The 115,343-nt window shown below is 45.5% G+C and carries 81 protein-coding genes, 1 pseudogene and 3 riboswitches; of the genes and pseudogenes, 48 read left to right on the plus strand and 34 right to left on the minus strand.

Features of this window, described 5'->3' with window-relative positions; all coding sequences use genetic code 11:
* Together DXD68_RS18180 and DXD68_RS18185 are read left to right on the plus strand one after the other, a co-directional pair.
* A partial coding sequence (locus DXD68_RS18180) for an ATP-binding protein (protein ID WP_233577216.1) occupies positions 1 to 375 on the plus strand: 375 nt, incomplete at its 5' end.
* A 90-nt stretch (positions 376 to 465) separates the two neighbouring features.
* Positions 466 to 912, plus strand: coding sequence for a DUF6078 family protein (locus tag DXD68_RS18185; protein ID WP_122362930.1), 447 nt, complete (start codon positions 466 to 468; stop codon positions 910 to 912).
* 102 nt (positions 913 to 1,014) lie between these two features.
* Here DXD68_RS18185 and DXD68_RS18190 read toward each other — a convergent pair whose 3' ends face one another.
* The 8 genes from DXD68_RS18190 to aspT all read right to left on the minus strand — a co-directional run bounded on the left by DXD68_RS18190 (position 1,015) and on the right by aspT (position 12,919).
* Complete coding sequence (locus DXD68_RS18190) at positions 1,015 to 1,518, minus strand: RNA polymerase sigma factor (RefSeq protein WP_122362931.1); 504 nt, start codon at positions 1,516 to 1,518, stop codon at positions 1,015 to 1,017.
* A gap of 97 nt (positions 1,519 to 1,615) precedes the next feature.
* Positions 1,616 to 2,044, minus strand: coding sequence for an Hsp20/alpha crystallin family protein (locus DXD68_RS18195; RefSeq protein WP_122362932.1), 429 nt, complete (start codon positions 2,042 to 2,044; stop codon positions 1,616 to 1,618).
* A gap of 62 nt (positions 2,045 to 2,106) precedes the next feature.
* Positions 2,107 to 2,571: a ferritin-like domain-containing protein gene (locus tag DXD68_RS18200; RefSeq protein WP_122363092.1), complete on the minus strand. Its 465-nt coding sequence runs from the start codon at positions 2,569 to 2,571 to the stop codon at positions 2,107 to 2,109.
* A gap of 1,581 nt (positions 2,572 to 4,152) precedes the next feature.
* The gene (locus DXD68_RS18205; protein WP_122362933.1) at positions 4,153 to 5,499 is read right to left on the minus strand and encodes a citrate/2-methylcitrate synthase; all 1,347 of its coding nucleotides are present in this window, start codon (positions 5,497 to 5,499) and stop codon (positions 4,153 to 4,155) included.
* A gap of 19 nt (positions 5,500 to 5,518) precedes the next feature.
* Entirely contained in the window at positions 5,519 to 6,778 is a 1,260-nt protein-coding gene (icd, locus tag DXD68_RS18210; protein ID WP_122362934.1) for an NADP-dependent isocitrate dehydrogenase, read from the minus strand.
* Between the two features lie 325 nt (positions 6,779 to 7,103).
* Entirely contained in the window at positions 7,104 to 9,350 is a 2,247-nt protein-coding gene (locus DXD68_RS18215) for an aconitate hydratase (RefSeq protein ID WP_122362935.1), read from the minus strand.
* A 197-nt stretch (positions 9,351 to 9,547) separates the two neighbouring features.
* A complete protein-coding gene (locus DXD68_RS18220; RefSeq protein WP_122362936.1) occupies positions 9,548 to 11,197 on the minus strand; it encodes a bifunctional aspartate transaminase/aspartate 4-decarboxylase in 1,650 nt (549 codons plus the stop codon).
* A 24-nt stretch (positions 11,198 to 11,221) separates the two neighbouring features.
* Complete coding sequence (aspT, locus tag DXD68_RS18225; protein WP_122362937.1) at positions 11,222 to 12,919, minus strand: aspartate-alanine antiporter; 1,698 nt, start codon at positions 12,917 to 12,919, stop codon at positions 11,222 to 11,224.
* A 143-nt stretch (positions 12,920 to 13,062) separates the two neighbouring features.
* Positions 13,063 to 13,259: riboswitch (cobalamin riboswitch) on the plus strand.
* Positions 13,260 to 13,351: 92 nt separating this feature from the next.
* On the opposite strand from aspT, the gene DXD68_RS18230 reads away from it, so the two are divergent.
* The 5 genes from DXD68_RS18230 (at position 13,352) to cbiD (ending at position 20,694) form a co-directional block, all read left to right on the plus strand.
* A complete protein-coding gene (locus tag DXD68_RS18230) occupies positions 13,352 to 14,266 on the plus strand; it encodes a sirohydrochlorin cobaltochelatase (protein ID WP_122363093.1) in 915 nt (304 codons plus the stop codon).
* A gap of 99 nt (positions 14,267 to 14,365) precedes the next feature.
* A complete protein-coding gene (gene cobJ / locus DXD68_RS18235) occupies positions 14,366 to 15,778 on the plus strand; it encodes a precorrin-3B C(17)-methyltransferase (protein WP_122362938.1) in 1,413 nt (470 codons plus the stop codon).
* Positions 15,775 to 16,983 (plus strand): precorrin-6y C5,15-methyltransferase (decarboxylating) subunit CbiE, encoded by a 1,209-nt coding sequence (cbiE, locus tag DXD68_RS18240; protein WP_122362939.1) that lies wholly within the window; start codon positions 15,775 to 15,777, stop codon positions 16,981 to 16,983. The genes cobJ and cbiE overlap by 4 nt, the downstream gene beginning before the upstream one ends.
* A gap of 7 nt (positions 16,984 to 16,990) precedes the next feature.
* Complete coding sequence (cobM, locus tag DXD68_RS18245) at positions 16,991 to 18,835, plus strand: precorrin-4 C(11)-methyltransferase (protein ID WP_122362940.1); 1,845 nt, start codon at positions 16,991 to 16,993, stop codon at positions 18,833 to 18,835.
* A 17-nt stretch (positions 18,836 to 18,852) separates the two neighbouring features.
* Entirely contained in the window at positions 18,853 to 20,694 is a 1,842-nt protein-coding gene (gene cbiD, locus DXD68_RS18250) for a cobalt-precorrin-5B (C(1))-methyltransferase CbiD (protein ID WP_122362941.1), read from the plus strand.
* Here cbiD and DXD68_RS18255 read toward each other — a convergent pair.
* Entirely contained in the window at positions 20,681 to 22,237 is a 1,557-nt protein-coding gene (locus tag DXD68_RS18255; RefSeq protein WP_199715767.1) for an ATP-binding protein, read from the minus strand. The genes cbiD and DXD68_RS18255 overlap by 14 nt on opposite strands.
* Before the next feature lie 92 nt (positions 22,238 to 22,329).
* Between DXD68_RS18255 and DXD68_RS18260 the strand changes: the two genes are divergently transcribed.
* From DXD68_RS18260 to DXD68_RS18295, 8 genes are all read left to right on the plus strand, one after another.
* Positions 22,330 to 23,607: a site-specific integrase gene (locus DXD68_RS18260; RefSeq protein WP_122362943.1), complete on the plus strand. Its 1,278-nt coding sequence runs from the start codon at positions 22,330 to 22,332 to the stop codon at positions 23,605 to 23,607.
* A 510-nt stretch (positions 23,608 to 24,117) separates the two neighbouring features.
* Positions 24,118 to 24,678, plus strand: a complete 561-nt coding sequence (locus DXD68_RS18265; protein ID WP_122362944.1) for a DUF3575 domain-containing protein — start codon at positions 24,118 to 24,120, stop codon at positions 24,676 to 24,678.
* Positions 24,679 to 24,693: 15 nt separating this feature from the next.
* A complete protein-coding gene (locus DXD68_RS18270; RefSeq protein WP_122362945.1) occupies positions 24,694 to 26,217 on the plus strand; it encodes a DUF3868 domain-containing protein in 1,524 nt (507 codons plus the stop codon).
* Positions 26,210 to 27,163, plus strand: a complete 954-nt coding sequence (locus DXD68_RS18275; RefSeq protein WP_122362946.1) for a FimB/Mfa2 family fimbrial subunit — start codon at positions 26,210 to 26,212, stop codon at positions 27,161 to 27,163. The genes DXD68_RS18270 and DXD68_RS18275 overlap by 8 nt, the downstream gene beginning before the upstream one ends.
* A gap of 18 nt (positions 27,164 to 27,181) precedes the next feature.
* Positions 27,182 to 27,961: a DUF4469 domain-containing protein gene (locus tag DXD68_RS18280; RefSeq protein ID WP_122362947.1), complete on the plus strand. Its 780-nt coding sequence runs from the start codon at positions 27,182 to 27,184 to the stop codon at positions 27,959 to 27,961.
* A gap of 136 nt (positions 27,962 to 28,097) precedes the next feature.
* Entirely contained in the window at positions 28,098 to 29,795 is a 1,698-nt protein-coding gene (locus DXD68_RS18285) for a DUF1566 domain-containing protein (RefSeq protein WP_122362948.1), read from the plus strand.
* A 118-nt stretch (positions 29,796 to 29,913) separates the two neighbouring features.
* Positions 29,914 to 32,193 (plus strand): FISUMP domain-containing protein, encoded by a 2,280-nt coding sequence (locus tag DXD68_RS18290; protein ID WP_122362949.1) that lies wholly within the window; start codon positions 29,914 to 29,916, stop codon positions 32,191 to 32,193.
* 34 nt (positions 32,194 to 32,227) lie between these two features.
* A complete protein-coding gene (locus tag DXD68_RS18295) occupies positions 32,228 to 32,506 on the plus strand; it encodes an HU family DNA-binding protein (protein WP_122362950.1) in 279 nt (92 codons plus the stop codon).
* Between the two features lie 49 nt (positions 32,507 to 32,555).
* On the opposite strand, the gene DXD68_RS18300 is transcribed toward DXD68_RS18295, so the two are convergent.
* Entirely contained in the window at positions 32,556 to 33,233 is a 678-nt protein-coding gene (locus tag DXD68_RS18300; RefSeq protein WP_122362951.1) for a hypothetical protein, read from the minus strand.
* Between the two features lie 132 nt (positions 33,234 to 33,365).
* On the opposite strand from DXD68_RS18300, the pseudogene DXD68_RS18305 reads away from it, so the two are divergent.
* Positions 33,366 to 34,274: pseudogene (locus DXD68_RS18305) on the plus strand (Rpn family recombination-promoting nuclease/putative transposase).
* 149 nt (positions 34,275 to 34,423) lie between these two features.
* Here DXD68_RS18305 and DXD68_RS18310 read toward each other — a convergent pair.
* The 3 genes from DXD68_RS18310 to DXD68_RS18320 are packed head-to-tail and all read right to left on the minus strand — an operon-like array spanning position 34,424 to position 37,632.
* Positions 34,424 to 35,422, minus strand: a complete 999-nt coding sequence (locus tag DXD68_RS18310; RefSeq protein ID WP_122363094.1) for an ABC transporter ATP-binding protein — start codon at positions 35,420 to 35,422, stop codon at positions 34,424 to 34,426.
* Positions 35,423 to 35,424: 2 nt separating this feature from the next.
* A complete protein-coding gene (locus tag DXD68_RS18315; protein ID WP_075557692.1) occupies positions 35,425 to 36,462 on the minus strand; it encodes an iron ABC transporter permease in 1,038 nt (345 codons plus the stop codon).
* A gap of 9 nt (positions 36,463 to 36,471) precedes the next feature.
* Positions 36,472 to 37,632 carry an ABC transporter substrate-binding protein gene (locus DXD68_RS18320; protein WP_122362952.1) on the minus strand — a complete coding sequence of 387 codons (1,161 nt, stop codon included), beginning with the start codon at positions 37,630 to 37,632 and terminating at the stop codon, positions 36,472 to 36,474.
* 47 nt (positions 37,633 to 37,679) lie between these two features.
* A riboswitch (cobalamin riboswitch) is annotated at positions 37,680 to 37,883 on the minus strand.
* A 68-nt stretch (positions 37,884 to 37,951) separates the two neighbouring features.
* Between DXD68_RS18320 and cobI the strand changes: the two genes are divergently transcribed.
* Positions 37,952 to 38,650 carry a precorrin-2 C(20)-methyltransferase gene (gene cobI / locus DXD68_RS18325; RefSeq protein WP_122362953.1) on the plus strand — a complete coding sequence of 233 codons (699 nt, stop codon included), beginning with the start codon at positions 37,952 to 37,954 and terminating at the stop codon, positions 38,648 to 38,650.
* Positions 38,651 to 38,738: 88 nt separating this feature from the next.
* Here cobI and DXD68_RS18330 read toward each other — a convergent pair whose 3' ends face one another.
* Positions 38,739 to 39,191 carry a hypothetical protein gene (locus tag DXD68_RS18330; protein ID WP_122362954.1) on the minus strand — a complete coding sequence of 151 codons (453 nt, stop codon included), beginning with the start codon at positions 39,189 to 39,191 and terminating at the stop codon, positions 38,739 to 38,741.
* 392 nt (positions 39,192 to 39,583) lie between these two features.
* On the opposite strand from DXD68_RS18330, the gene DXD68_RS18335 reads away from it, so the two are divergent.
* Positions 39,584 to 41,251, plus strand: a complete 1,668-nt coding sequence (locus tag DXD68_RS18335; RefSeq protein WP_122362955.1) for a formate--tetrahydrofolate ligase — start codon at positions 39,584 to 39,586, stop codon at positions 41,249 to 41,251.
* A gap of 81 nt (positions 41,252 to 41,332) precedes the next feature.
* On the opposite strand, the gene DXD68_RS18340 is transcribed toward DXD68_RS18335, so the two are convergent.
* Entirely contained in the window at positions 41,333 to 42,634 is a 1,302-nt protein-coding gene (locus tag DXD68_RS18340; RefSeq protein WP_122362956.1) for a zinc-dependent metalloproteinase lipoprotein, read from the minus strand.
* 192 nt (positions 42,635 to 42,826) lie between these two features.
* Here DXD68_RS18340 and DXD68_RS18345 point away from each other — a divergent pair, with 192 nt between their 5' ends.
* Positions 42,827 to 45,112: an NADP-dependent malic enzyme gene (locus DXD68_RS18345; RefSeq protein ID WP_122362957.1), complete on the plus strand. Its 2,286-nt coding sequence runs from the start codon at positions 42,827 to 42,829 to the stop codon at positions 45,110 to 45,112.
* Between the two features lie 84 nt (positions 45,113 to 45,196).
* On the opposite strand, the gene DXD68_RS18350 is transcribed toward DXD68_RS18345, so the two are convergent.
* Positions 45,197 to 45,634 (minus strand): FKBP-type peptidyl-prolyl cis-trans isomerase, encoded by a 438-nt coding sequence (locus DXD68_RS18350; RefSeq protein WP_255419290.1) that lies wholly within the window; start codon positions 45,632 to 45,634, stop codon positions 45,197 to 45,199.
* Between the two features lie 231 nt (positions 45,635 to 45,865).
* Here DXD68_RS18350 and DXD68_RS18355 point away from each other — a divergent pair, with 231 nt between their 5' ends.
* From DXD68_RS18355 to DXD68_RS18370, 4 genes are all read left to right on the plus strand, one after another.
* Positions 45,866 to 47,263, plus strand: a complete 1,398-nt coding sequence (locus tag DXD68_RS18355; RefSeq protein WP_122362959.1) for an efflux transporter outer membrane subunit — start codon at positions 45,866 to 45,868, stop codon at positions 47,261 to 47,263.
* A gap of 26 nt (positions 47,264 to 47,289) precedes the next feature.
* Positions 47,290 to 48,408 (plus strand): efflux RND transporter periplasmic adaptor subunit, encoded by a 1,119-nt coding sequence (locus tag DXD68_RS18360; protein WP_199715749.1) that lies wholly within the window; start codon positions 47,290 to 47,292, stop codon positions 48,406 to 48,408.
* A gap of 7 nt (positions 48,409 to 48,415) precedes the next feature.
* Entirely contained in the window at positions 48,416 to 51,550 is a 3,135-nt protein-coding gene (locus tag DXD68_RS18365) for an efflux RND transporter permease subunit (protein WP_122362960.1), read from the plus strand.
* 290 nt (positions 51,551 to 51,840) lie between these two features.
* Positions 51,841 to 53,307: a catalase gene (locus tag DXD68_RS18370; RefSeq protein WP_075557238.1), complete on the plus strand. Its 1,467-nt coding sequence runs from the start codon at positions 51,841 to 51,843 to the stop codon at positions 53,305 to 53,307.
* A 92-nt stretch (positions 53,308 to 53,399) separates the two neighbouring features.
* Here the strand turns inward: DXD68_RS18370 and dnaJ are convergent, their stop codons facing one another.
* Both dnaJ and DXD68_RS18380 read right to left on the minus strand, forming a co-directional pair.
* Entirely contained in the window at positions 53,400 to 54,560 is a 1,161-nt protein-coding gene (gene dnaJ / locus DXD68_RS18375) for a molecular chaperone DnaJ (RefSeq protein WP_122362961.1), read from the minus strand.
* A gap of 37 nt (positions 54,561 to 54,597) precedes the next feature.
* Positions 54,598 to 55,182, minus strand: coding sequence for a nucleotide exchange factor GrpE (locus DXD68_RS18380; RefSeq protein ID WP_122362962.1), 585 nt, complete (start codon positions 55,180 to 55,182; stop codon positions 54,598 to 54,600).
* A gap of 218 nt (positions 55,183 to 55,400) precedes the next feature.
* Here DXD68_RS18380 and DXD68_RS18385 point away from each other — a divergent pair, with 218 nt between their 5' ends.
* Genes DXD68_RS18385 through corA form a run of 3 tightly spaced genes read left to right on the plus strand, consistent with a single transcriptional unit; the run spans position 55,401 to position 60,406 of the window.
* Complete coding sequence (locus tag DXD68_RS18385) at positions 55,401 to 56,828, plus strand: DUF4136 domain-containing protein (protein WP_199715751.1); 1,428 nt, start codon at positions 55,401 to 55,403, stop codon at positions 56,826 to 56,828.
* 14 nt (positions 56,829 to 56,842) lie between these two features.
* The gene (locus DXD68_RS18390; protein WP_122362963.1) at positions 56,843 to 59,311 is read left to right on the plus strand and encodes an endonuclease MutS2; all 2,469 of its coding nucleotides are present in this window, start codon (positions 56,843 to 56,845) and stop codon (positions 59,309 to 59,311) included.
* Positions 59,312 to 59,323: 12 nt separating this feature from the next.
* The gene (gene corA, locus DXD68_RS18395; protein ID WP_122362964.1) at positions 59,324 to 60,406 is read left to right on the plus strand and encodes a magnesium/cobalt transporter CorA; all 1,083 of its coding nucleotides are present in this window, start codon (positions 59,324 to 59,326) and stop codon (positions 60,404 to 60,406) included.
* Here the strand turns inward: corA and DXD68_RS18400 are convergent.
* Positions 60,403 to 61,002, minus strand: a complete 600-nt coding sequence (locus DXD68_RS18400) for a recombinase family protein (protein WP_122362965.1) — start codon at positions 61,000 to 61,002, stop codon at positions 60,403 to 60,405. The genes corA and DXD68_RS18400 overlap by 4 nt on opposite strands.
* A gap of 286 nt (positions 61,003 to 61,288) precedes the next feature.
* Between DXD68_RS18400 and DXD68_RS18405 the strand changes: the two genes are divergently transcribed.
* The 4 genes from DXD68_RS18405 (at position 61,289) to DXD68_RS18420 (ending at position 68,721) form a co-directional block, all read left to right on the plus strand.
* Positions 61,289 to 61,678 carry a hypothetical protein gene (locus tag DXD68_RS18405; protein WP_122362966.1) on the plus strand — a complete coding sequence of 130 codons (390 nt, stop codon included), beginning with the start codon at positions 61,289 to 61,291 and terminating at the stop codon, positions 61,676 to 61,678.
* A 189-nt stretch (positions 61,679 to 61,867) separates the two neighbouring features.
* Positions 61,868 to 65,614, plus strand: coding sequence for an efflux RND transporter permease subunit (locus tag DXD68_RS18410; protein ID WP_122362967.1), 3,747 nt, complete (start codon positions 61,868 to 61,870; stop codon positions 65,612 to 65,614).
* Positions 65,604 to 67,082: a TolC family protein gene (locus DXD68_RS18415; protein ID WP_199715753.1), complete on the plus strand. Its 1,479-nt coding sequence runs from the start codon at positions 65,604 to 65,606 to the stop codon at positions 67,080 to 67,082. Before DXD68_RS18410 ends, DXD68_RS18415 begins: the two co-directional genes overlap by 11 nt.
* 4 nt (positions 67,083 to 67,086) lie before the next feature.
* On the plus strand, positions 67,087 to 68,721 hold the full coding sequence (locus DXD68_RS18420) for an efflux RND transporter periplasmic adaptor subunit (protein WP_122362968.1): 1,635 nt from the start codon (positions 67,087 to 67,089) through the stop codon (positions 68,719 to 68,721).
* 81 nt (positions 68,722 to 68,802) lie between these two features.
* Here the strand turns inward: DXD68_RS18420 and DXD68_RS18425 are convergent, their stop codons facing one another.
* Entirely contained in the window at positions 68,803 to 69,030 is a 228-nt protein-coding gene (locus DXD68_RS18425) for a winged helix-turn-helix domain-containing protein (RefSeq protein WP_122362969.1), read from the minus strand.
* 294 nt (positions 69,031 to 69,324) lie between these two features.
* On the opposite strand from DXD68_RS18425, the gene DXD68_RS18430 reads away from it, so the two are divergent.
* Positions 69,325 to 69,624, plus strand: a complete 300-nt coding sequence (locus DXD68_RS18430; RefSeq protein ID WP_122362970.1) for a GNAT family N-acetyltransferase — start codon at positions 69,325 to 69,327, stop codon at positions 69,622 to 69,624.
* Between the two features lie 14 nt (positions 69,625 to 69,638).
* Positions 69,639 to 69,860: a (4Fe-4S)-binding protein gene (locus DXD68_RS18435; protein WP_122362971.1), complete on the plus strand. Its 222-nt coding sequence runs from the start codon at positions 69,639 to 69,641 to the stop codon at positions 69,858 to 69,860.
* 84 nt (positions 69,861 to 69,944) lie between these two features.
* Here the strand turns inward: DXD68_RS18435 and DXD68_RS18440 are convergent, their stop codons facing one another.
* On the minus strand, positions 69,945 to 70,550 hold the full coding sequence (locus tag DXD68_RS18440) for a hypothetical protein (protein ID WP_233577217.1): 606 nt from the start codon (positions 70,548 to 70,550) through the stop codon (positions 69,945 to 69,947).
* Positions 70,551 to 70,757: 207 nt separating this feature from the next.
* On the opposite strand from DXD68_RS18440, the gene DXD68_RS18445 reads away from it, so the two are divergent.
* Positions 70,758 to 71,966 carry a DUF4861 domain-containing protein gene (locus tag DXD68_RS18445; protein ID WP_122362972.1) on the plus strand — a complete coding sequence of 403 codons (1,209 nt, stop codon included), beginning with the start codon at positions 70,758 to 70,760 and terminating at the stop codon, positions 71,964 to 71,966.
* A gap of 390 nt (positions 71,967 to 72,356) precedes the next feature.
* Here DXD68_RS18445 and DXD68_RS18450 read toward each other — a convergent pair whose 3' ends face one another.
* Genes DXD68_RS18450 through DXD68_RS18460 form a run of 3 tightly spaced genes read right to left on the minus strand, consistent with a single transcriptional unit; the run spans position 72,357 to position 74,764 of the window.
* Positions 72,357 to 72,701, minus strand: coding sequence for an MGMT family protein (locus DXD68_RS18450; protein WP_122362973.1), 345 nt, complete (start codon positions 72,699 to 72,701; stop codon positions 72,357 to 72,359).
* A gap of 5 nt (positions 72,702 to 72,706) precedes the next feature.
* The gene (locus tag DXD68_RS18455; protein ID WP_122362974.1) at positions 72,707 to 73,567 is read right to left on the minus strand and encodes a DUF6599 family protein; all 861 of its coding nucleotides are present in this window, start codon (positions 73,565 to 73,567) and stop codon (positions 72,707 to 72,709) included.
* A 12-nt stretch (positions 73,568 to 73,579) separates the two neighbouring features.
* Positions 73,580 to 74,764, minus strand: coding sequence for an aldo/keto reductase (locus tag DXD68_RS18460; RefSeq protein WP_122362975.1), 1,185 nt, complete (start codon positions 74,762 to 74,764; stop codon positions 73,580 to 73,582).
* Between the two features lie 152 nt (positions 74,765 to 74,916).
* Between DXD68_RS18460 and DXD68_RS18465 the strand changes: the two genes are divergently transcribed.
* From DXD68_RS18465 to DXD68_RS18490, 6 genes are all read left to right on the plus strand, one after another.
* The gene (locus tag DXD68_RS18465; RefSeq protein ID WP_122362976.1) at positions 74,917 to 76,194 is read left to right on the plus strand and encodes a carboxypeptidase-like regulatory domain-containing protein; all 1,278 of its coding nucleotides are present in this window, start codon (positions 74,917 to 74,919) and stop codon (positions 76,192 to 76,194) included.
* Between the two features lie 53 nt (positions 76,195 to 76,247).
* The gene (locus tag DXD68_RS18470; RefSeq protein WP_122362977.1) at positions 76,248 to 76,799 is read left to right on the plus strand and encodes an RNA polymerase sigma-70 factor; all 552 of its coding nucleotides are present in this window, start codon (positions 76,248 to 76,250) and stop codon (positions 76,797 to 76,799) included.
* Positions 76,796 to 77,665, plus strand: a complete 870-nt coding sequence (locus tag DXD68_RS18475; protein WP_122362978.1) for a FecR family protein — start codon at positions 76,796 to 76,798, stop codon at positions 77,663 to 77,665. Before DXD68_RS18470 ends, DXD68_RS18475 begins: the two co-directional genes overlap by 4 nt.
* Positions 77,666 to 77,739: 74 nt before the next feature.
* Positions 77,740 to 79,266, plus strand: a complete 1,527-nt coding sequence (locus tag DXD68_RS18480; protein ID WP_199715769.1) for a carboxypeptidase-like regulatory domain-containing protein — start codon at positions 77,740 to 77,742, stop codon at positions 79,264 to 79,266.
* 497 nt (positions 79,267 to 79,763) lie between these two features.
* Positions 79,764 to 80,096 carry a 6-carboxytetrahydropterin synthase QueD gene (queD, locus tag DXD68_RS18485; protein ID WP_122362980.1) on the plus strand — a complete coding sequence of 111 codons (333 nt, stop codon included), beginning with the start codon at positions 79,764 to 79,766 and terminating at the stop codon, positions 80,094 to 80,096.
* Complete coding sequence (locus tag DXD68_RS18490) at positions 80,083 to 80,628, plus strand: 7-carboxy-7-deazaguanine synthase QueE (protein ID WP_122362981.1); 546 nt, start codon at positions 80,083 to 80,085, stop codon at positions 80,626 to 80,628. Before queD ends, DXD68_RS18490 begins: the two co-directional genes overlap by 14 nt.
* 174 nt (positions 80,629 to 80,802) lie before the next feature.
* On the opposite strand, the gene DXD68_RS18495 is transcribed toward DXD68_RS18490, so the two are convergent.
* From DXD68_RS18495 to DXD68_RS18505, 3 genes are read right to left on the minus strand one after another with little or no spacing between them, the layout of a single operon-like run.
* A complete protein-coding gene (locus DXD68_RS18495) occupies positions 80,803 to 82,143 on the minus strand; it encodes a dihydroorotase (RefSeq protein ID WP_122362982.1) in 1,341 nt (446 codons plus the stop codon).
* A gap of 45 nt (positions 82,144 to 82,188) precedes the next feature.
* The gene (locus DXD68_RS18500) at positions 82,189 to 84,969 is read right to left on the minus strand and encodes a polysaccharide lyase family 8 super-sandwich domain-containing protein (RefSeq protein WP_122362983.1); all 2,781 of its coding nucleotides are present in this window, start codon (positions 84,967 to 84,969) and stop codon (positions 82,189 to 82,191) included.
* 18 nt (positions 84,970 to 84,987) lie between these two features.
* The gene (locus tag DXD68_RS18505) at positions 84,988 to 85,725 is read right to left on the minus strand and encodes a polyprenol monophosphomannose synthase (RefSeq protein WP_122362984.1); all 738 of its coding nucleotides are present in this window, start codon (positions 85,723 to 85,725) and stop codon (positions 84,988 to 84,990) included.
* Between the two features lie 191 nt (positions 85,726 to 85,916).
* Here DXD68_RS18505 and mfd point away from each other — a divergent pair, with 191 nt between their 5' ends.
* The 3 genes from mfd to DXD68_RS18520 are packed head-to-tail and all read left to right on the plus strand — an operon-like array spanning position 85,917 to position 93,824.
* Positions 85,917 to 89,264 (plus strand): transcription-repair coupling factor, encoded by a 3,348-nt coding sequence (gene mfd / locus DXD68_RS18510; RefSeq protein ID WP_122362985.1) that lies wholly within the window; start codon positions 85,917 to 85,919, stop codon positions 89,262 to 89,264.
* Between the two features lie 12 nt (positions 89,265 to 89,276).
* Positions 89,277 to 91,178 carry an AMP-dependent synthetase/ligase gene (locus tag DXD68_RS18515; protein WP_122362986.1) on the plus strand — a complete coding sequence of 634 codons (1,902 nt, stop codon included), beginning with the start codon at positions 89,277 to 89,279 and terminating at the stop codon, positions 91,176 to 91,178.
* 42 nt (positions 91,179 to 91,220) lie between these two features.
* Positions 91,221 to 93,824 (plus strand): beta-mannosidase, encoded by a 2,604-nt coding sequence (locus tag DXD68_RS18520; protein WP_122363099.1) that lies wholly within the window; start codon positions 91,221 to 91,223, stop codon positions 93,822 to 93,824.
* Positions 93,825 to 93,872: 48 nt separating this feature from the next.
* Here the strand turns inward: DXD68_RS18520 and DXD68_RS18525 are convergent, their stop codons facing one another.
* Positions 93,873 to 94,199 carry a helix-turn-helix domain-containing protein gene (locus DXD68_RS18525; RefSeq protein WP_122362987.1) on the minus strand — a complete coding sequence of 109 codons (327 nt, stop codon included), beginning with the start codon at positions 94,197 to 94,199 and terminating at the stop codon, positions 93,873 to 93,875.
* Between the two features lie 3 nt (positions 94,200 to 94,202).
* Positions 94,203 to 94,550, minus strand: coding sequence for a type II toxin-antitoxin system RelE/ParE family toxin (locus DXD68_RS18530; protein WP_122362988.1), 348 nt, complete (start codon positions 94,548 to 94,550; stop codon positions 94,203 to 94,205).
* A 179-nt stretch (positions 94,551 to 94,729) separates the two neighbouring features.
* Here DXD68_RS18530 and DXD68_RS18535 point away from each other — a divergent pair, with 179 nt between their 5' ends.
* The 4 genes from DXD68_RS18535 (at position 94,730) to DXD68_RS18550 (ending at position 102,592) form a co-directional block, all read left to right on the plus strand.
* Positions 94,730 to 97,321 (plus strand): DUF5686 and carboxypeptidase-like regulatory domain-containing protein, encoded by a 2,592-nt coding sequence (locus DXD68_RS18535; protein WP_122362989.1) that lies wholly within the window; start codon positions 94,730 to 94,732, stop codon positions 97,319 to 97,321.
* Positions 97,299 to 98,621, plus strand: coding sequence for a Na+/H+ antiporter NhaC family protein (locus DXD68_RS18540; RefSeq protein WP_122362990.1), 1,323 nt, complete (start codon positions 97,299 to 97,301; stop codon positions 98,619 to 98,621). The genes DXD68_RS18535 and DXD68_RS18540 overlap by 23 nt, the downstream gene beginning before the upstream one ends.
* 87 nt (positions 98,622 to 98,708) lie before the next feature.
* Positions 98,709 to 98,900, plus strand: a riboswitch (cobalamin riboswitch).
* A gap of 72 nt (positions 98,901 to 98,972) precedes the next feature.
* Complete coding sequence (locus tag DXD68_RS18545) at positions 98,973 to 101,288, plus strand: TonB-dependent receptor (protein WP_122362991.1); 2,316 nt, start codon at positions 98,973 to 98,975, stop codon at positions 101,286 to 101,288.
* A gap of 8 nt (positions 101,289 to 101,296) precedes the next feature.
* The gene (locus DXD68_RS18550) at positions 101,297 to 102,592 is read left to right on the plus strand and encodes a PepSY domain-containing protein (RefSeq protein WP_122362992.1); all 1,296 of its coding nucleotides are present in this window, start codon (positions 101,297 to 101,299) and stop codon (positions 102,590 to 102,592) included.
* A gap of 915 nt (positions 102,593 to 103,507) precedes the next feature.
* Here the strand turns inward: DXD68_RS18550 and DXD68_RS18555 are convergent.
* A complete protein-coding gene (locus tag DXD68_RS18555; protein ID WP_122352562.1) occupies positions 103,508 to 104,461 on the minus strand; it encodes an NAD-dependent epimerase/dehydratase family protein in 954 nt (317 codons plus the stop codon).
* A gap of 251 nt (positions 104,462 to 104,712) precedes the next feature.
* Between DXD68_RS18555 and kbl the strand changes: the two genes are divergently transcribed.
* Positions 104,713 to 105,903: a glycine C-acetyltransferase gene (kbl, locus tag DXD68_RS18560; protein ID WP_122362993.1), complete on the plus strand. Its 1,191-nt coding sequence runs from the start codon at positions 104,713 to 104,715 to the stop codon at positions 105,901 to 105,903.
* An 84-nt stretch (positions 105,904 to 105,987) separates the two neighbouring features.
* Here kbl and DXD68_RS24340 read toward each other — a convergent pair whose 3' ends face one another.
* A complete protein-coding gene (locus DXD68_RS24340; protein ID WP_199715755.1) occupies positions 105,988 to 106,158 on the minus strand; it encodes a hypothetical protein in 171 nt (56 codons plus the stop codon).
* Between the two features lie 125 nt (positions 106,159 to 106,283).
* Between DXD68_RS24340 and DXD68_RS18565 the strand changes: the two genes are divergently transcribed.
* Positions 106,284 to 107,138 (plus strand): histidinol-phosphatase, encoded by an 855-nt coding sequence (locus DXD68_RS18565; RefSeq protein ID WP_122362994.1) that lies wholly within the window; start codon positions 106,284 to 106,286, stop codon positions 107,136 to 107,138.
* A 154-nt stretch (positions 107,139 to 107,292) separates the two neighbouring features.
* On the opposite strand, the gene DXD68_RS18570 is transcribed toward DXD68_RS18565, so the two are convergent.
* The 3 genes from DXD68_RS18570 to DXD68_RS18580 are packed head-to-tail and all read right to left on the minus strand — an operon-like array spanning position 107,293 to position 115,248.
* Positions 107,293 to 109,740: a hypothetical protein gene (locus DXD68_RS18570; RefSeq protein ID WP_122362995.1), complete on the minus strand. Its 2,448-nt coding sequence runs from the start codon at positions 109,738 to 109,740 to the stop codon at positions 107,293 to 107,295.
* A gap of 26 nt (positions 109,741 to 109,766) precedes the next feature.
* A complete protein-coding gene (locus tag DXD68_RS18575; protein ID WP_122362996.1) occupies positions 109,767 to 111,782 on the minus strand; it encodes a RagB/SusD family nutrient uptake outer membrane protein in 2,016 nt (671 codons plus the stop codon).
* A gap of 13 nt (positions 111,783 to 111,795) precedes the next feature.
* Positions 111,796 to 115,248: a TonB-dependent receptor gene (locus DXD68_RS18580; RefSeq protein ID WP_199715757.1), complete on the minus strand. Its 3,453-nt coding sequence runs from the start codon at positions 115,246 to 115,248 to the stop codon at positions 111,796 to 111,798.
* Positions 115,249 to 115,343: the final 95 nt, after the last annotated feature.

Here is a 115,343-nt window from a genome sequence, read left to right on the forward strand (position 1 = left end):
GAAAGCCGGATGAAACGCCAGCTTACACAAAACGTGGCACATGAGTTGAAAACACCTGTCAGCAGCATTCAGGACAATGCGATAGCCTACGCCGGAGAAGGAAGCCAAATCATTGTGAATTGCTATAAGGAAGACCCTAAATTCTATTATTTCAGTTTTGCCGATAATGGTGTCGGTATCTCGGAAGAACATATCAACCGTATCTTTGAAAGATTCTATCGGGTAGATAAAGGACGAAGTCGCAAGGTGGGCGGAACCGGACTGGGATTGTCTATCGTTAAAAACGGGGTCAATTTCCATAAAGGACAAATCTCCGCTAAAAGCAGTCCGGGGAAAGGAGTTACTTTCTTTTTTACTCTGAAGAAAAAGCTGTAAACAAAAATTACACGCATATATGTATCTCTTTCACTTCTTTTAATCAATAATAAAACGTATGTTTGCTCAGAGAAACAAAAAATATAAATTATGAGCCCCGATTTTGATTATACTCAATTCCCATACACCTTCGCTCACTGCCTGAACAGCGAATGTCTGCGTGCTGAACAATGCCTGCGTCGGCAAGTGACCTTACGTATGCCCAAAGAAAGAGGATTGGTAACTGTTGTGAACCCGAACCATGTTTCGCCTTCCGGAGAAGATTGCAAATTATTTGTTCTCGACCAGCCGGAACAATATGCACGAGGAATTACTCATCTGCTCGACCGAGTTCCGCACAATGATGCAGTTTTTATCAAACAACAAATGATAGCGCATTTCGGACAAACAAACTACTATCGCTTTTTCCGAAAGGAACGTCTTGTTAAACCGCATGAACAAAAATATATAAGACAACTGTTTCAGAAAAGAGGAGTAACAGAAGAACCCGTCTTCGACGAATATGTAGAATATTACGACCTACAACGGAAGAAATAAAGCCGGAAACTCTCTTTGTATATTCTGTCTTTTTGTAAATAAGACTGACCGTTAAAATCAATCTTATTTACAAAAAGACAATAAAGTAAATGAAGTGGCTAATCAGATGAAATCCAATAATAACTTTTTCAATTTTCTCCGACTATGAAAGATACGACTTTTCACAGTGCCCAACGGTTCTCCTGTCTTGTCTGCAATTTCTTTATATTTAAAACCTGAGACATACAAATGAAAAGTAATATAATTTTTTTCAGATAAAGTTTTCATCGCTTTTTGAATTTCTTCTGAATCAAAACGGTTATCCACAACCGCTAAATGAGAGTTATCTTTTGCATCAAAAGTATTTGTCGGATCAGATAATATATATAAATTGCCACGGCGTTTTTTAGCCAAATAATCATTTATAAATATATTACGCATGATGGCATACAACCATCCTTTGAAATTAGTATCCATAGCATACAAATCTTTATTCTGCAAAGCTCTTAAAATGGTCTCTTGCAACAAGTCGTCAGCATCATAATCATTGACAGCCAGTTTAAGAGCATAACGGAAAAGATCATTTTGTACAGCCAACAATTCATGGGTGAAGTTGAAATTTTCCATGTCATCATGTCATAGTTTATAATAGATATTTATCAGGAAGGCATCTCCTCCTTTTCAGGGGAGAAGAATGCCTTCCGTCAAAGCAGGCTAAAAGAAACTATTTCACTTCGATGGATTTAGACTCCTTCTTGTTTTCTTCGTTCTGTACTTTTGGAATACTAATCGATAACACACCATGTTCTACTTTTGCCGATATTTTATCTTTCTCTACATTATCAGGCAAGAGTATTGTCTGTTGGAATTTTGAGTAAGAAAACTCACGTCGCAAATAATGCTTTTCTTTTTTCTCCTCCTTTTTTTCATCCTTCTTTTCCATACTGATTACCAGGTTATTGTCTTCATCCAAGTTGACTTTAAAATCATCCTTTGTCATACCAGGAGCCGCCAATTCCACATGATAATCTTTCTCATTCTCAACCACATTGATGGCCGGAGCTGTTGCATTTGCTCTTTCCATCCATCCGGTGTCAAAGAAATCGTTAAAAATACTCGGTAACCAATTCTGATTTTTCTTTACAGGCATCATTTTTACCTCCTTTTTTAAATTGTTAATAATTAAAATAACTAATACAAGATTCGTCTTATGCGTTAGTCTCGGAAGGGGTTATATGGCAATTCACGTGAATATCTTTTGGCCAAAATATAGAACAACTCTATAAAAACATCAGTCACATATACTCGGGATTGATACAATTGTTTACAAAAAGAATATATGGACATATCGACCTCTTTGGTAAAAGCAAGGAGTGCAGCAATCTGGTTAGCCATATACCGTTCATGTTCAGCCAGCCTGTCCAGGGCTTCCAACAGATTTTTCCATTTTTCAGGTTTCCAGCTTATTTCTCTCATCCTTACATATCCTCCACATTGATAAACTTGTTTCATCATACAATAAACCCTCTCCATATTATCATGGGGTTGCATATCTAACCAGGAGGCCAGTACAGGTAAATCCTGCTCTTTAAAATAAACCAGTAATGACAAATAGAAGTTAGCAGACCATATTTCCATACTTATCAACTCATTGATGGCAATTTCTATTCGTTTATCCATTATTTCTAAGATTAAAAGGTGAATAAATTCCAATTCGTAATAAAGACAAGCTAAGCTGTGACATTTAGTCATAAATATTATCTATTTTATGACTATTCGTCCAGTTATTTTTCTGTAAAAGTTAATAGAAGCCCTCTCCTTTAAAATATATCCCTCTAAAAATCAAGGAAATAAATTCTAAAGAACCATAATACAGAAAGACATTAACAGTTCGTATCTTTCAATAAGTAAATATTTTATATTCTCTATCAGACATCAGGGAAACGGTTTGGCATACATTTTGTAGACAGAGATATACAAATAAAGAAAAGAGATAGATACAGAATGATCGAGGACATGACAATTGATAATTCTCCGAAGAGAAGAAAAAGCGAAAGTAGGGGAAATGAGAAGAAACAGAACTTCCTTTTTTAAATTCATTGCTTTCATAATGCTCAATATCAGTCAACTCTGTTCCCTAGAGCTGTATTCATATATATAGGTAAAGCGTGGGAACTTTAGCATTACCGTTCAGAAGTATCCCCATACTCACTACAAGTAATACATAAGCCCCACGCCTATATAATATATATTCAATGAATGAGCATATGCAATATAGTCCGCGGAGCGTTTGTTTGTATTATCCATTGTAGTCTTGAAATTGGGGATTTCCTGAACACGGATAAATCTTTAAACGCTTTATACTTCTCTAAAAAGTGATGCAAATATAAAGATTTTAGAATAAAATGAAACAAAACATCTTATTTTTTTAAGTTCAATTTAAAAATCATGAGGTCGGTAGCATTATTGAACTACAGCCCTTTTTATTACTAAGCATAAGCCAAAGTCAACCTCTCTTAGATATCAGGTTCTTAGTAGCCTAACAAAAACAATTAAACGCCAGGCTGTTAAAGCATATTATATAATACAATTTTATTTCCATATATTATGAAAATTCTATTTCATATATTGTGAAAATAGTTTTTCACAATATAAGCAAAAAAACTAGCATAATATAAGCAAATAATTTTATGCCCCGGGTAACCTTTGCCTGAATCCGTATAGTTTTGACTAATCCTAAGTAGACATACAAAAAGTGACCTGTTTCACAACAGGTCACCTCTATTTATTGCAAGTGTGCAGTAGCACTAAATCAAATAAAAGAAATTTGGTGAGAGTAATATATAAAGGTAGCGTATTTCACAACAGGCTACCTTTTTACGCATTCAACAAAGCGCTGCAATCGGAATTGTAATAAAACAAAACAGTACTTATCTTAAAAGCGTAATACGTAATAAATCTAAATTACATGGGAGATATGTTTCACAACAGATCTTCATAAACCGTATAACAATACATACTATAGCTGCTACAACAACAAAGTCTTCAAAAAGTTTAATCATGTAAAAAAAAATGGCTACTTTCACAAGTAACCATTTTTTATGTAGTAAGTGTTGCTGTTAAGTAAAGATGAGATTCTCATAAGCAAACGGGAGATCATGTACCTAAACAATCGATATACCAAGCAACCAGCAACACAATATAACCGATACAACAAATAAGTATTTCAAAAAGTTTAATTTCAGGAAAATTCATACTCTATCAACGTTCGGATATCGGAACATAAGTTGTTTCTTCCAATACGTTTTTATACGCCGGACGGATAATACGTTTACCGTCGAAATGAAGCTCTTCGATACGATGAGCTGTCCAACCGACGATACGAGCCATGGCGAACAGCGGTGTATAGATTTCCTGTGGCAGGCCGATCATTTCATAAACGAAGCCGGAATAGAAGTCCACGTTTGAAGAGACGCGTTTCTTCGTTCCTTTATGTTTGGCGAAACATTCGATAGCACGTTCTTCCAGCAGTTCGAGGAAGGCAAATTCTTCTTCACGTCCCTTTTCCTTTGCCAGATCACGAGCCAGTTCCTTCAAGACAATAGCACGCGGGTCGGATATTGTATAAACGGCATGACCGATACCATAGATCAGCCCCGTTTTATTGTAGGCCTCCTTATTCAGCATACGCATGAAATAAGTATCGATTTCATCCACATTCTTCCAATCACCGATATTTTCTTTCAGATGATTGAACATATCTACAACCTGGATATTGGCACCTCCGTGCAACGGGCCTTTCAACGAACCGATACCGGCTGCAATGGATGAATAGGTATCCGTTCCGGTCGAACTGGTTACACGAACAGTAAAGGTCGAGTTGTTACCGCCACCGTGCTCGGCTTGCAAGACAAGCAATAAATCGAGTGTACGTGCATCGAGTTCGGTAAAGTCTTTTTTCAGCATGTGCAGGAAGTTTTCTGCAAGCGACAGGTTTTCATGCGGATGGCGGATATGCAAAGAACGTCCGTGTGTACTATGACGGAAGATATTATATGCATAAGCGATGATAGTCGGGAAACGAGAGATCAGTTCGATGGACTGGCGCATCAGATTGTCGCGCGAAGTATCGTCCGGATTCGGATCGAAAGTATACATTTCCAAAACACTACGGGCAAGGATATTCATAATATTCTGTCCTTCCAGATCGAGGATATTCATTTTGGTCTTCTGCTCCAACGGCATGTTATCACAGATCAGGCCTTTGAAAGAGGCTAGTTCTTCCTTATCGGGCAACTTACCGGAAAGCAGCAGATAAGCCACTTCCTCAAAACCGAAACGTTTCTCTTTAATCAGGGCATGTGCCAAATCTTCCACATCATAGCCTCTGTAAAACAGTTTACCGGGGATAGCCTTCAAACCACCGTTATCCGGCAGACGTTCGTAGCCTACTACGTTACCGATCTTGGTCAGTCCGACCAAAACACCACTGCCGTCTTCGTTACGCAGACCACGTTTCACATTATACATCGGAAAAAGTTCATTGTCGATCTTACAAGCATCCTTTGATGCATCCGACAGCTTATAGATAAGATATTCTTTCTTCATGACTAATTATTTTATGAGGTTACAATAAAGATATGATACAATCACCAAACTCCCTGGTGCCAAGAGATTTTCCTGCCGGCATGAAACGAGCCAGGTCATTCGTTGCTTCACCTTTCGAAAAAGCATTTTCCATAGCAGCCGTAATCAGGTTGGCTGCTTCATTCCATCCCATATATTCAAGCATCATCACGGATGAAAGCAAGAGGGACGACGGGTTTACAATATCTTTTCCGGCAATGTTAGGAGCCGTGCCGTGTGTTGCTTCGAAAATAGCATAACCGCTGTCGTAATTGATATTGGCGCCGGGAGCAATTCCGATACCGCCCACCATAGCAGCCAGCTGATCGGAGATATAATCGCCGTTCAGATTGAGTGTTGCGATGACGGAATATTCTTCCGGGATCAATAAAGTGTTTTGTAGAAAGGCATCGGCAATAACATCTTTGATGATGACTTTTCCGGCTGCAGAGGCATCGAACATGGCTTTAACGGCCTCGGCTTCGCCTTTCTCCTTTTTGATCTTTTCATATTGTGGCCAGGTAAATGTCTTGTCGGCAAACTCACGTTCTGCCAGGGCATAACCCCAAAGTTTGAAACCACCTTCAGTGAACTTCATAATATTGCCTTTATGTACAAGCGTTACACTCGGTAATTTATTGGTCAGGGCAAATTCGATAGCAGCACGCACCAGGCGTTCGGTTCCTTCTACGGATACGGGTTTTACGCCGAATGAAGAGGTTTCGGGGAAACGAACTTTGGTCACTCCCATTTCTTCCGTCAGGAACTTCAGAAACTTACGGGCTTCGGGCGTTCCTTGTTGCCATTCGATACCGGCATAGATATCTTCGGTATTCTCACGGAAGATATACATATCGACCTTCTGTGGTTCGCGTACCGGAGAAACAACCCCTTTGAACCAACGGACGGGGCGCAGACAGACATAAAGATCCAAAGTCTGGCGCAAAGCGACATTCAGCGAGCGGATACCACCGCCGATCGGAGTGGTCAACGGACCTTTGATACCGACCATATATTCGCGGAAAGCATCCATCGTTTCATCAGGAAGCCAGCTTCCGGTCTTGTTGAAAGCTTTCTCACCCGCCAATACTTCTTTCCATTCGATGGACCGTTTACCGTCATAGGCTTTTTCGATAGCTGCATTTACTATCTTTTGGCAGACCGGCGTGATCTCTGCTCCTACGCCATCTCCTTCGATAAAAGGAATAATGACCTTATCAGGGACGATCAAATGGCCTTTTTGTTTTGTTATTTTATTCATTATGATAGTTTATTTATTAATTCAGATGTTGTCAAATTTGAGCCTATTCGTGTCATTGTCTTCAACAAGGCTTTGCCTTGTGCCGTAGGCTCTATTTTGCCGTCGGTTTTAACCGACGGATATAAAAGACAGGAGGCAAAGCCTCTTCCTTTGTGGGCTTAAGCCCCTTTAAAACAGGGACTACCATTATATGTCTAAAGGGGTTAAAACCCACAGAGGAATCCGGCAAAGCCAGAACATTTAATCTATCCGTCGGTTAAAAACCGACGGCAAAAGAGAGCCTGCGGCATGAGGCTCCGCCTCATAAAAGACTCAGTTTTTTCTATTAATGTGCTACATTCAGTGCCGCCCCAGCCTTGAACCATTTGATCTGCAAATCGTTGTATGTATGATTTACCGGGAATGATTCCTGCGAACCGTCTGCATGTGTAAGAACGGCTGTCAATGGCTTATCGGGTGCAAAGTCTTTCAGACCGACGATGGAGATATGATCGTTTTCACGGATCTTATTATAATCATCTTTATTTGCAAACGTCAGGGCAAGCATTCCCTGTTTCTTTAGGTTCGTCTCGTGGATACGGGCAAAACTTTTGGCAAGGATCACCTTTACATTCAGGAAGCGGGGTTCCATAGCAGCATGTTCGCGGGAAGAACCTTCGCCGTAGTTCTCTTCGGCAACAACGATGGACGAGATTCCTTTTGCCTTATATTGCTTGGCAACGGCAGAAACAGCTTCATATTCATCAGTAAGCTGGTTCAATACGGCATTTGTCTTACCATTGAAAGCGTTGACAGCTCCCATCAACATATTGTCGGATATATTTTCCAGATGTCCACGGAAACGGAGCCAAGGACCTGCCATCGAAATATGGTCTGTCGTACATTTTCCTTCCGCCTTGATAAGTAATGGCATGTCCAACAGGTCGTTGCCATCCCACGGAGCAAAAGGCTGCAAAGCCTGCAAACGGTTTGACTCAGGATTGATCTTTACATCCGTATTCTTTCCGGTCGGAGCCAGATAACCATTATCTTTTACATCAAATCCTTTAGGTGGGAAATCGGTTCCCTGCGGTTCACGGAGCTTTACTTCACGACCGTCTTCCGTCTTCAACGTATCGGTCAACGGATTGAAACAAAGGTCACCGGCAATAGTCAGTGCCAGCGTCAGTTCCGGAGAAGCAACAAAGGCATGTGTGTTCGGATTGCCATCCGCACGTTTGGCGAAATTACGGTTAAAGGAGGTTACAATAGAATTTTTACGGGTATTATCGTCGGTATGACGTTTCCACTGGCCGATGCATGGTCCACAGGCGTTTGCCATGATGGTCGCTCCCACTTTCTCGAAGTCGCCGATAATACCATCGCGTTCGGCAGTATAGCGGATCTGTTCCGATCCCGGATTGATGATCAGCGGAGCGGCAACAGGAATCTTATCTTCAAAAGCCTGACGAGCGATAGAGGCGGCACGACTCAAATCCTGATAAGATGAGTTCGTACACGAACCGATCAGGCCTACCTCCATCTTACGGGGATAACCGTTCGCTTTTACTTTAGCAGCAAATTCAGAGATAGGCGTTGCAGCATCGGGAGTAAACGGACCGTTGATATGCGGTTCCAGTTCAGACAGGTTGATCACGATCACCCGGTCGTAATATTCGTCCGGCTGCGCCCTCACTTCCATATCGGCTTCCAAATAATCCTGGATAGCATCGGCCCAGGCAGCAACCGTATCACGTCCGGTTGCACGCAGATAAGTAGCCATATTCAGGTCGTATGGGAATAACGAAGTTGTTGCTCCTACTTCAGCACCCATATTACAAATAGTAGCTTTCCCGGTTGCGGAGATAGAAGATGCGCCTTCACCGAAATATTCGATAATGGCATTCGTTCCTCCTTTTACGGTCAGGATACCCGCCAACTTCAAAATGACATCTTTGGGAGAAGCCCAGCCGTTCAAACGTCCGGTCAGTTTGACACCGATCAATTTAGGCATCTTCAGTTCCCACTCCATACCGGTCATGACATCGACCGCATCAGCGCCACCGACTCCGATAGCAACCATTCCCAAACCACCGGCATTCGGTGTATGAGAATCCGTACCGACCATCATTCCGCCGGGGAATGCATAGTTTTCCAGCACAACCTGGTGGATAATTCCGGCTCCCGGTTTCCAGAAACCGATACCGAACTTATCGGATACGGATTTGAGGAAGTCATACACTTCGCTATTTCCTTTGGTAGCCGTTTCAATATCCGCTTTCGCTCCGATATTCGCCTGGATCAGGTGATCGCAGTGGACGGTTGCCGGAACAGCGGATTTGTCTTTCCCTGCATTCATAAATTGCAGTAAAGCCATCTGAGCTGTTGCATCCTGCATCGCCACACGGTCGGGACGGAAGTTTACATAATCATCCCCACGCCTGAACAGGCGGAGTGCTTCTTCATCATATAAATGAGCATATAAGATTTTTTCGGCCAATGTCATCGGACGACCGATCTTTTCACGCGCCGCATCTACCCGTTTCGGGAAATTGGAATAAAAGCTTCTCAGCATTTCAATGTCGTACACCATATTATAATCTTATTAGTTGTTTGTTTATCAGAATTAAGACACGCTAATGTATATATAAATAAAACACCTTTTATTCAATAATGTCTATGAGACCATAGAGGTTGTCTATACCAAATAAAAAAGTTCGCCTTACGTTCATTTATAAAACGCGCGGCGAACTTATTTTGTTCAATAGATATTAACGAAATCTATGTTTATTATTTTTTAGATTCTTTCCACTTATCGGCATAACTATGAAGAATGGAGGCAATTCCCTCTCCGATCCGTACATAATCACCTTGGTTCAGATTTGCCAGCGAAGCGCGGATAGACCATTCAGGAGCATCGAAACCACCTCCGTTCAGAAGGACAAGCGCCGTTTCCTGCGCCAGGCGGAATACGACATCAACCGGTTCGTAATTGGCTTTCAGATACTCTACAAACTCATCACCGTAGAACTTCTTTGCCCAAACTTCCATATCGATCTCACTGTAATAACCGGCACGAAGCGGATCATCCAGCAAGGTAAATCCTGTACTTTCCCAAAGTGTATGCAGACGTTCGTGGATAATATCCACCATCCGCGACTGATACAGGTTTTCGGTATCCAGGATAGAGAAGGAAGCGAACAGAGCCATCTGGGTCTGTTGCGGCAGGGAAAGACCGGCTGTATGATTAAGTGCCACCTGACGGCTGTCGGCAACCATACGGTCGATGAACTTCATTTTCGACGGATCGAGCATGATGCTGCTGTAGCGTTTTGTCAGAGCAGCTTTCTTGTCATCCGGCAGCTCGGCAATCATCCGGTCGTAGATATTCTTTTCGTGCAAAGAGACAACAGCCAGACGCCAGCCTGTCGCCCCGAAGTACTTGGAGAAGGAATAGACACATAAAGTATTGTCTGGCAATTCAGCCATCAAGGAACGGAAACCAGGAACATAAGTTGCATATACATCGTCCGTAATGATCATCAGATCGGGATTGTAATTAGTTACGATATCGACCAGGCGTTCCGTCAATCCGTGTGTCAGTGCATAAGAAGGCGGATTGCTCGGGTTGACGATAAAGGCAGCCTTGATCGATTTATCTTTCAACAGATCCAGGTCCTTTTCCTGATACTGCCAGGTATGATAACCGTCACCTGTCATTTTCAGAGCATGTATTTCGGTTACGTCGAACAGATAACGAGCCTGCTCGGGTATTTCGATATACGGTGTAAAAACCGGGGCGAAAAGGACAATCTTATCCCCTTTATTCAACAGAAAGTTCTGCTGCAGGGAATCAAAGATGTAACACATAGCTGCCGTTCCGCCTTCGGTAGCGAAAAGGTCAAATTTACCTTCCGGAGGAAGACCGTTACAAAGAGCCTGGTCCAGATAATCACGGACAAGGACTTCCGTATATTTTAAAATACGATCAGGTATAGGATATTGATCGCCTATTACGCCTTCCGCCCATTCATGGACCAGGTCGTTTTCATCGACACCTTTTTCGCGTACCATATAATTATAGGTATCACGCAAAAGCTTCGAGCCGGGCGTTCCTTCGTGCTTATCCAAAAATTCCCGGAAACGATAAGCGATACTCGGTTTCTGAGGAACACCGGCAAGGCCGACCATACCGTCTTCCAATTTCGTTCCCCGGCGACATTCTTCCAAACCGAACTGACCGAGCAGGAAAAAGGCTTCACGGGGTGTAGTGGCAATCCAGTTCGGATTACCGCGTCCGGCATTCAACATGATGTGTGTGCTTTTACGTGCACTTTCATCTGCGAGGTCGATCAGGATATTCTTCAATTCGAACGGACTGATCTCCGACATCTTCTTTTCGTATTCACGGGTAACTACGATTTTCTTTTTCTCTTCCATATTATATAATGTATAGTTTATGATTTACATCAACAGCACGATAACCACTCCCCAAATAATCAAAAGAGTATTACCTACTGCATAAGTGACTGTATAACCTAATGCAGGTGTCTGGCTCTCTACCGCATCTTCCACAGCACCGAGAGCGGCAGTCGTGGTACGCGCACCGGAAGTACAGCCGAGGGTGATAGCGGGATGAAATTTAAAGAGATAACGCCCCATCAGGACACCGGCTATCAGCGGAATAGTCGTAGCCAGGGCACCGATAACAAACAGGCTCACCCCTACTTCTTTGAATCCGGTCACGAAACTCGGCCCAGCCGTAATCCCGACGACGGCAATGAACATATTCAGCCCGACATTATTCAATACCCAAAGTGAAGGTTCCGGAATACGTCCGAATGTAGGATGTTTGGAACGAAGCCATCCGAACACCAAGCCGGCAATCAATGCCCCTCCACTCGTACTCAGACTGACAGGAATATCCCCGAAGTGGATAGCCAGCGAACCGATTATCCCACCGATAAAGATACCCAATCCGACAAAGATCATATCCGTCTGATTCGTCGGACGGTCGGCATAACCTAATGTGGCAGCCGCCTCGTTCACCTCCAGCTTGGTTCCGACCAATTCGAGCATATCGCCCGGATCGATCCGGGTCGCAGCCAATACCGGAATACTGATTCCGGCACGTTTAATATTCTTAATACTGACACCATGCATCACCTTTTCCTTACGGAGCTGTGCCACCGTCATACCGGCAAATTTCTTACGGGAGATCAATACCGGCAATGTCTCAGCAGGGAAGTCCAGCAAATCGATATCGTTCACTTCGTCACCTATCCAATCTTCCTCACCGATCACGAACTCCCGCCGTCCGCTCAGGACCACCTCGTTTCCTTTCTGAAGCATCAAGTCCGGTTTCACATCATAAATGACATTATTGATACGGACACGCTCCACAAACAAGCGACGGCCCTGCTCTTCCAGGTAATCTTCCAGTTCCTGCACGGTCTTACCTGCACCAAACCAGTCGTTGCTTATCTTATAAGCCCGGAAAGTGATAGGACGTGCTGCAGGCATAAATCCCGGTTGTTCGCTCTCGTCGTCATTCCCCATTTTAGCTTCCAGCTCTTTACATGCTTTCTTCACGGATGCCAGTCCGCCCAGCAGGCGGGGTGCCACATCACTCATGATCCACGCCGAACCTGCCGTACCGAAAATATACGAGACGGCATAAGCGACAGGCATCACGTTAATCATAGCCGTTTTATCGGCAGCACTCAGACTGCCCTGATTGATTGTATCTTCCGCAACTCCCAATACGGCTGAAATTGTCTGCGAGCCGGCCAGCAGCCCGGCAGCTTCACCCGCATTATATCCCATCAGCTTGGCCAGAAGGAAAGGGATGAACAAACAGAACAGACACATCAAGGCAGCAAAAAGCATCTGCGGAAGTCCTTCCTTCTTCAGTCCGCGAAAGAACTGTGGCCCTACGCTGTAGCCTACAGCGAACAGGAATAAAAGAAAGAATACCGATTTAATAGGTGCACCGATATCAATGTGCAATTGCCCGATTAATACTCCGACCAGCAGAACACTGGTTACTGTTCCCAAAGAAAATTTCCCTATTTTAAATTTACCGATCCAGAAGCCCAATGCCAGCGTCAAAAAGATGGCGAGTTCCGGATAATGTTTGAGTAAATCTGCAAACCACTCCATATATTAATTGTTTGGCGTTAATATTACAGGCATAATTATATGCCCGGTTTTCACTGTGGTAGATGGAACAGTATCTGTAAGGAAGTTGTTCCAAAAGATTCAATTAAGAGAACATAAAATCCACCTTATTTTAAATAAATTTCTATCTTTGTCTCCGCTTTGGTGATACGGTAACATTCCGTTATTCGTATAAAAGGGAATCCGGTTAGAATCCGGAACAGTGCCCGCTACTGTGAAGCCCTCAACAAAGGAAAGCATTCTTACACCACTGTCCGACAAAAGGATGGGAAGGTCGCTTTCCGGGCAAGTCAGGAAACCTGCCAAAGTTATTATATCATATTCTCCCGGGGTCAGGAGGCTGATAAGAAAAGGGTTACCGACAGCCGGTATGTGATTTGTCGCATTCGTACGTTATCTCTTAATTTATTATATATGAAACATTTACTATTATTTATTGCTTGTATGCTGGCACCTATGTGCTGGGCACACGACGGCGAGAACTTCGAGGCATCAGACATGCTCGCTTCTATGCAACCGGGCGACAAAGCTGCCCTATTAATGGTGCATTTCGGTACCACGTACGACAACACCCGCGCTCTCACTATCGACGCGATCAACCAAAAAGCAAAAGCCGCCTTCCAGGATATGGAAGTACGCGAAGCCTATACTTCCCGTATCGTTGCACGCCGCCTGAAAGCACGCGGCATCGAAAAGCTGAATCCGGTCGAAGCCTTGGAAAAACTGAAAGCAGACGGATATACACACATCCTTGTCCAGTCCACCAACATTATAGAAGGAGTGGAAATGGAATCACTTCGTAAAGACATTGCTCCGCTGGAAAAAAACTTCAAAGACATACGCATCGGCAACCCGTTGCTTTATACTCCCCACGACTTTGAAAATGTAATAGCAGCCGTTACAAAGAACGGAGCTAAAGAAGGCGCAACAATTCTTGTCGGACATGGTACTTATACACCTGCCACAGCACAGTATGCCATGATGGATTACATGCTGCAGTCCAAAGGATATACTAATTACCATGTAACAACCGTAGAAGGTTATCCCTCTTTCGGCGATATGGTTGCCAAACTGGATGCAAGCAGTGTAAAGAAAGTATTACTGATGCCTTTCATGTTCGTTGCCGGCGACCACGCCAACAACGACATTGCCGGTGATATGAAAGAGGAACTGGAAGGCAAAGGTTATCAGGTATCTGTCTTTATGCAGGGGCTGGGACAAAATCCGGAAATCCAGGATATATTTATCGATCATGCCAGGTTCGCAGCCAAACACAAGATGATCGATATAACCAGTAAGAAGAAAAAGTACGCAGCAGAAAAAGATTAATACTTAGACTTAGAACATCTGACAATCCAATTATTCCAATAAAATACATTATCTTTGTTGGTACTGATGAAATCAGAATCAATAACTCAAAGCTAAAAGATGAGCACAGGAAAAATAATCGTAGCCGGGATCGGTCCCGGCAGCGAATCAGATATTACACCGGCAGTTCTATCCGCCATCCGCCAGTCGGATGTTATCGTTGGGTATAAATATTACTTCCAGTTTATTGAATCAGCGATCCGTCCTGATGCGATCTGCATCGATTCGGGAATGAAACGGGAAAAAGTACGTGCCGAAGAAGCATATAATTATGCAACCGAAGGCAAAGTAGTAACAGTTATCAGTTCCGGTGATGCAGGTATTTACGGAATGGCTCCGCTTATTTATGAAATGCAGCGCGAAAAAGGAAGCAACATCCCTATCGAAGTTCTTCCCGGTATCAGTGCATTCCAGAAAGCAGCCTCCCTGCTGGGCGCTCCGGTAGGTCATGATTTCTGTGTGATCTCCCTCTCCGACCTGATGACTCCCTGGGAGCTGATAGAGAAGCGTATCAAAGCGGCAGCGATGGCCGACTTTATCACAGCGATCTACAATCCCAAAAGCGAAGGCCGCTACTGGCAGCTGTATCGTCTGATCGAACTTTTCCTGCAGGAACGCGATCCGCAGACACCTGTCGGTTTTGTCCGCCAGGCAGGACGTGAAGAGCAGAAAGTGACGATCACCACCCTGGCAGAGTTCGATCCGGAACAAGTAGATATGTTCACTGTTGTTCTGATCGGCAACTCACAAACTTACCGGTTCGACAACAAGATGATTACACCACGCGGCTATTACGGTGAAATCAAGATGGGTAAAGCAGAAACTGGTATTGGACAAGATATTATGATCCGCAGTTTTCGCACCATCGAGAAAGAACTGAAAAACAAAGATATTCCGTTAGATAAAAAATGGGCATTGCTGCATGCGATCCATACGACAGCCGATTTCGATATGGAGAATATATTGCGAATCGATGATAATGCCGTATCCTCTTTATATGAGAAACTGAGCACCAGCACTGTCCGTACCATCATCACCGACGTTACCATGGCAGCATCCGGTATCCGTAAAGGAGCTTTGCAGCGTATGGGCATCGAGGTGAAATGCTATCTGCAGGATGAGCAGACTGTTGCTCTTGCTTCTGAAAAAGGCATCACCCGCACACAAGCCGGCATCCGGATCGCCGTCAGCGAACATCCGGACGCTTTATTTGTCTTCGGCAATGCACCGACGGCACTGATGGAATTATGCGACCTGATCCGCAAGGGGAAAGCAACTCCTGCCGGAATTATCGCAGCCCCCGTCGGTTTCGTGCACGTGCAGGAATCCAAACATATGGTGAAACCGTTTACCTCCATTCCCAAACTGATCGTGGAAGGACGTAAAGGCGGAAGTAATCTGGCCGCAACACTAGTAAATTCTATACTTTGTTATAACGACGCTATTCATTTAAAACCAGGAAGAGACGTATGAGAACTCAATTTATCGTCATCGGCATCCCCGATGACCCCAATTACATCAGCAAGAGTAATAAAATCGTAGATATAATCAATGGCAACACCTATTTTTCAGGCGGAAAAAGACATCATGAGATACTGAAGCCTTTTCTGCCGGAAGATGCTGTATGGATCGATATAAAAGCACCGCTCGACGATGTTTTCAACGAGTACGAATATCATCAGAAGATTGTCGTATTTGCTTCGGGCGACCCTTTGTTCTACGGATTCGCCTCAACGATCCTCAAACGGATGCCGGATGCTGAAATAACGCTCCTGCCCTCGTTCAACTCGTTGCAAATGCTTTCACATGAACTGAAAATATCCTACAACGACATGAGCATGGTTTCCCTTACCGGTCGCCCGTGGCATGAACTGGACCGTGCGTTGATAGAGAACAGGGCCAAAATCGGTATTCTGACCGATCACGTACATACACCGGCAGCCATTGCTATGCGTTTGCTGAAATATGGTTTCACACAATATAAAATGTATATCGGTGAACACCTGGGAAATCCGGAAAAGCAACGCGTCTCACGTTCGCTTGCTCTGTCGGAAGTGGAAGAACATCCGATCGACAGCCCGAACTGCGTAATCCTGCAACGGATGTATAACGACATCACATATCGTCCTTTGGGCATTCCCGACAAGATGTTCGAACTGCTCGACGGACGGGAACGGATGATCACCAAAGCTCCTGTCCGCGTACTCGATATGAGTGCCTTGATGCTCCCTATGTGTGATCATTTCTGGGACATCGGTTTCTGCACCGGCTCTGTATCCATCGAAGCGAAACGCCAGTATCCGCATCTGCATATCCACGCGTTTGAAATACGCAAGGAGTGCTGGACGCTGATGGAGAAAAACAGTTCCAAACTGGGAGCACCCGGTATCGATGTGCATATATGCGACTTCATGGAGGAAGATGTTTCCGACCTGCATGCTCCCGATGCTGTATTTATCGGAGGACATGGCGGAAAACTGAAGGAGATCGTACAGAAAGTAGCCCGATACCTGGCTCCCGACGGTCTGCTGGTATTCAACTCCGTATCGGAAGAAAGTGAAAAGCTGTTTGTCGAAGCCGTCCGCGAAGCCGGATTAAAACTGGACGATCCGCTGGATGTAAGTATCGGCGATTACAATCCGATCACCATACTGAAGGCTTTCAAAGAAGCAAAATAAGTAAACTATGAATAAAAAATCTATAGCAATTGTCGTGGTATCGGTCAGCAGCCTGCCCCTGGCACGACAAATCAAGAAACAATATCCCGACGCGGTTATCTACAGTAAAGAATCGCAAGAGGAAACGGTCGTGATGGAGTCTATCGATTCCATTGTAGGAGACCTGTTCCTCCAGTCGGATGCCATTATTTTTATCGGGGCAATGGGAATATGTGTACGCTGCATTGCACCTTATGTAATGGATAAGCATACCGATCCTGCCGTGGTTTGCATCGACAGTACCGGCAAATATATCATTCCGGTTTTATCCGGACATATCGGAGGCGCAAACGAACTAAGCATAGAACTAGCACAGATACTGGGAGGGAACGCGATCGTCACCACCCAAAGCGACAACACCGGCCTATGGGCACTCGATACACTGGCGGAGAAATTCGGCTGGTCGGTCGTAGCCGACGATCTGACTGACAATGAAAATGCAATGAATGCCTGTATCGCTGCTTTCGTCAATAAAAAGCCGACAGCTCTGTTACTGAATGTCCGCGATAAAGGAACGGAATATCTCGAACAAAGCTGTCCTGAACACGTTCAGATATTCAATAAATTCTCCGACATTCCGCTCGACCAGTTCGAGCTGGTGATTACTGTCGGACCGTTCATTTATGAGGCAGAGATTAAGATGGTATCTTATTTCCCGAAAGTATTGCATCTGGGTATAGGTTGCCGGAAAGGGCTGAAAGGCGATCCGATAGAAATGCACCAGCATATCATCGCCACGCTGATCGATAACAACCTCTGTCCCGAATCCTTGGTGGACCTCTCTTCCATCGATCTGAAAAAGGACGAAGCCATACTCGCTCTGCTGGCATACGGCATCATGGATTGTCCTTTCAAGACATACCCGGCGGATGTCTTGAACAAACTGTCCGTTCCGAATCCTTCCGCTAAAGTAAAAGAGGTGACCCAGTCGTCAAGCGTTGCTGAAGCTGCTGCCATACAAAGTGCAGGAGGAGGTTTGCTGCTGCTGGAGAAACAAAAAGGGCAGTTAGGCGAACAGAATGATTATACATTCGCAGTGGCAATGGATAAATCCGTTCAGCGGCAAGGCCATATCGAGATAGTCGGTGCCGGTCCCGGCAATCCGGAACTGATCTCTATCCGTGGCCGTAGGATGCTGGAAAAGGCGGATCTGATCTTATATGCCGGAAGCCTGGTTCCGAAAGAGCTTACTTTCTGTGCCAAACCGGAAGCTACTGTACGCAGTTCGGCAGACATGAACCTGGAAGAGCAGTTCATGCTGATGAAAGAGTTTTACGACAAAGGCAAATTCATTGTCCGACTACATACCGGTGATCCTTGTATCTATGGAGCGATACAGGAACAGATGGCTTTCTTCGATCAATATAATATGAGTTATCATATCACACCGGGAATTTCCTCTTTTCAGGCTGCTGCTGCCGCTTTACAGTCGCAGTTTACCATTCCGGAAAAGGTACAGACCATTATTCTAACCCGGGGTGAAGGCCGTACACCGATGCCTGAAAAAGAGCAACTGCACAAACTAGCAGCCAGCCAGAGCACGATGTGTATTTATCTCAGTGCCGGGATTGTGGATAAAGTGCAGGAAGAACTTCTTCAACATTATGCGCCTACCACACCCGTTGCCGCCTGCTACAAACTGACCTGGAAAGACGAACGTATCTATCGGGGCGAATTGAAAGACCTGGCAAAGATAGTCAAGGACAATCATCTGACATTAACGACCTTATTGGTAGTCGGAGATGCGATCGACAACCGGGAAGGCTTATCGCGTCTGTACGCCGACGAGTTCAAACATCTGTTCCGCAAATAACATTATCAGAAAGAACGATGATACTGATATTAGGAGGGACAACGGAAGGACGTGCCAGTGTACGCATCGCTGATGAAGGAAGCGGACCTTATTATTATTCAACCAAAGGATCGCTTCAGGAGATAGAATGCGCACACGGTATCCGGCTGACCGGAGGCATGGACACGGCTAGTATGGAAATCTTCTGCCGTGAAAAAGGTATCCGCCTGCTGATCGATGCCGCCCATCCTTTTGCCACAGCCCTGCATCGGACAGTGGCAGAAGTTTCTACCTCCCTCCAACTGCCGGTTATCCGCTACGAACGGCGTTATCCGCCGCGCGACCCGGAATTGGTATGGTGTAACGACTATGCCGATGCAATCCGTAAATTGGACGAACAGGGTACACACAATTTACTTGCACTAACCGGAGTCAACACAATTGCCCCTCTTCGTCCCTGGTGGGAAAAATATCCCACATGGTTCCGTATACTCGAACGGGAAGAATCGCTCGCCATTGCCATGAAGCAAGGATTTCCGTCAGAGCATTTGCTTTTCTATCAGGAAGAAGATGATGCCGGCGAATGGATGGATCGGCTACAGCCGGATGCCATTATCACCAAAGAAAGCGGACAAACCGGTTATTTCACGGAAAAAGTAACTGCCGCCCGTAAGCGTTCGATCCCGGTATTTGTCGTTAAACGTCCGGCACTTCCCGAAACATTCTACTTTGTTTACGGAGAAGACGGATTGCGCAAGCAAATAGAACGGCTATTGCCGGAATTCTTCCCTTTGCATCATGGCTACACGACCGGAGCTTGTGCCACAGCAGCTGCCAAAGCGGCACTAATTGCACTGCTCAATAAGGAGAAACAAACCCAATCCTCCATCACTTTGCCATCAGGCGAATTGATCACTTTACCTGTCGCAGAAACCGAATGGGAAGGCGACAGTGCCATCTGCTCAGTCATCAAAGATGCAGGGGACGACCCGGACGTGACCAACGGCTCTAAAATCATTGCGAAGGTGACTCTCTCAAAGGAATCCGCCTCTGCTCCCATCCGTTTTGTCGCAGGCACGGGAGTCGGTACGGTAACATTACCTGGCTTGGGACTGGAAGTCGGTGGTCCTGCTATCAACACAACACCCCGCAAGATGATAGTGGAAGAGTTGACTGCCGTTTTAGAAGAATACCGGCAATCTATTCCCCATAATGCAAAAACGACAGAAGTCTGCGGACTGACAGTCACTATCTCCGTTCCCGGAGGTGAAGAGTTGGCAGCAAGAACATTCAACCCGAAACTGGGTATCGTCGGCGGCATCTCCATTATCGGGACATCGGGCATCGTACGCCCTTTCTCGACCGATGCTTTTATCGCCTCCATCCGTAAAGAAGCGGAGGTTGCCAAAGCTATCGGTTGCACGACACTCATAATAAACTCCGGTGCTAAAAGCGAACGGTATCTGAAAGCCCGTTACCCCGAACTACCTCCACAGGCATTCGTTCATTACGGAAACTTTATCGGCGAAACCCTAAAGATAGCCTCATCGCTCGACTTCCCCCTGGTAGTTATGGGTATCATGATCGGTAAAGCAGTCAAACTGGCCGAAGGCTTCCTCGATACGCACAGTAAAAAGGTAGTGATGAATAAAGACTTCCTGAAAGATTTGGCGCATCAGGCAGGCTGTGCCGAAGACACAATCCAAAAGATCGACACCATCACGTTAGCCCGCGAACTATGGCAATTGCTTCCTGCAGAAGAACAAGAAGCATTCTTCAATCTCTTATTGAAAAGATGCCATGAACATTGCACCCCACTCCTGCCTAAAGGAGAATTATCTATCTTATTGATAACGGAAGAAGGAGTTATTTGGAAATAACCAACCACTTTTCGATGTTACGAGTCTTTGCACTGAAATTCACTCCGATGCGGAACAACGTACGCGGATCGGATGCGAACGGAAGGGCGTAGCCTTTGTCGTCAATTTGTTGCAATGCCTCTTCTGCTGTGCCGTCGAGTTTGAACTCCATGACATAAATGAAACAGTCGGTCTGCAAGATCAAATCTACACGGCCTTCGGAGGTATGGTATTCCGCTTTTACATAGAAGCCCAACAACTTAAAAACAATAAAGAGCACATTTTGGTAATGTAGCTCCAGATCACGAACCAACTCATAAGGTGTATCGGCAAAGAAACTTTGCAGTCGCCGGAAAAAGGCATCGTAATTGCCTTCGTAAACTTCCTGGGCAAACTTCTTGATTTGGAAAGTAGTATCGACTTTGCTCACCGGAGTATAATAAGGAAGAAGATATTTGACAAACCCTTCTTCTACCTCTTTATTGGGAAAGCCCAGACGATAAAGGCCAAAGGTCTTGTCGTATCCCTTGATCGTCAGGTAACCGCTTTGATAGATTACCGGTATGGGATTTCTCGAAATGGCATCGATGCTGTTCAGTACATCGGCATCGGTCTCGGTATGTGCCATCCGGTAAAGGTCGTAGTTTGATTTTTGCAACAACTTTACCAAATAGGTTGGAGTTCCGGTTTCGAACCAGTAGCTACCGAATTTCTTCTTTGACAATGTATTCAGTAAGCTGAATGGATTGTAAATACCCACAGAATTTTCAACGAAGTGATAGCCGTCATAAGAAGCCTCCAGTTCCGTACAAGTTTCTTCATACGTTATATCGAGCGCGGAAGCCAGTGCCTGGATATCTTCTTCAAAATCACGATGCAACTCCTCTTCGTTTATACCACAGATGGAAACATAAGGCTTCCACATTGATATATCATCCAAATTATTCAGATCGCTGAACACACTTACTTTGCCGAACTTGGTTACACCTGTGAGGAAAGCAAACTGGATATACCTGTCCATACTCTTCATCACACCGTAAAAGGCTTTCAGGGTATTGCGGTATTCGTTTTGCAACTCCTCATTGTCAATGGCCTGCAACATAGGTTTGTCATATTCGTCAACCAGGATGACTACACGGCGTCCTGCCTGCATGCTGGCTCGTTCAATGACACCGGCAAAGCGTAAAGCCAGGCTTTTTTCTGCCGGATCGGAACCATATAATTCTTCCCAGGCAGATAACTTACGGTTCAGCATGTCGTCCAAATCGTTTACCTGATCGTATTTTGCAGCATTCAAGTCGAGATGAAACACCGGATAGGTCAGCCAATCTTTTTCCAACTGTTCAACAGCCAGTCCTTCAAAAAGTTCTTTTTTACCTTTAAAATAAGCTTCTAATGTGGAAATCAAGAGACTTTTGCCAAAACGACGGGGGCGGCTCAGGAAATAGTAGCTACCGGTTTTTACCAATCGATACATCAATTCGGTCTTATCTATATACAGATAACCTTCTTTTCTGATTTTCTCGAAATCCTGTATCCCTATCGGGTATTTTCTGGTATACATTGTTTCCATATATCCGCGCATTTTAAAAGTACAGATACAAAGATAGAAATAATAAAGGCGTTACCTTTATATTTATTATAAAAGAACTTGTTATGAGTAAAATTTCAGTAAAGATCAAACGAAAGAAGTCAGCGAAACCGGGTCGGCCTATGCCCGTTTACCTGCAGATCATCTATTGCCGCAAAGTGGCGCGCATACCTTTGGGGATCAAACTGTCCGACAACGAATGGGACGAACAAGAAGGATGTATCCGCATACCTCCCGGCACTCCGCCGGAGCAAGTGTTGCACCTGTATTCATTAGATAGCCAAATAAAAGAACGGCAGCAGTACCTCTTCAATCTCATTCGTTTTCTGGAGAGGAACAACACCCTGTCGGTTGCCAACCTGCTGTCGGCCTGCAAGGAAAACGAAGATAAGAGGTCCCTGTATTCCTTTATGGAACAACTCAGCGAGCAATTCGCCCGGGAGGGAAAGAAAGCCACTTCGCATCATTACCGCAGTACGCTCAATACGCTTACTCTCTTTTCGGAAGGGAAAGACATACGGCTGGACGATATCGACGAAACGAAAGTGAAACAGCTGGAAACCTGGCTTATCGAAAAAGGACTCGCCCCCAATACCGTCTCCTTCTATCTCCGTATCACACAATCCTGTTGGAACAAGGCGGTCAAAACCGGACTTATCCCCAACGCCTCCTCCCCTTTCGCACAGGTCAATACCCGGGTGGAGAAGACCGCCAAACGTGCCGTAGAAGAAAAGGTGATCATACGGCTGGCCAAACTTACCGACAAGGAATTACAGTCGCCCGCCCTGAAATTCGCCCGCGATATGTTTCTCTTTTCCTACTATGCACGGGGCATGTCGTATATCGACCTCGCCCACCTCAAAAAGGAAAACATAAAAGGGGATACATTGACCTATAAGCGGCAGAAAACCGGACAGGAATTAAAGATACGTCTGCTTCCGGAAATGATCGCAATCATAAAACGTTATGCCTCCAACAGTCGCCGGAGACTATTCCCCATACTCAGCGATGATGCCACTTATATCAATTATGAAAGTGCCCTCCGGCTACAAAACAAACAGCTTAAAAAACTGGGGGAACTGGTAGGCGTGGAAAATCTCACGACCTATGTAGCCCGTCACACCTGGGCCAGCATTGCCAATCAAAAGGGAGTTCCGATAGAACTTATTTCTAAAGGGCTGGGGCATTCTTCCACGAAAGTGACGCTTATCTATATCGGTCTACTCGATAACCCGCGACTGGATCACGCGAATGATGTGGTAATATACGGTAAAATGAAGTATAAACACAAAAGTAATATGAATGCCTTTAGATATTCAGATGGGTATTCTGTCTCTTGGTAAGAGACGGAACGGATAGATATAGTATCTGTTAAAACGTCACAAATGTAATAACCTTTTTTGATATACTCTAGGTTTTTATCCGTTTTTTTGCACAAAGGAGCCTTAATATTCATACGGATTCCAATATGAATACATATTTTAAGGGAAGGAACCATTCAGTAAAATCTTTCCTTACATTCTCCAATATTCTGATTTCAACTAGTCACCCATCGTTTAAACTACTGTAATTTAACTGTTTACAAATTGTTTTATGTTTTTACTCTTTCAAATCTTCACTTTTCTTACGGGAAGAAGGCCAACTCCGGTTGATTTTTAAGCCTTACTAAAAAGCGTCAATCGTAACCAGTACTTATTTATACACTTTTTGTTTACCATTTTGTTTCACCGTAGCTTATAAACCACTTTTCCTTTATAAAAATCTCCCCATATAGTCAAAGCATCACACACCTCCTGCTTTCTTCGTTCCGTCTCTTACCAAGAGACAGAACGGACATAAAGCAAGAAAACAACATGTATAAACAGTTCTCCTTACTGCTACTATTACTACTTCCGTTCACTGTCAGCATATCCGGACAGCAGGTTGCACTGAAAACGAATGTATTGTTTCTGGCAACGGCAAGCCCTAATGCCGGTGTAGAGATCGGCATCGGAAAGAAGTTCTCTGTCGATATATGGGGAGCCTACAATCCCTGGAAGTTCAATAATAAAATGCATCTTAATTTCTACCTGGCTCAACCGGAAATACGCTACTGGTTCTGTCGCAAATTCGAAGGACACTTTATCGGCCTGCACGGTCATTACGGTCATTTCAATATCGGACAAATCCCTTTTATCCCCAACCTGGAACAACACGAACTACGCGGCACCCTCTACGGAGGCGGACTATCCTACGGCTATCACTGGGCTATCGGACGTCATTGGGGATTGGAAGCTACTATCGGAGCCGGCTATGCCCGGATGGAATATACCCGCTACAAATGCGTTGAATGCGCCGAACCGACCGGCTTCTATACGCGCAGTTACATCGGTCCCACACGGGCAGGACTTTCCATTATTTACTTCCTACGCTAATACAACAACGAGCTTATGAAACATCTATTAGTATATATACTAACGTTACTCCTTCTCCTACCAGATAAAGCCGGTGGACAGGAGTTCCGCATTATTCCGCAGGAAATCAGCGTTCACAACGACAGCCTGCATCTTGTCCTCTCGATGGACTTGAACAATATAAAGACCGGCAGTCTGACGGCACTGACTTTCACACCGGTATTGACAGATAAGACCCATCAGTTGCCGTTGCCTCCGGTCGTTGTCAGCGGAGCAAAACGCTACCGCTACGACCAACGCGAACAGGCTTTATCGGGAAAAGCCGCTCCTGCTCCTTACCGCATTCTCCGGGGGAACAAGTCGAAACTGATAGATTATACAGTATCTATTCCTTACACCTCATGGATGGCTCATGCCTCCCTCTTGCTTCAACAAGAAATCAAAGACTGCTGCGACCTCCGGTTGCTGGGGACGGATACACTGACAGACAATCTCGCCCTGAGCAACATCCCCTCCCCGGACATTCCTGCACCTTCCGCGGCTCCGCACCAAACACGAAAACCGGGTCGCACGACGGTTGCCCTTTCCGGTGAAATGCTGGCAAGCTGCATACCGATGGTCTCTTTCCTTACCCCACTGCCGGAAAAAGACGGCAAGCAACGTTCCGGAAAAGCAACCTTATATATAGATTATCCGTTAGGCAAATTCGAGATCCTCCCCGACTTCAAAAACAACCGCAAGGAACTGGGCAAGATGGACAGCCTGCTGACTCCCGTACTGGAAAGCGGCTATACAAAGATCGAACAGATCGATATATGCGGATACGCCTCGCCCGACGGCCCCTATAAACACAACGAAGAACTTTCGTCCAACCGTTCGCAATATTTCACCCACTATATAAGAAGCACCTACCGGCTTCCTCAGAAGCTATTCAACGTCTCGTCGGTAGCCGAAGACTGGGACGGCCTGGTCGTACTGCTCGAACAAGTCGATCCGCCTTATAAGCAGGAAGTACTGCAAACGATCCGGCAGAACGGCATATTCGAAGGGCGGGAAAAACAACTGATGGAATTGCCGGACAACGTATATAAGAAACTCTGCCGCGACCTCTTCCCCCTCCTGCGCCGCCTCGAAGTAGCCGTAGATTACCACGTGGCACGGGTGGAGACAAAAGATGCCGCCACGCTGATCTATTCGCATCCCGAACTGCTCAGCCTCGAAGAAATGTACGAAGTGGCACGCTACTATCGTCCCGGTACCGTGCAATACAGGGAAGTGTACGAAATAGCAGCCTTCCATTTCCCGCAGGATGTGGTAGCCAATGTCAACGCAGCCTCCGCCGTGATGCTAGGCGGCGACTTGAAATCGGCATGGAACTACCTGAGCAAAGTGGAAGACGATCCCCGTGCCTGGAACAATATGGGCGTACTGACCCTGCTGGAAGGCGATCCGGAAGGAGCAGCCGTCTGGTTCCGCAAAGCGATAGGCGTGGAACCGTTGAAAGCAAGAGCGAATTTACAAAAGATTGAAAACGGAGAATCGGATACCGGACATGAATAAGACGAACAGAAAAACATATTCGCTCTGTATAGTATGCCATCTCGTGCTGATGGTACTCAGCTCCTGTGCCTTCGACGACGAATTATGCATTTGTCCCGACCGCACCCATATCGAATATTGGTATGCCGGCAATAGCTCCGACAACCAGCTTCCGCATTATGCCAACAACCTCCGGCAATATCTTTTCGATGCCGAAGGCCGCTTGCTCGACACCAATATGCTGCGCGGCGACAGCCTGACCGCATGGGAAGCCAAACTACCCGCCGGTGACTACACAATAACGGCCTGGGGAAATATGGAAAACAGCGACATCGAGACAACAGGCAATCCGCAGCTAGGCTCTCTCCGGCTCAGTGCCGAGCAAGCTGGCGTACCTCCCGGATTCCGTGGAAACGTAGGTCGTCTGTACTATGGCACTGCCACCTTTACCGTAGAAGACGGGCTCCCCTGCCGGAAACGTGTTTATCTCTCCCATGCGCATGCCCTTCTCTCTGTCACCGTCCGCTGGATGGAAGATGAAGAACGGCCCGAAGCCGGAGGAACCTACCGGATGCAACTGAAAGATATCCCCGCGCGCTACGATTTCATCAAAGGCTGGGAAACGGATATCCCTTCGGGCGACGGGGTCTACGCCATTCCCGGCATCAGCAACAACACGCTGGTCAATCACGAGACTAAGGCAGCAATGACCTACGACCAGGAAGTAGAAGGACAGTTCACCACATTCCGCTACACCGGCAGCACCCACCAGTTATGGAGCCTTTGGCGCAACGGAAAGCAGATCGTCAAAGAACTCGACCTGCATAAGTTTTTCAGTTCGCTACCGATGGATATGAACCGGAACATCAAGCAGGAATTCGATATACTGATCAGCATTTATAAAGACAAAATAACCGTCACTTTCGCATCCGCTTCCGACTGGAGCGAAGGGGGCGTTATCGGATAAACAAATAAATAAAACATTATGGACAATTACGAAAAAGACCATTACTGGGAATTCACACTGCGTGACAACCCATTGACAAAAGACAACACGGAAGACTGTGTTGCCGAAGTGAAATCCGGCCCGAAAACGTTGCGCAATGACGACATTGCCAAGGAAATCAAACGTACCGGCTCGGAGCTCAAGTATGCGACGCTCCTTTCGGTCACCTCGCAAAGCAACGAGATCATCCTCGAAGCGTTATTGAACGGCAATAGTGTGATGACAGACCTCTGCCAGTTTATCCCGCGCATCACAGGCGCGTTCGACAGTCCGGAAGCCCCGTTCGACCCGGCTATTCACAAACTGACATTCGACATCATTCTGACAAAATCCGTACGCGAAGCCCTGACAAAAGTGAAAACGATCAACCTGGGAGCCAAAGGCGAGACAGCCGGTATCGGTCTCGTCACCGATACGTTGACCGGTGCGACCAACGGTGCGATAACCCCGAACGACGATATCCTGATCGCAGGCAACAGCATTAAAATTGCCGGCGACGATGCCGTGGCCGGTGTCTTTTTTGTTGCCGAAGACGGCACAACGACCAAAGTAGCGCGCCGCCTCACCCAAAATGACCCCAGCAAGCTGATAGCCCGCGTTCCGGCTCTGGCCGACGGAAACTACACCCTACGCATCGTGACACAGTTCAGTACCAACAAACAGCTATTGAAGGAGCCCCGTACCATTGAATACAAAAAGCTCCTGACAGTAGGATCCGGTGATGATTCCGGCGAAGACGATCGTCCGGTGATCGAATGATTTTCATCGGAGGCTTCGATACGTCCATATCGACCGGGTCGATAAACGTTTATCGATACCATCGATACGGGAACATCGAAGCCTTCGATAAGCACCATGCACAATAGCGATTATTAACCATGTCAATTAATATAAAATGAAACTAGTATTAAAACAATTCCTCCTCTCGACAGCGATCCTGTTGACAGGAGTCGCTTGTACAAGCGAAAACCATGAAGGATTGCCCGTTAACCCTTCATCCCCGTCTGACGGGGACGACCCGACCCGAAGGGAGGTCGTTGTCACTCTCAGAAACCAGTTATCGTTGGCCAAAGGGACGAAAGCAGGCGAAATCGCCACAGTAGAGGAAAACAAGATCGCCTCACTCGATGTCTACGCATTCGGATCGGACACGGAAGACGGCACCTACACCCTCCAGGAACGCTTCGCCTACCGCGAAGACCCGGCAGACCTGCCCGCAACAGCGACACCTATCGACCTCGAACAGCCAGGCGACGGCAAAGAAGCTTCCGTCAGCCTCAAACTGCAAAAAGGACTCTTCGTCAAACTCTATGCTGTAGCCAACCAACCGGAATTGGTAGACCCGACCGGAACAATCGGTCAAGGCACAACAGTCGGAACTACAGGAAAAGTAATGCAGGACGGCGACTTCAAACCGCTATCCCTCACCACTCCGGGACAGGCGGGAACAGGCGTCCAAACAGTCGGCGTCCCTACCGAAACACAGTTTCTGACATTCCACAGCCTCTTGCTCGACGCTGCCACACCCGCTGATGTGTTAGTATCGCCCCTCCCTATGTCGGGAGCCTACACCATCCCGCTCGACCTGACAGACTTCGAGTCTTTTTCACGCTTGCAGGCTGGTTTCAAACTGACGCGCACCGTCGCCCGTTTCGATGTCATAAACAACGCTACTGACAGCCGATTCACCATCACCGGTATTTCGATGGGAAACGCACGTCGCGGAACGACTTTCTTCCCGGCGAAACCGTTTGCCACAACTCCGGCAGACCCGGCAGACCTTATCACACTGCCGGCACGTACCTTCACCGGCCAGACGAATGCCAATGCAGGTGTTACCGCTTCCGCTTTCTACTCCTATCCCAGCCCACAGGCGGACAACGGATATATCATACTCGAAGGAACATACAGGATGAACAAAACAGACCCCGAAAAAACAGTGTCTTATCAAGTTCCTTTCAAACAGGAAGTAAATGGAACTGGCTCCCATATCGAAGTGAACCCGAACCACCGTTATACGATTACCATATCGAAAGCAGACGATTATCATATCGACTTCGACCTCACCGTGGCCGATTGGTCAGATGCAGGCAACGATCTCGACGGATTCGAACCGACGGTACCTCCGACGGTAACTTTCATTGTTACGATTAATCAGGACTTAGTGGATTCTTATAAGACTAATTTTACTATATATCCTCCATTTAATTACGACGGAGGTGCGTCTTCCGAGACAACCGGTTCGGATAGGAATGGTGTATCTTCAACTGGTACTTTGAGTAAAACGTATTCTATAGAAGTAGAGAAGACTGAGAGTGAACAGACATATAATTATGAAAAGACTATAAGTTATTGTAGCGATAAAGGTCCCGGTTGGCGTGTGCCAACTATGATTGAATTAAAGGCTATATATGATAATAGAACAACATTACAGAATAATGGATGTGCTACGTTCGTCGGCAATTACTACTGGAGTAGTTCGGTCTACAATGGTGACAGCGGTCGCCGGTGCGTACTGGACTTCGTCTCTAACAGTTTCTATTACAGCACCACAGACAAAAGTCAGTATGTTCGCTGTGTCCGGGATCTCTAACAATTTATCAATTTAAAACCCAAAGACCGCCGTGAGGATAGCTTCCATCGTAAGGCGGGTTGATGTTAGTCTAACAAGTAATCAAAGGTATAATGAACCAGAATAAACATATAATAAAATGAATATAAAACTAAAGAACATATTACTGCTCCCGGCACTCGCCATCGCCTGTACGGGATGCAACAACGACCCCGTCGACGGTGAAATATCCTTGACAGGAGATGCCAACGAAATACAGTTGGTTATCGCAGGCAACGGCGAAGGTGTAGACTACACGAAAGCAATTGCCTCAGAAAGTGAAAACAAGATAGAGAACCTCGATGTCTATATCTTTGCCTCCGACGCGCAGGCTGGCACTTACAGATACCTCGACAAATGGGAAAGCGCAGCGGCAAACGACAAAACACTGAAAAAGTTTGCCCTGCAAGCATCCGGCTCCGAATGGAACGCTTCCATCTTCCCCTCCGAAGTGGCAGGTTATCCTTTCCTGAAGCTCTTCCTCGTGGCAAACCGCGAAGACGAACTCTATCAGGAAAACGGAGCGACCGCACTGACACTTACCCCATTCACTAGTAGCGACAATTTTGATGCCGCCACCGACGAAGCAACCTTCCTGCAATCGTACACAAAGGCACTTACGGTAGACAAGGTTTTGTACCCGTCATTATTAATGACCGGTAACGGCGCAACAAAGATGCTGGGAACCGTCTCGAACGTGAAGATCGAACTGAAACGTGTCGTTGCCCGTTTCGATATCGACAACACCGCACGCACTTCCAACCTGACCATCCAGTCTATCGCCCTCAAACAGGGACGCAAGACAGGTACACTTTGGAGTAGCGGCACACTGACACCAATAGTCGATGCAGATCTGGCCACCTCTCCCCTTCTGATGGAATACAAAGAGGTGGATTACACCGCCTTAGCGAATGCCAATACAGGAGTAACGGAAAGTGCCATCTACACCTACCCCACGCTTGCCACCGACAAGGCTTACCTGATCATCAAAGGAACGTATCACGACCCGGTGAGCAACAGCGATAAACCGGCTGCCTATACCGTCCCCCTTCAAAAGACGGACGGTGCTACGGGAACCACTGCCGACATCGCCATCCTACGCAACAACCGCTACAAACTGCGTATCATCGACGTAACCAGCACCACGATGGCAGCCGCCTTCGAGATCGAAGACTGGACAAGCAGCGGTGGCATCACCATTAAGCCGGAAGCACCAGTATCACCGATAACTTTCAGCGCCATTGGTGCTAATGTTGCGGAAGTCGGAGACGACAAAATACGCGTCGACGTGGACGGCGGTACATTCACACTAACAGTCTCCCATATCAACGACAAGCCGGTCACCATCGAAACCACTCCCGAATACGAGCCGACCTATGGTGATGGCGATAACAACTGGATCACGATCGCTCCTGTCACAAGGGCTACTACCGGGGTTGCAAAAACCGTCACTATAACAGCAAACAACAGCGCCGATACAGATCAAAAGCCTCATGAAGTCCACATCGGCTACATCACTGTCAAATGGGGAGACACAACAGAAGAACAAATGAAACTGGAAATCTATCGCGGAGCATCATCGGTTACTTATCTAGACCCAACGGCCGGACAAACAGTACGTTTTGCCGCCGTCAAAATGAAGGATGACAGGTATTGGGCTCCGATCAATGTAGGGGCAAAAACGGCGAAGAATAAAGCGACCAAGGATACCAATACGGACATTACAGACGATGCTGGTAAATTGTTCCAATGGGGACGTTCATATGGTTTTAAGGCTACGAATAATGCAAATATTATTGATGAAGAGATGCTCGGAGATCTGAATCGCCCGGAACAAACAGATCTCGCTAATATGAGTAAATGGGATGGTAAGTTCATCGGTATTTATGGAGTTCCTGAATTGAAAAAAAATTGGTTGCTGATTAATGGTATAGGTAATCCGAATCCGGAAGCTGAAAATATGGAAAAAGGAGCCTGGTATCAACAGCTTTGGAATGCCAACGAAGGAAAAGAGAGTGCTGATGTTGTTAAGACTCCTCACGATCCTTGTCCTGAAGGTTGGCGTGTCCCTACCTCAGCTGAATGGAAAGCTATCGGTGCAGATCAAGAATCTGATCAAACCGGTTATACTTGGGATGGAATAAACTTATGCTCCACCATGCCTGGAAAAGAAAATGGGAAAAGACTTCTTTTACCTGCTGCCGGCTATCGCGAGGATAGCTTTGGAAGCCCTGACAATCAAGGAATTTCGGGCTACTATTGGTCATCATCTGTACCAGATGCCAGTATCTATGCCGAATGCGTAAATTGCTCTAATAAGATACATATATCCTCTAACTACCGTGTCTGCGGTTACTCGGTGCGCTGTATCCAGGAATAACCGTTCAGTCATTACTAACAAAAACAAATTTGATATGAATAAAGCAGATATGGTTAAAGAGTTATCCTCCCGGCTCGGTTGTACACAGACCGAAAGCCTCCATATAATCAATACATGGCAGGAGGTAATCAAGGATAACCTAAGTCAGGGGAATAATATCGTGCTTCAGGGATTCGGCTCCTTCGCCTGCTGGCAACAGACAGAACGACCGGCTCGCAATCCACGAACCGGCAAATCCTGCATGATCCCTTCACGCGTCAGCGTCAAGTTCAAACCGGGGAAGTTTTTATTACAATGTCTGAACAAAAAGTAACCTTGTAGAAATGAGGGCAAGACCTATTGATGTCTTGCCCTCATTATTTTTATTCCAGCGTAATCTCCTTACTCTGAATATAAGAAACATTCAGCTGACCTCCGGCATTTCCGTTACTCTCCTGCAAAGGATGAGTTTTTGCACGGCTGAGCGACAGGGCACCTTTAGCGGGTAAAGAGGAATTACCGAAATTGATGTTGATGGATTTGCTGCCTTCAGTACGGTTAAACACGTTATATGATCCTCCGGCATAAGTGACCCGCACCTCGACCAGTTCATCCTTTCCTACCGGATCTCCCTCCCAGGTAAGCGTAGTCGTACCTGTTATTTTAGCTGAAGTAAAAGACTCGGGGATAGCGATCGGCTTCACATCGTTTATGGAAGCGACATTTGTATAGATACTGTCTTTTGCCCGCGTAAAGACAAAAGTCATATCATCCAATCCTGGGAATGAATAAGTATAAAAATAAGTACCTACATTGTCAAAGTCCGGAGTTTTACCATTGATTGTAATGGAAGCCGGACCATTCAGTCTGATATTGATGCCGGCACTATCCAGTTTATTGAAATTAGCTCCGACACGCGTCGTATTATTGGTCACATCGTAAGCGACACCCAGATTCTGATAAAAGGGAACATCCGCATCGATATCGGGAGCGTCATCATTATCACAGGAGGTAAATACCCATGCAGAGACGAGAAAGGCAAACAAGAAATACTTTTTCATGACGTTTAATATTTTGAATTACCTCTATATAACAAACGAGATGAGAAAAGTTTATCCTGTTAACATAATAACCCTTTGTCTATCATAAAATAATCACTACATTTGTCAGTGAATATATAAAACTTTATAACTATGAAGTATCTAAATCCAAAAGCTGATTTGACATTCAAGCGGGTATTCGGCGAGCATCCCGATTTGGTAATGAGCCTGCTTAATGCATTGTTGCCTTTGAAAAACGGCGAAGAGATAACCGAAATCGAGTATTTAACTTCCGAAATGGTGCCGGAAAATCCTTTACGTAAATACAGCATTGTCGATGTCCGCTGCAAGGACAAGAAAGGCCGTCAATTTTTGGTCGAGATGCAGATGTTATGGTCTCCTGAATTTTATCAACGTGTATTATTCAATGCCTCCAAGGCTTATGTCCGACAGCTGGATAAAGGGGAAACGTATGAACTGCTACAACCTATCTATTCGCTTAACCTGGTGAACGATATCTTTGAACCGGAACTGGAAGGCTATTATCACCATTATGAACTGGTGCATGTAGAGCACAGCGACAAGGTGATCGACGGACTTCAGCTCATTTTTGTAGAGCTTCCCAAATTCACTCCGCATAATTATGCTGAGAAAAAAATGCAGGTGCTCTGGCTTCGTTACCTGACGGAGATCAACGAGAATACGCGTAAGGTTCCGGAAGAATTGCTTTCCAATCCGGAGATAAGCAAAGCACTGAACGAACTGGAAGAATCTGCCTTTACCGAAGAGCAGTTGGCCGGCTACGAACATTTCTGGGATGGCATTAGCGTAGAAAAAACAATTTACAACAGCGCCATCCGAAAAGGATTAGCGGAAGGCTAAGCAGAAGGACTAGCGGAAGGACTAGCAGAAGGCAAAGCGGAAGGACTAGCAGAAGGTGAAGCAAAAGGCAAAGCGGAAAGCTTACTTTTTGTAGCTGCTAATTTGAAAAAGAAAGGTATAGACCTAGCTTCCATTATGGAGTGCACCGGATTGGATGAAAAGACAGTTAATGCGCTATAAAAGCTGGCATTAAGAAGAATATAATCATATAACGAAACAAGCTCAGCCGAAAAATGGCCGGGCTTGTTTTGTTATTCGGAGATAATAACGAACGTTCATCTCTAGAAATAATTGAGCTATTTACATAATGATACACAATGGCATGCAGATTACAGAGATAACAATAATTCTTCGATGGAAGCAACCTGTCGCTGCTGCCCGTTCGAAAAATAAAGGGTGATGGCAGATGTTGCGGCATCACCGACATCGATCCAGCTCTCCGATTCTATTTCGGAGCCGGCATAGAAACCGTTTCGCAAAAGAGCCTTACGCACCATTGCATATTTCTGGCCGTCACCGACAAGACGGATTTTCTTATCGTATTGGTTGTCGATACGGAACAATCCGGTTTCCATATCGAAGACAATCCCTTTACGGGCAAAGAAACCGCTCAGAGAACCACTCAATGCCAGGTCTTCGGGCGTACCGGTACTGATCCCTTTCTCCCTATCCATCAGCCAGATCTTATCAGCTATCTGAAGGGCGAGTTCGAGGTCGTGAGTGGAAAGGAAAATCGTTTTATTGGTGGAACGGGTAAGACTATGCAACAATTGCATGATCTCGACTTTGCTGGGGAAATCGAGAAAAGCTGTCGGTTCATCCAAAAAGATGACAGGCGTCTCCTGCGCCAGCGCTTTGGCGATCATAACCTTCTGCCGCTCGCCATCAGAAAGGGTGTGCACCATGCGCGAAGCAAGGTTCTCGATACGGACCAGGGAGATAGATTCTTCTACGATCTGCTTGTCTTCTTTCCCTAACCGTCCCCAAAAGCCGGTGTACGGACTACGTCCCATCCCGATCAGTTCCCGGACAGTCATATTACGGATCTCACACTTATCTGTCAGTACCACTCCCACTATAGTGCTAAGCTCCTTGTCACTATAGTCCTGTATATCGCGGGACAGTAGTGCTATTTCGCCGGATATACGAGGCTGGAAAGCGGACAGGGTACGTAATAAAGTAGACTTCCCGACGCCATTGGCTCCCAATAGGCAAGTTAATTCGCCACTGTAGATTGTTGTCGTTATATGGCTCGCTACCAGCTTTGTATCATTCTTGGAATGATAACCGATAGAGAGATCGTTTATCTGAATAGTTGCCTCTTTCATACTCATTCGTTCAGTTCGTTTTTACGTCTGCGGAATAATACGGAAGCAACCACCGGAGCACCGACCAAGGCGGTTACCGAGTTGACCGGCAAAGCTCCCTCGAATCCCGGCATACGTGCAATCAGGTTACAAGCCAATGCCAGGGCTGCCCCCACAAATAAGACACCGGGCATCAGTATGCGATGATCGGATGTCTGGAAAATGGCACGGCAAAGGTGAGGAACAGCAAGTCCCAGGAAGACGATCGGACCACAGTAAGCGGTCACGATAGCAGTCAATACACCGGCAGAGGTGATAACGAGCAGACGTGCCCGTTTGATATTCAGTCCCAGGTTACGGGCATAACCGTCGCCGAGAAGCATCAGGTTTAATGTCTTTATCAATAGGAACGAAAGGGGGATCAAGATAGCCATAATCGCTACGAAAAGCATCATCTGATTACCGGAGACACGTGAGAAACTTCCCAGCCCCCAGATTACATAAGCACGGATATCTTCTTCCACACTAAAGAATTTCAACACACCTATCACGGCATTTGCCACATAGCCGATCATCACTCCGATAATCAATAGCGTCACATTCCCTTTTACCTTCTGCGAGACATAAACGATCAGTGCCATGACAGACAAGGAACCGACTATGGCCGCAATCGATAAGGCAATCTCCCCCATAAAGCCCAGCTTACTCAACGCCACGCCACCCAGGCTTCCGCTCAGCAAGACAACGAAGGCGACTCCCATACTTGCACCGGAGCTGATACCCAACACAGAAGGTCCCGCCAAAGGGTTACGGAATACGGTTTGCATCTGAAGCCCGCTGATTGCCAATCCGGCTCCGGCAACCAAAGCCGTCAAAGCCTGCGGGAAACGTGATTTCCAAATAATATTCTGCCAGGTGACCGGTTCGTCACCATTGCCGCAGATGATATTCCAAACCGAATGGAAGGGAATCGAAACAGATCCCAACACTAGATTCAGAAACAGCAACACGACGATCGAGACAAGGATCAAAAGCATCAGGATAGTATTAGAATACTTCATCGTCCCTATTTATTTAAGTAAATCATAATAGACAGGCGTGTGATCCGGCAGCAGATTCGGATGAAAGATATGCAATAAATCGCCCAATACAACTTCCGGCTCGGTTGGCATGCTTTCGTAAAAAGGTTTCTCCCGCATGTTGCAATAGATCACACCCTTTTCCTTGAAGGCACGGAAGTCTGCATAACGAGGATCCTGATCTTTCAGCGATTTATAAGTATATGTTCCCGGATAGCTGTTTACGATACGCCAGTAATCGGCTTCATCCGCCTGGTTATAGACGGTCTCAAAGTCGAGCGTCACACCGCCGGAGCGATCGTCGTCTTTCAAAAAGTAATCAGCGCCGGCATCTTTGAAAAGCTGTGCAAGGAAGCTCTTTCCTCCTACCGCATACCAGTTACCACCATGTATTTCGCCACTGAACACGATAGGACGTCTCTGCACTTTACCTTCGGCAGTCAGCTCTTTCAGTTCGTTGTAGCGGTTTTCTATAGCTGAGAATTTATCATTGGCTTCCTGCTCTATCCCAAGTAACAGACCGACAAACTTGATCCATTCAGCCTGTCCCAGCGGTGTCATTTCTTTATATCCCAGATGAGGAATCAGAGGGATACCGACATCTTTCATCGTCTCGTATCCGCCACGTTTAAAGGGAGAGATCAGGATCAGGTCGGGATTGATACTCATAATCACCTCATTATCGAAATTACCTTCGATCCCGATCTTCGCTGTCTTTCCTTCCTTCAACTGTTCATTGATAGTCTTATTAAACAGATGGCGCGTACTCGTGATACCGACCACCTTATCCTCCGCTCCCAACTTAATGAAATTGGAGAGCTGCAGGGAGGTCATACAAATGGCACTGCGCACAGGTGTTTCGATCACCGTATAATCAGCAGGAAGACCTTCCGGCTTCGTCCCGCGGGGAACCAATGCATACAGGAAATGCGTGCTTTCTTCATTCTGCGGGTCATGTATATCTACCAGGACATAACCGTCGGCATAGGTCAACTGAAAACCTTCGGCATATTCAGGTTTAACCTGGACCATCCTATCCGCCGTAATCGTTTGTTGCGACGATGCATTCTCTTTCTCCTGCTGATTTCCTTTCGATGCGCACGATGTAGCCATTAACGCTAACAGGCAGCCACCGACTAAATACTTATTCATATTCTATTTGTTTTTATCCGACACAAACCGTCCAAACCCACGAGGACAATCGTTATGCAAAAAATGGCAGGTCTTCTGACTTACTTCCATCCCGAATGCCTTCCCGATCGCAAAGACCAGTGGCAAAAGGTATTATCAGGATGTTTATAAAGCTTCACAGCAGCGTGGACTGTCCGGGATTTACACCCGGTTCCCTTTTAATCTGTCTCCATGAACAGGAGTTTTACAGAACCGATTTTGAGCGCAAAAGTAATAAGAAGTTTGCAACTTTACACTATTTTCAGCACATTTGCATCCCAAATAAAAAAACAAGAATAAAATGACTTATCCGATCAGTTTTGTATCATTAGGTCCCGGTGAACCGGAACTTATCACGGTGAAAGGTCTCCGCCAACTCCAGAAAGCAGATATTATCTACTGTCCCGCCACCCGCAACAGACAACGCGAGAGCATTTCACGTGCCGCTGATATCGTACGCGCCCTGGAGATAAATGAAACGGCTATCCACTGCTTTATACTCCCCATGAGCAAAGACCGTACGGAGGCCTGGAAAGTCTACGATACCCTCTACAACGAAGCTGCAACCCAATATGCAGAAGGCAAACAGATCGTCATTGTGGCTGAGGGCGATGCCGGCTTTTATTCGTCCATACAATACATATACGATAAATTTACAGGTGCAGGGATTGCCGTACAACGCATTGCCGGTATTCCGGCTTTCATTGCTGCCGGAGCTTTGGCAGGCTTGCATATCGTCAAACAGGAAGAGCAAATCGTTGTCATTCCCGGTACACCTTCTGCCGCAGAACTGAGCGAAAAGATAAACGCCGGATATGTCATCGTCATCATGAAACTATCACAATGCGTGGATGCCGTACACGAATGTATCCGCAAGCATCCGCAAACACAATTCCATTACTTTGAAAATGTGGGGACAGAGAAAGAATATTACACGTCCGATAGAAAAGTCATAGCGGATAAAGCGTATCCCTATTTCTCACTGATGATCATACAATAATCCCCTCCATAATCCGGAGGCTTGACAGCTTCCGGAAATGAAGGGGATATTCACAGATACGATCTATTCCGATATTGTTTTGCAAAAACTAGGCAGATTCTATAATACCGCTCAGGCGGTTCATATGATAGCGAAGCGACTGAACCGACTCCCAGTTCTGGTGTCCCGACTTGCACAACTCCCGTGCACTTACCAACACCCCTGAAATATGACAGCTGATCTCCTCTATCTTTTTATTCGTTTCAGTATAAAGAGACTCTACTTCTTCCGGTGAATAGATGGAAGCCGACTGCGCCAGCGATTCAAGCAGATTCATCTGATAAATTCCAGCCTTTGGGATCAAGTTACGGACGGCATAGTGATGAAGATCCTGAATTTCTTTCTGTTTGGTGGTATCCCAACCAACATTACTTGTACTTACCGAAGGACTCATCTTCGAAAACATACGGATCCCCAAACAATCTGCAATTGTTCTTAACCATGATCCTGTTTCTGCTTCTCTTGCGGCTACACCTGCCATACTAAATCTCATTGTTGTCATAATCAAATCTCCTTAATTACATAAACCGAAGTTTTTAAAATTGTTATACACTTTCTTTTTATCACCATAAACTTGCTGTTAGCTTCATTTTATTATCGTGACAATGCAAAATTAGACAAATTATCATATACAGCAATCTTTAATCCATATTTTAAAATACTTTAAGACAGAAGCTGTCTAAATGCGCCGATATTGTCAACCGAAGATTACAAATAACACGAAAAACGCGAACTTTACTTACCAAACAGTCATTTTCACTCTATTTTTAGTAACTTTTATCAATATAACACAAATAACACGTAGTTATCCAGCTTCACAACCTTTCATACTATCATTTTGTTATTTAATTAAAAATAATATACTTTTGTTGCCTCTTAAACTTACATAAGCACATGAAATCGGATATAGAAATTGCAAGAGAAGTCTCCCTTCGTAAAATAAAGGAAGTAGCCACAGGTTTGGGTATTCCGCGCGAAGAAGTACAAAACTATGGTCGGTATATCGCCAAAGTGCCCCTTCATCTGATCGATGAAGAGAAAATCAAAGAACATAACCTGATCCTGGTAACGGCCATTACGCCTACCAAAGCAGGTATCGGTAAAACAACCGTATCTATCGGCCTGGCCCTGGGACTGAACAAGATCGGAAAAAAAGCAGTTGCCGCGCTGCGTGAACCCTCACTGGGTCCATGCTTCGGTATGAAAGGTGGAGCAGCCGGCGGCGGATACGCACAGGTCCTGCCGATGGAAAACATCAACTTGCATTTCACCGGCGATTTCCACGCCGTTACTTCCGCTCATAATATGATCACAGCGTTGCTGGACAATTATATCTATCAGACCCGCCATACCTGCGAAGGTCTGAAAGAGATCAAATGGAAACGTGTACTCGATGTAAACGACCGTAGCCTGCGTAACATCGTATCCGGTCTGGGCGGCTCAGCCAACGGCGTGCCTACAGAAACCGGATTCGACATCACTCCTGCTTCCGAAATGATGGCAATCCTTTGCCTGGCTACCGATCTGGAAGACTTGAAGCGCCGCATCGGTAATATCCTGCTGGGATATACCTACGACGACCAACCGTTCACAGTCAATGACTTGGGTGTAGCAGGAGCAATCACCGTATTGCTGAAAGACGCCCTGCTGCCCAACCTCGTACAGACAACGGAAAATACCCCTGCATTCGTACACGGCGGTCCGTTCGCCAACATTGCCCACGGCTGTAACTCGATCATCGCCACAAAGATGGCACTTACTTACGGAGACTATGTCATCACAGAAGCCGGTTTCGGTGCCGACCTGGGTGCAGAAAAGTTCTTCGATATCAAATGCCGTAAAGCCGGATTAAAACCGAAGCTGACTGTTATCGTCGCTACGGCACAAAGCTTGAAACTGCATGGCGGCGTTCCGGAATCACAGATCAAGGAACAGAACATCGAAGGTCTGCGCAACGGATTTGCCAACCTCGACAAACACGTAGCTAACATGAAACGTTTCGGTCAGGAAGTAATCGTTACTTTCAACCGTTACGCAACCGATACAGACGAAGAAATCGCCCTGGTTGCCGAGCATTGTAAAGAGTTGGGTGTCGGTTTTGCCATGAACAGTGTATTCGCAGAAGGCGGAGACGGTGGCGTGGAACTGGCTAAACTGGTAGTAGATACAATCGAAAACAAGCCGTCAGGCCCGCTGAAACTTATTTACGAAGATACAGATAACGTACGTGATAAAATCCGGAAAGTATCTGAAGAAATCTATGGCGCAGCATCGGTTACTTATACGACACTGGCAGATAAAAAGATCAAACAGATCGAAAGTTTGGGAATCTCCCACTATCCTATCTGTATCGCAAAAACCCAATATTCATTCTCTTCCGACCCGAAAGCCTACGGCGTTGCGAAGAATTTCGAACTGAAGGTACGTGACATCGTCATCAACAACGGCGCCGAAATGATCGTTGTCATCATGGGCGAGATCATGCGTATGCCGGGACTTCCCAAAGACCCGCAGGCAAAACGGATCGACATCGTCAACGGACTGGTCGAAGGACTGAGCTGATACATATTCCAATAATAAAAAACCGGGCAACGAGGAGATGACATCCTGTTGCCCGGTTTTTTATTTGTCAGATAACGACAGTTACTTTATCACGCGTATCGGCAAATCAAGCGGAGTTGCAGTTGCCGAACGTGTCTTGGTAACTCCTTTCTTAGGCCCCGGAATAAGCGGACTATACGTCAGGACGTGACGGATACGGTCACGCTGATCATCCGTAAACCGGTCGGAATAAGAGACCGAATAGTCCATAATATTATAAGAAGTAAATGTTATACCGCTACAATTCGTCCGCCTCACCAAATAATCAAATGTAAACTTCGACGGTTCATATTGAGCAATATAAGCGTAATCAGCATCATATTTTACCTTGTTGTATGTCGGTGTATCATCGCAATAATCAGAATCGATGCAATCGTCTGCCACTCCTTTCTCATCTTCTGAAAAAGCATGGTGTAACCCCAGATAATGACCTAGTTCATGGGCCAAAGTAACTGTAATATCAGCAGTACTATATTGGGTTTGACTGGATTGATCATTAATAAACAAGCTATTAACAGATACGCTATATGGAAACTTCAGATTAGCGAGTTCGAGATACGACTGCTTGGTTTCGCTAAGTCCCTCCAGGTAGTTACTGCCCGTTGTTGAGAAAGGAATGTGGGCAATCCCCAATGTGGTAGAATTTGTAGTCGCATCGTCTTTAAAATTATATATCATCACATTGATATATTGATTAGGATCCCACAAATATTTGACATATTTACCGGATTCGTCATTCATAAACTCATCACAGTCGATCGGATACTCTTCCGTGTATTGAATATACTCTACCCCTGGAGTGCTCAAAGTATTCCCGGCCGGATCTGATGCGGCAAGCACAAAAGAGAGATTCATATCTACACTTTTAGCATTGTCGTTGTAGAGTTTGTTAACAGCAGTAAGTATCTCCGCCAAACGGCTTTGGCTGACATACTGAAGCCGGTCCGACTGATCCTTATACAAAACATGGAAAATGACAGGTAGCTTGTAATGTAACTCTCCTGTGGCAGCATTCTGATGAATCTGTATCTTCTTTTCTGTTCCGCCACTGACTATTGCCACGGTAGCTGTTCTTTGCGTCGTCTCCAGGTTACCCTCAACCGCTATCGTCAATGATTGATTACCCGTGCCCTTTTCCGGAAGCGGCCTGCACCAATCCACATCGGAAGAAGCCGTCCAGGTCGAACCGGTTGTGATTTCCAGTTTTAATGTAGCCCCTTCATTGCTGACATCATTAAACTCTGATTCGGAAAGATCGATGGGCGGCGAATCCAATTCCGAATCTTTACACCCGGTCCAAAAGCCGGTCAGGATAATCAGCAGAAACAAATATTTGATTCTCATATTGATTTATATTCTTTTCATTCATTAGACAGGAAAGCAAAGATAATTATTTTTCCGCAACCTGAAAAAACACCGGGGATAAAAGCAATTATTTCCAACTAATTGTAAGCATTCAGCACTATATATCTAATAATTTGTTACTTTTGTGGTCGATTTCAAAACATGAACTGAATCTACTAATATCATAAGTCTATGGCAAAAGTAACAAAAGAGGAAGCACTTCGGTATCACTCCGAAGGCAAGCCCGGAAAAATCGAAGTAATCCCGACAAAGCCCTATAGTACACAGACCGATCTATCACTGGCCTATTCACCCGGTGTAGCAGAGCCCTGTCTGGAAATTGAGAAGAATCCGCTCGATGCATACAAATATACATCCAAAGGAAACCTGGTTGCCGTTATCTCCAACGGAACAGCTGTCCTGGGATTGGGTAATATCGGTGCACTGGCCGGTAAACCGGTTATGGAAGGCAAAGGACTTCTCTTCAAGATCTTCGCCGGCATCGACGTGTTCGACATTGAAGTAAACGAAAAAGATCCCGATAAATTCATCGAGACAGTCAAGGCGATCGCCCCTACTTTCGGCGGTATCAACCTGGAAGACATCAAAGCACCCGAATGTTTTAAGATCGAGCAACGCCTGAAAGCGGAACTGGATATTCCGGTCATGCACGACGACCAGCACGGTACGGCTATCATCTCAGGAGCCGGCCTGGTCAACGCACTCGAAATAACCGGCAAAAAAATCGAAGACGTGAAGATCGTCGTCAACGGTGCCGGAGCAGCTTCCATCTCATGTACTAAACTATATGTGATGCTGGGAGCACGCAAAGAAAATATCATCATGTGCGACAGTAAAGGCGTTATCTCCACACATCGCACAGACCTGAACGAGTCGAAGAAAGAATTCGCTACGACAAAAGATATCAAGACACTGGAAGAAGCCGTTGTAGGTGCGGACGTATTCCTAGGCTTATCCGTTGCCAACGTCCTGACACAGGACATGGTACGCAGTATGAACGACAACCCGATCGTATTCGCGCTGGCAAACCCGAACCCGGAAATATCCTATGCTGATGCCATGGCTTCCCGCGAAGACATCATCTTTGCAACCGGACGTTCCGACTATCCGAACCAGATCAACAACGTACTGGGATTCCCGTATATCTTCCGCGGCGCATTGGACACACATGCCAAAGCGATCAACGAAGAGATGAAGCTGGCAGCCGTCCATGCCATCGCCGAGCTGGCAAAAGAGCCTGTTCCCGACGTTGTCAACGCTGCCTACAAACTGAAACGTACTACTTTCGGACGCGATTACATCCTGCCTAAAGCACTCGACCCGCGTTTGCTGACACGTGTATCCGTTGCCGTAGCCAAAGCAGCCATCGAATCGGGCGTTTCACGTAAGACTATCACCGACTGGGACGGCTATGCCAACCATCTGCGTGAAATGATGGGATACGATAACAAGATGCTTCGTTCCTTTACCGATATGGCAAAAGCCAATCCAAAACGTGTCGTATTTGCCGAAGCCAACCACGTCAATATGCTGAAAGCTGCCGTAGAAGCGAAAGCCGAAGGCATCTGCCATCCGATCCTGTTGGGTAATGAAGAGCGACTGGAAAAACTGGCAGCCGAAGAGAACCTCAGCCTGGAAGGCATCGAGATCGTCAATCTGCGCCATGACCGCGAAGAAGAACGCCGCGACCGTTATGCCCGTATCCTGTCGGAAAAAAGAGCACGCGAAGGCGTCACTTTCTCTGAAGCCCGCGAAAAGATGGTTGGTCGTAATGCATTCGGTATGATGATGGTAGCGACAGGTGATGCGGATGCATTCGTGACCGGTGTTTACAGCCGCTACTCGGAAGTAACGAAACTGGCAGAAGAGATTATCGGTATCCGCCCGTCCTATAAGCATTTCGGTGCCATGAACATTATGACTTGTAAGAAAGGTACTTTCTTTATTTCCGATACACTGATCAACCGCCATCCTTCCACGGAAGTATTGATCGACATTGCCCGTCTTACACATGATGCAGTCAAATTCTTCGCACACGATCCGGTAATGGCGATGTTGTCTTATTCCAACTTCGGTTCCGACAAGCAGGGCAGCCCGCAGAAAGTACACGATGCGATCGATTATCTGCACAAGAACCATCCGGAAATCATGATCGACGGAGAAATGCAGGTTAATTTCGCACTCGATAAGAAATTGCGTGACGATATGTACCCGTTCAACAAACTGAAAGGGAAGGATGTCAACGTCCTGGTATTCCCGAACCTGAGTTCCGCCAACAGTGCCTACAAGTTACTGGATGCACTGGGTATCACCGAAACGATCGGCCCGATCCAGATGGGATTGAACAAACCGATCCACTTCACCGACGTAGAAAGCTCCACACGCGACATTGTCAACCTGACTACTGTTGCCGTCGTAGATGCTATCGTACAGGAACAGATCGAAAAAGGAGAATAAAATAACCCATAAAACAAATGTCCGGATGATCATAGAGATATGATATCCGGACATTTTTATTTTTCAGCAACGACTGAACCTCAATTAAGCGATCCCCAACAACTCCACCTCAAAGATCAGGGTAGAAAATGCAGGTATCGGACCGGAAGCCCTGTTTCCATATCCGCAAGTATAAGGTATATAGACAATCCATTTATCTCCTGCATGCATTTGCTGAAGTGCAATCTGCCAGCCCTCTATGACCTGGTTCAAGCGAAAAGCCTCCGGACAATTCCGTTTATAGGAATTGTCAAATTCGCGCCCATCAATCAAAATCCCCCGATAATGAACGGAAACAACGCTATCCAAACGAGGCGAAACGGTCCCGTTCCCCTGCTCTATCACTTTGTATAATACCCCATCCGCCAACTTTTTCACACCTTCCTGCGAAGCGATTTCTTCCAGGTACTGCAGATTCTGCTCCTTATATTCTTCTTTTTTATTCTTTGCCATCTCAGTCAATCTTTCTTTTTTACTGCGCAAAGATAAGGCTTTCTTAAAAATGGCCCTAAATCTCGTTTAAAACGAGATAAAATTCATTTAAAACGAGCTGAAATTCGTTTTAAACAAGTATATAGCCCGTTTAAAACGAGTTTTCGTTCGTTTAAAACGAGAAAAAAGTTCCCCTATGACTATTGTCTGGTGAAAATAAGCCTCTTATTAAACCAAGCATGACTTTTTTGTGTTTATGTGTAGAATCTAAACAAAAAAGTTATGCACATAAGTACATGGTGTTATACTGTGCTTTGCCTTTTTCTGCCGATAACGCTGACGGCACAGGTGAAACATAAGTACCTCGATCACGCATTACCGGAAGCGTGGCAGGAGAACGACAGTAATTTCCAACAGACTTTGCCCGTTGAAGACAACTGGTGGAAGAATTTTGATGATCCGGTATTGGATTCCCTGATCGATGTAGCCGTGAAGCAGAACTATTCTGTGCAGATGGCAGCCGATCGTATCGCTATGGCAAAAGCCAACCTGCGCATACAACAGGGCAGTTATTCGCCTACACTGGGGCTCTCAGCCGGATGGAACCGGCAGCAGAGCAGCGGCAACACCAGCAGCCTGCCGCAGACAGTTACCCAGTATGCCGACGCTTCGCTCTCCATGAGCTGGGAACTGGATGTGTTCGGCAGTATCCGTAACCGTGTGAAAGCCCAGAAAGAAAACTTCGCAGCATCTAAAGAAGAGTACAACGCAGTCATGGTATCCCTTTGTGCCCAAGTCGCATCCGCTTATATCAATCTGCGTGAACTGCAACAGGAGGTCGATGTCGTAACGCAAAACTGCCTCTCCCAGCAGGCGGTCGTCGAGATCACGCAGAAAAGATATGAGACAGGACTGGTTTCAAAGCTCGACGTAGCACAGGCCCAGTCCGTCTATTACAGCACCAAAGCATCACTGCCCATGCTGGAAGCAGGCATCATCCGGTACACAAATGCACTGGCCGTCCTGATGGGACTTTACCCGCAAGATGTCAAAGGGTTGATCGACAGCCCCCGTCCCCTGCCCGACTATATCGAAACAGTCGGAATAGGCTTTCCGGCAAATCTCCTGCTTCGCCGTCCGGATATACGCTCTGCCGAACGCCAGGTAAATGCACAAGCTGCAACACTAGGGGCTTCGAAGTCCGACTGGTGGCCACAGATATTCGTCAAAGGTTCCATCGGATTCGCTTCGCATGACATCGATAAAATAGCCAATCACAACAGCCTGACCTACGAAATCGCACCCGCCATCTCCTGGAATTTCTTTCAGGGAGGTAAACTGGCACAGGCAACACGTCTGGCAAAAGCCCAGTTGGACGAGACGATCAGGCAATTCAATGAAACCGTCCTCACCTCCGTACAGGAAGTCGATAATGCGATGAGCTCGTACAAGAACTCGATTAAACAGATCGTCGCCCTCCGCGAAGTGGTCAACCAGGGACAACAGACACTCGACCTGTCCCTCGACCTCTACAAACAAGGGTTGACACCGTTCCAAAATGTACTGGATGCCCAACGCTCTCTGCTCACCTACGAGAATCAGCTGACCCAGGCTAAAGGAAATTCCCTTCTCGATCTGATCCAACTCTACCAGGCACTGGGCGGAGGATGGAGTAATTGATAATTAAAAATTGAAAGTTGAAAATTATGATAAAGACATTCGCCAAATACAGTCTAATCACCTTGTCGGTATTCGTTCTGGCATCGTGTAAAGGGAAAAAACAGCCGACGGAGACACAGGCTCCTTCCATCAGTGTAACAACACCGGAAGTCAAAGATATTACACTGACAAAAGATTATCCCGGTTATCTGAGCTCAGAATTAATGGTCAACCTAGTGGCCCGGGTAAACGGTTATCTTCAGACCTCGCACCTGGTAGCAGGCAGCAAAGTGAAAAAAGGAGATCTGATTTTCGTGATCGAACCCGATACTTATAAAGATAATGTGACACAGGCAGAGGCGGCACTCAAAACCTCCAAAGCGCAGCTCGATTACGCCCGCAGCAATTACGAGCGGATGAAAGAAGCGGCAAAAAGCGGGGCTGTCAGCCAGATCCAGGTCCTGCAGGCCCAATCGACCGTAGCCGAAATGGAAGCCTCCGTACGTAATGCGGAAGCCGGACTGAACACCGCCCGGACCAATCTGAGCTATTGCTATATCCGCGCCCCGTTCGACGGACGGATCACCCGAGCCAGTTACGATATCGGTAACTATATAAACGGAGCGGCCCAACCTATCACACTGGCGACTGTGTATAAAGACGACCTGATGTATGTAAACTTCAACATCGAGGACAACCAGTTTATGAAGATGATGATCACAGCCGCTCAAAACGACTCCACCGTGAAACTTCCCGAAACAATCTCCGTACACCTGGGAGATAACGGACGGCAGAACTACACAGGCCGGCTGGATTACCTTTCTCCCAACGTAGACCTCTCGACCGGGACACTGAATGTCCGCGCCAATCTCGATAATAAGGACGGGGAATTGAAAAGCGGATTATACGTCACCATCACCCTCCCTTACAGCGAGAAGAAAGACGCCGTCCTGGTGCGCGATGCCTCCATCGGTACCGACCAGCTGGGAAAATACCTTTATATCGTCAATGATTCCAATATCGTACGATACCGCCATATAGAACCGGGACAACTGGTGGACGACACGTTGCGGCAGGTCATCAGCGGGATCGAACCGAACGAACGTTACGTCACCACCGCTTTATTGAAAGTTAGGGACGGAATGAGTATTACCCCCATAAAATAAGAACGTCATGGTAAAATTCTTTATAAACAGACCGATCTTCGCCACCGTTCTTGCCCTGATCATTGTGGTAGCGGGATTGGTCACACTCAACGTATTACCCATCGCTCAATATCCGGATATCACACCGCCTACCGTACAGGTCTCGGCCGTTTATCCGGGGGCAGATGCACAAACGGTCTCACAGACCGTCGGATTACCGATCGAACAACAGGTGAACGGGGTGGACGGAATGCTCTATATGAGTTCCAATTCCTCCAGTTCAGGCGCCTATTCACTGACCATCACATTCGCAGTCGGTACGGATATCGACATGGCGACCGTCATGGTACAGAACCGTGTCAGCATTGCGCAAAGCAGCCTTCCGGAAGCCGTGATCGTACAAGGTATAACGACCCGCAAACAATCGTCGAATATTGTGATGATGCTTTCACTGACCTCTAAAGATCCCCTCTATGACGGGCTCTACCTGAGTAACTATGCCAGCCTGAACCTGACCGACCAATTGGCCCGTCTGCCGGGAGTCGGTTCGGTTAATGTCATGGGAGCCGGCAGTTACAGTATGCGTATCTGGCTCGATCCCGAAGTCATGCGTATCCGTAACCTGACACCCGATATGGTCTTTCAGGCCATCTCTACGCAGAACAGGCAGGTATCCGCCGGTTATGTCGGGCAACCGATCGCGCAGGCAAACAATCCTTACCAATATACCCTGACGGTAAAAGGTCGCCTGACCACTCCGGAAGAGTTCGGAAATATCATCATACGGACCGAACAAGGCGGCAAAATACTCCGCCTGAAAGATATAGCCAGCATCGAGTTGGGCAGTTCCTCTTACAATGTGACCTCCCAGCTAAAAGGACAACAGGCGGCAGCGATTGCCATCTACCAGTTACCGGGTTCCAACTCGCTGGAAGTATCCAAAGCCGTACGGGCGAAAATGGAAGAAATAGCCGCTACCCTGCCGCAAGGTGTTGAATATAACGTAACACTCGACACGACGGAAGTCATAAACGCCTCCATCGACGAAGTATTAGTAACCTTCCTGGAGACAACCGCATTGGTCGTCCTGGTTATCTTCCTGTTCCTCCAGAACTTCCGGGCAGTAATTATTCCTTGCCTCACCATCCCTGTTTCATTGATAGGAACACTGGCTGTAATGGGGGCGCTGGGATTCTCGGTCAATACCTTGACATTGTTCGGGTTGATACTGGCTATTGCCATTGTGGTGGATGATGCGATCGTGGTCGTCGAGAACTCGTCGCGATACATGGACACGGGGAAATATACGGCACGCGAAGCAGTGACCAAAGCGATGGGCGAGATTGTCGGACCGATCGTCGGTGTCGTACTGGTCTTATTGGCGGTATTTATCCCGACGACCTTTATTGGCGGTATCTCCGGGCAGCTTTACAAACAATTCGCCCTGACCATCGCAGCCGCAACCGTATTGAGCGGTATCAACTCACTGACGTTGACACCGGCTCTCTGTGCCTTATTCCTGCAAGTCACCAAAGATCCGACCTTTTTCGTATTCAAAGCGTTCAATAAAGTATATGACAAGACACAAAAGGTTTACGACGATGTGGTCGACCGCATGCTGAAACATCAGCTCGTCACACTGGTTATCTTCCTGATCGTCTCAGCCGCAGCAGCTATTATGTTCATACGCTGGCCGTCTACTTTCATTCCGGAAGAAGACGACGGTTACTTCCTGGTTTCAACCCAGTTGCCTCCGGCAGCCAGCCTGCCCCGTACACAGGAAGTAAGCCGGAAGATCAACAAGATACTCGACGGTTATCCGGAGGTCAAAACCTATATGGGTATCAGCGGTTTCTCCGTGATGGGAGGCGGCGAATTATCGAATGCCGGAACCTATTTCGTCGTACTGAAAAACTGGAATGAGCGGAAAGGGAAAGGCCATACGGCACAAGATGTCGTTACCCGCTTCAACCGGGAAGCCTACGGTATCCAGGAAGCGCAGATATTCGCCCTGGTCCCTCCTGCCATCCCCGGCCTGGGTGCTTCCGGCGGCCTGCAACTGCAACTGGAAGACCGCAAGAACCTGGGACCGACCGAAATGCAGCATGCCATCGAGACGCTGCTAGAAACCTATCATACCAAGCCTCAGCTCCTGAGTTTATCCAGTATGTATCAGGCCAATGTACCACAATATCGACTGAACATAGACCGCGATAAGGTACAGTTGTTGGGATTACAATTGAGTGATGTTTTCTCGACGTTGAGTTATTACATGGGAGCCGCTTATGTAAATGACTTTGTCGAGTTCGGACGTATCTACCAGGTGAAGATCGAAGCCAGCGGACAGGCCCAGAAAGTGATCGACGACGTTATGCGGTTAAGCCTGGAGAACAGTGCAGGTAAAATGGTTCCTTTCTCCGCCTTTACAGAAGCCGTACAACAATTGGGACTGGACCAGATCAACCTATATAATATGTATTCCTCCGCCTCCATCACCTGTATCGCCAACCCGAAATACAGTTCCGGAGAAGCCATACAGGCCATGGAAGAACTGATACAGGAACAACTGGGCGATAACTTCGGTTACGAATGGACCTCCGTCGCCTATCAGGAAACGAAAGCCGGATCGACTACGATCCTGATCTTCGGTATGGCATTACTGGTTGCCTTCCTCGTTCTTTCGGCACAGTACGAAAGTTGGACAAGCCCGCTGGCGGCCATCCTGGGATTGCCGATTGCGTTACTGGGTGCTATCCTGGGTTGCTTTATTATGGGCGTACCTGTCAGCGTCTACACTCAGATCGGTATTATTCTATTGATAGCCCTCTCCGCAAAGAACGGTATCCTGATCGTCGAGTTTGCCCGCGACTACCGTGCCGCCGGTAATTCCATCCGCGAATCGGCTCTCGAAGCCGGACACGTCCGCTTGCGCCCGATCCTGATGACTTCGTTTGCTTTCGTGTTGGGTGTTATGCCGTTGCTGTTCGCTACCGGAGCCGGAGCAGCCAGTCGTGTCTCATTGGGTGCAGCCGTTGTATTCGGTATGGCGATCAATACAATCTTCGCCACCGCTTTCATCCCAAGCTTCTACGAATGGATGCAAACCATCCAGGAAAAGTGGCTGGATAAAGCGTCGCCCAACAGCTCCGAGGGGAAGAAGTGATCCTTTCAGATCGTATTAGGGGACGCAGAAAACGCAGACGCTCGCAGACTTTTTATTTTCTTTTAAACAATAATTTATCTGCGTTACTCTGCGTTTTCTGCGCCATCTGCGTCCCCTAATACAAACCATTAATAAATAGCCCCTATGTACCTATCAAAATTACCTATTTGACTTCTGTTTAATAACATTTTACTTTTGTTGAGTAATCTAAAACAAATCACGTATAAGGTTGGTTACATGAATATTCAAGGTAAGATGTTGTCGGCTTTATACTAATAAAAAAATTATTTATGGAAAACAAAAAACTAACAGCAGCCAACGGTCGCCCCGTTGCAGACAATCAGAACTCACAGACAGTGGGTCCGCGCGGACAAATGGTGATACAAGATCCCTGGTTCCTGGAAAAACTAGCTCACTTCGACCGTGAAGTCATTCCTGAAAGACGTATGCATGCCAAAGGCTCCGGAGCATTCGGAACCTTTACCGTGACACACGACATTACTAAATACACAAAGGCTGTAATTTTTAGTGAAGTCGGTAAAAAGACAGACTGTTTCGTCCGCTTCTCTACCGTTGCCGGCGAACGCGGAGCTGCAGATGCAGAACGCGATATTCGTGGTTTCGCCATGAAGTTTTACACAGAAGAAGGTAACTGGGATTTAGTCGGAAACAATACACCGGTATTTTTCCTGCGCGATCCGTTAAAGTTCCCCGACCTTAACCACGCCGTCAAAAGAGATCCGAAAACAAACATGCGCAGTGCAAACAACAACTGGGATTTCTGGACATTGCTTCCGGAAGCATTACACCAGGTTACCATTACCATGAGTTCTCGCGGTATCCCTTATTCTTATCGCCACATGCACGGTTTCGGTAGCCATACATATAGCTTTATCAATGCCAAGAACGAACGTATCTGGGTGAAGTTCCACCTGAAAACATTGCAGGGAATCAAGAACCTGACCGACCAGGAAGCGGAAGCGATCATCGCAAAAGACCGTGAATCGCACCAGCGTGACCTGTTTGAAAGCATTGAAAAAGGTGATTTCCCCAGATGGAAATTCCAGATCCAGCTGATGACGGAAGAACAGGCAGAAAACTACCGTATCAATCCGTTCGACCTGACAAAGGTATGGCCGCACGGCGACTTCCCGCTGCACGACGTTGGTATCCTCGAACTGAACCGTAATCCGGAAAACTATTTCGCAGATGTGGAACAAGCTGCCTTCAACCCGATCAATACGATAGAAGGTATCGGTTTCTCTCCGGATAAAATGCTTCAGGGCCGTCTGTTCTCTTATGGTGATGCACAGCGTTATCGCCTGGGTGTAAACTCTGAACAAATACCAGTAAACAGACCTCGTTGTCCTTTCCATGCTTACCATCGCGACGGAGCTATGCGCGTAGACGGTAACTACGGTTCTGCCAAAGGATATGAACCGAACAGCTACGGCGAATGGCAGGATTCTCCCGAAAAGAAAGAACCGCCTTTGAAAGCCAACGGCGATATCTACAATTACAACGAACGCGAATACGATGACGATTATTACAGCCAGCCGGGCGACCTCTTCCGTCTGATGCCTGCCGACGAACAGCAGCTCCTGTTCGAAAACACTGCCCGTCAGATCGGTGGAGCCGAATTGTTCATCCAGCAACGTCACGTACGCAACTGTTACAAAGCCGATCCGGCCTATGGCAAAGGTATTGCCGATGCACTCGGCATCAGCCTGGAAGATGCTTTGAAAGAAACAAGATAGTTTAAGCAACCCCTTGATAAGCTCTGTTCAAAAAAAGAATGCCCACGATACCGGATGGTAAAGGGGCATTCTTCATTTTATTTTGAAAGAAATCAATCAAACATATGCCTGAATTTGCTGAATATCTTCTCTTTCATCGTACGGTTCGGCTGAAAGTTAGGTGAGTTTTCCAAACCGGTCAATGTTTCTTTTTCTGATGCGGACAACGTTTCCGGGATATATACACTTACATTAACCAACAAGTCGCCTGTCCCGTAACTGTTCACCGAAGGAAGTCCTTTGTTCCGCAGACGAAGTACTTTACCCGGTTGTGTACCCGGTTCGATTTTCACCTTCGCCTTACCATCGATAGTCGGAACTTCAACATTTCCTCCCAAGGCAGCCTGAGGTACGCTGAGTAACAGATTATATAACAAATCGTTCTCATCACGGATCAATTCCGGATGCGGCTCTTCTTCGATCAGGATCAACAGGTCACCGTTTATACCTCCATGACGGGCAGCATTTCCTTTACCACTCATCGACAGTTGCATACCTTCTGCAACACCAGCCGGAATATTGATTGTAATGATGTCGTCATCACGCATGATACCTTCACCGTTACATTCACTACATTTCTTTGTGATGATTTTTCCTTCACCCCCACAAGTCGGACAAGTAGACTGTGTCTGCATCTGTCCCAGGATCGTATTGGCAATACGGGTTACGACACCGCTACCATGGCATGTATCACAGGTTTTGCTGCTATGATCATCCTCGGCACCACTCCCGTGGCATTTGCTACAAGGAACATATTTCTTAACCTTTATCTTCTTTTCCACTCCGTTAGCGATCTCTTTCAGGTTCAGCTTTACCTTCACACGCAAATCTGACCCGCGGTTCACACGACGGCCGCCACGTGAGCCACCGCCAAAACCACCGAAACCGCCAAATCCGCCAAAGTGTCCGCCAAAGATGTCTCCGAACTGAGAGAATATATCTTCCATTGACATTCCGGCTCCACCAAAGCCACCTCCCTGAGAAGCACCTCCTACTCCGGCGTGTCCGAACTGGTCATAACGCTGACGTTTCTGTGCATCGCTCAGTATGTCATACGCTTCGGCAGCTTCCTTGAATTTCTCCTCTGCTTCCTTGTCACCAGGGTTCTTGTCCGGGTGGAACTGGATCGCTTTTTTTCGATATGCTTTCTTAATTTCTTCTACTGTGGCGGTTTTTGACACCTCCAGCACTTCGTAATAATCTCTTTTAGCCATCTTTGTATTTGTTGTTATTTGCTCTCCGGCATGTTGCTTATTCTCCTACTACTACTTTAGCGTGACGAAGCACTCTATCATTCAAAGTATAACCGGTCTGTACACAATCCAGGATCTTTCCCTTCAAGCCAGGTTCCGGAGCAGGAATAGTAGCTACAGCTTCAAACATTTCGGTGTCGAATGGTTGACCTACCGCTTCAATAGCTTTTACTCCCTGCTGGGCCAGATAAGCCATAAATTTGGAATAGATAAGCTCTACTCCTTCTTTCACGGCTTCCACATCCTCCGAGTTGCGGATGTTCTGCAATGCACGTTCAAAATCATCTACAACCGGAAGCAAGTTCTTCAGGGCGGCTTCACCACCATTTTTGATCAGGTCTGCCTTTTCACGCAAAGTACGTTTACGGTAATTGTCGAATTCTGCCATCAAACGAAGATGAGAGTCGTTCAATTCGTTATACTTCTTTTTCAACTCTTCCAGTTCTTCGGTCACAATGTCAGTCTGCGCACATTCTTCTGCCGCATTTTCCTGTTCCTGCTGCAAATTTGTCGCTTCTTCGTTGTTCTGACACTCATTCTTTCCAGCCGTTTCTTTCTTTCCGTTAAAATTCATCTTGCTCATAACTATCTTATTTTTTTTATTATTACCTAATTGTCAGCATAATACGACAACCTTCATCTACTAACATTCTGTATGTAGAAAAAGTTATCCCGATGATCATACACCGGAATAACATCAAATATGCTGCCAACTATTCATACTCAACAAAAATATCTTTACCTTTGCCTATACATTTAGGTATAAACAGGTATTATTAATACTATAATAGAATTACTGGCATGATGAAAAGAGTTGTTTTATCCATATTACTGTTGTTTGCAATCTTAACCGGCTATGCACAGAACCGGAACGCGTCGATCTGTAGATTAGGATTTACTTACGATATCAGTCAAAGTAATAACTGGGGAAAATATAAACCCGTTGTTACAGGGGTTATCCCTTATTCTTCGGCAGAACTTGCAGGAGTAAAACAGGGTGACATCCTGGAAGCAATAGACGGAGTGCAATCGGCTGAAGTCTCTCCGCAGGAAATTGAGGAGCTATTGAATCCTGCCGGTAAAAACGATGTGATACTGACTATCTCCAATCTTGCTGTACCGACCAAGCAGGTGATGGTAAAGAAAGATTGCAAGAAGGTCAACTCGATCACGGAAGATCAGCTGGCATCGGCTTTTTCCATGTACAGCCTGGAGACTACCAGCGAACGGAACTTCACCTGTCCGTTCAAGACTGTAGTAACACCGGATTCTGTCAGCTTTGGCAAATTCAAGACATTTGCTTTCGCTTCGATCGACGAAAACAACCGGAAACTGGAAACGGCTATCAACGAATGTATCGAAAAGGAAATGACCAAGAAAGGCATGGTGGTAGACATCACCCAGCCGGATATCCTGATACAAACATTCTACTTCTTCGACAAGAATCCCAATTTCAAGGGAGTGAACAAAATAATGATAGAGAAGGAACCGACCTATCGTTATAATTATACGTTGAGTAAAATGGATACATTCCCGTTCCTGGGTAATTCGGCTGCAGAAGCGGAAGCGGAATATTTGCTGCAATTCGGATTCCGCATGATCGACCAGGCTTTCGTTCCGGGACGTATCCTATGGGAATGCGAAGCAAACGAACTGCTGGAAGACTCCTACAAACTGGAAGAATATGCCCGTGTACATGTGCCGTTGATGCTGATGCAGTATCCGTATGTAAAATACGGCAGGAACGTATTATATAAGGTCAATCAAAAGACCTATAATTACACAGGTATCAGCTATGACATCGACCGCCTGGAACTGATTACGGACGTCGACCGTAATTCGCCGGCTTATGCAGCCGGACTGCGTCCGCGAGATGTGATCGAGAGGATCAACGATAACAAGATGAATTATTCCGCCGAAGAATTTACAGCAGGCTATAAGAACTTCATTTCCAAAACAATGAAATACCGTGACCCCAAAACACAGTTCACGGATGCCAATGGTTTCAAACGCTGTATGTACTGGGATACATTCAACTACCCTAAAGTAGCCGACGCTTTACAAAGTTCCGGCAATGTAGGAGCCTTCTCCTACTTATTTTATTATGCTCCCTATGTCAATCCGGCAGGAAACAATGCCTGTACGTTCGATATCAAACGGGGCAAGAACAAAATGGAAATCATCGTCCGCCCTACTATCCGCAGAGAGGTTACGGTGGAGATAAAATAAGCATATAAATTAACGTGATATACCCACAAAACTTTGAACAAAAAACGGGGTTCGATAAAGTTCGCCGTTTAATTTCCGATAAATGTTTAAGCCCGCTGGGACAAGAGCGGGTCGCAGAGATGGAATTCTCTGCCGATTATACAACCGTTATTGAACGCCTGGAACAGACAGATGAATTTGTCCGTATCCTGCATGGAGAAGTTGAGTTTCCTGCCAGTTTCTTTTTCGATGTGCGTTATTCACTGAAAAGAATACGCCCCGAAGGGACCTGGCTGGATGAAAAGGAGCTGTTCGACCTGAAGCGTTCACTGCAGACCATCAACGACATCGTCCGTTTCTTCCGTCCGACAGACGAGGAAGAAATCGCTTATCCAGCCCTGACGGCATTGGCGGGTGACATACTGGTGTTTCCGCAGCTGATCGGAAAGATCGACTCCATTCTCGACAAGTTCGGGAAAGTGAAAGACAATGCCTCGCCTACCCTGGCACAGATCCGAAAAGAGATCACGGCAACGATGAGCGGTATTTCCCGCAGCCTGCAATCCATCCTGCGAAACGCCCAATCGGAAGGTGTGGTCGATAAGGACGTGACGCCGACCATGCGTGACGGTCGTCTGATGATCCCTGTCGCTCCGGCTTTCAAAAGGAAGATTAAGGGTATCGTGCATGATGAGTCGGCAAGCGGTAAAACGGTCTTCATCGAGCCGGAAGTGGTTGTGGAAGCCAATAACCGGGTACGGGAGCTGGAAGGCGACGAACGCCGGGAGATCATGAAGATCCTGACGGAATTTACCAATATCGTACGTCCCATGGTGCCGGATATCCTGCAATCGTATGAGTTCATGGCGGATATCGATTTTATCCGTGCCAAAGCTCTTTTTGCAGAGCAAGTGAAAGGGATCAAGCCGGTGGTCGAGAATATACAGCAAGTAGACTGGGCGCGTGCCGTCCATCCGCTGCTTTACCTCTCCCTACAGAAACAGGACAAACAGGTTATTCCGCTCGATATCACTTTGACCGAAGAGAAACGCATACTGATCATTTCCGGACCGAACGCCGGCGGTAAATCCGTTTGTCTGAAGACGGTGGGACTGCTGCAATATATGTTGCAGTGCGGTCTGCTGATCCCGCTGCACGAAAGTTCGCGTACCGGGATATTTGCCAGTATCTTCATCGATATCGGCGACGAGCAGAGCATCGAGAACGACCTGAGTACCTATAGTTCCCACCTGACCAATATGAAGCATTTCGTCAGGAACTGTAACGAAAAGACGATCATCCTGATCGACGAGTTCGGTAGCGGTACGGAACCCCAGATAGGCGGTGCGATAGCCGAAGCACTGCTCGACCGGTTCAACCGGAACCGCAGCTTCGGCGTGATCACGACCCACTATCAGAACCTGAAACATTTTGCAGAAGATACAGAGGGGATCGTAAACGGTGCCATGCTGTATGACCGCCATCTGATGCAACCGCTGTTCAAGCTGTCGATCGGAAATCCGGGAAGCTCGTTTGCCGTCGAGATTGCACGAAAGATCGGGTTGCCGGAAGATGTGATTGCAGATGCTTCCGCCAAAGTCGGTTCCGATTATATCGACATGGATAAATACCTGCAGGACATTGTCCGGGACAAACGTTACTGGGAAAGCAAGCGCCAGAATATCCGCCAGCGCGAAAAGAAACTGGAGGATATCACCGAGCGTTATGAAAAAGACCTGGCAGAGGTAAACAAACAGCGGAAAGAGATCATGCGCGAAGCCAAGGCGGAAGCACAACGTATCCTTTCGGAAGCCAATGCCAAGATAGAGAACACCATCCGTGAGATCAAGGAGGCACAGGCTGAAAAGGAACAGACCAAACTGGCACGCAAAGCACTGGATGAGTTCAAGGCTTCGGTCAGCTCCACCGGAGAAGAAGACGATAAGATCGCCCGCAAGATGGCGAAGCTGCAGGAACGGAAAGAGCGCAAGAAGCAAAAGCAGAATGCACCGGCCAAACCGGTATTCAACCGCGACGTGATCGAGGTCGGCGATAATGTCCGCCTGAAAGGACAGGTTTCGGCAGGTACGGTGATGGAGCTTCAAGGCAAGCAGGCTGTCGTGGCATTCGGGATGATCAAAAGTACCGTCAAACTGGAGCAGCTGGAAAAGGTCAGCAAAGGTCAGATCAAGAAAGAAATCCAGAAAAGTACGTTCGTCAGCTCGGATACGGCCGACCATATGCACGAAAAGAAATTGAACTTTAAGCAGGAAATAGATGTTAGAGGTATGAGGGGCGATGAAGCACTACAAACTGTCACCTATTTCATCGACGATGCCATCCAGGTCGGAGCATCTAAGGTACGTATCCTGCATGGCACGGGTACAGGTATCCTGCGGCAACTGATACGCGATTATCTGCATTCAGTGCCGGGTGTCCGCCATTACCACGATGAGCATGTCCAACTGGGAGGTGCCGGTATCACTGTTGTGGAACTGGATTAAACAATTATATGCATGAGACGAAAAGAGGCTACATATCTGCACAAGCGCAGACATATTTCAAACCGGCATCTGTCGGACAAATATTACTATGCCGGAGAGCATGAGACTGCTACCGATATTCGTCTCACGCAATACAACCAGGATACACTTCATACCAGCGAGGTCAAAAAAGGAACCACGACTTTCGGCAAGCTGGTGGATCCGAATAAGATCAACTGGTTTCAGGTTAGCGGACTGACCGACTCAGATACCATCACGCGTATCGTAAAAGAGTTCGGACTGCATAACCTGGATGCCAAAGATATATTGACCCCCCAGCACGTCGTAAAGATCGAGGAGTATGCGAACCACGTGCTCATTATCCTGAACTCCAGCTACTACGATGCCAATATGGAGATACATTCCGAACATATCAGCATCCTGGTGACGGGCAATGTGGTTATCACGTTCACCGAAAGTAACAATCCGGTGTTTGCCAATACAATGAAAGCGCTGGAATCGGATATGTTGAGCCTGCGGAAAAAAGGCAGCGGACTGCTGCTCGCTTTCCTGTTGAATACGATCATCGCCAATTTGGTCGAGACGGCTTCCAAGGTGGAGGAAATGCTGGAAGATATCGAAGAGACATTACTCGATATCAAAAGCGACCAGGGAAATATGGGCTCGATGATCCAGCAGCGCCGGCACGAATACATGCTTATCCGTAAAAACAGCCAGCCTCTGAAAGAACAATTCCCCAAACTGCTGCGCACCGAGAACGGGATAATCACTCCCGACATGCTCCCGGTATATACAGACCTGTCAGACCAGTTGCAATTCGTTATACAGACAACTGAAAGTTGCCGGGAAATCATATCTTCCCTGGTAGACCTGTATATCTCCAACAACGACCTGCGCATGAACGCGATCATGAAACGGCTGACAGTCGTATCGACCCTGTTCATCCCATTGACCTTCCTGGTAGGCGTATGGGGGATGAACTTCAAACTCATGCCCGAACTGGACTGGGAATACGGCTATGGCATCGCCTGGGGAGTCATGTTCCTGACCGGCCTACTGACCTGGATATATATGCGGAAAAAGGACTGGTTTTAAAGTCCGTAATTCTTTTTGAACTGATAATATGTATTTCTGGAAACGTTGAAGTGCTTACAGATCATGACAATCGTATCTCCCCTTTCAAGCATATTCATGACCTCTTCCTTATTGGCATCCAGCATCGACTGCTTGGCATCGGTACCTTTCGGACGTCCCAGTTGCAGACCTTCCTTATCCTTCTTGTGATTCAGTGCCTCTTTTGTCCGGACAGACATCAGATGATGCTCGATATCCGAAACCAGGTTACAGGTATTCGAAACAACCTCCATATTCACGCTGTCATCCAACAGATAGCGGTCATTTATACTATATACATGAATGCCCCGCGCCATACACTTCGCCAAAAGGGTCATTACTTCCGACAGGGTACGACCAAACCGGGCGATATCCGTCACGATCACCTTGTCGCCCTTTTTCATCCTGTCCATTATCCGGAATAAGGCAGGTTCGCTCTCTTTTCTCCTTCCGTCTACTATATCAGTTATCCATTTACTGATTTCCAAACCATTTGCTGACGCATAACGAGTAATTTCATCTTTTTGTGTTTCAAGATGTTGCTTGTCAATAGTTACTCTCAAATAAGCTATTACCATAAAACTTCTGCTACTTACTATTTTGAATGTACAAAATATCATTTTTTGTTCACGCGGTGAAGATACAATAAAGTAACGACAGGTCATATACTATTTCTCTTTTCCTGAGTAAAAAAAACGCTAAAAAGCGAACTGTAGCAAGTTAAAAAACAAGGCTTTACTATTTATGCTAAACTTTCCCTTTTATTGAAAGAAAATGTTATCGGAAACAAGATAAAACATTATTTAATAAGCGCTCCATACATTTTATAATTATATCCGGTGAAATAAACCTATCTTTGCAACCATGAAAAAGTATCTTCTAGTCATATTAACCATCCTCTATGTCGGGGTTTCCAGCGGAATCATCCTGAACATCCATCATTGCATGGGTAAGATAGTGGAAGTCGAATTATGGCAAAACGATACCTGCCCTTCATGCAAGGAAAAGAAACAAGCGGGCCATTGCTGCTCTACGGAGACGCAATTGGTCAAGATGACGGTCGACCAGGATATCCATCAGGTACCGGTCATCGATTATACGCCGGTAGCCCTGTCCTTACTTTTCAATATGCATAATTTGCTGATTCTCTCCGAAGCAGACGAATCAGGCATATCCTATCCTTATTATACAACCCCACCTGACGAATGCAGCGGTACGGAACGATGCATTCTAAACTGTTCTTTTCTGATTTAGTTGATGTTGGCTATACAGCCGACAGTATCTTTTGTTTATAATCCATAAACAAAAAATTATAATAATCTGTTCCTTTTGTGTAACACAAGAGAAAATTGAACGTGTATAGCCATTCTTTGTAAAACAAAGTCTGCCTATAGGCGCAGATTATAGGTATCAATTAATCCATCAGAATAAAAACAGTACTCTATGCTAAATAAAATAATTCGTTATTTCCTTGAGAACAGGGTAGTAACCATGCTATTATTAATACTGGTTGTTGTGTGGGGAATATCGACCTCTCCTTTCAACTGGCACGGGGGCATTATCCCGCGTAACCCGATCCCGGTGGATGCGATCCCGGACATCGGTGACAACCAGCAAATTGTCGCTACCGAATGGATGGGACGGTCACCCAAAGACATACAGGACCAGATCACTTATCCGCTGACCACCTCGCTGCTGGGTATTCCGGGGGTGAAAAGTATCCGGAGCTCCTCCATGTTCGGTATGTCGTTCATTTATATCATTTTCGATGATGATATCGAATTTTACTGGAGCCGTTCACGTATCCTGGAAAAGCTGAACTCATTACCTCCCGGAACATTACCGGAAGGTGTACAACCTGCCCTGGGACCTGATGCAACGGCTTTGGGACAAATCTACTGGTACACGCTGGAAGGCAGGAATCCGGAAACAGGCAAACCTACCGGAGGATGGAATGCCGAAGAACTGCGCACGATCCAGGATTTCTATGTCAAATACAGTCTTTCGGCAGCCGAAGGGGTATCGGAAGTGGCTTCTGCCGGAGGTTTCGTGAAGGAATATCAGATCGAACTCAATCCGGATGCCATGCGGGCATTCAACATATCGGTCATGGATATTATGAATGCCGTTAAAAAGAGCAATCTCGATATCGGTGCGGAAACGATGGAGATCAATAAGGTGGAATATCTGATCCGGGGATTGGGATATATTAAAGATGTATCTGACCTGGAGAAAGCGGTCGTCACCGTTCGCGACGGTGTCCCGGTACGTATATCGGACGTTGCTTTCGTAAATATCGGTCCGGGAACACGCCGCGGAGGCCTGGACAAGGAAGGGATAGAAGCAGTCGGCGGTGTCGTCATTGCCCGCTACGGAGCCAATCCGCTGGAAGTGATCGACCATGTAAAAACGAAGATACGGGAAATAGAAGCCGGACTTCCACAGAAAACGTTGGAGGACGGAACAGTCTCCAAGGTGACAGTCGTGCCTTTCTACGACCGGACCGGACTGATCAAAGAGACGATCGGGACACTGGAGACTTCACTCTCGCATGAAATTCTGATTTGTATCATCGTGATCATCGTGCTCGTACTGAATCTGCGCGCTTCGGTCATTATTGCAAGCATGTTGCCGATAGCGGTGCTGGCGACGTTCATTATCATGAAATATACCGGGATAGAAGCAAATATTGTCGCCTTGTCCGGTATCGCGATTGCGATCGGTGTCATGGTGGATGTCGGTGTCGTTTTCGTGGAGAGTATTATACGGTATATGGAGATGCCCGAAAACAAAGGCATCCGGAGTGGCAAAGCATTTGTAAACCTTATTTACAAAGCGGTAAGCGAAGTATCAGGAGCTATCACTACGGCGATGATCACAACGATTGTCAGCTTCCTGCCTGTTTTTGCCATGGAAGCGCAGGAAGGGAAGATGTTCTCTCCCCTCGCCTACACAAAAACATATGCACTGGCTTCTTCCTTTATCCTGGGGTTGATCTTATTGCCCACTCTCTCCTATTTGTTATTCTCTGTCCGGATACATTCGAAAGCGATACGCAGAATCGCCAATTATCTGCTGGTTGTTGCCGGCATCGCGCTTATGATCATTTACGGAAGTGTTCCGGCTCTCGGCTTGACGGCTGTAGGGTTGAATAACCTGTTCGCTTCCTGCTGGAAAAATCCGAAGATGGCAACTTATATTAATATAGGTATCACACTATTGGTTGCCATATACTATCTGTCGGAAGAATGGCTGCCGATGGGACCGCAAGCCGGGCTATCAGCCAATATCCTGTTTGTTGCTGCTTGTATCATCACCATTCTGTCTCTTCTGTGGATACTGGTTATCTATTACGAACGGATACTGAGATGGTGTCTCAGCCATCGCTGGCTGTTCATGACCGTTCCGGCTGCAACGATCGTATTCGGTTTCATGATCTGGATGGGAATCGGGAAAGAATTTATGCCCAGCCTGAATGAAGGCTCTTTCCTGCTGATGCCTACCAGTATGCCTCATACCGGAGTTGCCCAAAACCTGGATTATATTGAAGCACTGGATAAACGCCTGGCAGCCATTCCGGAAGTAGAGACCGCCATCGGAAAATGGGGACGTGTAAACTCGGCTCTCGATCCGGCACCGGCACAGATGTTCGAAAATACGATCAATTACCGTCCGGAATATATCTTGAATGAGGACGGTGCCCGGGAACGATTCAAGGTGAACAGACGGGGAGAATATCTTCTAAAAGATGGCAGTACTTACAATCCTGCCGACGGCTTCCGGCTTATACCTAAAGACAGCCTGATTCCCGACCGGAAAGGAGATTACTTCCGTCAATGGCGGCCGGAGATCAAAAACACGGACGATATCTGGCAACAGATCGTAAATGTCACTCATTTACCGGGGCTGACCTCCGCTCCTAAACTGCAACCGATAGAAGCCCGCCTCGTCATGCTTTCGACCGGAATGCGTGCGCCTATGGGGCTGAAGATATACGGACCGGACTTGGAAACGATCGAACAAAGCGGGAAAGCGATCGAGCAGGCATTGAAAGAGGTACCGTCCGTGATCCCTTCTTCCGTCTTTTATGACCGAGCTGTCGGTGCTCCTTATCTGGAGATCCAACTGAACAGGGACAATATGGCGCGCTATGGAGTGAATGTGGAAGACCTGCAGGAAATATTGAGTGCTGCTGTCGGCGGCATGGTTTTAACGACAACTGTGGAAGGCAGGGAACGCTTTCCCGTCCGTCTCCGTTACGCACGCGAACTGAGGGATAATCCGGAGGCTTTATCCATGTTGCTGGTTCCAACCGCAACCGGTGCACAGATTCCCCTGAAGGAGCTCGCCGATATCGATTATACCCGGGGAGCACAGATGATCCAAAGCGAGAACACCTTCCTCGTCGGTTATGTCATATTCGATAAACTGTCCGGCAAGGCGGAAGTGGATGTAGTCAAAGAGGCGACACGCGTATTGGAGCAAAAGATAAAAGACGGCGAACTGACACTGGCGAAAGGGGTCTCTTACAAGTTTGCCGGTAACTACGAGCAACAGGAACGTGCCACTCAACGGCTGGCAATCGTAGTCCCGATGGCACTACTTATCGTCCTGCTGGTCCTGTATTTCCAGTTCAAGACGGTGACGGCTTCCCTGATTCATTTCTCCGGTGTGTTCGTTGCCTTTGCCGGCGGTTTTATTCTGCTTTGGCTGTACGGACAGGATTGGTTCATGAACTTCTCCGTCGGAGGAGAAAACATGAGGGATCTTTTCCAGATGCATACGATCAACCTGAGCGTGGCTGTCTGGGTAGGATTTATCGCCCTGTTCGGAGTGGCGACAGACGACGGAGTGCTGATGGGTACTTATATCCACCAGACATTCCTGCAACAGAATCCGACCACAAAAGAAGCCATCCGGGAGGCTGTCGTTACAGCCGGTCTCAAACGTGTACGCCCGGCTGCCATGACAACCGCCACGACGCTGATCGCCCTGCTGCCGGTACTGACTTCGACAGGAAAAGGGGCGGATATCATGGTCCCGATGGCAATACCTACTTTCGGAGGTATGTTGATCCAGTCCATGACTATGTTCGTCGTTCCCGTCCTGCAATGCTGGTGGCGTGAAAGTGCCATAAAGAAAGAACTAAAGAAACAGAATCTTCAAAACAATAGAAACGATGAAAAATAAGATCAGAATACAAACATATATAACAGGGATAGCCTTGCTGCTCGGCATTCTTCCCGCCTTTTCACAACAGGCGGACAGCCTGTCATGGTATCTGGAAACGGCAGCACGCAACAATCCGTTGATAAACTCCAATTTCGCTTTATACAAAGCATCACTGGAAAAGATTCCGCAAGCCGGAGCGTATGCCGACCCGGAACTGGATATAGGTCTTTTTGTCAAACCGATGGAGACACTTAGCGGCAAGCAAATAGCCGACTTTACCCTCATGCAGATGTTTCCCTGGTTCGGGACACGTAAAGCCGCCCGCAACGAAGCGACCGAGATGTCGCGTATGGCTTACGAGCAATTCCGCGAGGCCAGGAACAATCTGTTCTATGAAGTAAAAAGCCAGTGGTACCAGTTATGTAACCTCAACGAGCAATACAAGAACACACAGGCAAACCTTCTGTTGCTTGAACAACTGGAAAAACTGGCACTCAACCGTTACTCGGCACCTTCAGCCAATGCACCGACCCCGACAACAGCAACCGTTATCAGTACTGTTACAACTCCTCCTGTTGCTACAGGGAACAGTATGGATAATATGGGAGGAATGGGAAGCAGTCCCCAAACGACAGCACAGGGAACATCGGCAGGAAACGCTTCCATGCAAAGTATGGGAGCCGGTTCGATGGGCAGTTCAATGGGGTCAGGCAGTTCTTCCGGCAGCATGTCGGACGTATTGCGCATACAGATAGAAAAAGCCGAACTTCAGAATAATCTGGAAATCCTCGCATCCAGCAGGATAGCAGCCGAGGCTCGTTTCAATGCTTTACTGAATCGTAAACAGGATATGCCAGTAGCCGTTCCCGATTCATTGGAACAACTGCGTTTTCTGATCGACGACCAGGCAATGACCGACAGTATCATCACCGCCAACCCTATGTTATCGATGCTTGAAGCCGAAGCGAACGCTTACCGCGCCAAAGCCGTCATGGATAAAAAGATGAGCTATCCGATGTTCGGTATCGGCCTGCAATATTCGCTTGTCGGGAAATCAAACAACAAGATGGTTATGGACGACATGAACGGGATGGATATGTTTATGCCGATGTTCAAGATCAGTATCCCTATTTTCCGTAAAAAGTACCAGGCACAACAGAAAGAGAGCCAGCATTACCGTCGGGCAAGCGAACTGAAATACGAAAATACGTTGAACCAGCTGCAATCCGAATACCAGACAGTCAAGCAACAACTGGCTGATGCCGCCCGCAAAATAGCTCTTTATAAGAAACAGCAGGAACTGTCGCTTTCCACCTGGCAACTGATCGTACGGGAGTTTTCAGCCGGTACGACAAGCCTGACAGAAGTGATACAGGTAGAACGGCAGCTATTGGATTACAGCCTCAAAAAAAGTGAAGCCATTGCCGAATACAATACGATGGTAGCCGGAATGGAAAAATTAGTAGCAACTTCAATAAACGAATAAAGATATGAAAAAGATAAAAGAATGGTTTAAGACCAAAGAAATCCGATATATAGTATTTGCCTTGGCCGGTTTATTTCTCGGCTGGCTGTTCTTCAGTCCCTCCTCTGCTCCATCACCGGCAAACGATGAACATCACCATAGTCATGACAGTATTGCGGGACATGCCCACAGTCATGACCTGCAACAGGATGAGAATGGGGTTTGGACCTGTTCCATGCATCCCCAGATCAAACAGGACAAACCTGGTAAATGCCCGATTTGCGGCATGGACCTGATCCCTTTACGCAAAAGCGGCAACGATCACGGGAATGTCGATCCTTCGGCTATCCAGTTATCGGAAGAAGCAATCGCTTTGGCGAACGTACAGACCTCTCGTGTCAATAAGGAAAACCCGGTGAAGGAAGTCCGCTTATATGGTAAGATCGCACCGGACGAACGGAGCCTGCAGTCGCAAACAGCCCATGTCGGAGGCCGTATCGAAAGCCTGGCAGTCGACTTTACCGGCGAAACAGTCCGAGCCGGACAAACCCTTGCGACCTTATACTCACCCGAATTGTTCACGGCACAGCAGGAATTGACAGAAGCCCTGAAAATGCAACAACCTGCCCTGATCAAAGCTGCCCGTGAGAAACTACGGCTCTGGAAGATGACGGATGCGCAGATAGCAGCCATCGAACAGTCGGGTACCATCTCTCCCACCGTAGAGATCAAATCGAACACCAGTGGTATCGTGATGTCGAAGCGTGTCAGCCAGGGAGATTATGTATCGCAGGGAGCCGTTTTGTTTGATGTAGCCAACCTGTCAAAGGTATGGGCAATGTTCGATGCTTACGAAACAGACCTGCCGTTCCTTAGCAAAGGCGATCCGGTCACATTCACCATGCAGGCATTTCCCGGCAAAGCGTTCAAAGGACGTATCGCTTTCATCGATCCGATCGTCAACCCGACCAGCCGTACCTCCCGTGTACGTGTCGAAGTGGCAAATCCGGGCATGGAATTAAAGCCGGAAATGTATGCGACGGCTATTGTCGATGCTCCTTTGAAAGGGTATAAAGATCAGATCGTCGTTCCGCAGACAGCCGTTCTCTGGACCGGCAAACGGTCGATCGTTTACGTAAAACAACCGGACACCACTACTCCGACATTCCTGATGCGGGAAGTAGAATTAGGACCGTCATTAGGCAATGCCTACGTGATATTGAAAGGACTGGCGGACGGAGAAGAGATCGTGACGAACGGCGTTTTCTCTATCGATGCCAGTGCACAGCTGGAAGGAAAAACTTCAATGATGAACAATGACGGGAATACGGCTCATCCGATGACGGGACATGCAGGACATCATATGCACGAAGCAGCAGCTCCGAACACAGCTCAAAGCGAACATGCAATGTTCGGAGTAAAAGGTGCCTGCGATATGTGTAAACAGCGGATCGAAGAAGCAGCCCAAAGTGTCAAAGGAGTCACCTCCGCCTCCTGGGACAAAGATGCCCAAATGGTTCATTTACAGTTCGACCCGACACAGACTTCTGCCGATGTCATTGCCAAAGCAATAGCCAAAGCCGGCCACGACAACGACAAATACAAAGCAGACGACAGTATTTACAACAAGCTCCCGGCTTGCTGCAAATACCGTCAATAGATCACTGAAGCGCAAACAAAAAGGGCTACAATTTATTTTGTATCCCTTTACCGTTGCGCTTCTAATAATATCCTCTTCTTTTCAATAATACGTCTCTGTCAGTGGAATATTAACTTCTACGGATAGCATTCCAGTGCCATCACTACAAAAACGTACCTTATTTTCCCGGGCTAACCACCCCAATGCAAGAAAAATAACTGACTCTTTACACTGAGTCATTTCACTGATCTTTCGGATAGACATGTTACCTCTCTCTGCAAGCAAACGCCAGATCTGACCGGCATTTGAACCAACGTCATTCTTATTCATAACACTCCATTTTTGATATTTGACTTAAAACTAATCATAATAAGTCAACTAGTACTGTTCCATTTGACTCTTATATTAGTCATTTATACCATTTTTCAACTCTCGCACAAAACAAAATGACTTTGCTTTGTTATAAAACAATCCTTGGATTGATAATGTTTTGAAAAAAAGCAACTTCCGCCCTTATCCTTTTACTTTCCGGAGTTCTGATGAATTAATTGGGAGAAACCGTAAACAATGCTTTCTTTAAAAATGTTTGATTGATATAGAACTTAAATAAAAAGATTAGGCGATATGGACGATTACGAATTAATTGATAACGAAGAGAACCACCAATACGAATTTCATATTGGTAAATATGTTCCGAGAATTGAGTATATAAAAACCAAGAACGGCGAGATCTATCTCACACATACCGAAGTTCCTGTAGCCCTCGAAGGAAAAGGCGTAGGCAGCCAGCTGGCTGAAAAGGTACTGAAAGATATAGAAAAGCAGGGATTACGCCTGGTACCGTTGTGTCCCTTCGTAGCCGGATACATTCAAAAGCATCCGGACTGGCGACGTATAGTTATGAAAGGTATTAATGTAGGATAAAGCGATTATAGAGTATGGGAAAGAAAATTGAATATTCAAACGGTGAGCTGACCATTATCTGGCAGCCCGAACTGTGCAAGCATGCCGGTATTTGCGTAAAAACATTACCGCAGGTATACAACCCCAAGGAAAGACCCTGGATTAAAATAGAAAATGCAACTACGGAAGAGCTGATCGCACAGATCAACCAATGTCCGTCAGGCGCACTTAGTTACAGATTAAATAAAAAAGAATAAGAAATAAACAGGCTATAACTTAATTGATTATCAGGCTTCCGTCAGGTTCGTTCACAGACCGGCGGAAGTTTTTTTATTTACCGGTCAGGGCATCGAATTATAATAACGCCAGGTATTATCCCGCTTGCGGTTCCTGCGTTTATTTCTTTCCTTTTTTGAAAAGACCCATTCCAGCACGTCATTCAGCGAGAAATACAGTTTTACAGATCCGCCTACGGTTCCCCGCTTCTGCCCGTCTTTCACTATATCCGAAGAGTAGAGGTTCCTCGCTCCTGCCGCAGCCGTCACCGGAAGTTTTCCTACCTGTATCTCCTTTTTATCGATCAGGCGCGTAGGAGGCGGTGTATAGGCTTCTTTGTTTATTTTCAGAGTAGTATCCAATTCTATCGCATACAGACGATAGACACTCGGAGGCATCGACCTGTAATCCAAGTCTTTGTGCACACTATCCGTATCCGCATGCAGGTAATCGGAAAAGTCTTTCAGAATGGGTAACTCAGCCGGCGCCTCCAATATCTGCTGTCCGGGTTCATCCTCCATATGTATGAATGTTCCTTCCCGGATCGCTTTCTGAAACTCCGGATTGATACGTATCGTATCCTTTCCGGATAAAATGCCGGATAACCACACCGAATCCTTCTCACTCCAATTCTGCCCGCATAAATCCACCGGCAAGAATCCTGTCAACATCAAAATAAATAAACACAGCTTCAACTTCATACTATAGAAACGACGGGATAAAAGATATACTGCATAAAAAGAAACAGAATCAAACAGAAAAAACATTTGTTTACTATCGATGAGCTTTGTAAACTTCACGAATATTCATACTTTTACTGCGGTTTTAAACAAATCGTAATCAAGGCGGAATATTTATAAACTAACAATATAATATGTATGAAAAAGATTATCAGCTTATTTTTGGCGGCTACGGCTTTTGCCTGTACGCAGGAACAAAGCGTGGACGTAACGGTAACGAACCCGTCGGCCATGAACCGTTCGAACGAGATCACGGAAATATCAATGAATGCCGTTGCTAAACTGAACGGTGCGTCGTTCATTATCTCCGACAACAACGGAACACAGATTCCTTATCAGATCACATACGACAAAAAAATTATTTTCCCTGTTGATGTGAACGCAAACAGCAGCGTTACTTACCAGATCAAACCGGGCACTCCGGAAGGAGCTGCCACTATTGCCTGCGGTAAGTTCTATCCCGAACGTGTGGACGACATCGCCTGGGAAAATGACCGTATCGCTTTCCGTACCTATGGTCCGGCTTTGCAGGCTACGGGCGAACAGGCTTTCGGTTACGACATCTGGGTTAAATGTGTATCGGAACCTGTTGTCGACATGCGTTACAAGACGGAACTGAACCCGGAATCAAGAGCTAAAATTGCAGAATTGAGAAAGACTGACAAGAAAGCGGCACAGGAACTGGCAAACTCTATTTCCTACCACATCGATCATGGTAACGGACTGGATTATTATAAAGTAGGTCCGACATTGGGTGCAGGTACTTCCGCTCTTTTGTCTAACGATTCTATCGTTTATCCGTATTGCTACAAAGAGTATGAAATACTGGATAACGGCCCGTTGCGTTTCACCGTCAAGCTGGTTTACAATCCGTTGAAAGTAAAAGACAATGAGAATATTGTCGAAACCCGTCTGCTTTCGCTGGATGCCGGCTCGCAGTTGAACAAAGTAACGCTTTCATTTGCCAACCTGAACGAACCGACACCGCTCGTAACCGGTATCGTACTGCACGAACCGAGCACGGACTATCAGGCTGATGCCGCCAACGGTTACATTGCTTATGCAGACCCGGAAGATCCGACAAACGGACAGATATTCATCGGTGCCGTATTCCCTGAAAAACTAAACGATGCTAAAGCGGTGAACTTCTCCGATGCAGAAAAGAAACAACGCGGAGCAGACGGTCATGTACTGGCGTATACTACTTATGCACCGGGAAGCGAATATACCTATTATACAGGAGCCGGATGGAGCAAATGGGGCTTCCGGAACTCAGCCGAGTGGTTTAAGTATATCCAGGATTTTGCACAAAAAGTAAAACAACCGTTGCAAGTAACAGTAAAGTAAAAACATATTCTATGTAAATGTACCCTATAAACCGTTCACCCTTCACCAGCTGTTCATATCTCATTGTTATATGAATAGTTACGTTCGATATACAGGGTGAATAGTTGGTGAAAGGAGGTGAATGGTTGAATCAAACCATTCACCTCCTTTTCATTAAGGCTTTTCCAGTAAGGAACAAAGATTAAAGCTCTTAACTACTAAGGTAAAAGATATGACCTGATAGCTTTGCGACGGCGCTCGTTAAGCTTACCGACGTCCGTCAAAAAGATTAACGACCTTGGTCGACAAGGTTACCGAGCCTGGTTTAAATCTTACCGGCATATATCTTTCAGGTTAAAAAGAAAGGACTTTGGGGTTAATAACCCATAGGCTGATTGCTAGTTGAATACTTTAGGGAACAAATAATATCTCATCCAGCGGATTCCAAAAAACCTTCTTCCAGTCTTTGATACGGTTGTTTTCTACCCGTATGCCTTCTTCTTCCAACTTTTCCTGCATCTCGGTCGGCGTACTGAAAGCATCTTTGCCGGATAACACTCCCTGACTGTTCACTACCCGGTAAGCAGGAACACCTACCTCCGAACAATTCCCCATTACCTTGCCGACCATTCTCGACATATTCGGATAGCCGATCGCACGGGCTATCGCACCATAACTGGTGGCACGTCCATACGGAACAGTCTTCACCATCTGATGGACGGCTGCCACAAAATCTTCCTTATCAAAATCAGACATATCATTTATAATTTATCTGCCAGCTCTTCCAGTAATGCATCAGTACCGGCAATCGTGTCTCCATTCTCATTATAAAAACCAACCAGATAACGCCCTTTCCAAAGAACCGGTATATCTCCGTTATAACGGTCTTTTATCAATAAACCGCCCTCTTTCAACTCATCCTGCTGTTTAGTGAAAGCCATATACTGGGTCAAAACAGATTTGACCCCATCCGGCGATCCCCCATCCAGAACAAACAACTGGAAAGCCTGACCGCCCTTCTCGTACTTCATTGTATAGACAGCCCGTAAAAACTCGTGGCCGATATAATTAGAGGTAATATAGGCAGCCGAATAAGGTACTTTTCCCTGTTCCGGAAATAAACGGATAACGGCAGGATAACCGGCTCCGGCATCGATCTTTCCGGCAAGCGCCTGACCGATAGCCTGTAACTCTTTCGAGACATCCCCCGAAGCATTACTCCACATCTTCAGATACATATTTCCGGCAAAGAAGTACAGATTCGTCTTGTCTCCCTGCGCTTCTCCCCCTACGGGCAAAAATTCGAGATCGGAAGAACGTTCGGACGAATACATACCGAAAGCATCCTCCGGCGTAGCATGACGGTAGGCTTGTATCGTGATATAATCGGTCCCTTTTTTATATTCCATAGAAGTCATCTCCCTGAAGTTATTCTCCAAAAAAAGCGGAGCCGCCCCGTTTATACGATCAAAGAGATTATCCGGATTGAAAACCTCTATCTCGCCGGAGATAGTCCAGCCGTCCACAGACGGTAACCACGCCTTCAGTTCATCCGGTGTCTGCGCCTTTAAAGAGCAGAAAGGCAACAGGAAAAAGAGTAACAAATAATTGATCTGCTTCATACGTTCAATTCTTTAAGTCAGAAATTCATCGGGTACCTGCATCACCGGAGTGATCGCCGCTATCTTCGCTGAGACATCAAAGCCGGAAGGACATTTCACCAGGCAGGTATCACAATCTGAGCAAATATCCGCCGAAAGATTCAGCTCACCGAGCGTTTCCTTCGACATTCTCGAATATTTATAACCGTAAGCATACATATAAGCCCGCATAATATCCGGGATAGGCAGATGTTCGGGACATTGCGACCGGCATATACCGCACTGTTGGCAATACAACATTTCCTGTCCGCAAAGGGAGGCGAGATATTCCGCATCGTTGGCAGTCAGTTCCGGTGAACGGGCAGCAGCCAGGCACTCATCCAGTTCATCATAATTAGAGAATCCGGGAATCGCAGTCGTAATATGCTCATTCTTCCACGCCCATTTCAGGCAGGCTTGCGCATTGATCTTTTTCTTTCCTTCCGCATCTTCCGTACCTCCTGTCATCGTCTTCATGGCAACCAGTCCGATACCGGCTTTGGCGGCACGGGCAATGGCTTCTTCCGTCTCTTTCAGATTCGATAGTTTAAAATTATAACTCAGCAGGACAACATCATAGATACCTGCCTCGATAGCCGCATCCAGCAATTCCGGTTTCCCTGCATGGGCAGAAAAGCCCAGAAAACGGGTTTTACCATCTTCCTTGAACTTCTTCAGAAGAGCAATGACGCGTTCGTCCTTTATTTCTTCCACCTTACTCAACGCATGTGTATAGAACAGGTCCACCTGATCCATATTCAGGCGTTTCAGGCTCTGGTCCACCAGTTTTTCATACGTTTCTTCAAAATCATCTTTCAGAGGATAGTCAAACTTCCCCTTTGTCGCAATAAAGAAGCTGTCCCGGGGTTTTCCGGTAAAGAACTTTCCCAGCATCTCCTCATTCTTTCCGTTTTGGTAGCCATGAGCCGTATCAAAATGAAATATACCGGAATTATAGGCAGCACGCACCACATTCGGATTGTCGGCACGCATCACTCCCATACTCAGGATAGGCAGCTTTATCCCCGTCCTTCCAAGCGTGCGGACAGGGATTTCATTTTCATTAGCAGTCACCAGAGAAGCTCCGGCAGCTTTAGCACCCGGAATTAACATTGCACTCACGCCAGCAGTGGCCGAAAGCCGAAAAAAATCTCTTCGATTTACACGTTTGGTTTTCATAGGATAATTATATTAGTATATGTACTTGTCCGACTGTGCTTTACAAATATAGAAAGATTTATCAAAATAAATCGCTTTTTCCATAGGGTATTTGTTCCCTGAACGATCTTATATATACAAACAGGAATATTCACCATTAAAACAATACAAAGATGAAAACACTGTATAGACAATCCATCGGTTTTTTGCTGATCTTATTATTGATCGCAGGTATGAGTCCGTTGCAGGCACAGGACCAACCGGTACGTGACGACGAGAATCCGGACTTCATCACGATCAGCGGAGTTGTGAAAGACAAAAATAATAAGAAACGGCTGGAGTATGTAAACATTTCCATCCCCGGCAGCACTTCGGGTACGATCACCAATGAAGACGGGGAATTCTCTTTCAAGATCAAAGATGCTTCCCATGTGAAAGCAGTCGAGATCTCCCATATCGGATACTACAATAATAAGGTAGAAGTGAACGGGAACAACCTCTCCGACCTGACTGTCTGGATGACACCTTATGAAAATATGCTCGACGAGATCATCATCCATGCCCAGGAACCACGCTATCTCGTGGAACAGGCGGTCAAGAAAATCCCTGCGAACTACAGTAAGAAAACGAACATGCTGACCGGCTTTTACCGGGAAACCGCCCAAAAAGGCAGACGGTACATCAATATATCGGAAGCAGTGATCGACATCTACAAAACACCCTACAACGAAGGTTCCGACCGAGACCGCGTACAAGTATACAAAGGCCGTAAGCTCTTGAGCCAGAAAAGGACCGATACGCTAGCCGTCAAACTGCTCGGCGGTCCGAATATGTCAGTCTTCTGCGATATCGTGAAGAATCCCGACGTATTGCTCGACAGCGAATGCCTGCCTTATTACCTCTTCAAAATGGAAGAATCGACCAATATCGACAACCGTCCGCAATATGTAATCAGTTTCAAGCCGCAGGTCATCATGCCTTATGCCCTGTATTACGGTAAACTTTACATAGACAAGGAACGACTCTCATTCACCCGTGCCGAATTTAACCTGAGTATGGACGACCGCAACAAAGCGACCCAGGCCATCCTCAAAAAGAAACCGTTCGGATTACGCTTCCGCCCGCTCGAAGTAGCTTATCTGGTCAATTACAAAGACCGCGACGGCGTAACTTATCTGAACTATATCCGCAACGGGGTACGTTTTAAATGTGACTGGAAACGTAAACTGTTCTCGACCAACTACACCATCATCTCTGAAACAGTGGTGACGGACGGACGGGAAGAAAACGTAACCACTATTCCGTACAAGATGGCATTCAAGGAATCACAGTCGTTGTCCGACAAGGTGGAAAACTTTATGGACGAAGATTTCTGGGGAGCCTACAATATCATCGAACCGACGGAATCACTGGAAAGTGCTGTAAACAAATTAAAAAAGCAACAGAAATAAGTTTCAATATCTTTTCGTACATTTGAAGGACTCTAATCATTAAGATCCACGGCATGCTGAACGATTTATTCGTACTAACTAAGATTAAAGAGGGGGACGTCAAAGCTTTCGAAGGTATCTTCCGGCTCTACTACTCCCCCCTTTGCCTCTATGCCGCAGGCATTACCGGAAACCGGGATGTAGCTGAAGAGATCGTGCAGGAGCTATTCTACGTATTCTGGAAAGAAAAAGAAAAACTGCAAGTGTTCCTCTCCTTGAAAAGTTACCTCTACGGGGCGGTACGCAACCAGTCTCTCCAATACTGCGAACATCAGGAAGTACGCAACCGTTACCGGGAAAGCGTTTTATCGGACAACCAGGAAAGCAAGCCTTCCGATCCTCAGGACCAGCTGGAATACAAAGAATTGGAAGATCTGATAAACAAGACGCTCCAAAAGCTGCCCGAACGCCGCTTACGCATCTTCCGGATGCAGCGCTTCGAAGGAAAGAAATATGCGGAGATAGCCTCCGCCCTCTCTCTGTCCGTCAAAACAGTGGAAGCTGAAATGACCAGGGCACTTCAAACACTCAGAAAAGAAATTGAGAATTATACACAAACAGTATGACTCGTAAAGAAAGGGACAATAGAAGAACGGATCAGGCGTGGAACAAGGTGTACCACCGCCTGGAAAAGGATGGCCTGCTCACCTGTAAAGAAAAAGAGGGTGTGATGCCTTATGGGGACATCCCCCGTCTAACTACCCGAAAAATTGTATTATTAGGTTTGCAGGTAGCTGCAATCATATCCTTTTTCCTGATTATTCATTTTAATCGAACAGAAGAGGAAGCCGACCGCAACCTGCTCACCCGGCAGAATACGGAGACGACAACACTTGCCACGACACTTGAAGATGGCTCGATCGTGTATCTGGCAGGAAATGCCGCTATCCGTTATCCGGAACATTTCCAACCGGACAAAAGAGAAATCTCCTTACAGGGAAATGCTCTTTTCGACATTGCCGGCAATCGTCAGCGTCCTTTCCTGATCGAAACGGAAGATGCACGCATCGAAGTGCTGGGTACCGCTTTTAATATAAAGAGCGATGGCTTCCAGCCTTTTGAACTATCCGTACAAAGAGGACTGGTGAAAGTGACGTTGAAAAAGAGCGGACAGGACGTACATGTAAAAGCGGGTGAAACCGTTACTGTCTCTTCCCGAAAGTTACAGGTGACCCAGACAAAAGATTCCGGACAATTCGATGAGTATGTCCGGCAGATACGTTTCAAGGATGAACGGCTGGCCGATATCCTTCGTGTTATCAATCTCAATACGGGAGACATCAGTCTGAAGACAACTCCGGAACTGGCGGACAGGACACTGACCGTCACTTTTGACAACAACTCACCGGAGTCGATCGCAGAATTACTCTGTTTCGCGCTCAACCTGAAAAGTACGCGTATTAATAATGTGATAACTTTGCATGAGAACTAACCGGATAAAAGGAGTACAAGGTGAAACGAACCGCTACATATCGTCTGTTATTTGCCCTCATCGGATTATTGCTGATGACGGCTATCCCTTTGCGGGCAGACGACAAGGGCGACAAAGATAAAAATGTACTCGAACGTCTTATCCATATCCCTAAAAGTAAGGAAACGGTTTACGAATTATTGGGAAAAGTATCCGAACGCTCCGGCTACCTGTTTATCTACGACAGTAACATCATCAACAATGAGCAAGTCGTAAAAATACCGGGAGGCAAGTGTTCCGTCAGGGAAGCGATCTATCGGATCACCGGTGACCGGAGTTTGAATCTCCGCGTGATCGGCAACCATATACTTATCTCCCGCCCGGTACAGGAAATAGCAGTCAAAGAAGAACTCCCGGTTCTTCCGGATACCATCGCTTATTTCACTCTAGAAGGCATCCTCCGGGATAAATATACGAATGAACCGATCCCGTTCGCCACCGTCAGTGTGAGCGACAACGGTTCCATCGGAAACGTCACGAACCAGGCCGGAGAATTCAGATTACGACTGCCGGATACGTTGAATCGATCGCAGATCAACTTCTCGCACGTCGGCTACCAACCCTACCAAATAGAAAGTTCCCTGCTGGCAGAACGCTACAGTATGCTGACCCTGGAACCGAAAGTTATCCCTATACAGGAAGTGGTTGTCCGTATCGTGAATCCCCTGCGTTTGCTGCGGGAGATGGAAGAAAAGAAAAGCATCAACTATTCCCAGGAACCGGTTTATCAAACCGCTTTCTACCGGGAAGGGATCGAACGGAAAAACAAATTCGTCAGTCTGACGGAAGCCATCTTCAAAATATACAAAGGTTCTTATACCCAACGTACAACGACCGATCAGGTGAAACTGCTGAAGATGCGCCGGATCAGTAATAACCAGGAGCGGGACACGATCATTGCCAAAATGAAATCGGGGATCAATGCCAGCATGCAGCTGGATATCATCAAAGATGCCCCGGACTTCCTGATCCCTGAAAGCGATGTGAATTATCCGTATGTATATGCCCACTCCGATATAACAGTAATAGACAACCGGATGGCAAACGTAATCTCTTTCGAACAACGTGAGTTCATCACAAGTCCGCTTTTAAAAGGCAACCTGTATATCGATTCGGAAAACAGTGCACTGTTGCGGGCTGAGTTTGAAATACATCCTAAATATGTAAAGAATGCCGCCAATATGCTGGTGGAGAAGAAAAGCCGTAACCTGAAGATAATCCCTCAGAAGGTAGTCTATACGGTTTCTTATAAACCCTGGAACGGCATCTATTATATCAGCCATGTAAGAGGAGACCTTCATTTCAAAGTAAAAAAGAGAAAACAGCTGTTCGGCAGTTCTCCCCTTCATGTATGGTTCGAAATGGTCGTATGCAAAACGGATACGGATGGTGTCAGCCGCTTTGGCAGAAAAGAGACATTGTCCACCCGGACTGTATTCTCTGAAACAAAATTTAATTATGATGAAGGCTTCTGGGGTAACTTCAATGTGATCCCACCGGAAGAGAAACTGAACGAAGCAATAGGAAAAATATCGTCAAAAATAGAAGAAACGGGCTACTAAATGGTTAAAAATCATAAAGAGGGCCTTTTCTCAAAGGCCCTCTTTATAGGTTTTAAATAGGTATTAGTCTTTAAGGCAAAAAGATTGTTTAGGTTATCTGCATGCAAAGATGCGGCATTTTATATTACTGAACAAATAAAAAAAGATATTATAAAACACATTTTTAAGATTATCGAAACTTATTTGCAGCTTCTTCTATTTTTTAACAATTGGATCTCGGCTTTTAATTATCGGTTTATACGGGAAGTATTTCCGATTTCCCGTTGATTAACAATCAGTAAGCAGGTATACTTTTTACTTGTTATTACTGTATGCCTTTTTTAGCATTCCTAAACTAAAAAATCCAACTTTCTAACACATGCAAAAATATAAATGTTTTTTTAATAAATCCTATAATAAGGCATAGTTTACCTCTTCGGGATTTTATGTATTTTTGCCGCCGTATCGAGGTGACATTTAGATACAATATATAAACGTCTTAAATTGCATAATTTAGCATGTATACCGTAATTAAAAGAATGGAGATATCGGCTGCACACAGTCTGAAACTCTCTTATTCCAGCAAATGTGAGAACCTGCACGGTCACAACTGGATCATCACTGTCTACTGTCGCTCGAAAGAATTGAACGCCGATGGCATGGTAATAGACTTTAGCCATATCAAAGAATCGATAAAAAATAAGCTGGACCATCAGAATCTGAATGAAGTCCTGCCTTTCAATCCGACGGCCGAGAATATGGCCCGATGGATATGCGACCAGTTACCTAATTGTTATAAAGTAGAAATTAAAGAGTCAGAATCAAACACTGCGATCTATGAGAAAGATTAATCAAATTTTTTACAGCCTGCAAGGGGAAGGCTATCACACCGGCAAAGCCGCTGTTTTCATCCGTTTTTCCGGATGCAACCTGAAATGTTCGTTTTGTGATACGGAACATGAAGAAGGAACACCGATGTCGGATGAAGAAATATTGGAGGCAATCTCTGCCTATCCGTCGAACATGGTCATACTGACCGGTGGTGAACCGGCGTTATGGATCGACGATACATTTATCGACATGCTTCACAAAGCGGGTAAATATATATGTATAGAAACAAACGGTACACGTCCGCTGCCTAAAGGAATCGACTGGGTGACCTGTTCTCCGAAAGAGGGAGCACCGCTCAAAATCGATCATATGGATGAAGTCAAGGTAGTTTATCTGGGACAGGACCTGTCCTCTTACATCCAGCTGCCTGCCAAACACCATTTCCTTCAGCCCTGTTCCTGCCGGAATACAATGGAAATAGTGAACTATATCCAGCAACATCCGGAATGGCGGCTCAGTCTGCAGACACATAAGTTGATCGATATTGCATAAAAACAAAGAAGCGGCTGTGTCAAAATAGCTATTACCGAACGCAGACCACGCAGAATACACAGAATTACGCAGATTATTTTATTAAAATCAATATTGTCTGCGTTGCTCTGCGCCCTGTCTGCGTATTCTGCGTTCCCTAATATAGAATTTTGACACAATTAGTATCTTTTCTTATTAAATATACCGAACTTCCATCCCTCGTACGTCGTCATTGATAACGCCATTGTCATACACCAGCTGTCCGTTGACAAAGGTATGGGTGACACTATGATGGAATGTCGTACCTTCAAACGGCGACCATCCGCATTTATACAATATATTTTCAGGAGCCACCGTCCAGCATTTTTCCGGATCCACAAGAACCAGGTCGGCATAATAACCCGGACGGATATAACCGCGACGGTCGATATGGAACAGATCAGCCGGCATATGCGCCATCTTTTCCACTACTTTCTCATACGTAAAGCAACCTTCCGCCACCATCTCCAACATGCCTGCCAATGAGTGTTGCACCAACGGACCACCCGAAGCCGCTTTTAGGCAACTGCCCTCCTTTTCCGCGGGCAGATGCGGAGCATGGTCGGTAGCCACAATATCGATCGTATTATCATTGACGGCATTACGCAAGGCAGTCCGGTCCGCCAATGTTTTAATAGAAGGATTCCATTTGATCCGATTGCCATACCGGGCATAATCGCCGTCATGAAACCAAAGATGATGCACGCAAACTTCACCTGTAATCTTCTTTTCACCCAGAGGCACTGCGTTGCTTAACAAAGTCAACTCCTTCGCCGTCGACAAATGCAGAATATGCAAACGCGAATTTAATCGGGTTGCCAATTCGACCGCTTCGGCAGAAGAGGCATAACAGGCTTCCTCGCTTCTGATCTTGCTATGGAAAGAAATATCGAGATCTTCTCCGTACTTCTCCGTATAATAGGCAATATTGCGTTTGATGACTTCTTCCTTTTCCGCATGGATGGCGATCAGCATGTCCGCTTCACCGAAGATACGTTCCAGGCTCTCTTTCTTATCTACCAGCATATTCCCCGTAGAAGAACCGAGAAAGAGCTTCAGGCCCGGCACACGACTACGATCCAGTTTACGTATCTCATCCATATTATCGTTCGTTCCCCCGAAGAAGAAAGAATAGTTGGCTACGGAAGTTTCCGCACCACGCTGAAGTTTCCATTCCAGATCGGCAATCGTAGTAGTCTGCGGCTTGGTGTTCGGCATATCCATAAAACTGGTTATACCGCCAGCCACGGCAGCACGGCTTTCACTGGCAATGTCTCCTTTATGCGTCAGACCCGGTTCACGGAAATGCACCTGGTCGTCGATCGCTCCCGGCAACAGGAGTTTCCCTCCGGCATCGATCACCTGCACAGCAGAAACTGTCTCGGGCACGCTTCCTTCATATACCTCAGCTATTTTATCTCCATCGATCAGGACAGCACCTCTAAACATGCGTCCTTCATTCACTATATGAGCGTTTTTTATCAGCGTCTTATTCATATGCTTTGTGTTTATTTGTCACAAATGTACAAGATTTTATTCAAATCACCTTAATTTCAGCACCCCCAAAGAAGAAGGAATATGGAAATCCGGCTGGGTGGCATCGGGAATGATCCAGGACGACCAGATCACTTGTTCCTCTTTCGGTCCGTAATAATCGGCACGGTACACGCCCATGCGTATTTCTCCTTCCGAAGAGATCACTCCCATTTCTTCCAGGCTTTTCAAAGGGATGGAACCTTCCACGATATAAGAATCCGTACCGACATGGGTTCCCAGCTTCAATCCTTTAAAGTTCCAGCTGAAATCAAACTGACGGTAGAACTTCGCATGATAGTCCATCACCTTGCCGTGCGGGTCGATCTCGGCACAATAGTAATCCTTCATGGCAGGGTCTTTGCTGAAGAAGAACTCGATGCGGTCGCTACTGCCAACCGAGGCTTCGGTCTTTTCATTATTATATATGATCGTAGAATCGGACACCTCGTAGATGAAATACAAATTCTTCCGGTCATGGCAGACGGAGAATGTCGTCCGGTCTTTCACAGCCCCGTCCCACGGAGCGGTCAAACCGGATACGGCAACAGGTATCTGCGCCCAGTCGTCTTTCTTCCCGTCTACCGAAATCGATTTTACCGACGGGGCACTGATAACAGGGGTAACCGATATGCTCTGTCCCGGAGCCTGATCGGACGGCTGCATGATCTTCAAATCATAGTTGTTGATCTTCAGCGATAAAGAAGACTGCGTATGTGTCGGATCACTAGCTACGACACGGATCGTTCCGTTTTCTGTTGAAAGCATATAAATACCCGGTGTCTGTATCTCCAGCAGCAGATTATCCGCCAGGCGGATCTTCCCTTTCTGATAGGCAGTAATATAAAAACGATGACCGATCTCCACCGCCTGCATGGTCTCATCGTTACAAAGCAAATGGATATTGTCGGTCGAAAAAGAGGCAGTCCGCTCAGCCGAAACGGCTGGTAATATCAGGTATTGATAAGAAGCCGGCGATTCTTTCGGATGACGTATATACAAAGAAACAACCTCCCCTTCTACCTGCTGCGGCGTATAGGATCCCATAAAATCGGACCAGCTGCCGGAACGCTTTTCGGAGATGGCTACACTATTCGCCTGTTGCATCAGGATGTATCCTGTACTGTCATGATAAAAACGTAAAGCCTTACCGTTTGACTTAAAAGTGCCGTTCACCGTATGCCAGCGGTTATTCTGAAAATAGGACAACTCTCCTCGCTTCTTCCGTTGGTCGACCGAAGTTGTCAGACTCAAAGTGCTGTCTGTCTTTATACCGGCACCCAGGCACAAAACATAATCGTCCGTCATCACCCACGCTTTACGGGCGTGTACACCGTCGCGGTTGACAACCATGGCGGTCATGCCTGTACGTCCATCCGTTACGCCGCCGACAAACGCACTCTCATTGCGGGTATGCGCTCCGTATTTGCGCGGCGAAGGAACCGGAGCATCCGTTTCATAAGAGGTGATTCCCGGTATTTTGCGCCAGTCCCAAAAAGGAAAGACATTCAGATATTCATCCCCATGACGGTAAATATACGTGGCACCGTCGCCCATATAGAAACCTTTCAGGTTATCCTCGTTCACCAGCTCGGTGCCGATCACGCGTTCGGAAGCCATCTTGACGGAAGCCATCCACTTCGGTGCCCGATGGACGGTCTGATCCGAATCCCAAAAATGTTTTTGTCCGGTGAATGAAGCCTCTTCCGAGGATTGGGGCGGGAAGTTATCATTCAGGAAAGCATCCAGCTTGCTGACATCAGCCGGTGCACTGCCTTTCTTCAGCGAATTGGCGGCATTCCCGATGGCAAGCGCTTTATGGATGGGTGCATTATGAAATAACTGACGGTCAAGTGCATTCACATCCATATATCCCCGCCAGATAATCCAGCGATAACCTTCCGTCAGTAAATTATTCAATATAGATTGCTGTTCGGCATTCAAGGCAAATGACGTTCCGGCAAACAGCCCCGAATAGAAGCTCATTTCCCCCAAATAAGCCAACCCGTAATTACCGAACTGCTGCTGCGGTCCATGCTGATGAAAACTCCAGTCGCTCTTAATACCCTCCTCACGTTCGGTCGTTATCTCAGAGACGATCGTATCGCGCGCCGCCTTCACCAGTTCGTAATCATCCAGTAACAATCCTTTCATCAGCACGTTACCAGCCAGCCAGACTTTGTTCTGTCCGGTCATGCCGAAGCGGGCATTATCCATTACCTTCACAGCTTCTTTCAATTCATCGGGACGCATCTGCGTGCGAAGCAAAAGAAAAGCAGGTCCGAATGTTTTCGGGATGCCAATCTCGTTATACCACCAGTTCTTACAAACCGGCTTCGTACGGAACCAATAATCGAGTGCCTGATGGATCACCGTCGAGAAGCGGGGCGACCAGGTGCAGGAAGGCCCTTCGGCATGATAGAGTTTAGCCAACTCCAACACGCGGTCTGCATGTTTCTTGGCATCCCAGCCCGAACGTTTGGTATCGTTATAGTTGATATCCGCCCAAGAACCGTCTTCACGGATACTGTCCATATACTTCTTGATGTTATCCAGGTTAAAAGGATAACGCTGATGCAGCTCCACGACTACCTGATCGGACATTTCCGTCTCCGGCGGAATACCGGCAAGTATGCGGTTCAGCAAATCCGATTCATTATTGGAGTCAATCAATGACTGCGTATAATTCTGCCGTATCTTCTCCAGTTCTTCCTGCGGTGTCTGCGAGAACACTTTTACGGGCAAAAACAAGAATGCGGCTAACAAGAATGTGTTTGTAAGGAGTCTCATGGTATTCGGTTTAATATTCTATTTCTTCTGCGGATACTTACGGAAGAAGCTCCACCATTTCAGTTTAAGCACACCAAACAAGGCTTCGCCGAAAATAGAAGAGTTCATCTTCGATGTTCCCAGTACACGGTTAATAAAGATGATCGGCACTTCAACCAGTTTGAAGCCGCACTTATAAGCCGTGAACTTCATCTCTATCTGAAAAGCGTATCCCTTGAAATGAATATGATCGAGGTCTATCGTTTCGAGCACTTCCCGGCGATAGCATTTGAAGCCCGCCGTCGTATCCTGTATCTTCATACCTGTAACAAAACGGACATAGACCGATGCATAATAAGACATCAGCACACGTCCCAGCGGCCAGTTTACCACATTCACGCCATTACTGTAACGTGAACCGATAGCCACATCCCCGCCCTGCTCCGTACAGGCTGCATATAGTTTCGGAAGATCGTTCGGATTATGGCTGAAGTCGGCATCCATCTCGAAGACAAAATCGTATTTATGTTCGATAGCCCACTTGAAGCCGCAAATGTAGGCAGTACCCAATCCCAGCTTTCCTTGTCTTTCTACCATGAAAAGACGTTCGGGGAACTCTTTCTGCAAACGTTTCACAATATCTGCTGTCCCGTCGGGTGAGCCGTCATCTATAATCAAAATATGAAATTCTTTCTCCAACCCAAACACCGCACGGATAATATTCTCAACATTCTCTTTCTCGTTGTAGGTAGGAATAATAACAATACTGTCTGACATAAAAACTTTGTTTTAATTGAAAATTGAAAATTGAGAATTGAAAATCGACTGATACAGATTCCATTTCCAATTGCCAACTGCAATGCGAAGGTAGATATTTTCATTGATTTAACGAGTATGATTGCAACATTTTCTCTACATTTGCAAAGATATAGTTTTCAATTATCAATTATCAATTTTCAATTAACCAGTTGGAGGTACAAGAATTACTTAAGATATTTGCCGCCCATCCACAAATAACCGCATTAGATACCCTTTTGAACGGTAATACGTCAAACAATATATTCCTCAAAGGGCTAAACGGTTCGGGCGCAGCAATGATGATCGCTTCTCTTTTTTTAAAAAGAAGGGGAAGCTATGTGTGCGTGCTTAACGACCAGGAAGAAGCCGGTTACTTCTATCACGACCTGATGCAACTGACCGCAAGCAATGATATTTACTTTTTCCCGTCCGCTTACCGGCGTGCAATCAAATACGGACATATCGATCCGGCAAACGAAATACTTCGCACGGAAGTGCTCAGCGTGCTCCAGGATCCGGAAGCTCCGTTCGTGATCGTCACCTATCCCGATGCGCTGGCGGAAAAAGTGATTTCGCGTGAGGACCTGAAACAGAACACACTGAAGATAAGCGTCAGGGAGAAGCTGGATAATATGTTCGTATCCGATGTACTGGACGAGTATGGCTTCGAGCAGGTCGATTATGTATACGAGCCGGGGCAGTATGCCATACGCGGCAGTATCCTGGACGTGTTCTCTTTTTCATACGAGTTTCCTTATCGTATCGACTTCTTCGGAAGCGAGGTGGAAACGATCCGTACGTTCGATGTAGAGACGCAGTTGTCCAAAGAGAAACTGGACAGTATTTATATCGTGCCGGAGATGAATAAAAGCAACCGGACGAATACGTTATTGCTGGATTCACTGCCTCCGAAAACCCTGCTGGCGACGAAAGACCTGGCATGGACCAAAGAGCGTATCGACAGTTTGTGGAACGAAGAACCCGTTGTCGGTGATGAAGAATCGTTCACCGACATCAGTAAGATGCGTGCCAAACTGGTTACCGGAGATGATTTCCTGCGGGCAGCACTGAACTTCCGCCGGATGCATTTCGGGATGCGCCCGACCGGCGTAGCGGATGCCACCCTCACATTCAGCACACAGGCACAACCCATTTATCATAAGAATTTCGAAATGGTGAGCGAGTCTTTCCGGAATTATCTGGAGAGCGGCTATACAATCTATATATTAAGCGACGTAGAAAAGCAGGCGACACGTATCCGCGCCATCTTCGAAGACCGGGGGGAAGACATTCCTTTTACTTCGGTCAACAAGACGGTACACGAAGGGTTTGCCGACGATACATTGCGTATCTGCCTCTTTACGGATCACCAGCTCTTCGACCGTTTCCATAAGTTCAACCTGAAAAGTGAGAAAGCACGGAGCGGAAAGCTCACCCTGTCGCTGAAAGAACTGAACCAATTCACAACCGGCGATTACATCGTGCATATCGACCACGGTGTCGGACAGTTCGGCGGACTGGTACGCACCGAGGTGAACGGCAAGATACAGGAAGTGATCAAGCTGATCTATCAGAACAACGATATTATCTTCGTCAGCATACACTCGCTGCACAAACTATCCAAATACAAGGGGAAAGACAGCGGCGAGCCGCCCAAGCTGAACAAGCTGGGAACCGGTGCCTGGGAGAAGATGAAGGAGAAGACCAAGAAGAAAGTCAAGGACATTGCCCGCGACCTGATCCTTCTTTATTCCCAGCGCAAACAGGAAAAAGGTTTCTCTTACTCTCCGGACAGTTTCATGCAACATGAGCTGGAGGCAAGCTTCATTTACGAAGATACGCCCGACCAGATGAAAGCAACCAGCGAGGTGAAGGAGGACATGGAAAGTGCCCGCCCGATGGACCGCCTGATTTGTGGTGACGTTGGTTTCGGGAAGACCGAGGTGGCGGTACGTGCAGCATTCAAGGCGGTATCCGACAATAAACAAGTGGCGGTATTGGTGCCGACAACGGTACTTGCTTTCCAGCATTTCCAAACATTCTCGGAACGATTGAAAGATTTCCCCTGCAAGATCGATTATATCAGCCGGGCAAGGACAACGGCGCAAATCAAAGCGACATTGAAAGAGGTTGCCGACGGGCAGGTGAACATTCTGATCGGTACGCACCGCATCGTCAGCAAGGATGTCAAGTTCAAAGACCTGGGATTGCTTATCATTGACGAGGAACAGAAGTTCGGCGTATCCGTTAAGGAAAAACTCCGTCAGATGAAAGTAAATGTGGATACGCTGACGATGACGGCAACGCCTATTCCGCGAACATTGCAGTTCTCATTGATGGGTGCCCGCGACCTGAGCAGCATCACGACTCCCCCACCCAACCGTTATCCGGTGCAGACGGAAGTAGAACGTTTCAATCCGGACATCATCCGCGAAGCCATCAACTTCGAGATGAGCCGTAACGGACAGGTATTCTTTATAAATAACCGCATTCAGAACATTTACGAAATAGAGACGCTGGTCCGTCGGGAAGTGCCGGATGCCCGCGTGGCAGTCGGACACGGACAGATGGAGCCGGAGAAACTGGAGAAGATCATCCTCGACTTCGTCAACTACGAATATGATGTGCTGATCGCCACCAGTATCGTGGAAAGCGGCATCGACGTACCGAATGCCAACACCATCATCATCAACAACGCACAGCAGTTCGGCTTGTCCGACCTGCATCAGTTGCGCGGCCGTGTGGGACGAAGCAACCGCAAGGCGTTCTGTTACCTGCTCTCTCCGCCTCTGTCCTCATTGACTCAGGAGGCACGCCGCCGTCTGCAGGCGATCGAGAATTTTTCCGAACTGGGAAGCGGTATTCATATTGCCATGCAGGACCTCGACATTCGTGGGGCGGGTAATATGCTGGGGGCTGAACAAAGCGGCTTCATCGCTGACCTGGGATATGAAACGTATCAGAAAATCCTGGAAGAGGCAGTCGATGAACTGAAGAGCGAAGAGTTTGCCGACCTGTATGCCGACTCGGAGGATGGGAAACGGGATTCGGGTAGCGAATATGTCCGCGAAACCTATATCGAAAGCGATCTGGAACTGATGTTTCCTCCTACTTATATCCCTAACGACTCGGAGCGTATTTCGCTGTATCGCGAACTGGATAAAATGGAAGAGGAACGGGATATACTGGCTTTCACGGAACGGCTGAAAGACCGTTTCGGCAAGATACCGAAAGAGGGTAAAGAGTTGATCCGCATCGTCCGTCTCCGCCGGATGGCAAAGAAGCTGGGTATGGAAAAACTGGTTCTGAAGAAGGGGCAGATGAGTATCTTCCTGATCAACAATCCGGACAGTACGTACTATCAGAGCGAGGCTTTCGACAAGTTGCTCGCTTTTATCCAGAAACATCCGCGCGAGTGCAACCTCCGCGATCAGAACGGCAAGCGCAGCATCGTGATAAAGAATGTCCGCACAGTAGAGACCGCCTGCGCATTAGTGGAAGAAATAGAAAAATCATAAAATGAAGATGTCATGAGAAGAACATTGGTAGACCTTTTTGAGAACTCGGTGAAATTATATCCCGACAACCCGTTCTTATGGGAAAAGACAACAGACAAATTCGTGCCTACCACCTACACGCAGGTTAAGGAACAGGTGTACACGCTGGGAGCCGGACTGGTTGCCCTCGGGGTAAAGAAAGGCGATAACATGGCTTTGCTCAGCGAAGGCCGCAATGCCTGGATCATCGGTGAACTGGCTATGTTCTATGCCGGAGCGACCAATGTTCCTCTTTCCATCAAACTGGAAGAGGCGGGCGACCTGCTGTTTCGTCTGACGCATGCCGATGTGAAATATATCATGGTTTCCGGCAACCAACTGAAGAAGATACGCTCCATCGTCGACCGGCTGCCGTTGCTTCAGCAAATCATCATCTTCGACGAACAAACAGCCTATCAGGAAAAAGAAATCTCCCTGTCTAAAGTGATCAGGATGGGAAAAGAGTACCTCGATACGCATCCGTTGGACGAGTTCCTGGCTATCGGTCAATCGCTGACCAACGACGACTATGCCACGATCACCTATACTTCGGGAACGACTGCCGATCCGAAAGGGGTCATCCTCACCCATCGCAATTACACGGCGAATGTGGAGCAGTCGCTAACCTGTGTGGACATCGACGATACCTGGCGCACGTTGGTTATCCTGCCACTCGATCATTGCTTCGCGCATGTGGTAGGGTTCTATATATTTATGTATAAGGGGGCTTCGGTCGCTACCGTACAAGTCGGAAAGACAGGTATGGAGACATTGAAGAATATCCCTGTAAATATCAAAGAGTTCAAGCCGTACTTGATATTGAGTGTTCCGGCTCTAGCCAAGAACTTCAAGAAAAACATCGAACAAGGTATCCGGGCCCAGGGTAACCTGGTTAATCGTCTGTTCCATATGGGACTGGACGTAGCCTATACCTATAACGGTGACGGAGGCGATGACAAAGGACGCGGCTGGCGGTTTTTACTGAAACCGATAGTCAGCCTGTTCGACAGCCTCATCTTCTCCAAGGTTCGCGAGAACTTCGGTGGCGAACTGAAGTTCTTTATCGGCGGCGGTGCCCTGCTGGACAAAGACCTACAGAAATTCTACTATGCTATCGGACTGCCGATGTATCAGGGATACGGATTGAGCGAAGCGACTCCGGTTATCTCGACCAACGGTCCGCGTCATCACCGGTTCGGCAGTAGCGGTGTATTAGTTCAGCCTTTAGATCTGAAGATATGCGATTCGAACGGGAAAGAACTTCCTGCGGGCGAAAAGGGCGAGATCGTGATCCGGGGTGAAAATGTGATGGCGGGTTACTGGAAGAATCCGGCGTCTACCGCTGAGACGATTAAAGAGGGCTGGCTCTATACCGGGGATATGGGCTATATGGGAAAAGATGGTTTATTATATGTATTGGGGCGTTTCAAAAGTTTGCTGATCGGCAGCGACGGAGAGAAATACAGTCCGGAAGGTATCGAAGAGGCTTTGGTCGAGCACTCATCCTGCATCGACCAACTCCTGCTTTACAACAATCAGAATCCTTATACGGTAGCACTCCTTGTTCCGAACAAAGACCATCTGAAAAGACATCTGGCACACCAGCAACTCGACCTCCATACGGAGAAAGGAAAAGAAGAAGCGATCCGCATCATCCGGAAACAGATCGACCGGTTCCGAAAAGGCGGCGACCTGGCATCTATGTTCCCCGACCGCTGGCTGCCTACGACATTTGCCGTCCTGCCCGAACCGTTCACCGAACAGAACGGCATGGTGAACAGCACGATGAAAATCGTCCGCGGGAAAGTCGAAAAGGCGTATGCCTCCCGCATTGACCATCTGTACACCTCGGAAGGTAAGAATCCGGTAAATGCAGAAAACCTGAAGTCATTATAAATAATATTGCTAAATCCAAATAGTTCACTAAACACAATGATTATGCGTTACAAAACTGTATTATCCGCTGTCGCCCTTGCCGCTTTGGCTACGACCACTCCGGTCCTGGCAGATGGTGTCGCTAAACAAAACATCGATAAAGGCTGGACCTTTAAGCAGGTCCGCGGTAATAACTGGTATCCGGCAACCGTTCCGGGCGTCGTTCAAACCGACCTGATGGATAACAAGATCATTGAAGATCCGTTTTTTCGTTTGAACGAACGGAACATCCAATGGATAGATAAAGAAGACTGGGAATACAAAACAACATTGAATGTATCCCCGGATATCTTCAATAAGGACAACATCGAGCTGGATTTCAAAGGTCTGGACACGTATGCCGATGTCTACCTGAACGACTCGTGTATTCTCAAAGCCGACAATATGTTCCGCGAATGGACGGTAAACGTAAAGAATCTGCTGAAAAAGGATGATAACGAACTTCGTGTCTATTTCCATTCGCCCATCAAAGTAGACCTGCCTAAGTTCGAAGCCTTAAAGTTCCCCGTCGAAGCAGGCAACGACCAATCGGAGAACGGGGGTATCTTCGACAAAAAGGTAAGTATCTTTGCCCGGAAAGCCGGTTATCATTATGGTTGGGACTGGGGTCCACGTATCGTCACCAGCGGTATCTGGCGCCCTGTTTATCTGGTCGGATGGAACGATGCGCGCATCGACAATATCTTCTATGACCAGACCAACGTAACCGCCAAACGTGCCGATATTAAAACCCGCGTACAGGTCATTGCGGACAAAGACGGAGAAGTAACGCTTAACATCAAAGCAGACGGTATCAAAAACAACTGGACGAAAAAGGCACAGGTGAAAAAAGGTACCAACGTGATCGAGACGGAGCTGACCGTCAACAATCCGAAACTCTGGTGGTCGAACGGTCTGGGTGAAGCGCATTTGTATCCGTTCACCGCCACGATCAGCATGGACGACAAGATTGCCGACAGCCACACAACGAACATCGGTATCCGCAGTATCCGCGTCATCAATAAGCCGGACAAAGACGGTCATACGTTTTACTTCGAACTGAATGGTGTGCCGGTATTCATGAAAGGTGCCAACTATATCCCGCAGGATAACTTCCTGCCGCGTGTTACTGCCGAACAGTATAAAACGACTGTCATGGATGCGGTCAATGCCAATATGAACATGCTCCGTGTATGGGGAGGCGGTATCTATGAAGAAGACCTCTTCTACGATCTTTGCGACAGGCACGGTATTCTGGTTTGGCAGGATTTCATGTTTGCCTGCAGCGTTTATCCGCTGACACCGGAGCTGGAAGAGAATATCCGCCAGGAAGCGATCGATAACGTGATCCGCCTGCGCAACCATCCAAGTCTGGCTATCTGGTGCGGAAACAACGAAATCCACACAGCCTGGTTCAACTGGGGTTGGATGAAAAAGTTCGATCAATATGGCGTAACGGAGCAGTTGCGTAACGATACCAAAAAGTTATTCAACGGTATTCTGGCAGATGTCGTAAAAGAATATGACCCAACTATTTTCTATTGGCCGTCCTCTCCCTACGGAGGTGATCCGGATGCTAAATGCGAAAGTGGCAAACCAAACTGGAACCCGAACGGTGACGCTCATTACTGGGGTGTATGGCAAGGTATCGATTCTGTTGCCCACTTCAACAAGGTGAAAGCCCGTTTCTTCTCTGAATATGGCTTCCAGTCCTTCCCGGAATATCAATCCGTACTGAAATATGCTCCGGAAGAACGTGATCATGATATTTATTCAGATGTCATGATGGCGCACCAGCGTGGCGGACAGATAGCGAACTCACGTATCGAAAATATCACTTTGGAAGAGTATTGTAAACCGAAAGACTTCCCCAGCACGCTTTATATGAGTATCCTGCTCCAGGGAGATGCCATGAAAACAGCCATGGAAGCTCACCGTCGCATGATGCCTTATAATATGGGTTCTCTGTTCTGGCAGCATAACGACTGCTGGCCCGTCGCTTCCTGGTCGAGCCGTGATTATTACGGACGTTGGAAAGCACAGCATTATTTTACGAAGAAAGCCTTCCGCGACATTCTCGTTTCACCGATAGCAGAAGATGGGACATTGAATGTATGGGTTATATCCGACCGTTTGAAAGCCGTGAAAGGGAAATTGGATATACGCGTTATGGACCTGAAGGGCACTGTTTTATTTTCAAAGAACAGCAATGTCACATTGCCTGCCAATACGAGCAAGATTCAATTCTCTGCTCCGGTGGAAAGTTTGCTGGCTGGTAAGAACCTGAATGAGGTTGTGGTTAATGCTCGCTTCATCGAAAATGGCAAAGAAAGCGAGGTGATTTCCAACAATTACTTCTTTACCCGCTACAAAGACATCGACTTCCCGAAAGCGGATATACAGATGACTTCCGTTCCTGCCGCCGACGGTTTCGACGTAACAGTTCAAAGTGACGTTTTTGCCCGTGCCGTATTCCTGAGTATAGACGGTATCGACAATTTCTTCTCTGACAACTATTTCGACTTATTACCTAATGAACCGGTAACAATCCACGTCACAACCAAACTGGATAAAGCTTCATTCGATAAACAGTTGAAGAGCCAAAGTATAGTAGATGCTTATAATTAAAACAAAGAAGGGTCCTGATCATCTGACTAGGGCCCTTCCTTTTTTAATTTAAAGAATAGTTACACTAACACGCTTTCCCAAACCTCGGAATATTTTGTATAATGTCGGTAACCGCACATCACATTTCCCATTTTCAATCCGTGAGATATAACTTTTCTTCGTTCCGATCCTCTCTGCCAGTTGCTGTTGGGTAAGACCTGCTTTCAAGCGTTCTTCTTTCAGACGTTCGGCCAAAATAAAAGCGTCGGATTCTTCCTCAAACTGATCACGCTCGGGAGTACCGACAGGACCGTATTTTACGTTCAATAATTCATCAAAAGTATCACACTGCATTATTTGTTGCTGTTTCTCTTTGCTCAAATATTCTTCTTTCATAACTTATTTTCCTTTCTTCTCCTTAAAATACTCATTCATAATTTTCTGGGCTTTCTTTATTTGTCGATGCGGTATTTTCTGAGTTTTCTTCTGAAAACCATTAAACAACACCACAACCTGCCCCTCATCTAGGCAACAGAAAATCCGATAAATATTACTTTCACTTTCTATACGAATTTCATATAGACCTTTCACTTCTACTATATGCTTAAAGTATTTTGCAGGAATCATATCCTCAGTCAAAATTACTTTCATCACATAATCGACTTTTTTCTCCACATCTACTGATAACGCATTATAAAACTCGTTGAAATAATGCCTATACAAAAGAATCTCTCGTCTCTTTTTCATAGCTAAGATATTATTAATACTAGTTGCAAAGTTAACTAATTAATCAACTTTGTCAACAAATTTGCCTATCATTATCACCCTCCTTGATTAAATATTATTAATAAGGCTTACACCGCTCCTACCGGGAAAAATACTACCTTTGCCAACTGCATTATCCGAGAAGGAATAACGTTAGTTTCATGGTAAAAAGAATTCGATTAATATTACTGTTGGTTCTGTTACAAACAGTGACCGGTATTTCCATTTTATGTGCACAGAGCATCACCTCTGCCTCCGGTATTGTAAAGGATTCAATCACCGGAGAACCTCTGGGGTTTGTTTCCGTCTATTTCGAGGGTTCCACCATAGGTGCAATGACCGATGACAACGGAGCTTTCACTTTACAGAACGACAAAGGATACAACAAGTTAGCTATTGCATCATTGGGATACGATACAAAAACATTAGATCTCAAAACAGGACAGAAGAACGACGGTCTGATGATTGCTCTCCGTCCCACCGCATTTGAAATATCCGAAGTCGTAGTAAAACCCAAAAAAGAAAAATACACCCGTAAAGACAATCCGGCAGTCGAACTGATCAAGAAAGTAATCGAACATAAGAACGATAACCGTATCGAGTCGAAAGACGAATACCAAACGGAAGTTTACGAAAAGCTATCCCTCTCTCTGGACGATTTCAACCCGAACTTTGAGAAAAACAAGTTCATGAAGAAATTCAAATTCATCAAGAACTATTTGGATACGTCTGAATTTAACGGCAAGCCTATCCTAACCCTTTCCGTTCGTGAAACAATTGCAGACAGGTATTACCGGAAACAGCCGAAGACCGAAAAAACGATTGTCAAAGGTAAACGCATGCAGGGTGTCGACCAGACATTAGACGATGGCGGCGGCATCACTTCCAACCTGGAAGAGATATTTCAAGGAATCAATATTTTCGATAATAATATCAATATCCTGCTAAACCGTTTTGTCAGCCCGTTATCCTCTACCCTTGCTACCAGCTATTACAAATACTACATTATGGATACGCTGGATATCGGAGGCGATCGATGCGTCGATCTGGCTTTCGTTCCGGTCAACAGCCAAAGTTATGGTTTCACCGGAAGATTATACATAACATTGGACGGCAATTATGCACTGAAGAAATTTCTGCTTAACACGCCGGTCAATATCAACCTCAACTGGGTCGACAAACTCCGTATCGAACAGGAATTCGAACGGATGCCGGACAGCACCTGGGTAGTAAAGAATGAGAACACCTATGTCAACTTCTACCTGGTAAAAGGAGCACAGCAACTCTATGCGCACCAGCTCCGCAATTACGATAAATACAATTTCAATATAGAACAAGCAAAGGCTGATTCGGTTTTTAATCTGTTAGGCTCGCTTCATACATTACCTATAGCGATCGAACAAACAGATACATTCTGGATCAATAACCGCCATGTACCGCTGAAAGAAAAAGAAAATGCCCTGGACGATCTGTTGGCACAACTCCGGAAAGTTCCGGCATTCAATGTAATCATCAAAACAGCGGAAATCCTTATATCCGGTTATATCCCGACAGCCGGAGACAAGAAATCAACCAAATTCGACTTCGGTCCGATGAATACCACCATCAGCGGTAACAGTCTGGAAGGTGTCCGCCTGCGTGTCGGCGGTATGACAACGGCAAATCTGAGCCCTTACTGGTTTGCCAGCGGCTATCTTGCTTATGGGACGAACGACCGTAAATTAAAATATAACGTAAAGCTGACCCACAGTTTTAACAAGAAACTCTACCATGAAGGAGAAAGTCCGGTCAACAACCTCTCTTTCATCCAGGAATATGACGTATATACTCCCGGACAGGATTTCCTATTCACCAGTAAGGATAATATCTTCGTTGCCTGGAAAGTCGGTGAACCTGTGACAAAAATGCAGTACATCCGCAAATCCATGCTCCAATACGAAAAGGAATGGCTGAATGGCCTCACCTGGAGATCATGGGTGTACAACCAGAACAACCAGGCAGCCGGAACACTTAAATATATCCAGCAGGAAGCAGACGGCACATTGATCCACAAAAAAGACATCACCACGTCTGAAATCGGTACACAATTCCGCTTTGCCCCGGGTGAACGTTCCTATGACGGACGTTCGGGAAAAGAATCGGTATTCAACCTGTCGAAAGACGCCCCCATCTTTAAACTGTCGCACCAGTTGGGTATTAAAGGCGTTTTGGGAGGAGAATATAACTATAATCATACGGAGATTAGTGCCGAAAAGCGTATCTGGTTATCCTCATTCGGTCACATCGATACACAGTTGAAAGCTGGAAAAGTATGGAACAAAGTTCCTTTCCCGTTACTGATACTGCCAAATACGAACCAGTCTATCACGATCCAGCCGGAAGCATTCCACATGATGAACGCACTGGAGTTCGTGACCGACCAGTATGTATCATTCAATGCAACCTATTATATGAAAGGCTGGATACTGAACCGTATCCCGGGTGTCAAATGGCTACGTCTGCGTGAAGTAATCTCTTTCAACGGTATTTATGGCGGACTGACAGACAAGAATAACCCGACAATGACTCCCGGATTGTTTGTCCTGCCTGACGGCACACGTCCTTTAGGCAAAACTCCATATATGGAAGCCAGTGTCGGTCTGGAAAATATTTTCAAGATTCTTCGTATAGACTATTATCGCCGGTTAACTTACCTGGACGAACCTAATATTAAGAAAGGAGGGGTGCGTATTGCGTTACGATTCTCCTTCTAACTCCCCTTTGAATCATGCACCGAATGCATGGGCTTTGATACCCTTGCTGGTATTCCTGTTCACTTATCTGGTTGTTTCCATACTGGCAGGAGATTTCTACAAAATGCCGATTACAGTTGCCTTCGTCATCTCTTCGGTAGTGGCGATTGCCATGTCCAAAGGGGGAAAACTATCCAATCGCATCGAACAATTCTGTCGCGGAGCGGCCAACAGCAACATTATGCTCATGGTCCTTATCTTCATATTGGCCGGAGCCTTTGCCCAGACAGCCAAAGCTATGGGAGCCGTAGATGCAACAGTGAACCTGGCAATGTCCATACTGCCCGGAAACCTGCTGGCTGCCGGTATCTTCCTGGCCGCTTGTTTTATATCCATCTCTGTCGGAACCTCTGTGGGAACAATCGTAGCCCTGGCACCGGTAGCTGTCGGGATTGCCGCAAAGACAGGGATGCCTGATGCTTTGATGTTGGGAGTTGTCGTGAGCGGTGCCATGTTCGGCGACAATTTGTCTTTCATCTCCGACACGACTATTGTGGCTACCCGTACACAGGGATGCAACATGAACGATAAATTCAAAGTGAATATCCGTATCGCCCTCCCCATCGCGATCCTGACAGGTATTATATATGTAATAGTAGGAAGCGGCATAGACAGTAGTTATACTGCAGGAACAATCGAATGGGTAAAAGTGGTCCCTTATCTGGTCGTTCTAGTTGCAGCCATTTGTGGAGTAAATGTTATGCTGGTATTATTCATCGGTATACTGCTATCGGGTGTTGTCGGACTGCTGACCGGCGGCTTCGATATATGGGGCTGGACGGCATCGATGGGTCTCGGTATAACCAATATGGGAGAACTGATCATTGTGACCCTATTGGCTGGTGGCATGCTGGAAATGATACGTTACAATGGCGGGATCGACTGGATCATCCTCAAACTGACTTCACATATCCGCTCTTCGAAAGGTGCAGAATTAAGCATTGCCGCATTGGTCAGCTTTGCCAATCTGTGTACGGCAAACAATACGATCGCCCTGATCATGGCCGGACCGATAGCTAAAGACATAGCAGACCGTTTCAAAGTCGATCCGCGTCGTAGCGCAAGTATCCTGGATATCTTCTCTTGCTTCATACAGGGAATTATCCCCTACGGAGCACAATTACTGATGGCTTCCGGACTGGGCAACGTCTCCCCCATCGAGGTTATGCAATACTTGTATTATCCGTACTTATTAGGATTCGGAGCACTATTGGCGATACTCTTAGGATATCCAAGAAAATACAGTAACCTGAAAAAATAAACCTAGCTAGAACTATCACACTGGGATATCTCATTTTATTTTTGAGTATAAAATGCTAAAATCTTAGAGTTATTTAAACCATTTTCATATATTTGCAATCGTTTTGGTGATAGAATCGTTTTCAACGATTCTATAAAAGGGAATCCGGTTAAAATCCGGAACAGTACCCGCTACTGTGAAACTCATAAAAAGGAAAGTTCCTCATACCACTGTCTTTTCAAGATGGGAAGGTTGCTTTCTGAGTTAGTCAGGAAACCTGCCAAATTAGTGATAACCAATTTCTCCCGGGGTTTGGAGAAGTTATTGAAAAAGAATATTTTATATTCAATACACTTAATTCATTAATTATTCATGAAACAATCTTTATTGTTCCTGCTCACTGTGTGCGGGATTATTTTGTCGGGCACGAATGAACTTGCAGCCCAGAAGAAAATAGCGGAAGAGGATACTACTTTTGTACTTAGTGATGTACACATCATTTCCAAAAAAATCAATAAAAGTTCCATCCTCCCTATTCCTGTTCCTGTCAAATTTGTTCCTTTAAACACTTTAAAAGTCAATGCCGACTTTCTGGAAGCACGAGAAATCACCGATATTGTCAATGCTACGCGCTTCATGCCTTCTGTAAAGACACAAACGTTATACGGAGGTTTCCAGGTCGTTCATATCCGTGGTTTCTCTCACCAGTTGATGACCATAGACGGTGTCCCCGACCAACGTTCATTCATCACCTCCATGCCGATACATGACTTATCGAATATCGAAAGTATGGAGTTACTGAGAGGTCCGGCTTCTGTTTTATTCGGTCAGTCTGTTGTAGGCGGGGTTCTGAATGTCACACGCAAACAACCGACAAGAGATACGCATGTCAAAGCAAAAGTCGGCGTAGGGTCATTCAACGAGAAAAATGCTTACTTTGGCATGTCCGGCAAGCTGGTTGGACCGCTCACCTACTATGCATCAGTGAACTACTCCAACTCGGACGGATGGCGTGACAACGGGGTCGAACGCTTCTCCGCCTATTTTACAACCGAAGCACAACTGACAGAAAAAGATAATCTTCAATTGACCTACAATTTCTCGAAAGATAAATATGACACCGATGCAGGACTGCCCAAACTCATGGCAAATGACATATACGACCTGTCCGGTAAATTGTACCTGAATAAATTTGAAAGCCTGCCGGGACTGGACAGGTCTGCCCGCTATAATAACGAATCCGACTTTCTGAAAAACAGGTCGCAGGATATCACTTTACGATACGAACACATATTTAATGACAACATAAAACTACGTGATGTGGCCTCTTTCCGATATGACAATATCGACTATTTCTGCACGGAAGGTCTTTCTTATCTGGAAAGTAACGATCCTATCTATAATCATTATTACATGAAAAACGATAAAAAGGTCTACATTAATTTAGATACCGTCACCAACTCAGGACCATTGCGTTTCAATCATGTGACCTACGGTTATTCCAATCAATTGGATCTGCTGGGCAAATTCGAAATCGGTTCGATAAAAAACAATTATAATATAGGCTATTCTTATAATTACCTGCATCGCCCTTCTTACGGTTGGACCAGAGACAAGGATATTTATGGTCCCGGATACAAATCCCTAATCCCTGTCCACAATCCCTATTCCGGAGGTTTTATCGGAGCCAACCTGTCTAAAGTGTCAATCTCAGACAGAAAAAGCCACGGTATTTATCTATCCGATATCGCCGACATACTTGACAACTTCAAGGTTATGTTATCAGGCCGCTATGATATTTATCGGTATCGTTCGGTCTCCTCTATTCCGCTTATTGAAGGAACAATGGATTGGGAATCTGTCCCGGATGATAAATACTCATCCATTCGCAACAATGCATTTTCCTATCGTGTAGGTGCCGTTTATCTTCCTATACCGGATTTGTCCCTTTATGCATCTGTCGGCTCGTTCTTTAAACCGAACAATACGATTTATACCGACAACACGGTCTATCTAAATAAAAACGGAGATCGGTATAATCCTAAAGACGGTGGTGAAGTATTCGTTCCGGAAGACGGATATCAGGTAGAAGCCGGCTTCAAATACGACTTCAAAGGTTTTGCTGCCAACGCTTCCTATTTTTATATCCGGAAAAACAATATCGTAACCAGCCTGGGAACCATAGAAGAGGATAATGCAACCAAAACAGTAAAAGGTCAGGTCGGAAAGATGAGTTCCCAGGGTTTCGAAGTCGACCTGTCTTACACGTTCCGGTCATTGCTTCTGAAAGCCGGCTATTCCTATACAGATGCTCATATAGGAAAAATTGCATCCAACGACTATCTGGAAACGAACAGCGACAGAGGAAATCAATATACATACGTCCCTAAAAACCAATTCTTCTTCACAGCCGACTATACATTCATAAAAGGATTTCTCAAAGGACTGGGAGGCTCTTTCTCTCTGAACTATCAGGATAAAGTCTATGCAAATATCACGGACAACCTGACTTTCGACAGTTATTGGATGACAGATTTATCTCTGCATTACAAACTGCTCAATAACATCACCATACTGGGTACCATCAATAATCTATTTGATGCACATTACACAGCATCAGCTTTGGGAACTCAGTTCATGCCTGGTGCAGAACGTAATTACCGACTTTCATTAACTTATTCTTTCTAAACTACAGAATGAAAAAAGTATATTCAATCATTTATAAATTGCATAAGATACTGAGTGGAATACTCAGTATCTTATTCATATTATGGTATGTGTCCGGACTGGTCATGTTGTATCATCCTTTTCCGCGGCTGAATGATACGATACGCCCCGTCAAAGAAGTCGACTATGCCGTAACTGATTCTCTGTGGCAGCAAGTACCCGCGACATTCAGGAGTTGCCAGTTCATTTTTTCAGGGAATCATCAATTAATAAAAGTGGACGGGGAAGTTCTAGGAGCCTATCACCCGACCAAAGATGATATCCTCTCGATAGCCGATGATTACAACATCATAATTCATCATATCGATACACTCGCAGATATCGACAGATGGATTCCATTCAATCGATTAATGAGCCACCTCCCTATTTACCGACTGGTCAGTAACGAAGAAGATTATCTGTATATTTCCTCACAAACGGGCGAAATACTCCAGTATAATACTAAAAAAGCACGGTTGTGGGCATATGTCGGAGCAATTCCCCACTATGTCTATTACAAACCGTTAAGAAGGGATTCCGAGTTATGGAAAGATGTAGTAATCCTGCTGTCAGGTATAGCGACCATCTCGGTCATCCTGGGACTTATTATATCCATCCGCTTCCTGATCAAAAGAAAAAGATTGAAACTTTTTCGAAAAGCAACCTGGCAAACCCATTACCTGTTCGGGCTTATATCCGGTATTTTCATGTTCGCTTTTATTTTCAGCGGAATGATGTCGCTAGCCAAAGTTCCGGAAATATTGATCGAGAGACATCCTTATAAAGCACCTCTTCTTGAAAAAAGCCATTATGACATACAGGCTTTGCCGTCTCATTTCAAAAGATGTGATTTGGCAGACGACATAAAACCGATATTTCGAAGTTATATCACAGAAAAAATGGAAATATCTCCGGCTACACTAACCAACGGGGTATCCATCACCTCCAATGAAGTGGAAGAAATAATTAATAGCAGATTACAAGAGGACGTCTTATCGACTGAAACAGTGGTTAATGACTGGTTTTATTATCAGAATGGAGAAAAAGGATTCAAAACAGAAACTACTCACCATTCCGTTTACTGGAACGAGAAAGGTTATTTTAAAGTAATGGATAGGAATTCAAAAGCCAGATATATTTGTTATCAGGTACTGCATACATTCAAAATACCTTTCTTAAATACAAAAGAGCCACTGCGACTGACAGCGATGTGGATACTATTATTATCCGGATTAGTGATTGTCATATCAGGAACTATTTTATCCTACCGGATTGTCAGGAAATAAACGCAAAAAAGGCCATCCATCACGGACAGCCAATCTTCATTGTTAACCTTAAATCTAATACCATGAAAAACACAGTGCAAATATAGAGGTTTTATGTTATGCAGCATAACATTTGGCTTGTTTTTCTCATTTGATTAATATAGTTTAACAAAAACATGCTGCAAAACATTGTTTTTGCAGCATGTTTGTCCTTCATATAGTATGAGGTCCCGGGTCAAGGCCGCCAGGACAGAGCTGACGATCTGATTGACTCATATCTGATAATATCTTCTATCAGGTATTCGCTCTTTTTTCATTTACAACAAATATCCGTCCTTTTCTTATTATTTATATATTTGTTTTCTAAAAACCAATCGTTCGATAGCCGTCCTCTATTCATTCGACAGTTATCGAACGAATGGATGACAGCCGTTGAACAAGTAGAGAACAGCTATCGAACGATTAGTTTTTAGTGAGAAAAGAATTTGTTACTTTAAAATAACACCATATAATCTATGAGCGCACAGTATGACCTGTATGAAACACCTTCACCTAAAGGAAAAGAGACAAGAAATCACTGCACGCCCGCATTTATCCTAAAAATGTGGCTAAAGCCGAAAAAGAGAAACATCTTGTAAACCGTCAGTTAAAACTGACGACAAATGAACCTGTTATGGTGAAGTCCTATAATGGTGAAGCCTGATATAAACGCAAAAAAGGCCATCTTCACAGACAGCCAATCTTCATTGTTAACCTTAAATCTAATACCATGAAAAACACAGTGCAAATATAGAGGTTTTATGTTATTCAGCATAATTTCCGCGAGAAAAATGCTTTATCTTAACATTGTTTAGCTAAAACATGCTCTACAACATAAAAAAAGAAAGGGACATCCGAAACCGGACATCCCCTCTCATCACCATACCTCTTATAATATTATTTACCGAAACGTTCTTTCAGTTTAGCGATCATGTCACGAGTCATTGTATCCAGATCGTAAGTAGGTTTCCAATCCCATTCTTCACGTGCACAAGTATCGTCCAGTGAATTAGGCCATGATTCAGCGATTGCCTGACGCAACGGATCGACCTTGTACTCCATCTGCAATTCAGGAATATATTTCTTGATGTTGTTTGCGATAATTTCCGGATCGAAGCTCATAGAAGCAATGTTGAATGAGTTACGATGTACCAAACGAGTCGGGTCAGCCTCCATGATCTGGATAGCAGCATGCAAAGCGTCCGGCATGTACATCATATCCATAAATGTACCGGCAGCAATCGGACATTCGAACTTTTCACCCTTTACAGCTGAATAATAAATATCCACGGCATAGTCAGTCGTACCACCACCCGGAGGAGTTACATAAGAAATCAATCCCGGGAAACGAACCGAACGGGTATCGACACCGAAACGGATGTTATAATAGTCGCTCAACAACTCACCGGAAACTTTAGTAACACCGTACATCGTACGCGGGTTACGGATCGTATCCTGCGGAGTTTTGTCTTTCGGAGTGTTGTTACCGAATACACCGATAGAACTCGGAGTAAATACGGCACAATGCATTTCGCGAGCCACTTCCAAAACGTTAAACAAACCACCCATACCGATCTTCCATGCCAACTGAGGCTTTGCTTCAGCTACGGCAGACAGTAATGCTGCCAGGTTATAGATCGTGTCGATTTTATATTTGGACACTGTTTCAGCGATCTGCTGTTCATTTGTTATATCAACAAGTGCAGAAGGTCCTGATTCCAATAGTTCACCTTTGGGTTCCGCACCGGAAATATAACCTGCTACAATGTCACCATTGTAACGTTTTCTCAACTCCATGGTTAACTCTGAGCCGATCTGACCGGTAGAACCGATAATTAATACATTTTTCATTGCGTTTCTATTGTTCTTTTAAGTTTTTTCTGCGACAAAGGTATAGAGAATAAAATTGTTCTTGCACGATTTTCTTGTGTTTTTTCATGCTAATATTCAAAAAAAAATATGACCTTTGCTTCATCAGTTGACAGTTGACTATTAACAGTTGACAGTTCTTTGTAACAAAAACGAACTAACTGTCACTTTCCACTTTCAACTGTTAACGAAATTGTCTACTTGATTCAAAAATACTAACAAAAAACAAAGTTATGTACGGTAAACTGAAAGATTTCCTTACACAGGAACTGGCTAACATCAAAGCAGCCGGATTGTACAAAAACGAGCGTATTATTACTACGCCTCAAAGAGCCGACATTAAAGTAAATGCCGGAAGTGATGTTTTAAACTTCTGTGCCAACAATTACCTTGGTCTGTCAGACAACCAACGTCTGATCAAAGCTGCAAAAGATGCTATGGATACTCACGGATACGGAATGTCGTCCGTTCGTTTCATCTGCGGAACACAGGATTTGCACAAACAACTGGAAGCTGCTATTTCCGATTATTTCAAAACGGAAGATACTATTCTGTATGCTGCTTGTTTCGATGCAAACGGAGGTTTGTTCGAACCGTTGTTCGGCGAAGAAGATGCTATCATCTCCGACTCACTGAACCACGCTTCTATCATCGACGGTGTACGTTTGTGTAAAGCAAAACGTTATCGTTATGCAAACGCCGATATGGCAGATCTGGAACGTTGTCTGCAGGAAGCTCAGGCTCAGCGTCACCGCATCATTGCAACAGACGGCGTGTTCTCTATGGACGGCAATGTTGCTCCGATGGATAAGATCTGCGAACTGGCAGAAAAATATGATGCACTGGTAATGGTTGACGAATCTCACTCTGCCGGTGTTGTCGGTCCGACTGGCCACGGTGTGGCAGAACAATATAATGTATATGGAAAAGTAGACATCTTTACAGGTACATTAGGAAAAGCATTCGGTGGTGCAATGGGTGGTTTCACTACAGGTAAAAAAGAAATTATCGACATGCTTCGCCAGCGTTCACGTCCTTATCTGTTCTCTAACTCGGTAGCACCTGCTATTGTCGGAGCTAGTCTGGAAATGTTCAAGATGCTGAAAGAAAGCGATGCACTGCATACCAAGTTGATGGGTAACGTATCTTATTTCCGCGATAAGATGCTGGCTGCCGGCTTCGATATCAAACCGACTCAGTCTGCTATCTGCGCAGTTATGTTGTACGATGCTAAATTATCTCAGGATTTTGCTGCCAAGATGCAGGAAGAAGGAATCTATGTAACAGGATTCTATTATCCGGTAGTTCCGAAAGATCAGGCACGTATCCGCGTTCAGTTGTCTGCCGGACATGAAAAAGAACATCTGGACAAGGCGATCGCTGCATTTATCAAAGTTGGTAAAGAGTTGAACGTTATCAAATAATAAATAAAAAAAGAAGCGGGACATCAGATGTTACCGCTTCTTTTCTTTCTAAAACAATCTATTAACCTATAAATATACGCGTTTTCAATAATTATTATCTTCCTCGCCATCCACGAGGTTGTTCAGTTCAAACTCCAGACTTACCAGGTCTTTCTTCCACGAACTCAAAATATGGGAAGGAGTATCCTTCGAAGCTTTATCTATCTTTGCCTGAATATTGGAAACTTCCAACTCCAGCCTTTCTCGTCTGTTCATATCTCTTATTATTTATCGCCTGTTTAACAATCTCTCAATTATTAAACAACGGTGCGGAGCAATATGTTTATGATAACCCGGAAAGATTTCCTATCTTTGTGATCCAAAATAATCGACAATAATTTATGCAGCTTAGTAACTATCACAGTCATTGTACATTCTGTGACGGGCGTAGTACGCCTGAAGACTTTGTCAAGTTCGCTATATCCCATGGATTCCGGGCGTATGGATTTTCATCGCATTCCCCCCTGCCCTTCGAAACATTCTGGAATATGTCGAAAGATGATATGCCCGAATATCTGGCAGAAATAAACCGGCTGAAAGCTAAATATAGTGACCGGCTGGAAATATATACAGCTCTGGAGATCGACTATCTGGATGAAACTTATAATCCTTCCATCGCCTATTTCCAGGAGTTACCGTTGGATTACCGCATCGGCTCCATTCATTTTCTTCCTGTTTCGGAACATTTGAGTGAAGAGAATATGGTCTGCATCGACGGCTCTTTTACGGATTATAAAGCAGCCCTCGATCGATATTTCGATGGTGATATCCGTAAGTTGGTGACCCGCTATTTCGATTCTACCCTAAAGATGATCCAGGCAGGAGGAATCGATATTGTTGGGCATATGGATAAAATCTATATGAACGGACACAAATGCGAAAGCTTCTCTTTTGATGCGGACTGGTATCAGAAACCGTTCAGGGCTACTCTCGATCTGATCGCTGAAAAAGGATTGATGGTAGAAGTAAACACCAAGAACCTGGTTAAGAAACAGCAGATATTCCCCCGGAAAGAATACCTCGGATTACTGAAAGAGATGAATATCCCGGTAATGGTCAATTCTGATTGCCATTATCCCGATCTGGTGAATGACGGACGGGAAGAAGCATTTAATATACTAAAAGAACTCGGTTTCAAAGCTACCCGCGAACTGGTGAAAGGGAAATGGGAAGATATACCTGTTATTTCTGACTAATGGTTCAATAATTATAACTGAAAGTTCCCGACTATATACGACACCGATATTGACTATTTGTACAGAATAGACAAAGTAAAATCCTCTAACAAGTTTGCTGAAATTTATTCCAATAAACTTATTAGAGGATTTTATTTTATCGGGCAGAATTAGCTCAATCAGACAACGGATTCAAGTCATTCATTCTTTTATAAATATGTTGATTTTCCTTTGTAGACGGATTAAGCATAACAGGGATTGGCAACTGATAAGTTTCAACCAATCGGTCTATTTGTTCTACTTTCACGGCATTCCGGTCAAACATGATATCAAAATCAAATACCATTTTACCCGGACAATCGACTAAAAAATTAACTACCCATACATTATTATATAGCATAGCATAAAGATCCTTATTTTCCGGAGCTGTTTTAATTCGCGAACAAAAATGATGTCCTCCGAAATTTATTAAAGGAGTTGAAACAGAAGACCAAATTCGACTTCCATCCTTTGCCCCATATTTAACCCAGTTGTCTGTAACGAAAAAGTCTTTACAGGAATTAGGCAAATGGTCTTCATAAGGGACAAAAGGTACTCCCCCATTTGTCGCTAACAATTGATCGGCTTCTTTGGGAAAAGGAAATCTAAGATAAAAGATTTCCGGATCTTCTGAAGAAATTCTGTCAAATACAAAATTAATGTGTATACGCGGAATTTCTTTAAATATCTCAGCCGTACGTACCATACCTTTTACCCTGGGGTGATTGAGCGGTTGAGAAATTAACCAACTATGAGGTGTTTCAGTTATAGTTGCTTTTCCCGCAGCCGAAGCCCAAAGCTCACTTGTTATGTCCTTTACCTTCGTACTTCTGGCACTATCATCCAAATGTATGTACTCACCTAACGACCAGCGGTTTGAATCTTTGATATCCAATGTCATAAAATCAGCCAGACCTTCTGTGAATAATGGTTGATTCATTCCTTTCCAAATAGCAGAAGTGATCCAGTTGTTTGCATCGAATGTTAGTACCGGCAGATCTGATACCGTTTTTTCTACAATAGACTCTTCCTTCTGTAAATGAAAATATTTATAACTTTCCGGCTGAAAATTTTCTATCCAGAAACGTGTACCCTTTTCATTATGCAAAGGAATAATCTGTCCCGTCTCCACTTCTTTCACTGATTTATAATCTATCCCTCTGAAGCCATATTCTTCAAGAACAACCCAACCAGTATAGGGTGTTTTGCCAGTATTAGCAACATATAAACCTCCATCCTTCAGAGAATAAGCAGTTCTTAACTGGCGGGCAAGAAGCCACTTGGCTCTCTCCAAAGGATGATATGCAAATGTTCCCTTTTCGTTTAACTGTCCCATATTAAATAAGCTGTATGGATTACTAGATGTCTCATTGGAGGCAAATGTATGTTCGTAATAACGGCATAACATACGATTGATCTCTTTAACTTCCTGGTTTACTCCATCTTTACTATTTCCCCATACAGGTGATTCGGCTGCTTTAACAAAAAGTTTTGCTTGTCGAGCCGCTTGAAGCTCCCTGGGAGATGCCGCCAGGCCAAAGGACCACCAGTCCTGCCATTCACCGGACAACGTTTCTATCTGATTGCCGGCTTCTTTCTCAATCCTCTCCATTGCATTTGCTGCTGTTGTCAGATTCAGATATGGCTTCAGTCCCAGTTCATTCCATTTTTTCACGAAAGGAAGCAATTCAGCTGTAGGCCCGTCATTATCCATCCTCCACTGGTTCGTGAAAGAAATCGTTATAAAATCATAGGAATATCCTTTTTTCCTTAATTCCTCAATACGCTCAATGCACCTTTTATTCGCTTTTCTCACAGAGGTCTCATCGGCATTCAGCATATCTCCCTGACGAGGCCATGAAAACTGGGTTTCATTAGCCTGGTGTTGTCCCATACGCCACTCCTTATCTGCAAAAAACACATATCCTTCCCAATAAGGATATCCGGCCCACACCAATAATTTCCGGTTATCCGGCATTTTCCACCAAAAGGCTGTAGGCAATTTAAACGGCGATCCTCCCCAATGTGGATTGATACCGGTCCAAATGTACCGGATACCTTTATCCAGCAACCGTTTTGCTGCCGCACGCGGAAAACCGTTTACATCATGTTGCATACCTATCTGTGGAGTTATGGCGCTATCCAGTTCCTTCGGGATCCAGTCAAACATCTCATCCCACAAATTACTATTGATAAACGGAGCAATATGGAAAGGCATGTTATTCACTGCTATCTGTCCGTTCTTTATCATTTTCAGCATATCCTTTCTGCGTGAGGCGGAAGCCTCTTTCCACCATAAATAGAAAGGATCCAGCGCTTCGGCTGTCCACGTAAAACGTTCTCCGGGTTTATTATGCTGACTTTCCAAAGCCAAATCCAATGCTACATCGAGATATCTTTTATGTAAATCCACCGCTATTACAGGATGATCTGTATACCCATAATCTGTATGAGTACAGTGTACTATATCTACGTACTTAATACCTAGGGTATCCCGCTTGTTGTCGGATATATCGCTTTTCAGAGTAGCCTGCGCACAAAATGCGCAGGACAACACTGATAATACAATCAAAACATGTTTCATGTAAATACAAATTAAAATATGAATTACTATTTTATATCCGTTGCCCCTTGGTTGGCAACCATAGGCCAACCCGGATTTTGATAAATAGGCGAGTTAGAAACATCACCTCCTCCGGCAGAAATCATAAAATGCTGCATTGCAATCGGATATAAATAATGAGCCATCGTCCATTTATACCCGTCAATTGCCAACGACTTCGAATTTATCTCATAAGGTCTCAGATATTTGCTTAACTCAGGAGAAGACACATTCGCATTGGCCAAATCGCGTCCATAGATCAATTGACTAGTACCATTCTTGTCTTTATACCAGTCTTGCATGGTGCCCCATAATTTAAAACCCTCTATATGGTAAGGAGTGGTCATCATCTGATCCATTGCTCTCCATCTTTTCAAATCCATAAAGCGTAAAGCTTCAGCCATTAACTCACACCGACGTTCACGGCGGATATTATATAATGTAGCATCGATCAGAGATCCGGCGGAATAAGCTCCCCAGTCGTTTTTAGCTTCTTCCGCCATATTAGTTGCCGCAATTGTCAAATTATAATCTTCGTTTACATTTGCCCGGCGACGGATTGCCTTCCAATAGGCCGATGCCGTATTATCGATCGATCCGGTCTTTTCATAACAAGCTTCAATATAATTCAAATAAGCTTCTACTCCCCTAAAAGTAATAGAACCGGTAAAACCACCTCCGTTTACACATTGAGCCTGATCGAAACTACCCCCTTTTCTCAAACTATAGCCTGTAGAATAAGTTCCTTCAGCCGATGGTTTCAATATTTCAGGATAAGGTTCAATAGGTATGGCGAAATCGCCTTCACTGGATTCATAAAGGATATTTTTCTGACCCGGTTCTTTTAAGAATAATGTCAACCGGTCGTCTCTATCCTTACGTACATCGAATATTGTTTCATCTCCCGCATATCCCGAACCGGAAACATATACAGGTAATCCGTTATTCATCAAAAAGCCATCAACCATTCCACGTGTCAATCCAATGCCATAGTTTCCATGTTGTGCATCTACCGGAACATTATGTGTGACTCCCAGCCCTTTATTATATTGCCGCCAGAGGAGCACCTCGCTGTAACCTGACATGTCTACATCGCTAAACATCTCTACGTAAGGGTTTATCGGGTCGGTAACGCTTTGTTGCAAAATTCCATTATTAGAAACCAGTTGAACATTGTCAGCCACAAGTTTTGCCGATTCCATTGCAATACTCAAAAAATAATCTATCTCCGCATCGATATCGCCCGACTGAAAAGTATAAGACGCATTATACTCTTTCTCTTTTCCCGGCCATCCCGGTCCATTAGGAACAAACGCCGTATTTTTAAAATACTTCAACCAAGTACCTTCATAAAGGGCAACTCTTGATTTAAAAAGCAATGCGACTTCTTTAGATATCCTGTTTTTATTTTTATCCAGATTATTAGCCATTAATACAATGGCAGAATCCAGGTCTGAAATAATAAAACGGGCAACTTCCGTATGAGGAGCACGTTTACTGGCCTCTACCAAAGGCTCCATCTGATCAGGAAGCACATCCCGGATAATCGGATAATCACCAAACAATTGCATTCTTTTAAAATATTCGTGAGCCCGCAGGAAATAAATTTCACCAATATAATGGTTGATATACTCTTTATTCCCTGTTATTTCTCCGGATTTCCATTTAGGTAATACATTTCCCAGAAAATAGTTACAGCTATATATCACACTGAAGTTCCAGTTATTGGCATCATTCTGCTCTACCTTCCATTGTCCCGGAACATACTTGTTATCGTATGTCTTACTTGCCATATTATCAGTATTCCTATCTTCCCCGAAAGAGCCATATCCTCCACTATGAGAAGGAAGAACCGTCGGATACAAGCCATTGGCATAAGCTGCTAACTGGGATTCTTCCGTCAGATACTTTTCTGGCGTCACCAAAGATAAAGGAGACTGATCCAGATAATCATTACAAGACGCTAGAGTGGTTGTCAATACAATAGAGAAGACAGACCTTATTATATTATTTATTTGTTTCATGGTTTTCTACAAATTACAAATTAACACTCAGACCCAAAGAGATGGTTTTAGATAACGGATACACACTACCACTGTAACTATCTCCATTCTTCCAACCTCCATCAATTGTTTCAGGGTCAAATATTTTACTCATCCGGGTTCCGGTCCAAAGATTCTCTCCCGATATATAAAAACGTAGTTTACTTATATGAATCCTCTCTGTTAACGAGTTAGGCAATGTATAGCCAATTTGTAGATTCTTTAAACGAATATAAGAGGCATGTTGCAAATAGCGAGTTTGAGTTTGCAGATTCTTCCCATTACCAAAATTAGGTCTGGGATAATACGAATCCAAATTTTGACCTAATGGATGATCTGCGCTCAAACGAAAATAATCTTCATGCTGAACAAACCCTGTAGATGCCCACTGATTACCAGTAGCCCCCCAGAAGAAATAACTACCCTGGAAATAATCACGTTTCATTATTCCCTGGAAAAATGCTCTGAAGTCAAAACCTTTCCAGTCAGCATTCAGATCGATACCAAATTGATAACGAGGGGTCGAGTTTCCTATCTTTTTCAAATCACCATGACTATTCAGGGTATTTGCTCCGTTATCTATTTTGCCGTCTCCATTAATATCGGCAAACATTATATCGCCAGCCTCCCATTTATTACCCAATGCATCTTGTCCTCCGTTTGGAAGTGAAGCCAGGTAAGTGTCCATTTCTTCCTGCGATTTTGCGATACCGAGAGTTGTATATCCCCATATCTCTCCCATCATTTGTCCGGTACGATACGTATCCAATCTTCCGGTTGTATTCGGATAACGGGTAATCTTTGTCTGAGAATCAGATAATATGAACTTCAGTCCATATCCGAGTCCATTTTTTAAACGGTCTGTCCATGCGATTTCAAAATCAAAACCATAGGTTCTTAAGTCTGTATTATTCGCTTTCGGGACAGCCGTACCTAAACTGACCGGTAGCTCAGGAGCCGGACCAACCATATCCAAAGTATTTCTAGTGTAATAATCAAAAGAAGATGTCAGGCGGTTGTTGAATGCACCGATATCCAAACCTATATTCCACGACTTCACTCTTTCCCAGGTTAATAAAGAACTGATAAGTCCCGGAGCCAATGCAGTATTAGGCTTAGCACCGTTAATCAGCCAACTGCCATTATTTGCCTTTACATCCATAATCTGATAAGTAGGATACCACGAACTCGTATTTTGATTTCCCAATTCGCCATAAGAGCCTCTCAGCTTCAATGTCCCCACATAGTCAGCCAAAGTTTCCCAGAACTGCTCACGAGCGATATTCCATCCCAACGAGAATGAAGGGAATAAATTCCAACGCTGTTCCTGTCGGTAACGGGAAGTTCCATCATACCTTAAATTTACTTCTGCCAGATATTTTCCATTAAAATCATAATTGATACGACCAAAGAAACCTGCAGTTGTCCAACGTTGATATTCACCATTCACAGCAGGTGTCACCATACCTCCGTTACTATCAGTTCCTGTTGTCAGGTCTACTGACGGTAAAGATGGGATAATGATGCCGTCCCGTTGTAATCCGAAAGCCGATTTCCTCATCATTTCAGACTGAAAACCGAACATTCCTTTAAAATTATGTCCCGATGCAAGGGAATGGCTATACTCTGTATAGGCATTTATATTCATGTAGTTTTCTTTCAGTTGATCCTCATGCACATTCGATGCTGTCTGATACAAATAAGGTTCACCGTTCACATCATGATTAAACAATTGCTGACTATCCCAATGACGATTAGCTGATTTAATTCGGTAATTAAAATCAACATACGTTTTCCAGTTCTTTATCGGTTCAATTGTCAATTGTCCCTGTTGGTAAAGATAATCGGTCTGAGTCCGATCCCGTCCGCCATCACGCAATCCTAAAGCCGGTGAAGGAGTAGAATAAAGATATCCGTTAGGGTCATATAAAACCAGGGTAGGCCATCCCTGCCGGGCTACATCCGAAAAGAAGGTCTCGGTCAAAGCAGAAGGACGTCCGAAATCCTCACGTATAAAACGATTACTATAATTCAGGGTAACCCAGTCATTTAACTTAATATTCATTTTAGCAGTTGCAGAATACCGATCATAGGTGTCCTGATTAAATACCATCAGACCATTTTGATCCAGATAGTTAAGCGAAGCATAATAATTAATACGTTCACTACCGCCATTTACGCTAAAATTATGTTCCTGTGAAAAAGTCCAGTCTCTATATAAAGCTTTATACCAATCCACATTATCATTACCATCAGAATATCCATCAGCCCAATACTGAGGATTGGTAGGACGGGGAATAGTAGAATTGGTTATTTTACCCTGCTGATAATCAAGAATACGCTGAAGGTGATCCGGAGAGAATTGCGGTTGTTGCCCATTATTAGTACATGCATCATTAAAATAAAGAGCAAATGTATACGAATCCATCATCTCTGGAAGCATTGTCGGTTGATTCCAACGGAAACTATTGTTATAGTTAATTACAGGTTTACCGGTTTTACCCGTTTTTGTCGTTACCAAAATAACACCGAACGGGGCACGCGAACCATAAACCGAAGAAGCAGCAGCATCCTTCAAGACGGATATATTCTCTATATCCTGAGGATTGATAGCATTAATATCCCCTTCCATCCCATCGATAAGGATAAGAGGTCCTCCCGTTGAACCATCTCCAATAGTAGCCGTTCCACGAATATTTATACTGGCCCTGTTCTCCAATCCTCCATTATTCTGTACGATCTGTAAACCGGGAACCATTCCTTGCAATGCCTGGGCGGCAGTCATTACAGGCCGTGCTTCCAAAGCTTCTGCATTTACCGTACCAACAGCACCTGTCAAGTTCACTTTTTTCTGAGTACCAAACCCGATAACTACCACTTCATCCAGCTTTTGTGTATCTTCTTCCAGCATTATTGAAAAAGTGCGTCGTGAACCAACTGGAACTTGCTGCTTGGAGTAACCGATATAAGAAACAATTAATACGGCATCTTGACCAGGCACCTTTAAATTAAAATGCCCATCCATATCGGTTACAGTTCCGCTGTTCGATCCTTGAATGACAATACTTACTCCAATCAGAGGTTCTCCTTTACTGTCAGTTACCGTACCTGAGATTTCCGAATCCTGCTGATGTACGACAGGAGATGCCTTGGGCATAATAACAATCCTGTTATTATCCAGAATCTTATAAGTTACCGGGGAACTTGAAAACAAAAAATTAAGAATATCTTCCATCTTCTTGTCTTTCACATTGAGAGAGACCTTTCTTTCTAAATCAAGAAACTGATCATTATAAAAAAAACGGAATTCACTCTGACTCTCTAACTTATCAAACATTTCCTTCACTGTGATATCCACATAGTTCACAGTAAATTTCGTATTCTGCGAATATACAGAAGCCGAAACACCCATAATAAATATCAAATTGAACACTAGAAATAACTTCATTATGCGCAATTGTTTTTTTTGTTCAATGCTTTTCATATATTTGTAATAGTTTTAAGTTTGACTTACCGGCTTATGACTAGTACTCCGGAAGTCAG

The organism is Parabacteroides sp. TM07-1AC (assembly GCF_003480915.1).
Classification (GTDB): Bacteria; Bacteroidota; Bacteroidia; order Bacteroidales; family Tannerellaceae; genus Parabacteroides; species Parabacteroides chongii.

Bases quoted from the DNA above. Each gene is read 5' to 3' on its own strand.
- DXD68_RS18185 (WP_122362930.1), top strand. From the start codon at position 466: ATGAGCCCCGATTTTGATTATACTCAATTCCCATACACCTTCGCTCAC.
- DXD68_RS18190 (WP_122362931.1), bottom strand. From the start codon at position 1,518: ATGGAAAATTTCAACTTCACCCATGAATTGTTGGCTGTACAAAATGAT.
- DXD68_RS18195 (WP_122362932.1), bottom strand. From the start codon at position 2,044: ATGATGCCTGTAAAGAAAAATCAGAATTGGTTACCGAGTATTTTTAAC.
- DXD68_RS18200 (WP_122363092.1), bottom strand. From the start codon at position 2,571: ATGGATAAACGAATAGAAATTGCCATCAATGAGTTGATAAGTATGGAA.
- DXD68_RS18205 (WP_122362933.1), bottom strand. From the start codon at position 5,499: ATGAAGAAAGAATATCTTATCTATAAGCTGTCGGATGCATCAAAGGAT.
- icd (WP_122362934.1), bottom strand. From the start codon at position 6,778: ATGAATAAAATAACAAAACAAAAAGGCCATTTGATCGTCCCTGATAAG.
- DXD68_RS18215 (WP_122362935.1), bottom strand. From the start codon at position 9,350: ATGGTGTACGACATTGAAATGCTGAGAAGCTTTTATTCCAATTTCCCG.
- DXD68_RS18220 (WP_122362936.1), bottom strand. From the start codon at position 11,197: ATGGAAGAGAAAAAGAAAATCGTAGTTACCCGTGAATACGAAAAGAAG.
- aspT (WP_122362937.1), bottom strand. From the start codon at position 12,919: ATGGAGTGGTTTGCAGATTTACTCAAACATTATCCGGAACTCGCCATC.
- DXD68_RS18230 (WP_122363093.1), top strand. From the start codon at position 13,352: ATGAAACATTTACTATTATTTATTGCTTGTATGCTGGCACCTATGTGC.
- cobJ (WP_122362938.1), top strand. From the start codon at position 14,366: ATGAGCACAGGAAAAATAATCGTAGCCGGGATCGGTCCCGGCAGCGAA.
- cbiE (WP_122362939.1), top strand. From the start codon at position 15,775: ATGAGAACTCAATTTATCGTCATCGGCATCCCCGATGACCCCAATTAC.
- cobM (WP_122362940.1), top strand. From the start codon at position 16,991: ATGAATAAAAAATCTATAGCAATTGTCGTGGTATCGGTCAGCAGCCTG.
- cbiD (WP_122362941.1), top strand. From the start codon at position 18,853: ATGATACTGATATTAGGAGGGACAACGGAAGGACGTGCCAGTGTACGC.
- DXD68_RS18255 (WP_199715767.1), bottom strand. From the start codon at position 22,237: ATGTATACCAGAAAATACCCGATAGGGATACAGGATTTCGAGAAAATC.
- DXD68_RS18260 (WP_122362943.1), top strand. From the start codon at position 22,330: ATGAGTAAAATTTCAGTAAAGATCAAACGAAAGAAGTCAGCGAAACCG.
- DXD68_RS18265 (WP_122362944.1), top strand. From the start codon at position 24,118: ATGTATAAACAGTTCTCCTTACTGCTACTATTACTACTTCCGTTCACT.
- DXD68_RS18270 (WP_122362945.1), top strand. From the start codon at position 24,694: ATGAAACATCTATTAGTATATATACTAACGTTACTCCTTCTCCTACCA.
- DXD68_RS18275 (WP_122362946.1), top strand. From the start codon at position 26,210: ATGAATAAGACGAACAGAAAAACATATTCGCTCTGTATAGTATGCCAT.
- DXD68_RS18280 (WP_122362947.1), top strand. From the start codon at position 27,182: ATGGACAATTACGAAAAAGACCATTACTGGGAATTCACACTGCGTGAC.
- DXD68_RS18285 (WP_122362948.1), top strand. From the start codon at position 28,098: ATGAAACTAGTATTAAAACAATTCCTCCTCTCGACAGCGATCCTGTTG.
- DXD68_RS18290 (WP_122362949.1), top strand. From the start codon at position 29,914: ATGAATATAAAACTAAAGAACATATTACTGCTCCCGGCACTCGCCATC.
- DXD68_RS18295 (WP_122362950.1), top strand. From the start codon at position 32,228: ATGAATAAAGCAGATATGGTTAAAGAGTTATCCTCCCGGCTCGGTTGT.
- DXD68_RS18300 (WP_122362951.1), bottom strand. From the start codon at position 33,233: ATGAAAAAGTATTTCTTGTTTGCCTTTCTCGTCTCTGCATGGGTATTT.
- DXD68_RS18310 (WP_122363094.1), bottom strand. From the start codon at position 35,422: ATGAAAGAGGCAACTATTCAGATAAACGATCTCTCTATCGGTTATCAT.
- DXD68_RS18315 (WP_075557692.1), bottom strand. From the start codon at position 36,462: ATGAAGTATTCTAATACTATCCTGATGCTTTTGATCCTTGTCTCGATC.
- DXD68_RS18320 (WP_122362952.1), bottom strand. From the start codon at position 37,632: ATGAATAAGTATTTAGTCGGTGGCTGCCTGTTAGCGTTAATGGCTACA.
- cobI (WP_122362953.1), top strand. From the start codon at position 37,952: ATGACTTATCCGATCAGTTTTGTATCATTAGGTCCCGGTGAACCGGAA.
- DXD68_RS18330 (WP_122362954.1), bottom strand. From the start codon at position 39,191: ATGACAACAATGAGATTTAGTATGGCAGGTGTAGCCGCAAGAGAAGCA.
- DXD68_RS18335 (WP_122362955.1), top strand. From the start codon at position 39,584: ATGAAATCGGATATAGAAATTGCAAGAGAAGTCTCCCTTCGTAAAATA.
- DXD68_RS18340 (WP_122362956.1), bottom strand. From the start codon at position 42,634: ATGAGAATCAAATATTTGTTTCTGCTGATTATCCTGACCGGCTTTTGG.
- DXD68_RS18345 (WP_122362957.1), top strand. From the start codon at position 42,827: ATGGCAAAAGTAACAAAAGAGGAAGCACTTCGGTATCACTCCGAAGGC.
- DXD68_RS18355 (WP_122362959.1), top strand. From the start codon at position 45,866: ATGCACATAAGTACATGGTGTTATACTGTGCTTTGCCTTTTTCTGCCG.
- DXD68_RS18360 (WP_199715749.1), top strand. From the start codon at position 47,290: ATGATAAAGACATTCGCCAAATACAGTCTAATCACCTTGTCGGTATTC.
- DXD68_RS18365 (WP_122362960.1), top strand. From the start codon at position 48,416: ATGGTAAAATTCTTTATAAACAGACCGATCTTCGCCACCGTTCTTGCC.
- DXD68_RS18370 (WP_075557238.1), top strand. From the start codon at position 51,841: ATGGAAAACAAAAAACTAACAGCAGCCAACGGTCGCCCCGTTGCAGAC.
- dnaJ (WP_122362961.1), bottom strand. From the start codon at position 54,560: ATGGCTAAAAGAGATTATTACGAAGTGCTGGAGGTGTCAAAAACCGCC.
- DXD68_RS18380 (WP_122362962.1), bottom strand. From the start codon at position 55,182: ATGAGCAAGATGAATTTTAACGGAAAGAAAGAAACGGCTGGAAAGAAT.
- DXD68_RS18385 (WP_199715751.1), top strand. From the start codon at position 55,401: ATGATGAAAAGAGTTGTTTTATCCATATTACTGTTGTTTGCAATCTTA.
- corA (WP_122362964.1), top strand. From the start codon at position 59,324: ATGAGACGAAAAGAGGCTACATATCTGCACAAGCGCAGACATATTTCA.
- DXD68_RS18400 (WP_122362965.1), bottom strand. From the start codon at position 61,002: ATGGTAATAGCTTATTTGAGAGTAACTATTGACAAGCAACATCTTGAA.
- DXD68_RS18405 (WP_122362966.1), top strand. From the start codon at position 61,289: ATGAAAAAGTATCTTCTAGTCATATTAACCATCCTCTATGTCGGGGTT.
- DXD68_RS18410 (WP_122362967.1), top strand. From the start codon at position 61,868: ATGCTAAATAAAATAATTCGTTATTTCCTTGAGAACAGGGTAGTAACC.
- DXD68_RS18415 (WP_199715753.1), top strand. From the start codon at position 65,604: ATGAAAAATAAGATCAGAATACAAACATATATAACAGGGATAGCCTTG.
- DXD68_RS18420 (WP_122362968.1), top strand. From the start codon at position 67,087: ATGAAAAAGATAAAAGAATGGTTTAAGACCAAAGAAATCCGATATATA.
- DXD68_RS18425 (WP_122362969.1), bottom strand. From the start codon at position 69,030: ATGAATAAGAATGACGTTGGTTCAAATGCCGGTCAGATCTGGCGTTTG.
- DXD68_RS18430 (WP_122362970.1), top strand. From the start codon at position 69,325: ATGGACGATTACGAATTAATTGATAACGAAGAGAACCACCAATACGAA.
- DXD68_RS18435 (WP_122362971.1), top strand. From the start codon at position 69,639: ATGGGAAAGAAAATTGAATATTCAAACGGTGAGCTGACCATTATCTGG.
- DXD68_RS18440 (WP_233577217.1), bottom strand. From the start codon at position 70,550: ATGTTGACAGGATTCTTGCCGGTGGATTTATGCGGGCAGAATTGGAGT.
- DXD68_RS18445 (WP_122362972.1), top strand. From the start codon at position 70,758: ATGAAAAAGATTATCAGCTTATTTTTGGCGGCTACGGCTTTTGCCTGT.
- DXD68_RS18450 (WP_122362973.1), bottom strand. From the start codon at position 72,701: ATGTCTGATTTTGATAAGGAAGATTTTGTGGCAGCCGTCCATCAGATG.
- DXD68_RS18455 (WP_122362974.1), bottom strand. From the start codon at position 73,567: ATGAAGCAGATCAATTATTTGTTACTCTTTTTCCTGTTGCCTTTCTGC.
- DXD68_RS18460 (WP_122362975.1), bottom strand. From the start codon at position 74,764: ATGAAAACCAAACGTGTAAATCGAAGAGATTTTTTTCGGCTTTCGGCC.
- DXD68_RS18465 (WP_122362976.1), top strand. From the start codon at position 74,917: ATGAAAACACTGTATAGACAATCCATCGGTTTTTTGCTGATCTTATTA.
- DXD68_RS18470 (WP_122362977.1), top strand. From the start codon at position 76,248: ATGCTGAACGATTTATTCGTACTAACTAAGATTAAAGAGGGGGACGTC.
- DXD68_RS18475 (WP_122362978.1), top strand. From the start codon at position 76,796: ATGACTCGTAAAGAAAGGGACAATAGAAGAACGGATCAGGCGTGGAAC.
- DXD68_RS18480 (WP_199715769.1), top strand. From the start codon at position 77,740: ATGACGGCTATCCCTTTGCGGGCAGACGACAAGGGCGACAAAGATAAA.
- queD (WP_122362980.1), top strand. From the start codon at position 79,764: ATGTATACCGTAATTAAAAGAATGGAGATATCGGCTGCACACAGTCTG.
- DXD68_RS18490 (WP_122362981.1), top strand. From the start codon at position 80,083: ATGAGAAAGATTAATCAAATTTTTTACAGCCTGCAAGGGGAAGGCTAT.
- DXD68_RS18495 (WP_122362982.1), bottom strand. From the start codon at position 82,143: ATGAATAAGACGCTGATAAAAAACGCTCATATAGTGAATGAAGGACGC.
- DXD68_RS18500 (WP_122362983.1), bottom strand. From the start codon at position 84,969: ATGAGACTCCTTACAAACACATTCTTGTTAGCCGCATTCTTGTTTTTG.
- DXD68_RS18505 (WP_122362984.1), bottom strand. From the start codon at position 85,725: ATGTCAGACAGTATTGTTATTATTCCTACCTACAACGAGAAAGAGAAT.
- DXD68_RS18515 (WP_122362986.1), top strand. From the start codon at position 89,277: ATGAGAAGAACATTGGTAGACCTTTTTGAGAACTCGGTGAAATTATAT.
- DXD68_RS18520 (WP_122363099.1), top strand. From the start codon at position 91,221: ATGCGTTACAAAACTGTATTATCCGCTGTCGCCCTTGCCGCTTTGGCT.
- DXD68_RS18525 (WP_122362987.1), bottom strand. From the start codon at position 94,199: ATGAAAGAAGAATATTTGAGCAAAGAGAAACAGCAACAAATAATGCAG.
- DXD68_RS18530 (WP_122362988.1), bottom strand. From the start codon at position 94,550: ATGAAAAAGAGACGAGAGATTCTTTTGTATAGGCATTATTTCAACGAG.
- DXD68_RS18535 (WP_122362989.1), top strand. From the start codon at position 94,730: ATGGTAAAAAGAATTCGATTAATATTACTGTTGGTTCTGTTACAAACA.
- DXD68_RS18545 (WP_122362991.1), top strand. From the start codon at position 98,973: ATGAAACAATCTTTATTGTTCCTGCTCACTGTGTGCGGGATTATTTTG.
- DXD68_RS18550 (WP_122362992.1), top strand. From the start codon at position 101,297: ATGAAAAAAGTATATTCAATCATTTATAAATTGCATAAGATACTGAGT.
- DXD68_RS18555 (WP_122352562.1), bottom strand. From the start codon at position 104,461: ATGAAAAATGTATTAATTATCGGTTCTACCGGTCAGATCGGCTCAGAG.
- kbl (WP_122362993.1), top strand. From the start codon at position 104,713: ATGTACGGTAAACTGAAAGATTTCCTTACACAGGAACTGGCTAACATC.
- DXD68_RS24340 (WP_199715755.1), bottom strand. From the start codon at position 106,158: ATGAACAGACGAGAAAGGCTGGAGTTGGAAGTTTCCAATATTCAGGCA.
- DXD68_RS18565 (WP_122362994.1), top strand. From the start codon at position 106,284: ATGCAGCTTAGTAACTATCACAGTCATTGTACATTCTGTGACGGGCGT.
- DXD68_RS18570 (WP_122362995.1), bottom strand. From the start codon at position 109,740: ATGAAACATGTTTTGATTGTATTATCAGTGTTGTCCTGCGCATTTTGT.
- DXD68_RS18575 (WP_122362996.1), bottom strand. From the start codon at position 111,782: ATGAAACAAATAAATAATATAATAAGGTCTGTCTTCTCTATTGTATTG.
- DXD68_RS18580 (WP_199715757.1), bottom strand. From the start codon at position 115,248: ATGAAGTTATTTCTAGTGTTCAATTTGATATTTATTATGGGTGTTTCG.